General features: G+C 61.9%; 103 protein-coding genes and 12 pseudogenes. 58 read left to right on the top strand and 57 right to left on the bottom strand.

Annotated features, from left to right (window positions below):
• Positions 1-446 (top strand): annotated as a pseudogene (locus EL22_RS16165) (RNA-guided endonuclease InsQ/TnpB family protein); the annotation flags it as partial.
• Here the strand turns inward: EL22_RS16165 and EL22_RS12910 are convergent.
• Both EL22_RS12910 and EL22_RS12905 read right to left on the bottom strand, forming a co-directional pair.
• Positions 443-3,511: a PD-(D/E)XK nuclease family protein gene (locus EL22_RS12910; protein ID WP_050051885.1), complete on the bottom strand. Its 3,069-nt coding sequence runs from the start codon at positions 3,509-3,511 to the stop codon at positions 443-445. The pseudogene EL22_RS16165 and the gene EL22_RS12910 sit on opposite strands and share 4 nt — an antisense overlap.
• A 237-nt stretch (positions 3,512-3,748) precedes the next feature.
• Positions 3,749-4,021 (bottom strand): hypothetical protein, encoded by a 273-nt coding sequence (locus EL22_RS12905; protein ID WP_050051884.1) that lies wholly within the window; start codon positions 4,019-4,021, stop codon positions 3,749-3,751.
• A gap of 398 nt (positions 4,022-4,419) precedes the next feature.
• Between EL22_RS12905 and EL22_RS12900 the strand changes: the two genes are divergently transcribed.
• Positions 4,420-7,116, top strand: a complete 2,697-nt coding sequence (locus EL22_RS12900) for a TIM-barrel domain-containing protein (protein WP_050051883.1) — start codon at positions 4,420-4,422, stop codon at positions 7,114-7,116.
• Between the two features lie 712 nt (positions 7,117-7,828).
• Here the strand turns inward: EL22_RS12900 and EL22_RS19010 are convergent.
• Positions 7,829-7,951 carry a hypothetical protein gene (locus tag EL22_RS19010; protein WP_255349672.1) on the bottom strand — a complete coding sequence of 41 codons (123 nt, stop codon included), beginning with the start codon at positions 7,949-7,951 and terminating at the stop codon, positions 7,829-7,831.
• Between EL22_RS19010 and EL22_RS12895 the strand changes: the two genes are divergently transcribed.
• The 4 genes from EL22_RS12895 (at position 7,950) to EL22_RS12880 (ending at position 10,867) form a co-directional block, all read left to right on the top strand.
• Positions 7,950-8,138, top strand: a complete 189-nt coding sequence (locus EL22_RS12895) for a hypothetical protein (protein WP_050051882.1) — start codon at positions 7,950-7,952, stop codon at positions 8,136-8,138. The two genes, EL22_RS19010 and EL22_RS12895, sit on opposite strands and share 2 nt — an antisense overlap.
• On the top strand, positions 8,135-8,383 hold the full coding sequence (locus EL22_RS12890) for a hypothetical protein (protein ID WP_050051881.1): 249 nt from the start codon (positions 8,135-8,137) through the stop codon (positions 8,381-8,383). The genes EL22_RS12895 and EL22_RS12890 overlap by 4 nt, the downstream gene beginning before the upstream one ends.
• Positions 8,384-9,115: 732 nt before the next feature.
• Positions 9,116-9,325 carry a hypothetical protein gene (locus EL22_RS12885; protein ID WP_050051880.1) on the top strand — a complete coding sequence of 70 codons (210 nt, stop codon included), beginning with the start codon at positions 9,116-9,118 and terminating at the stop codon, positions 9,323-9,325.
• A 72-nt stretch (positions 9,326-9,397) separates the two neighbouring features.
• Entirely contained in the window at positions 9,398-10,867 is a 1,470-nt protein-coding gene (locus EL22_RS12880) for a dihydrolipoyl dehydrogenase (protein WP_050051879.1), read from the top strand.
• 5 nt (positions 10,868-10,872) lie between these two features.
• On the opposite strand, the gene EL22_RS12875 is transcribed toward EL22_RS12880, so the two are convergent.
• Positions 10,873-11,301: a hypothetical protein gene (locus tag EL22_RS12875; RefSeq protein WP_050051878.1), complete on the bottom strand. Its 429-nt coding sequence runs from the start codon at positions 11,299-11,301 to the stop codon at positions 10,873-10,875.
• Positions 11,302-11,306: 5 nt separating this feature from the next.
• The gene (locus EL22_RS12870; protein ID WP_050051877.1) at positions 11,307-11,630 is read right to left on the bottom strand and encodes a hypothetical protein; all 324 of its coding nucleotides are present in this window, start codon (positions 11,628-11,630) and stop codon (positions 11,307-11,309) included.
• A 387-nt stretch (positions 11,631-12,017) separates the two neighbouring features.
• Between EL22_RS12870 and EL22_RS12865 the strand changes: the two genes are divergently transcribed.
• The 3 genes from EL22_RS12865 (at position 12,018) to EL22_RS12855 (ending at position 16,909) form a co-directional block, all read left to right on the top strand.
• Positions 12,018-12,356, top strand: coding sequence for a hypothetical protein (locus tag EL22_RS12865; protein WP_197075908.1), 339 nt, complete (start codon positions 12,018-12,020; stop codon positions 12,354-12,356).
• A gap of 691 nt (positions 12,357-13,047) precedes the next feature.
• Positions 13,048-15,102, top strand: a complete 2,055-nt coding sequence (gene uvrB / locus EL22_RS12860; protein WP_050051876.1) for an excinuclease ABC subunit UvrB — start codon at positions 13,048-13,050, stop codon at positions 15,100-15,102.
• 457 nt (positions 15,103-15,559) lie between these two features.
• Positions 15,560-16,909, top strand: coding sequence for a site-specific integrase (locus EL22_RS12855; RefSeq protein ID WP_050051875.1), 1,350 nt, complete (start codon positions 15,560-15,562; stop codon positions 16,907-16,909).
• Positions 16,910-17,030: 121 nt separating this feature from the next.
• On the opposite strand, the gene EL22_RS12845 is transcribed toward EL22_RS12855, so the two are convergent.
• Together EL22_RS12845 and EL22_RS18115 are read right to left on the bottom strand one after the other, a co-directional pair.
• Positions 17,031-17,345 carry a hypothetical protein gene (locus EL22_RS12845; protein WP_050051873.1) on the bottom strand — a complete coding sequence of 105 codons (315 nt, stop codon included), beginning with the start codon at positions 17,343-17,345 and terminating at the stop codon, positions 17,031-17,033.
• A gap of 85 nt (positions 17,346-17,430) precedes the next feature.
• A complete protein-coding gene (locus tag EL22_RS18115) occupies positions 17,431-17,922 on the bottom strand; it encodes a winged helix-turn-helix domain-containing protein (RefSeq protein ID WP_197075903.1) in 492 nt (163 codons plus the stop codon).
• Between the two features lie 166 nt (positions 17,923-18,088).
• On the opposite strand from EL22_RS18115, the gene EL22_RS18545 reads away from it, so the two are divergent.
• On the top strand, positions 18,089-18,364 hold the full coding sequence (locus EL22_RS18545; protein WP_050051871.1) for a hypothetical protein: 276 nt from the start codon (positions 18,089-18,091) through the stop codon (positions 18,362-18,364).
• 29 nt (positions 18,365-18,393) lie between these two features.
• Here the strand turns inward: EL22_RS18545 and EL22_RS18540 are convergent, their stop codons facing one another.
• Both EL22_RS18540 and EL22_RS12825 read right to left on the bottom strand, forming a co-directional pair.
• Positions 18,394-19,029, bottom strand: coding sequence for a J domain-containing protein (locus EL22_RS18540; RefSeq protein ID WP_050051897.1), 636 nt, complete (start codon positions 19,027-19,029; stop codon positions 18,394-18,396).
• The gene (locus tag EL22_RS12825; protein WP_050051870.1) at positions 19,022-19,240 is read right to left on the bottom strand and encodes a hypothetical protein; all 219 of its coding nucleotides are present in this window, start codon (positions 19,238-19,240) and stop codon (positions 19,022-19,024) included. The genes EL22_RS18540 and EL22_RS12825 overlap by 8 nt, the downstream gene beginning before the upstream one ends.
• Before the next feature lie 84 nt (positions 19,241-19,324).
• Between EL22_RS12825 and EL22_RS12820 the strand changes: the two genes are divergently transcribed.
• Positions 19,325-19,738 carry a hypothetical protein gene (locus tag EL22_RS12820; RefSeq protein WP_050051869.1) on the top strand — a complete coding sequence of 138 codons (414 nt, stop codon included), beginning with the start codon at positions 19,325-19,327 and terminating at the stop codon, positions 19,736-19,738.
• 29 nt (positions 19,739-19,767) lie between these two features.
• Here the strand turns inward: EL22_RS12820 and EL22_RS12815 are convergent, their stop codons facing one another.
• Positions 19,768-21,216 (bottom strand): MATE family efflux transporter, encoded by a 1,449-nt coding sequence (locus EL22_RS12815; protein WP_050051868.1) that lies wholly within the window; start codon positions 21,214-21,216, stop codon positions 19,768-19,770.
• Between the two features lie 173 nt (positions 21,217-21,389).
• Between EL22_RS12815 and mtnP the strand changes: the two genes are divergently transcribed.
• On the top strand, positions 21,390-22,247 hold the full coding sequence (mtnP, locus tag EL22_RS12810; RefSeq protein WP_050051867.1) for an S-methyl-5'-thioadenosine phosphorylase: 858 nt from the start codon (positions 21,390-21,392) through the stop codon (positions 22,245-22,247).
• 44 nt (positions 22,248-22,291) lie between these two features.
• On the opposite strand, the gene EL22_RS12805 is transcribed toward mtnP, so the two are convergent.
• The 4 genes from EL22_RS12805 to EL22_RS12790 all read right to left on the bottom strand — a co-directional run bounded on the left by EL22_RS12805 (position 22,292) and on the right by EL22_RS12790 (position 26,141).
• A complete protein-coding gene (locus EL22_RS12805; protein ID WP_050051866.1) occupies positions 22,292-22,675 on the bottom strand; it encodes a Zn-ribbon domain-containing OB-fold protein in 384 nt (127 codons plus the stop codon).
• Between the two features lie 115 nt (positions 22,676-22,790).
• Positions 22,791-23,957 (bottom strand): beta-ketoacyl synthase N-terminal-like domain-containing protein, encoded by a 1,167-nt coding sequence (locus EL22_RS12800; protein ID WP_050051865.1) that lies wholly within the window; start codon positions 23,955-23,957, stop codon positions 22,791-22,793.
• Between the two features lie 165 nt (positions 23,958-24,122).
• Complete coding sequence (gene trkA, locus EL22_RS12795) at positions 24,123-25,460, bottom strand: Trk system potassium transporter TrkA (RefSeq protein ID WP_050051864.1); 1,338 nt, start codon at positions 25,458-25,460, stop codon at positions 24,123-24,125.
• A gap of 150 nt (positions 25,461-25,610) precedes the next feature.
• Positions 25,611-26,141 (bottom strand): SRPBCC family protein, encoded by a 531-nt coding sequence (locus EL22_RS12790; protein ID WP_050051863.1) that lies wholly within the window; start codon positions 26,139-26,141, stop codon positions 25,611-25,613.
• A 160-nt stretch (positions 26,142-26,301) separates the two neighbouring features.
• Here EL22_RS12790 and EL22_RS12785 point away from each other — a divergent pair, with 160 nt between their 5' ends.
• The 12 genes and pseudogenes from EL22_RS12785 to mutL all read left to right on the top strand — a co-directional run bounded on the left by EL22_RS12785 (position 26,302) and on the right by mutL (position 42,449).
• Positions 26,302-27,039, top strand: a complete 738-nt coding sequence (locus EL22_RS12785) for an NAD(P)/FAD-dependent oxidoreductase (protein WP_050051862.1) — start codon at positions 26,302-26,304, stop codon at positions 27,037-27,039.
• A 137-nt stretch (positions 27,040-27,176) separates the two neighbouring features.
• Positions 27,177-28,409: a bifunctional phosphopantothenoylcysteine decarboxylase/phosphopantothenate--cysteine ligase CoaBC gene (gene coaBC / locus EL22_RS12780; RefSeq protein ID WP_050051861.1), complete on the top strand. Its 1,233-nt coding sequence runs from the start codon at positions 27,177-27,179 to the stop codon at positions 28,407-28,409.
• Positions 28,410-28,583: 174 nt separating this feature from the next.
• On the top strand, positions 28,584-29,150 hold the full coding sequence (hpt, locus tag EL22_RS12775) for a hypoxanthine/guanine phosphoribosyltransferase (RefSeq protein ID WP_050051860.1): 567 nt from the start codon (positions 28,584-28,586) through the stop codon (positions 29,148-29,150).
• A gap of 287 nt (positions 29,151-29,437) precedes the next feature.
• Entirely contained in the window at positions 29,438-31,201 is a 1,764-nt protein-coding gene (locus tag EL22_RS12770) for an ABC transporter substrate-binding protein (RefSeq protein ID WP_050051896.1), read from the top strand.
• Complete coding sequence (locus EL22_RS12765) at positions 31,198-32,151, top strand: ABC transporter permease (RefSeq protein ID WP_050051859.1); 954 nt, start codon at positions 31,198-31,200, stop codon at positions 32,149-32,151. Before EL22_RS12770 ends, EL22_RS12765 begins: the two co-directional genes overlap by 4 nt.
• Positions 32,144-33,286 carry an ABC transporter permease gene (locus tag EL22_RS12760; protein ID WP_050051858.1) on the top strand — a complete coding sequence of 381 codons (1,143 nt, stop codon included), beginning with the start codon at positions 32,144-32,146 and terminating at the stop codon, positions 33,284-33,286. Before EL22_RS12765 ends, EL22_RS12760 begins: the two co-directional genes overlap by 8 nt.
• Positions 33,287-33,331: 45 nt before the next feature.
• A complete protein-coding gene (locus EL22_RS12755) occupies positions 33,332-33,898 on the top strand; it encodes a hypothetical protein (RefSeq protein ID WP_050051857.1) in 567 nt (188 codons plus the stop codon).
• Complete coding sequence (locus EL22_RS12750; RefSeq protein WP_050051856.1) at positions 33,895-34,425, top strand: hypothetical protein; 531 nt, start codon at positions 33,895-33,897, stop codon at positions 34,423-34,425. Before EL22_RS12755 ends, EL22_RS12750 begins: the two co-directional genes overlap by 4 nt.
• A 349-nt stretch (positions 34,426-34,774) precedes the next feature.
• Entirely contained in the window at positions 34,775-35,848 is a 1,074-nt protein-coding gene (locus EL22_RS12745) for an AIR synthase family protein (protein ID WP_050051855.1), read from the top strand.
• 67 nt (positions 35,849-35,915) lie between these two features.
• A complete protein-coding gene (thiD, locus tag EL22_RS12740; RefSeq protein ID WP_050051854.1) occupies positions 35,916-37,277 on the top strand; it encodes a bifunctional hydroxymethylpyrimidine kinase/phosphomethylpyrimidine kinase in 1,362 nt (453 codons plus the stop codon).
• Between the two features lie 126 nt (positions 37,278-37,403).
• A pseudogene (gene mutS / locus EL22_RS12735) lies at positions 37,404-40,141 on the top strand (DNA mismatch repair protein MutS).
• Positions 40,134-42,449: a DNA mismatch repair endonuclease MutL gene (gene mutL, locus EL22_RS12730; protein WP_082146777.1), complete on the top strand. Its 2,316-nt coding sequence runs from the start codon at positions 40,134-40,136 to the stop codon at positions 42,447-42,449. The pseudogene mutS and the gene mutL overlap by 8 nt, the downstream one beginning before the upstream one ends.
• Before the next feature lie 119 nt (positions 42,450-42,568).
• On the opposite strand, the gene EL22_RS12725 is transcribed toward mutL, so the two are convergent.
• Together EL22_RS12725 and EL22_RS12720 are read right to left on the bottom strand one after the other, a co-directional pair.
• A complete protein-coding gene (locus tag EL22_RS12725) occupies positions 42,569-43,387 on the bottom strand; it encodes a protein-glutamate O-methyltransferase CheR (protein ID WP_050051853.1) in 819 nt (272 codons plus the stop codon).
• A gap of 632 nt (positions 43,388-44,019) precedes the next feature.
• Positions 44,020-44,502 (bottom strand): hypothetical protein, encoded by a 483-nt coding sequence (locus EL22_RS12720; protein WP_050051852.1) that lies wholly within the window; start codon positions 44,500-44,502, stop codon positions 44,020-44,022.
• Between the two features lie 245 nt (positions 44,503-44,747).
• Here EL22_RS12720 and EL22_RS17280 point away from each other — a divergent pair, with 245 nt between their 5' ends.
• On the top strand, positions 44,748-45,170 hold the full coding sequence (locus EL22_RS17280) for a hypothetical protein (RefSeq protein WP_156184130.1): 423 nt from the start codon (positions 44,748-44,750) through the stop codon (positions 45,168-45,170).
• A 479-nt stretch (positions 45,171-45,649) separates the two neighbouring features.
• Here EL22_RS17280 and EL22_RS12710 read toward each other — a convergent pair whose 3' ends face one another.
• From EL22_RS12710 to EL22_RS12690, 6 genes and pseudogenes are all read right to left on the bottom strand, one after another.
• Positions 45,650-46,102, bottom strand: a complete 453-nt coding sequence (locus EL22_RS12710) for a DUF5518 domain-containing protein (RefSeq protein ID WP_050051850.1) — start codon at positions 46,100-46,102, stop codon at positions 45,650-45,652.
• A gap of 100 nt (positions 46,103-46,202) precedes the next feature.
• Positions 46,203-47,986 (bottom strand): annotated as a pseudogene (gene arcS / locus EL22_RS12705) (archaeosine synthase subunit alpha).
• 184 nt (positions 47,987-48,170) lie between these two features.
• On the bottom strand, positions 48,171-48,335 hold the full coding sequence (locus EL22_RS18105; protein ID WP_197075901.1) for a hypothetical protein: 165 nt from the start codon (positions 48,333-48,335) through the stop codon (positions 48,171-48,173).
• 53 nt (positions 48,336-48,388) lie between these two features.
• Positions 48,389-49,954 carry a replication factor C large subunit gene (locus EL22_RS12700; RefSeq protein WP_050051849.1) on the bottom strand — a complete coding sequence of 522 codons (1,566 nt, stop codon included), beginning with the start codon at positions 49,952-49,954 and terminating at the stop codon, positions 48,389-48,391.
• A gap of 43 nt (positions 49,955-49,997) precedes the next feature.
• Positions 49,998-50,378: a PIN domain-containing protein gene (locus EL22_RS12695; RefSeq protein WP_050051848.1), complete on the bottom strand. Its 381-nt coding sequence runs from the start codon at positions 50,376-50,378 to the stop codon at positions 49,998-50,000.
• Entirely contained in the window at positions 50,379-50,609 is a 231-nt protein-coding gene (locus tag EL22_RS12690; RefSeq protein ID WP_050051847.1) for an AbrB/MazE/SpoVT family DNA-binding domain-containing protein, read from the bottom strand.
• Positions 50,610-50,638: 29 nt separating this feature from the next.
• Here EL22_RS12690 and EL22_RS19335 point away from each other — a divergent pair, with 29 nt between their 5' ends.
• The gene (locus EL22_RS19335) at positions 50,639-50,884 is read left to right on the top strand and encodes a helix-turn-helix domain-containing protein (protein WP_082146776.1); all 246 of its coding nucleotides are present in this window, start codon (positions 50,639-50,641) and stop codon (positions 50,882-50,884) included.
• 127 nt (positions 50,885-51,011) lie between these two features.
• Positions 51,012-52,259, top strand: coding sequence for an OFA family MFS transporter (locus tag EL22_RS12685; RefSeq protein ID WP_050051846.1), 1,248 nt, complete (start codon positions 51,012-51,014; stop codon positions 52,257-52,259).
• A 48-nt stretch (positions 52,260-52,307) separates the two neighbouring features.
• On the opposite strand, the pseudogene EL22_RS16150 reads toward EL22_RS12685, so the two are convergent.
• Together EL22_RS16150 and EL22_RS12680 are read right to left on the bottom strand one after the other, a co-directional pair.
• Positions 52,308-52,534, bottom strand: a pseudogene (locus EL22_RS16150) (IS1595 family transposase); the annotation flags it as partial.
• A gap of 7 nt (positions 52,535-52,541) precedes the next feature.
• Positions 52,542-53,398: pseudogene (locus EL22_RS12680) on the bottom strand (deoxyhypusine synthase); the annotation flags it as partial.
• A gap of 911 nt (positions 53,399-54,309) precedes the next feature.
• Here EL22_RS12680 and EL22_RS12675 point away from each other — a divergent pair.
• Positions 54,310-55,097: pseudogene (locus tag EL22_RS12675) on the top strand (IS5/IS1182 family transposase).
• Positions 55,098-55,148: 51 nt separating this feature from the next.
• On the opposite strand, the gene EL22_RS19330 reads toward EL22_RS12675, so the two are convergent.
• The 3 genes from EL22_RS19330 to EL22_RS12655 all read right to left on the bottom strand — a co-directional run bounded on the left by EL22_RS19330 (position 55,149) and on the right by EL22_RS12655 (position 57,239).
• Positions 55,149-55,589 (bottom strand): hypothetical protein, encoded by a 441-nt coding sequence (locus tag EL22_RS19330; protein WP_050051845.1) that lies wholly within the window; start codon positions 55,587-55,589, stop codon positions 55,149-55,151.
• A 587-nt stretch (positions 55,590-56,176) separates the two neighbouring features.
• A complete protein-coding gene (locus tag EL22_RS12660) occupies positions 56,177-56,617 on the bottom strand; it encodes a TRAM domain-containing protein (RefSeq protein WP_006186945.1) in 441 nt (146 codons plus the stop codon).
• A gap of 46 nt (positions 56,618-56,663) precedes the next feature.
• On the bottom strand, positions 56,664-57,239 hold the full coding sequence (locus EL22_RS12655; RefSeq protein WP_006186946.1) for a hypothetical protein: 576 nt from the start codon (positions 57,237-57,239) through the stop codon (positions 56,664-56,666).
• A gap of 132 nt (positions 57,240-57,371) precedes the next feature.
• On the opposite strand from EL22_RS12655, the gene EL22_RS12650 reads away from it, so the two are divergent.
• A complete protein-coding gene (locus EL22_RS12650) occupies positions 57,372-57,803 on the top strand; it encodes a hypothetical protein (RefSeq protein ID WP_006186947.1) in 432 nt (143 codons plus the stop codon).
• Positions 57,804-58,035: 232 nt separating this feature from the next.
• Here the strand turns inward: EL22_RS12650 and radB are convergent, their stop codons facing one another.
• Entirely contained in the window at positions 58,036-58,755 is a 720-nt protein-coding gene (gene radB, locus EL22_RS12645) for a DNA repair and recombination protein RadB (RefSeq protein WP_050051843.1), read from the bottom strand.
• 145 nt (positions 58,756-58,900) lie between these two features.
• On the opposite strand from radB, the gene EL22_RS12640 reads away from it, so the two are divergent.
• A complete protein-coding gene (locus EL22_RS12640; RefSeq protein WP_050051842.1) occupies positions 58,901-59,659 on the top strand; it encodes a hypothetical protein in 759 nt (252 codons plus the stop codon).
• 143 nt (positions 59,660-59,802) lie between these two features.
• On the opposite strand, the gene EL22_RS12635 is transcribed toward EL22_RS12640, so the two are convergent.
• Positions 59,803-61,350, bottom strand: a complete 1,548-nt coding sequence (locus tag EL22_RS12635; protein WP_050051841.1) for a hypothetical protein — start codon at positions 61,348-61,350, stop codon at positions 59,803-59,805.
• A gap of 734 nt (positions 61,351-62,084) precedes the next feature.
• Here EL22_RS12635 and EL22_RS12630 point away from each other — a divergent pair.
• Complete coding sequence (locus EL22_RS12630) at positions 62,085-62,621, top strand: hypothetical protein (protein ID WP_156184129.1); 537 nt, start codon at positions 62,085-62,087, stop codon at positions 62,619-62,621.
• A gap of 105 nt (positions 62,622-62,726) precedes the next feature.
• Here EL22_RS12630 and EL22_RS12625 read toward each other — a convergent pair.
• Positions 62,727-62,963: pseudogene (locus EL22_RS12625) on the bottom strand (hypothetical protein); the annotation flags it as partial.
• Between the two features lie 104 nt (positions 62,964-63,067).
• The gene (locus EL22_RS12620; RefSeq protein ID WP_050051839.1) at positions 63,068-63,820 is read right to left on the bottom strand and encodes a DUF2797 domain-containing protein; all 753 of its coding nucleotides are present in this window, start codon (positions 63,818-63,820) and stop codon (positions 63,068-63,070) included.
• A gap of 135 nt (positions 63,821-63,955) precedes the next feature.
• Between EL22_RS12620 and EL22_RS12615 the strand changes: the two genes are divergently transcribed.
• Positions 63,956-64,834, top strand: coding sequence for a CbiX/SirB N-terminal domain-containing protein (locus EL22_RS12615; protein ID WP_050051838.1), 879 nt, complete (start codon positions 63,956-63,958; stop codon positions 64,832-64,834).
• 3 nt (positions 64,835-64,837) lie between these two features.
• The gene (locus EL22_RS12610; protein ID WP_050051837.1) at positions 64,838-65,965 is read left to right on the top strand and encodes a DR2241 family protein; all 1,128 of its coding nucleotides are present in this window, start codon (positions 64,838-64,840) and stop codon (positions 65,963-65,965) included.
• Here the strand turns inward: EL22_RS12610 and EL22_RS12605 are convergent.
• Complete coding sequence (locus EL22_RS12605) at positions 65,959-66,531, bottom strand: hypothetical protein (protein ID WP_050051894.1); 573 nt, start codon at positions 66,529-66,531, stop codon at positions 65,959-65,961. The genes EL22_RS12610 and EL22_RS12605 overlap by 7 nt on opposite strands.
• Before the next feature lie 12 nt (positions 66,532-66,543).
• Complete coding sequence (locus EL22_RS12600; RefSeq protein ID WP_050051836.1) at positions 66,544-66,738, bottom strand: methytransferase partner Trm112; 195 nt, start codon at positions 66,736-66,738, stop codon at positions 66,544-66,546.
• Positions 66,739-66,871: 133 nt separating this feature from the next.
• On the opposite strand from EL22_RS12600, the gene EL22_RS12595 reads away from it, so the two are divergent.
• A complete protein-coding gene (locus tag EL22_RS12595) occupies positions 66,872-67,297 on the top strand; it encodes a VOC family protein (protein ID WP_050051835.1) in 426 nt (141 codons plus the stop codon).
• A 23-nt stretch (positions 67,298-67,320) separates the two neighbouring features.
• Here EL22_RS12595 and EL22_RS12590 read toward each other — a convergent pair whose 3' ends face one another.
• Both EL22_RS12590 and EL22_RS12585 read right to left on the bottom strand, forming a co-directional pair.
• A complete protein-coding gene (locus tag EL22_RS12590) occupies positions 67,321-68,685 on the bottom strand; it encodes an adenylosuccinate synthase (RefSeq protein WP_050051893.1) in 1,365 nt (454 codons plus the stop codon).
• A 432-nt stretch (positions 68,686-69,117) separates the two neighbouring features.
• Positions 69,118-69,348, bottom strand: a complete 231-nt coding sequence (locus EL22_RS12585; protein ID WP_050051834.1) for a hypothetical protein — start codon at positions 69,346-69,348, stop codon at positions 69,118-69,120.
• Between the two features lie 157 nt (positions 69,349-69,505).
• Here EL22_RS12585 and EL22_RS12580 point away from each other — a divergent pair, with 157 nt between their 5' ends.
• The 3 genes from EL22_RS12580 to EL22_RS18095 all read left to right on the top strand — a co-directional run bounded on the left by EL22_RS12580 (position 69,506) and on the right by EL22_RS18095 (position 70,918).
• On the top strand, positions 69,506-69,814 hold the full coding sequence (locus tag EL22_RS12580; protein ID WP_050051833.1) for a hypothetical protein: 309 nt from the start codon (positions 69,506-69,508) through the stop codon (positions 69,812-69,814).
• 370 nt (positions 69,815-70,184) lie between these two features.
• A complete protein-coding gene (locus EL22_RS18100) occupies positions 70,185-70,340 on the top strand; it encodes a hypothetical protein (RefSeq protein WP_197075900.1) in 156 nt (51 codons plus the stop codon).
• A 170-nt stretch (positions 70,341-70,510) separates the two neighbouring features.
• Positions 70,511-70,918: an SHOCT domain-containing protein gene (locus tag EL22_RS18095; RefSeq protein ID WP_050051892.1), complete on the top strand. Its 408-nt coding sequence runs from the start codon at positions 70,511-70,513 to the stop codon at positions 70,916-70,918.
• Positions 70,919-70,987: 69 nt separating this feature from the next.
• Here EL22_RS18095 and EL22_RS12570 read toward each other — a convergent pair whose 3' ends face one another.
• Complete coding sequence (locus EL22_RS12570; protein ID WP_050051832.1) at positions 70,988-71,275, bottom strand: hypothetical protein; 288 nt, start codon at positions 71,273-71,275, stop codon at positions 70,988-70,990.
• Positions 71,276-71,447: 172 nt separating this feature from the next.
• Between EL22_RS12570 and EL22_RS12565 the strand changes: the two genes are divergently transcribed.
• On the top strand, positions 71,448-72,224 hold the full coding sequence (locus tag EL22_RS12565) for a PHP domain-containing protein (protein ID WP_050051831.1): 777 nt from the start codon (positions 71,448-71,450) through the stop codon (positions 72,222-72,224).
• A gap of 58 nt (positions 72,225-72,282) precedes the next feature.
• Complete coding sequence (locus EL22_RS18090) at positions 72,283-72,447, top strand: DUF6757 family protein (protein ID WP_197075899.1); 165 nt, start codon at positions 72,283-72,285, stop codon at positions 72,445-72,447.
• A gap of 26 nt (positions 72,448-72,473) precedes the next feature.
• Here the strand turns inward: EL22_RS18090 and EL22_RS12560 are convergent, their stop codons facing one another.
• On the bottom strand, positions 72,474-72,797 hold the full coding sequence (locus EL22_RS12560) for a ferredoxin family protein (protein ID WP_050051830.1): 324 nt from the start codon (positions 72,795-72,797) through the stop codon (positions 72,474-72,476).
• A 223-nt stretch (positions 72,798-73,020) separates the two neighbouring features.
• Here EL22_RS12560 and EL22_RS12555 point away from each other — a divergent pair, with 223 nt between their 5' ends.
• Positions 73,021-73,404, top strand: coding sequence for a thiol-disulfide oxidoreductase DCC family protein (locus EL22_RS12555; protein WP_050051829.1), 384 nt, complete (start codon positions 73,021-73,023; stop codon positions 73,402-73,404).
• A 129-nt stretch (positions 73,405-73,533) separates the two neighbouring features.
• Entirely contained in the window at positions 73,534-74,556 is a 1,023-nt protein-coding gene (hemB, locus tag EL22_RS12550; protein ID WP_050051828.1) for a porphobilinogen synthase, read from the top strand.
• Positions 74,557-75,079: 523 nt separating this feature from the next.
• On the opposite strand, the pseudogene EL22_RS18530 reads toward hemB, so the two are convergent.
• From EL22_RS18530 to EL22_RS12535, 3 genes and pseudogenes are all read right to left on the bottom strand, one after another.
• Positions 75,080-75,223 (bottom strand): annotated as a pseudogene (locus EL22_RS18530) (TetR/AcrR family transcriptional regulator); the annotation flags it as partial.
• 40 nt (positions 75,224-75,263) lie between these two features.
• Positions 75,264-76,385, bottom strand: coding sequence for an AI-2E family transporter (locus EL22_RS12540; RefSeq protein ID WP_050051891.1), 1,122 nt, complete (start codon positions 76,383-76,385; stop codon positions 75,264-75,266).
• A gap of 182 nt (positions 76,386-76,567) precedes the next feature.
• Positions 76,568-77,230, bottom strand: a pseudogene (locus EL22_RS12535) (RNA-guided endonuclease InsQ/TnpB family protein); the annotation flags it as partial.
• Positions 77,231-77,429: 199 nt separating this feature from the next.
• Here EL22_RS12535 and EL22_RS12530 point away from each other — a divergent pair.
• Complete coding sequence (locus EL22_RS12530) at positions 77,430-77,813, top strand: ACT domain-containing protein (RefSeq protein WP_050051825.1); 384 nt, start codon at positions 77,430-77,432, stop codon at positions 77,811-77,813.
• A 608-nt stretch (positions 77,814-78,421) separates the two neighbouring features.
• On the opposite strand, the gene EL22_RS12525 is transcribed toward EL22_RS12530, so the two are convergent.
• Both EL22_RS12525 and bioB read right to left on the bottom strand, forming a co-directional pair.
• Positions 78,422-79,519, bottom strand: a complete 1,098-nt coding sequence (locus EL22_RS12525; RefSeq protein WP_050051890.1) for a hypothetical protein — start codon at positions 79,517-79,519, stop codon at positions 78,422-78,424.
• Between the two features lie 66 nt (positions 79,520-79,585).
• On the bottom strand, positions 79,586-80,728 hold the full coding sequence (bioB, locus tag EL22_RS12520) for a biotin synthase BioB (protein WP_050051824.1): 1,143 nt from the start codon (positions 80,726-80,728) through the stop codon (positions 79,586-79,588).
• A gap of 137 nt (positions 80,729-80,865) precedes the next feature.
• Between bioB and EL22_RS12515 the strand changes: the two genes are divergently transcribed.
• Complete coding sequence (locus EL22_RS12515) at positions 80,866-81,357, top strand: pyridoxamine 5'-phosphate oxidase (RefSeq protein WP_050051823.1); 492 nt, start codon at positions 80,866-80,868, stop codon at positions 81,355-81,357.
• A 139-nt stretch (positions 81,358-81,496) separates the two neighbouring features.
• Here the strand turns inward: EL22_RS12515 and sucD are convergent, their stop codons facing one another.
• Together sucD and sucC are read right to left on the bottom strand one after the other, a co-directional pair.
• Positions 81,497-82,366, bottom strand: a complete 870-nt coding sequence (gene sucD, locus EL22_RS12510) for a succinate--CoA ligase subunit alpha (protein ID WP_050051822.1) — start codon at positions 82,364-82,366, stop codon at positions 81,497-81,499.
• Positions 82,363-83,511 carry an ADP-forming succinate--CoA ligase subunit beta gene (sucC, locus tag EL22_RS12505; RefSeq protein WP_050051821.1) on the bottom strand — a complete coding sequence of 383 codons (1,149 nt, stop codon included), beginning with the start codon at positions 83,509-83,511 and terminating at the stop codon, positions 82,363-82,365. Before sucC ends, sucD begins: the two co-directional genes overlap by 4 nt.
• 362 nt (positions 83,512-83,873) lie before the next feature.
• Between sucC and EL22_RS12500 the strand changes: the two genes are divergently transcribed.
• Positions 83,874-84,116 carry a hypothetical protein gene (locus EL22_RS12500; RefSeq protein ID WP_050051820.1) on the top strand — a complete coding sequence of 81 codons (243 nt, stop codon included), beginning with the start codon at positions 83,874-83,876 and terminating at the stop codon, positions 84,114-84,116.
• Entirely contained in the window at positions 84,113-86,377 is a 2,265-nt protein-coding gene (locus EL22_RS12495) for a CDC48 family AAA ATPase (protein WP_050051819.1), read from the top strand. Before EL22_RS12500 ends, EL22_RS12495 begins: the two co-directional genes overlap by 4 nt.
• A gap of 178 nt (positions 86,378-86,555) precedes the next feature.
• On the opposite strand, the gene bcp is transcribed toward EL22_RS12495, so the two are convergent.
• The 4 genes from bcp to EL22_RS12475 all read right to left on the bottom strand — a co-directional run bounded on the left by bcp (position 86,556) and on the right by EL22_RS12475 (position 90,295).
• Positions 86,556-87,035: a thioredoxin-dependent thiol peroxidase gene (gene bcp / locus EL22_RS12490; protein WP_050051818.1), complete on the bottom strand. Its 480-nt coding sequence runs from the start codon at positions 87,033-87,035 to the stop codon at positions 86,556-86,558.
• A gap of 435 nt (positions 87,036-87,470) precedes the next feature.
• The gene (locus EL22_RS12485; protein WP_050051817.1) at positions 87,471-88,421 is read right to left on the bottom strand and encodes a hypothetical protein; all 951 of its coding nucleotides are present in this window, start codon (positions 88,419-88,421) and stop codon (positions 87,471-87,473) included.
• Positions 88,418-89,593, bottom strand: coding sequence for a DNA primase small subunit PriS (gene priS / locus EL22_RS12480; RefSeq protein ID WP_050051816.1), 1,176 nt, complete (start codon positions 89,591-89,593; stop codon positions 88,418-88,420). The genes EL22_RS12485 and priS overlap by 4 nt, the downstream gene beginning before the upstream one ends.
• Positions 89,594-89,818: 225 nt before the next feature.
• Complete coding sequence (locus tag EL22_RS12475; RefSeq protein WP_050051815.1) at positions 89,819-90,295, bottom strand: N-acetyltransferase; 477 nt, start codon at positions 90,293-90,295, stop codon at positions 89,819-89,821.
• A 185-nt stretch (positions 90,296-90,480) separates the two neighbouring features.
• Here EL22_RS12475 and EL22_RS18085 point away from each other — a divergent pair.
• The 4 genes and pseudogenes from EL22_RS18085 to EL22_RS12460 form a co-directional block, all read left to right on the top strand.
• Positions 90,481-90,897, top strand: a pseudogene (locus EL22_RS18085) (archease); the annotation flags it as partial.
• A 177-nt stretch (positions 90,898-91,074) separates the two neighbouring features.
• Positions 91,075-92,574, top strand: coding sequence for an RtcB family protein (locus tag EL22_RS12470; RefSeq protein WP_050051889.1), 1,500 nt, complete (start codon positions 91,075-91,077; stop codon positions 92,572-92,574).
• Between the two features lie 93 nt (positions 92,575-92,667).
• Positions 92,668-92,949, top strand: coding sequence for a hypothetical protein (locus tag EL22_RS12465; RefSeq protein WP_050051814.1), 282 nt, complete (start codon positions 92,668-92,670; stop codon positions 92,947-92,949).
• A gap of 177 nt (positions 92,950-93,126) precedes the next feature.
• Positions 93,127-94,560 carry a DNA polymerase IV gene (locus tag EL22_RS12460; RefSeq protein WP_050051813.1) on the top strand — a complete coding sequence of 478 codons (1,434 nt, stop codon included), beginning with the start codon at positions 93,127-93,129 and terminating at the stop codon, positions 94,558-94,560.
• A 19-nt stretch (positions 94,561-94,579) separates the two neighbouring features.
• Here the strand turns inward: EL22_RS12460 and EL22_RS12455 are convergent, their stop codons facing one another.
• The 3 genes and pseudogenes from EL22_RS12455 to EL22_RS19325 all read right to left on the bottom strand — a co-directional run.
• Positions 94,580-95,212, bottom strand: a complete 633-nt coding sequence (locus tag EL22_RS12455; protein WP_050051812.1) for a uracil-DNA glycosylase family protein — start codon at positions 95,210-95,212, stop codon at positions 94,580-94,582.
• A gap of 55 nt (positions 95,213-95,267) precedes the next feature.
• A complete protein-coding gene (locus EL22_RS12450) occupies positions 95,268-95,957 on the bottom strand; it encodes a bacterio-opsin activator domain-containing protein (protein ID WP_050051811.1) in 690 nt (229 codons plus the stop codon).
• A 362-nt stretch (positions 95,958-96,319) separates the two neighbouring features.
• A pseudogene (locus EL22_RS19325) lies at positions 96,320-97,018 on the bottom strand (DNA polymerase II, large subunit DP2); the annotation flags it as partial.
• A 164-nt stretch (positions 97,019-97,182) separates the two neighbouring features.
• Between EL22_RS19325 and EL22_RS12440 the strand changes: the two are divergent.
• Positions 97,183-98,946 carry an ammonium transporter gene (locus EL22_RS12440; protein ID WP_394298906.1) on the top strand — a complete coding sequence of 588 codons (1,764 nt, stop codon included), beginning with the start codon at positions 97,183-97,185 and terminating at the stop codon, positions 98,944-98,946.
• A 251-nt stretch (positions 98,947-99,197) separates the two neighbouring features.
• Positions 99,198-100,544, top strand: a complete 1,347-nt coding sequence (locus EL22_RS12435; RefSeq protein ID WP_050051809.1) for a glutamate-1-semialdehyde 2,1-aminomutase — start codon at positions 99,198-99,200, stop codon at positions 100,542-100,544.
• Between the two features lie 254 nt (positions 100,545-100,798).
• Here EL22_RS12435 and EL22_RS12430 read toward each other — a convergent pair whose 3' ends face one another.
• Positions 100,799-101,167 carry a group 1 truncated hemoglobin gene (locus EL22_RS12430; RefSeq protein ID WP_050051808.1) on the bottom strand — a complete coding sequence of 123 codons (369 nt, stop codon included), beginning with the start codon at positions 101,165-101,167 and terminating at the stop codon, positions 100,799-100,801.
• Between the two features lie 136 nt (positions 101,168-101,303).
• On the opposite strand from EL22_RS12430, the gene hemC reads away from it, so the two are divergent.
• Genes hemC through EL22_RS12410 form a run of 4 tightly spaced genes read left to right on the top strand, consistent with a single transcriptional unit; the run spans position 101,304 to position 105,666 of the window.
• Positions 101,304-102,473, top strand: a complete 1,170-nt coding sequence (gene hemC, locus EL22_RS12425; protein ID WP_050051807.1) for a hydroxymethylbilane synthase — start codon at positions 101,304-101,306, stop codon at positions 102,471-102,473.
• Positions 102,473-103,324, top strand: a complete 852-nt coding sequence (gene cobA / locus EL22_RS12420; RefSeq protein WP_050051806.1) for a uroporphyrinogen-III C-methyltransferase — start codon at positions 102,473-102,475, stop codon at positions 103,322-103,324. Before hemC ends, cobA begins: the two co-directional genes overlap by 1 nt.
• Positions 103,325-103,327: 3 nt before the next feature.
• Positions 103,328-104,083 (top strand): uroporphyrinogen-III synthase, encoded by a 756-nt coding sequence (locus EL22_RS12415; protein WP_050051805.1) that lies wholly within the window; start codon positions 103,328-103,330, stop codon positions 104,081-104,083.
• 50 nt (positions 104,084-104,133) lie between these two features.
• Positions 104,134-105,666 carry a DHHA1 domain-containing protein gene (locus tag EL22_RS12410; protein ID WP_050051804.1) on the top strand — a complete coding sequence of 511 codons (1,533 nt, stop codon included), beginning with the start codon at positions 104,134-104,136 and terminating at the stop codon, positions 105,664-105,666.
• A gap of 1 nt (position 105,667) precedes the next feature.
• On the opposite strand, the gene EL22_RS12405 is transcribed toward EL22_RS12410, so the two are convergent.
• Positions 105,668-106,420 (bottom strand): PHP domain-containing protein, encoded by a 753-nt coding sequence (locus tag EL22_RS12405; protein WP_050051887.1) that lies wholly within the window; start codon positions 106,418-106,420, stop codon positions 105,668-105,670.
• Between the two features lie 329 nt (positions 106,421-106,749).
• On the opposite strand from EL22_RS12405, the gene EL22_RS12400 reads away from it, so the two are divergent.
• Positions 106,750-108,447 carry a thiamine pyrophosphate-binding protein gene (locus tag EL22_RS12400; RefSeq protein ID WP_050051803.1) on the top strand — a complete coding sequence of 566 codons (1,698 nt, stop codon included), beginning with the start codon at positions 106,750-106,752 and terminating at the stop codon, positions 108,445-108,447.
• Positions 108,448-108,605: 158 nt separating this feature from the next.
• On the opposite strand, the gene EL22_RS12395 is transcribed toward EL22_RS12400, so the two are convergent.
• On the bottom strand, positions 108,606-108,995 hold the full coding sequence (locus tag EL22_RS12395; protein ID WP_050051802.1) for a hypothetical protein: 390 nt from the start codon (positions 108,993-108,995) through the stop codon (positions 108,606-108,608).
• A gap of 189 nt (positions 108,996-109,184) precedes the next feature.
• Between EL22_RS12395 and EL22_RS12390 the strand changes: the two genes are divergently transcribed.
• Both EL22_RS12390 and EL22_RS12385 read left to right on the top strand, forming a co-directional pair.
• On the top strand, positions 109,185-109,499 hold the full coding sequence (locus EL22_RS12390) for a DUF5783 family protein (RefSeq protein WP_050051801.1): 315 nt from the start codon (positions 109,185-109,187) through the stop codon (positions 109,497-109,499).
• A gap of 130 nt (positions 109,500-109,629) precedes the next feature.
• Entirely contained in the window at positions 109,630-109,989 is a 360-nt protein-coding gene (locus tag EL22_RS12385) for an iron-sulfur cluster biogenesis protein NfuA (RefSeq protein WP_050051800.1), read from the top strand.
• 171 nt (positions 109,990-110,160) lie between these two features.
• On the opposite strand, the gene EL22_RS12380 is transcribed toward EL22_RS12385, so the two are convergent.
• The 3 genes and pseudogenes from EL22_RS12380 to EL22_RS12370 form a co-directional block, all read right to left on the bottom strand.
• Positions 110,161-111,060, bottom strand: a complete 900-nt coding sequence (locus EL22_RS12380; protein ID WP_050051799.1) for a ketopantoate reductase family protein — start codon at positions 111,058-111,060, stop codon at positions 110,161-110,163.
• 105 nt (positions 111,061-111,165) lie between these two features.
• The gene (locus EL22_RS12375; RefSeq protein ID WP_050051886.1) at positions 111,166-111,459 is read right to left on the bottom strand and encodes a hypothetical protein; all 294 of its coding nucleotides are present in this window, start codon (positions 111,457-111,459) and stop codon (positions 111,166-111,168) included.
• A gap of 112 nt (positions 111,460-111,571) precedes the next feature.
• A pseudogene (locus EL22_RS12370) lies at positions 111,572-112,360 on the bottom strand (DNA polymerase II, large subunit DP2); the annotation flags it as partial.
• Positions 112,361-112,655 lie beyond the last annotated feature (295 nt).

Genomic DNA, 112,655 nt, shown 5'->3' with positions numbered 1-112,655 from the left:
CAAGCGATATCGAAGGGATGTACGATAATTGCGTTCGAGAATCTGACCGACATTCGGGATCGTATCCCAAAGGCTCGACGGTTCCACGAGTGGGCATTCCGTCAATTGGTCAGATATGTCTCGTATAAGGCCGAGGAACGCGGTCTCAGCGTTGAGCAGGTGAATCCGAAGAACACGTCTCGGCGGTGTTCATCTTGCGGCTTCACTGACGAGTCAAACCGCCCATCGCAGGACACCTTTCGCTGTCAGTCCTGTGGATACGAGAACCACGCAGACTACAACGCAGCGAAGAACGTCGGCTACAGACTCCTTTGCAACCAAACCGGAGGCGAAGGAGGCGTACCCGTAGGTGTGCGCTTGAACAGCGGGATGTTGAACGCGAACGGCTTACAGTCCGTACCAGATTGGTTAGAGCGGGAGTCCACGCTGAAAGCCAACTGAGTTAATCATTGGCTGACCTACCGCTCATCACCGCCTCGATGTCCTCGTCGTCGCGAACGCGGAGCGGAACGTACGCTGCGTCGTCCTGGTGAACCTCGTCGACGAATTCGCGCTTGCGGTGATGTCGGACATCGCACGCTCGACTGTAGTCACAGTATCGGCAGTTCGCTCCGCGGGCCGACAGAAGCGTCGTGTGGAACCGTCCGTTTCCGATCGCCTCGTCGATCTGGCCCAACCACTCCGGAACGACATCGTTCAGGAACCGGCGGAGTTCGACCTCGGAATCGAACTTCGACTCGACACCGCGTGGGACCTTGAGGTCGTTGGGCGGTCGCACCTGATAGTACGTCGCCGAAAGCGAACCCTGTTCGAACAGGTCACCGTCGACGACCTCGGCGGCAGCGAGCAGATAGATGGGGAGCTGGAACTTCGTGCCGCCGGTCGTCTTCGTCATATACGGTGCTCGACCAGTCTTGTAGTCGTAGAGCGTGAGCGTCGGTTGTTCGCCATCCCGACCCACGTCAATGCGGTCGATGTATCCGCGAATCGAGACAGTCGAACCGTCCGGTCGCTCAACTGTGAACGGCCCAGCATCCGAGTCGGGAAGCCCCTCGCCGAACGGAGCCTCGAACAGATGTGGGCGGCCGGCGCCGTCACGCGAAAGTTCGTTGTCAAGGAACGTAGCGAACAACCCCTGTTCCGGTGCGTCGTGGGGTTTACTCCCAGCCTCGTACGGAGCGCTCACGCCGTCACCCAGACCCGCGAACAGCTCCGCCTTCCACCGTTCGTAGAACAGGCCGTCGTACTCGAAGTCAGCATCCCGAAGTTCATCGACAGCGATCTCACGAAGGTGCGTCGCCAGGTCGTCCCGGTCGAAGTTTGTGAGATCGACAGCATCCTCGGTCTCGTCCTGCAGATCCGCGAAAAAACGTTCGAGGACGTCGTGAACGTACGACCCGGTTTCGAGGGGGGTGGGGACGACTTCGACATCATCGGGATCATCGATTCCGAGCACTTCGTCAGCGTAGAACTTGAACCCACACTCGACGTATCGCTCGATTCGACTCGCGCTGTAGGGTTCTCGTTCCGACGGAGGGTATACCTCATCGACTGTCTCGGGTTCTAACACGCCGTCGTGTTCGGAGAGGCCAGCCGTTCCCCTGTTGTCCGCACAGTGGAGTCCCCGATCCGTGCGCTTGGTCTGCTCGGGAGAGATATCACCGCGGTCACCGGCGCGGCTGACTGCCGCACGACGGTCGGCCGTTGCAGCGACGTGCCGCTGGAGGTCTTCGCGGGAGCCCACGCGGTCGTCGACGCCATCTTCGGGTTCGATGCCGGTCACGCGCTGGAGTTCATCGAGGGCCGGCGACCGGACAACGGCGGACTCGTCGTCGCCCGTCTCTGGTGTAGTGATCGTGAGTTCGTCGACGTTCGCAAGGAGCGTCGCGAAGAGATAGCGGCCACGGAGGCGCTCGTCGCCGGTGTCGAATCGTGGGTGGGCGTCGGTCATCTCCTCGAAGAAGGCCGGGCGTTCCGGCGTCACGGGGAAGTGCTCGCTCGTCAGGCCCACGAGAAACACCTTCTCGAACGAGCGCATCCGGGCGTCGAGCAGCCCCATCACCTCAATGTGGCCGCCAGCAGCGCGCTGTGGAACCCGGATGGGCACGCCATCGAACGCACGGGTGAACAGTGCCAACGGGGAGAGATCGCTATTGACCGCCGCCAGTGACTCGAAAGAGGAGAGGACCTCGTCTACGAGGTCGTAGGCTCGCTGTTCGACGGCTTGCTCGGCGCCGCTGGCGTAATCCTCTGTCGCCGCCTCTAGGTCGAACCGGTCGTTCAACAGCCGACGGAAAGTCTCGGTTGCGTCCTCAATGTCCTCCGTTCGAAGCGTCTCTAGAGTGGCCAACAGCTCCTCAATCAGTGCCGCCGCCTGGTCGTCGACATCATCAAGCAGGAGTGACACAGAAACCGTGTCGCGCCGGCGAGCAGCTGCCGTGACGGCGTTAACTTGGTCGGTGTCGACGACGTTGACCAATGGATTCGCTAACAGGGACGTGAGGTCCTCCGCCCGCGGATCCGGTTCGGCGAGGTTCAAGAGGTCGTGTACAACGCTCCCGGTGAACGTCCGGTTCAGCTGTGAGGCGGCAGTCGTGACGTGCGGGATGTCGAACGTATCGAACGTGTCCTCGACATACCCCGAATAGGCCTCGGTCCCGGGGACGACGACGGCCAGGTCATCGGGATCGCGACCATTGGCCAACTCAGTCCGGAGCTCGCGAGCGACGAAACGAATCTCGCGCTCGGGCGTCGGGAGTTCACGCCATCTCAGGGTGTCTGGGGTAGGGACAGTGTCCGGGTCCGGGCGGTAGAGCGACTCGGTGATCGTTCCAAAGACCCGCCCTGACTCGTCGACGGGCTCGAGTTCTACTGTCTCAAAGTCAAGTGCTTCGTAGATCTCCAAGGCGTCCTCCGCAACAGCGTCGACTCCGCTCCGGCCATCCTGGTGGAGCGGCAGCAGTGCGATCATCGGAAGTTCGTCGACGAGGCGTTCGATGAGGCGGCGTTCGACAGGACGGAACTCGTGATATCCGGAGAGAATGACGACATCCAGTTCTGGGGAGAACTCCGATAGTGACTGCTCCGCCGTCGCGACGGCGTCGAACATTTCTCCCCGGGTACAGACCCACTCGTCGACGTAGTCGCCGTGGAGATCCCGGTAGTATCGGTACGCGTCGACAGTGGCTTTCGCGATACGGTCATCAAGGTCTGAGCCCTCGAACTCCGCTACGAGCGCGTCAGCGGTCCCGACGCCGGCGTCGTCAAAGAGCGAGAAACGGCTACTGAACGAATCAGCGAGAGCGGCAGAGGCCGGTTCGCCGGCGAGAGCGCCATCTGTTTCGGCTGTTGTTCTGTCAAGCGCGTACTCCGCCAGCCGGCGGTTCAACTGCCCGGAGAGTGGTTGAACTGGGCTCTGGAGGTCCTCGTACCAGTCACGAACGACCGCATCGAGCGTCTCGGCACGAAGACGGAGAGGTTCGTGGGACGCGGCCCAGCCGTCCTCGACCATACTCCGGCGAGCGTCGTTCCGCGTTATGTAAAGAATACTCCCCAGCGAATCGGTGGCTATGTCATCAGCCCGCTGAAATGCCCGTTGTTCCAATCGGGCGTGTTTCGGGCCAGTGAGAAGCGTTGAATCCATTGAACACTCCCTACCAAGATATCGGCCACACTTCACTCTTGGCGAGACTGACAGCTTAGGGTGGCTTATCGAGAGCGGCCAAATAAATCAGAGAGGAATGTGAACTCAGTCGACAGTCACTAGCACCCGGACATCTGTGTCCGAGTGTCGTTCACGCTGAGTTCGAGCACCCCGTTCTTGTAGGAAAGCTTCAATCTCATCGGCCAGCGTATCGGCGTCCTCTCTACCGACGTGTACGATCAGCGTGGGTCGGTCTTGATCGTTGTTGTCAATGACAAGCGATACGTCTTTGAATTCGTCCGGCTGCCTGTGCGCCTCGAATTCCTCAGCGACCTGATTCGCTAGATCATCGAGCTTATTCACTGGATTGGCTGTCATAAGAGGTGTCCAACCTCAGAGAACCCCTTTGTGGTGACGCATCAGAACGTTCGAATCCTAGGGCCTAAACGCGGTCACAATATATAATTGTAGTTGGGTAAAATACCAAGGTTAATGCCAAGTTTTGTTCTCGATTTAGAGACTCTTTCCGAAAACGATTCGCCAGAACTGGGAGAGGTGGTAACGGATGTTCAGGTTCAATCTGGATTCATAGAGGAGTTGAAGAGAACCTTCACAGATTCTGGTGTATCGCTCGCTTCCGCTCGAGGTTCCAGAGAATGTATAAGATGAATCGAGTAAAATAATCTAGAGAGCATAAAGAAGGATGTACATTATTTATTTACTGTATGAGTGGGTTGCAGAAATATTATTACAGATGCGAAGTAATTCTTCATCGTATGTTTGGAAACGACAGTCGCGGTATTGACCGGCGATCCGTGTTGAAATCGACCGCTGCACTCCTCGCAGGAACTGCCTTTGCGTCTGTCTCCGCCCAGGCCTATCACTATGATGCGAAGATCCACTACGAGCCCGAACTGGACGAGGAGAACCTCATGGAACTGTCCGTTCACGGGTACGAGGTTTTCGACGAGGGGGTCAGATTCGACCTTGGGGAATACGACGGGTATATCAGCCTATTCGACGACGACCTCGCCCGCGTTTCGATCCTCGAGGAAGACGACGAGGTGTACGAGTCCCGCGGGATTGCTAACGGCCGCAAAGAGTGGGATACACCAACCTTTAGCGTCGACGAGACCGAGAATACCATTGCGATCGATACAGAAACGATCACCGTCCAAGTCCAGAAGGATCTCTTCGGTGTGAAGTTTCTCGACGAGAAGGGCACCGTCGTCAACGAAGACTACCTCGACGAAGGAACGGCTGGCTACGAAGGGGACAAACCCTACGCGTACAAGAAAACCGATGCGAACGAGTCCTTCTACGGCTTCGGCGAACAACCCGAGCTCACCCTCGACCAGCGCGGTAAGAAAATCGAGAACTGGAACACCGATCAGTACGGCTACGGAGACACGAACGACTACGTCTACACGTCTGTTCCCTTCTTCGTTGGGCTAACGGACGCGGGTGCGTACGGCCTCTTCTTCGATAATCCAGCCCACTCGGTCTTCCACATGGCCGACGACCCGAACGCCTCCGGGGAGAGTTACGACTCACGGGCGGAAGAAGACTACTACTACTTCCTGGCTGATGGCGGCCAACTGACCTACTACTTCGCGTACGGCCCCGAGATCAGTGACGTGCTCGAGCGGTATACGGACCTCACGGGGACGATCCCGCTCCCACCCAAGTGGGCTATCGCGTATCATCAGAGCAAGTGGGAGTACAGTCCAGCGGAGCTTGCCGAGGTGCCCCAGCGGTATCGCGAGGAGGAAATCCCGCTGGATGCGATGCACTTCGACATCGGGTACATGGACGACTATCGCGTGTTCACCATCCAGGAGCCACACCGAGAGGCACTCGCCACGCTCAACGAAGAAGTGCCCGAACTCAAGACGGTCGTGGTCAACGACCCCGGCGTCGCGGTCGACGTAGCGGCCGACGTTGATGGCGACGACGAAGATGAACCCTATAGACCCTATCTCGAGGGGACCGTATACGGGTATTGGACCAGAAACGCCAGCGGGGATACGTTCTACGGACCGGTCTGGCCAACCCAGGACGTCGCCGACGATCCCACGGACGCGGTGTGGCCGGACTTCTCACGAGCCGAGGTTCGCGAGTGGTGGGCCGAACAGCACGACGTATTCTTCGACGCTGGCTTTGACGGGATCAAAAACGACATGGGCGAACCCGCGGTCTTCCAGAAGAACGACAAGTACGACTGGACGATGCCGGCGGACAATATCCATGGCACGGGCGCAGAGACGATGCTCCACGAGGAATATCACAACATGTACGGGTTCGACTACGCCCGTGCATCCCGCAAGGCGTACGATCTCTACAAGCCCGACCAACGGCCGTTCTTACTCAATCGTAATCTGTACGCGGGTGGGCAGCGATTCGCGGCGATCTGGACCGGCGACAACGTCAGCGAGTGGATGCATCTACGGATGTCGATCCCGATGCAACTGAATCTTGGACTGTCTGGAATGGCGTTTTGCGGCCACGATGTCGGCGGCTTCGCCAACCGACCCACGCCGGAGCTGTTCAAGCGGTGGATGGAACTTGGCGCGTTCATCCCGTACTTCCGGAACCACACCGACACGCACCGAAAGTCCGACCAGGAGGTCGACGTTCGTAACCAGCATCCCTGGACGTTCGGCGAGGAGGCCGTCGAGATCAGCAGGAAGTACATCGAACTGCGCTACCGACTGATGCCGTACCTCTACAACGAATTCGAAGAGTCCGCCGAAACCGGCAAGCCGATCCAGCAGCCGCTCGTCTACCACTTCCAGAACGATCCGGACACCCGTGATATCACCGACCAGTTCATGTTCGGTGATAACATGATGATAGCGCCGGTCGTCGAACAGGGCGCGACTTCGCGCGAGGTGTACCTACCCGAGAGCGAGACCTGGGTCGACTTCTGGACTAACGACGTCTACGACGGCGGCCAAACGATCACCGTTGATGCGCCGATCGATCACCTGCCGATATTCGTGCGGAAGAACTCGATCGTTCCGATGCGCGAGGTCCAGCAGTACACCGGTGAGAAGCCACTGACGACACTCGAGCTCCGTACGTACCTCGATGAAGAAGCCACCTACACTTTCTACGAGGACGACGGCGAGACCCGGGCCTTCGAAGATGGGGAGTACAACGTCACTCACTTCTCTGTCTCGAAGAACAACGGTGGTGTTGTCACTTTTGAACGCGAACTCGAGGTGCAGAACTACGACGACTCTGAGCTCTCGTCGTACCTGCTAACCCTCGACCTCTCAACAGCCCCGCGGAAAGTTCAGGCCGGCCCGACGAAGTACGAGGAGGTCAACGCCGACGACGTCGCGGACGTCCCTGAATCGTTCGCCTATGATACTGAGACAGACGCGGTGCTAGTCCACGTCCCCGTCGACGAAGACCAGGACGTCAAACTGTTCTTCAACGGCGGTTCCAACCCTGGGCGCGGTCGGTAAGCAAACTCCGCGAGAATTCGGTCTCAATATTTCGTGTGATGCTTGTCGAAAGTGGAGGCGAGATAGACCAGCGCTTGAGTACCCACTGTTCGAGCGCACTCCCGAGTACTCATCAGCGAGTGAAAGTCATGGATAGAGATATATAGATCGGGAGTTTCACCCCCGTCTCGAGCCCGAATTTCGCCGAATCGGCCCCGAATTCGAACCCGTTCGCTTCGACTCGAGAATAGTTCCCAAACCCCGTGACGGAGCCCCGATGGACGGCCGGCAGCGCCGATGGCGGTTCCACCCGAAACGGACGATCGGAGGAAACGCCTCGAGCGGCGTTCGGGGGCCTCGAACGGGGCTCGAGTAGAGTTCGGCCGACCGCCAGTAGCGTTTCGGGGATCTCGAGCGGGCTCGCACGAACCTCGAGCGGAACTCGCGACTGGTTCCAGATAGTCGGCTTCGCGTGTGCGCGTAGATTAAATTAAGTCAGGTAGTGCTAGTCCACACCGGAGCTGGCGTCCAAAAGTTAGTACCACCGGCCGTTATTTTCACCTCAAAGCAGTAATTATATGACACTACAGTACATCGACCCAAATGGAAGTCATGGACTCCGCGCACGGGGGCATATTGAATTTGAAATGCCCCGGGTGGTCAGAGCACCCGAGACGTGGCTTCCAAACCCGAGAGGGTTTGTCAACCATGTTCGGATTCATTCTCCGCGGGCTTAAACATCCCGTCCGACAGACGAACCAATCAACAGACAGCGCCGCCCTCGAGCGATCACGACCGCCAGCGTCGGCCGCCGGAGGTGGGCGGCGATGACCGACTCGAGGCGGCCGCTGCTCATGGATATCGTCGCGGCCCTCGAGCGCCACGGCCTGCCGCCGGACGACTACCGGCTGGCCGACGAAATCGACCCCGAGGCCGTCGAGCGCGTCCTCGACTCCGGCGGGCCGGAAACCGAGGTCCGCTGTTCGGTTCGAGACGTCTCGCTGGTGATCACCGCCGACGGCCCACGGGTGATCGCGGCGTGAGCGAGTCCGAACGCGACTCGAGCGCGGAGCGATCCGATTCGAGGACCGAACGCGATACCGATGGCGCGGACGCCGAGGACTCGAGCGGCGATTGGGCGAACGAAACCGATCTGGACCCCGAATCGTGTCCGTTCCCGCAGTGTCCCCGCTGTGGCCGGCCCGTCACTCACGTGACCTCCACCGGACCGACCGACCACACTGCGAGTCCCTGCGGCTGTCGCGTGAGCCCGAACTTGCTCGAGTAGCGATCGACTCACCGAGCGCTTCGTTTTCGTGGACCGTCATCGACGAGAGCCGAACGAGTATAACCGTTGCAGTCGTAGGACACGGTATGTCCCAACCAGAGGTGAACAGCGGCGGATCGTCCGACGACCGTCCCGCTGAACGGATTGTGGCGGACCCGCTCGAGCGGAAACCGATGAACGGGCACACCCCTCGTTTTCAGTGAAAACGCCAACGCGTACAGTATCGAGCGCTCGATAGTGATTCCAGTGAGAGTGAATTACAATTAATCACGATCACGTCAATCATCGCTACTTACCTCCGGCGGCCGACGCTGGCGGTCGATCGAGCACCAGATCCACCATTAGATGTAACGATGTTCAAAAGATGGTTGCTGTATACACTGAAAATGAGGGGTCTCATCGATAGGATTCCAACATCCAAAAGAGATCTTGAGACGTTTTACTGCGAGATATTCGCATTTTCACTGAAAACAAGGTTCGTTAGTTTTATTAGATATTGAAAAAGATTTAACGTATATATATATATATATATCAAATTTCCCCTCTAGTAACGATATTTTATTTCGAGTTTCGAATGGCGGATCGTTTGGTCTATAGAGAGAAGGGATACCAGACGAGCTGTCGTATGCTACCTCCACCAGCAGTCAACTGTCCGTATAGCTCGAGGAGGGTACACTCGAACGCAAACCCGCTGTCAGCAGATATTTGACGCCACCGCCGATAGCATCGCGTATGACCAACGACGCGCGAGACGCGAGCGACCTCGCGGACGACGACTCGATCACCGTGACCGTCGAGAACGAACTCTACATCGCAGAGGACACGGAAACCGGCGTCTCGAGTCAGGGACAGACCGAAGAAGCCGCCCTCGAGAACCTCGCAGCGACGCTCGAGACCTACCACGAGGGGTCACAGGACGACGACGGCGACAGTTGGCTCTAAGCCAAGCGAACGCGCCTCGAGACGGTAAGCAAGTGCCAGTTATTTGGCCGTCCCCGTGGTCGAGAGCCGCGCATGGAAGACTACGACATCGTCGTTCTCGGGGGCGGGTCGGGCTCGCAGGTCGCGACGGCGGCGGCCGAAAAGGGGCTCGAGGCGGCCGTCCTCGAACCCGGCCCGCTCGGCGGGGCCTGCATCACTCGCGGCTGCGTGCCCTCGAAGGGGCTCATCCACCGCGCGGACGTCATCGCGGAGATCCAGCGCGCGGACCGGTTCGGGATCGATGCCGACGTGATCGACGTCGCCTACGGCGAGATAACCGACGCGATCCACGACACCGTTTTCGAAAAGGCGGACCGACAGCGCGAGAGCCTCGAGACGAACGAGCAGGTCACACTCTACGACGCGGCGGGTCGGTTCGTCGACGAGCGGACGGTCGAACTCGTCGATCCCGAAAGCGAGGAAAGCGGTGCCGACGCCGACGGACGGCGAATCCGGGGCGAGGACGTGATCATCGCCGTCGGCTCGAGACCGACGGCACCGCCGATCGACGGACTCCAAGACCTCGAGTATCTGACCAGCGACGACGCGTTGTACCTCGACGAACGGCCCGACCGCCTCGTGATCGTCGGCGGCGGCTACATCGGGGCCGAACTCGGCTACTTCTTCGGCGCGCTCGGTGCCGAGGTCTCGATCGTCGGGCGAAGCGATCGGCTCGTCCCGAGCGAAGACGACGACGTGAGCGCGGTCGTCACGGACTCGCTCGAGGAATACTGCGACCTCTATACGGGCTTCGAGGCGACGGCCGTCTCGAGTCGAAACGGGGGCGTCTCCGTGACCGTCGAGTCGGCAGAAAGCGGGGACGAGGAGGTCGCGTCGGAAGAACTCGAGGCCGACGACCTCCTCGTCGCGGCCGGCAGGCGACCGAACACGGACACGCTCGATCTCGAAGAGACGGGCCTCGAAGCGGGCGACGACGGCTCGCTGCCGGTCGACGAGACGCTCGAGACCGACATCGATGGGATCTGGGCGCTCGGCGACGTTATCGGCGAATTTCCATTCAAACACGTCGCGGATTACGAGGCGGAACTCGTCTCGGCGAACGTGTTGGACGACGAGCAGCGGGCGGTCGACTATACGGGCGTTCCCCACGCCATTTTCACCTCTCCGCAGGTCGCGAGCCTCGGGAAAACGGAATCCGAACTCGCCGAGGACGATCGGGAGTACGACGCGGCGACGGTTCCCTACGGCACCGCACCGATGGGGACGGTCCTCGCGGCCGACGACGGATTCGTCAAGGTGCTCGCAGCCCCCGGCGGGAAGATACTGGGCTGTCACATCGTCGGCCCGCAGGCCTCGACACTGATCCACGAGGTCGCCGTCGCCGTCCAGCGCGGCGACGGAACGGTGGCCGATATCGCCGAAACGGTCCACGTCCACCCGGCGTTGAACGAGGTCGTGCTCGCTGCGTTCGACGAGGTCGCCTCGAGACCCTACTCGACCACGCCGGACTGGCGGGACGTGAGCGAAAGTAAGCAAAACTAACGGAGCTACGTCGGCCCTTCCTCCCAGAGTTCGCCGAGACGGTCGTCAACATCACCGAGAATCCGTTCGACGACATCGAAGAAATCGGACGGAAACGACGCGTCGACCGCATCTCCGGTTCGGGCGTCGGGCGGTCGATGACGATGGTCTCGAGCGTTGTGGGGGTTTTCGTGCCGATCCCACCGCATCATCCAATCGTCGCCAGTCCGCTGTTCTCGATAGATGACGTTGAAATCGACGTTTTGGTACGCGCGAAACTCGAGTTCGATTCGACGTATGTCGTCTGAATGGTATACGGTGGCGATCTCAGCAACGACTGATGCGGGTTTCTCAGGTGGGAAGACGCTCACACGTTCGAGTATCGTAATCGAGCGGAGTCGTTTTGCGACTTCCCGTAGCAACGCTTCGTCGAGAGCGTCCTTGTCGCGACCCATGGAAATCAGGCGGAGGCGCGAGTGTTTCCGTTCTGAGACCGTCGTGCTCGCTCGAGTTCTCGAATCCGTCCGCGGACCGTCCGCCACTCCTGAAGGTCCATCCAGACCGAGTCGAGGTCCGCGTAGTCGGCGTGCTCGAGCGCGTCGACTTCCTCCGGCGCGTCCGCCTCGTACCGATCACCGTACTCGCGCTCTTTGGCCACGAGTTGTTCGAGTTTTCGTTCTAACTCCTCGATCGGCTGTCCGCGAAGGCGCTGAATTCGTCGCCACTCGAAGTACGATTCGTTCCTGCTGAACAGATCGGGTGATTCGCCGTCCTGCGTTATCATTCCGATTTCGGCGAACCACTTCAGGTACTCTCGAGCGATACGGCCTGTACTTACCGAGATCTCTCAACCTTCGTTAGCCACAGGTGATTTCAACAGAGCTTCGAGTATCTACGTTGCAAGACGACATTATTCCCGGCCCGAAACAGTATTTATATGACACTACAGGGCGTTGGATCAAATGGAAGCCACACACTCCACGACACGGGGGCGTTTCGCATTGAAATGCCCCGGGTGTCTAGAGCACCCGAGACGTGGCTTCCAACCCGATAGAGGATCGGTTGCCATGATTGGATTACTTCTCCGCGGGCTTAAACATCCCGTCCGACAGACGAATCGAAGTCGACTACCAGCGATCGCCGCGTCTCCGCTTGGAGGGTTGTGGAACCGATGACCGCGCCGACTGACAGTCTCGTCGTGGACATCGTCCGCACCCTCGAGAACGAGGGCGTTCCCCCAGACTCCTACCAACTCGGCCGGGAGTTCGATCCCGAGGCGCTCGCCCGGTTGCTCGAGACCGGCGGCAATTCGGTCGAAGTCCGCCTTGAGGTGCAGGGCGTCTCGCTCGTCGTGACGAAGCAGGCTGTCTGGGCGACCGACGAGCCGTCGTCGTCCCCGCCCGAGTGCCCCCACTGCGGGCTCCCGGTCAGCGCCGTTGTCCAACTCGTTCCGAGTCACCACACCGCCTATCCCTGCGGGTGTCGGGTTCGGGGTGATCTGCTCGAGTAGCGCTCGAACCGCAGTTGTCGATTCAGAAGATCGTAACTCGGTTTCGTTATTTGTGAGTGAAATCGGGTAAGTACAGCCAAGACACATGCCAAACTATATGTGGCAGATATTCAATAATTAATACCTATGGACATACCTCGCCGCCATATTCTTACGGGACTTGGAATCACACTTATAGGAGGTTGTGTGGGTGAATTTAGATCTGATTCGGGAATCCAACTCGGGAGTCTTCGGGTCACAAACAGGCTAGAAGAGACCCATACAGTTGATTTAGTGTTAGAGAGAGACGAATCTCGTGTGTATCATGATATGGTAGAAGTCGACTCAGATGATCATCTGTGGATAGATCCAGATTGGTCCTCCGAGCCAGCAGCATATGAGCTGTACTACACTGTCTCGGGTTCGGATGAGGTTTCTATCGCACAACTCACACCCAGTACTGTACCCAGCAATAGTGAGGGAGAATGTGTATTTACGGATATTCTACTATCTGAAGGATCCCTGAAATCGATGGTATTACTCTCGAGCGTTAATGAGGTTGAGGGGGCAGAGTGTAACTCCTGAGTAGTTAGTGTATCTGTAGTTACTGAACAAATTTCCACGGACATCCAGCGAACACGACCTCGAGCGCCGCCTTTGACCGACCACCAAGCGTGTCGGTCAAGTGCCTCGAGACCCTACTCGAGTCATCGTGAGCGACACTCGAGGCCCACTGCAGCCGGATCGTCCAGACGCCGCCGAGCCGTTCGAGGTCGACGCGCCCTTCGACCCCGCCGGCGACCAGCCCGAGGCGATCGAGGAGTTAGCCGAGGGGTTCCAGTCGGGGGCGGACAAACAGACCCTGCTGGGCGTGACGGGGTCGGGAAAGACCAACACCGTCTCGTGGACGGTCGAGGAGATCCAGCAACCGACGCTGGTGATCGCCCACAACAAGACGCTGGCGGCCCAGCTCTACGAGGAGTTTCGGAATCTGTTCCCGAACAACGCCGTCGAGTACTTCGTCTCCTACTACGACTACTACCAGCCCGAGGCCTACGTCGAGCAGAGCGACACCTACATCGACAAGGACGCCTCGATCAACGACGAAATCGACCGGCTTCGCCACTCTGCGACCCGTTCACTCCTGACCCGCGAAGACGTGATCGTCGTCGCGTCCGTCTCCGCGATCTATGGGCTCGGTGACCCGCGAAACTACATCGACATGTCGCTGCGGCTCGAGGTCGGCGAAGAGGTCGGCCGCGACGAACTCTTAAAGCGGCTCGTGGACCTGAACTACGAGCGCAACGACGTCGACTTCACGCAGGGCACGTTCCGCGTGCGCGGCGACACCGTCGAAATCTACCCGATGTACGGCCGCTACGCGGTCCGGGTCGAACTCTGGGGCGACGAGATCGATCGCATGATCAAGGTCGATCCGCTCGAGGGCGAGGCCAAGGGCGAACAGCAGGCCGTGCTCGTCCACCCGGCGGAGCACTACTCGATTCCGGAGACGAAACTCGAGAACGCGATGGACGAAATCCGGGACGACCTCGACAGCCGGATCAGCTACTTCGAGCGCCAGGGCGACCTCGTCGCCGCCCAGCGGATCGAAGAGCGGACGACCTTCGACCTCGAGATGATGCAAGAGACCGGCTACTGTTCGGGTATCGAGAACTACTCGCTGTACCTCTCGGATCGCGAATCGGGCGAGGCCCCCTACACGCTGCTCGATTACTTCCCGGAGGACTTCTTGACCGTCGTCGACGAATCCCACCAGACCATCCCCCAGATTCGGGGCCAGTACGCCGGCGACAAGTCCCGCAAGGACTCGCTGGTCGAGAACGGGTTCCGGTTGCCGACGGCCTACGACAACCGCCCGCTCACCTTCGAGGAGTTCGAGGAAAAGACCGACCAGACGCTGTACGTCTCTGCGACCCCGAGCGACTACGAGCGCGAGGAGAGCGATCAGATCGTCGAGCAGATCGTTCGACCAACCCACCTCGTCGATCCCGAAGTGGAGATCTCCTCCGCCAGCGGGCAGGTCGATGATCTGATGGATCGCATCGACGACCGCATCGAGCGCGACGAGCGCACCCTCGTGACGACGCTCACCAAGCGAATGGCGGAGGACCTGACCGAGTATCTCGAGGAAGCCGGCGTGAACGTCGCGTACATGCACGACGAGACCGATACCCTCGAACGCCACGAGATCATCCGCTCGCTGCGTTTGGGCGAGATCGACGTGCTCGTCGGCATCAACCTCCTGCGGGAGGGCCTCGACATCCCCGAGGTGAGCCTCGTGGCGATCCTCGACGCCGACCAGGAAGGATTCCTCCGCAGCGAGACGACGCTCGTCCAGACGATGGGCCGGGCCGCCCGAAACGTCAACGGCGAGGTCGTCCTCTACGCCGACGACCCCTCGAGCGCGATGGCCGACGCCATCGAAGAGACCCAGCGCCGCCGCCGGATCCAACAGCGGTACAACGAGGAACACGGCTACGAGCCGACCACGATCGAGAAGGAGGTCGGCGAGACGAACCTCCCGGGGAGCAAGACCGATACCACCGAAATCTCCGGACGCGAACTCGCGGACGACGACGAGGCGGCGCGGTACGTCCAGGACTTAGAGGATCGAATGGAAGCGGCCGCGGAGAACCTCGAGTTCGAACTGGCGGCCGACATTCGGGACCGGATTCGGGAGGTGCGCGAGGAGTTCGAACTCGAGAGCGACGAGGAGGGTATCGCACCGCCGGCCGAGGAGTTCTGAGCGAACATCGGTCAGAGTGCGGTCCTCGAGCACTCGCGGTAGCAGTTGATAGTATTGCTTGTTGGTTCAGAAGATTCCGTGAAAACTCCGATAAGTACAGGCCGAGTAATCAACACACAAAACATATATTTGAGAGTAGGTGAAAACGCGAGATCGTGAACGGGAACCCAGTCATCTTCCGGACCGCTTACCACTGGAACCTCGATCCGTCCCCCGTTTATTATACTTACATTCGACGATTGAATCGTTATAAATTTTATGAGAGTAGTAGAATTAAACGTTAGGTCAGTACAGACAACAACTGGTTGCAGCGGCTCGTACGCTCTCGACGAACGAACAGGAGTATGACAATTCGAACAGGTGGGCGTCTCTATCGGTAGAAATAGTCCTGAAAGACAAGCCAAGGGCCGGCTTCTAGCCGAACCCTTACAATCCATTGTTCCGTGAACGTTGATAGATGAGCGACTCCGACCCACGCGCCGAAGTCGACACCCTCCGCGACCGTCTCCGGTCGAACGGGGAAAACTCTCGCTACGTTCAGTTTGAGGCCGACCGCCGGCACCTCCTGAAGTTCTCCGATAACATCCGACTCGTTCCCTCGGAGATCGGCGACCACCGGCACCTCAAGCTGCTCCGACACTGTAGTCGAATGGCTTCCCTCGTCCCACCGCCATCCATCGAGGACTTCGAGGATAACGACGAGGCCGATGAGATCGAACACGAATCCGACGTCGACGATCTCCTCGAGGAACACGGCTTGCTTGGACTCACGCTCGAGTACCGTGCCGCTGCGGAGGCTGTCGTCCGCTGGATCAACGAGGAGTATACCAACGAACACACCAACCAGGACTATCGGACGGCGCTGCGATCGTTCGGACGCTACCGGCGCAAACTCGACGAGCCGCCCGAGAGTCTCAGATGGATCCCGACTGGGACGAGTAACGACTTCGACCCTGTGCCCTCCGAACGCGATCTTCTGACCTACGACGACAGCCAAGCGATGGTCGAGACCGCTCACAACGCGCGGGACAAGGCGCTGTTCGCCGTTCAGTTCGAAGCGGGTCTCCGTGGGGGCGAGCTCTACGACCTCCGTGTCGGAGACATCTTCGACGGTGAGCACTCGGTTGGCCTCCACGTCGACGGCAAAGAAGGAGAGCGTACCGTCCACCTGATCACGTCGGTTCCATACCTTCAGCAATGGCTCTCGGAACATCCAGCCCCGGATAACGACCAAGCACCGGTCTGGAGCAAGCTCTCGTCGCCCGAACGACCCAGCTACAACACCTTCTTGAACTACTTCAAGAACGCTGCCGGTCGCGTCGACATCACGAAGGACGTCACGCCGACCGCATTCCGGAAGTCGAACACTCGATGGCTGATCCTGCAGAACTTCTCGACAGCTCGAATCGAGGACCGGCAGGGCCGAAAACGCGGGAGCGAGCACACCGCCCGCTACATGGCTCGGTTCGGCGAAGAAAGTAATGAACGCGCGTACGCGCAACTCCACGGCCTCGAGGTCGAATCCGATGAACCCGAAGACGTCTCGCCCGTCCCCTGTCCCCGATGCGGTGAGGACACCCCGAGTGATCGGGATTTCTGTATCCACTGTCACCAGAGCCTCGATTTCGAAGCAAAGGAACTCCTCGACGAGGTCCGCAGCGTCCTCGACGATCGGTCGATCGAAGCCGAGGATCCGGAGGATCGGCGGGAGTTCGTCAGTGCGCGCCGGACGCTCGAGGAGAAACCCCACGTCATGGACAAAGACGACCTTCATGAGTTCGCCACCTCATTGTCATCTGAGGACTGAAGCACGATCTCGCAGATGCGTCGCACCTCGTCGTCATCCTCGTGTTTCTCGGCGATCCGTTCGAATAGCGCTCGTTCGTCGTCGGTTAGGTCGTCAACTGGTTGGGGAGAGTCAGCCGTACTCATTGGTCTGTCACCTGTTTTCGGATGTAGATACGCTCGGACCACGGGCGGTCCATCAGCTCAATGCACGTCGTGATCGCGCCCTGTCGGGCGAGAATGACGGTGTCGCTGCGACGGTGGTACCGGGCAACTGCCCCGCGTCGGGCACTCGGATAGTGGATCGGGGTAGCTTCGGACCACGCCTGTTCGATGTCGACGTCGTCGACGAGAGCGCGATTGGGCCACTGGTCTTCGACGTGCTCAGTGACCCCGACCGCGTGCTCAGATGCACGTTGGCGTTCGCGATCGGCGATATCCTCGGTGCTCGTGCTCACGCGAACACCACCCCCTCCACGAGTAGGAGTGAGAGTAAGAGGGCTGTTGAGACGATCGCGACGAGAGCAAGGCCCTCGAATGGGCTCAGTTGCGCTCGTCCGTCGACGAACTGCTCGAGTGTCGTCCATGACCCAGTCTCGAGGTCGACGTCCTCGGGAACCTCGCCTTCGTTGAATAAATCTTGGACCTCGCTGTAGTCGTCCGGTCGACGTCCAACCAGCTTCTCGAATCGGTTCTTGTGTTTGCGCGCGTGGGCGGGCCCGGAAGTTCTCCAGCTTCTTCTTTCTCTGCGAGGATGTTGGTGAGCGCCCAGTCAAATTTTCCGAGGGCTTTCGCTGCTTCGTTTTCCTTGTTGAGTTGGTACATTTTGCTGTTCCCGACAGTCCGGGTCTGCTCAACAAGCCCGTAGGCGCGGAGCACGTCGATGTGATCGTACACCGTGCTGCGTTCGATTCCCGCGAGTCGTGCGAGGTCACTGGTGTTGAGGTCACGATCGGATTCTCCTAGTAACGCCGTGAGGATTTTGACCTTCGGGTGGTCTCCTAGGACATCCGTTAGCGTGGTGTCGTCAACCATGGACTCTCCGGGCGAGTTTTGTAACTCCGACATACCACGGTGTATGCCATGTGGCACAATAATGCTTTCGTAAATCTACACTGACCGTAGCCAGTACACCCATAGCTGTGGTTCTAGAGGAACAGGTTTATTATGGAGTGGTTCTTAGGTATGACCGTCACGCGCGATGACACGAGAAGAAGAATTAACAGCCGACATAGTCGAGAAGTTAGCCCGGAAGAAGGTTACGGGCAATAGCAAGCGGCAAGTCGACACAGTGAAGAACTGGTTCGCTTCGTCGGACCAGGGGCAGGTCGAGGACCTTTTACGCGAATTAGCGCGTGATCCGGAGTCACCAGTCGAAATGTACGGGGGCGGTGGACGGGATAATGTCCGCCTGACTTCGCTTATGGACGCAAAAGACTGGCTTTCTGATCACAAGCGTGACCTGTGGTGGTTGTGATCTACCGATAGTCAACACCCACCACACGGCTACTCGCGCAACAGTACTTTCTTCGCTTTCTGGATCCGTTTATACACGCTGACATCAGGATCGTCACCATCGGGGTGAACGTCTGCCGACTTCCGTCTCGCAACCGTCTTCACCACGTCTTCGGAAGCGTCAGGTGAGATCTCGAGGATCTCGTGCGGTTCCTCCTGGAGGCCGTCGGTGCCCGAGGCTGGCGGCGCGGCGATCGCCTCGCCATCAGCTGGTGGTAGCCGCGCCGTCGCGAACTCCGACTGACCGGTCGTCACCGGTCGATTCTCCATCTTGCGCTTCTCGTTTAGATACAGTCCGATTGCGCGGGTGTTGTCGCGGACACGCGTGTAGTGATCGCACGCGATCGCGTAGTCCTCGCCATCGTCAGTCCAGCGGAGGGCGACGCCAGGATCGTCCGGTTCCGCAGCACTGGCGTAGGGAAGCCCGTCGGTCTTCCGTTGGGGCATCGCCGTCTCGAGTCGCCAGTCGTCGACCTCGAGGCGGTCCATCTCGCGTTTGATGTCCTTGATCGCGTTCCCGAGTGTGACGTCGAACTTGGTAGTCCGTTCGCGAGCAGCGGGATCGGTACGCTCGAGTTCAGTAGGCCACTCGAGACGTGAGTTGCCATCGGCGGCTGCACTACTCATCAGGACCACCGTCTTCACAGACCACGTCGCGGAGTTCCTCGAGTAGTTCCGGGTGGTGTTCCTCGAGCATCTCAACATCTCGCGGCAATTCATCACGAATACGCTTTCGTACCCGCGAGACTGCTTGGTATTTTTTTGAGTCCTCAACATCCGCCTCGCCGCTGATTCGATTGAATTCGGTGTCCGTGATCAGCGCCCGAGATTTAGCCATGCCGGTTGTTTCAACAGGTGGCATAGTAGTTCCTTCTATTATATATTATCTCTACAATTGTTTTCGTAATATCAGATCGTATCTATGGAAGATGAAATCAGACACTCTCTATATCAACGAAAGAACGTCATTTGGGGAATTCTCCTCATAGCGACGGCTGGGATAGTAATGCAGCCAGGGATAGAGAGCGCTCTACAGGGCGAACCCACCGGAAACTGGATTGAAGATGTCGTCCTTGGCATGTTACTATTGACGTTCTATTTCGGAACGAGACTCGCTAACTGGATGGATCAATCGTCAACGGATGTCTTTGGTTTGTCTGATTGGACTATGCTGTTTTTGTCGGCAGTCTGGATTGCAGCCTGCGCGTTACTCCTCTCTCAGGGGTTTTCTTCCATTGGTATTCTCGGATTCTTGCTCTTCGGAAGCGTTGGCGTCATCGGTATGCTCTATAAATTATATTCGATCCGTATTTCGGGATCTACAACAGAAATTTAGCTAGTGTGAACCCAATCATGTTCGCCTTGCTATTCGACGATCGATTCCACATCGCTCGAGTCCGTCTGTTCTGCTCCGTCGTCGCTACTGTCGATCAGCGACCGCTTCCACGTACCTCGAGTGAACCACGCACCCGCCGCTATCGCGCCGACCACGTCGCCGACGAGGACGCCGACCCAGATGCCGGTCGTCCCCCAGTCGGCGACGAACAGTAAGAAGACGGTGACGAGCACGCGGCCGAACCACAGCGCGATCACCGAAAACGCCAGCGCCGTCTTCGTGTTACCCGCGCCGCGGAACGCGCCCAGAAACACCTGCATGACGCCCATGAAGACGAACATCAGCGCGGCGACCTGCAGGTAGGTCGTTCCGTAGCCGACGGTCGCCGCCCGCCCCTCGACGTCCGCGGTGAGGAACACGGACACGATCGGTTCCGGGACGAGGAACGCGACCGCGCCGCCGACGGCCATGACCGCGGCGATGACGCCCGCGGCGAGCAACGTCGCCCGCGCCGCGCGCTCGGGCTTGCCCGCCCCTAAATTCTGGCCGACGATGGTGTCCGTCGCCTGGCTCATCCCCAGCGCCGGGAGAAACGCGAGCGAGATCAGACGGTTACCCAGGCCGTAGGCCGTCACGACCGCCGGCGGAAACGTCGAGACGATCGCCGTCATCGCGATCATCGCCAGCGAACTCATCGACTGCTCGAGCGCCGTTGGGACGCCGAGTCTCGTGATCCCGGTGACGTATTCGGCCCGCGGGAGCAGGTGGTTCGCTTCGATCTCGGGGCCGACGTCGGTGTAAAACAGGACGTAGAACCCAATCACCGTCGCGATGGCCCTCGAGAGGACGGTCGCGACCGCCGCGCCCGCCATCTCCAGTCTCGGGACGGGGCCGACGCCGAAGATGAACACGGGGTCGACGACGAGGTTGAAGACGACGCTTATGAACATCACGATCATCGGCGCGCGGGTGTTGCCGTACCCGCGCATCAGCGAGACGAAGATGAAAAACCCGAACAGGAAGGGCATTCCGAGAAAGAACACGCGCATGTACTCGCTGGCCAGCGGGATGATCGCGGCCTCGGTTTCGGGGTCGGCCGGCAGCAGCGCCAGCATCGAGTCGGTCGCGAGAAAGCCGATCACGGCGATGGCGATCGCGATGAGCGTGATAAACGAGATCGTCTGTCCGGCGATCAAGCCACCCCTGTCGCTTTCCGCGCCGGAGTGCTGGGCGATGAGGATCGCGCCCGCGGCGGTGAACCCCCCGCCGATCGAGATCAGAAAGAAGATCAGCGGAAAGGCGAGACTCAACGCGCCGACGGCGTCTGGCGAGAGCGCGCCCAGCCAGAACGTGTCGCCGACGTTGTAGGCGACCTGCAACAACTGGATGACCACGAGCGGCCACGTCAGGTGGAACATAGGGCGAACGAGCGACCCGTCGGTGAGATCGCTCTCGCTCGAGGAGCGGTTGGAGGGCATTACGATCCGAAATCGTATGCCATCTATATGAGTTCTCGTAGCCATTGACAACAACCCGCACGACAATTGTACCGTTTGCTTCCGAGCGCGAATCCGCCGCTTCGAGGCGGGTCCGTGTGACAGCCGACCGCCGAACCCGTATCGTTTAGTCGGTTCCCGCCGCAGGCTGTCCCATGACAATCGGCGTCATCGGCGGCAGCGGAATCTACGAGGCACTGCCACTCGAGAACACGCGAACCGAATCGATCTCGACACCCTACGGTGACCCGACCGACGACATCACGCTGGGCGAACTCGGCGGGCGGGAGGTCGCCTTCCTGCCGCGACACGGAAGCGACCACCAGCACACGCCGACCGACGCCTCCTACCGGGCGAACATCTACGCGCTCAAGGCAGCCGGCGTCGATCGAGTCATCGCCACCAACGCCGTCGGCAGCCTCCGCGAGGACCTGCCGCCCCAGACGCTGGTCGTCCCCGACCAGATTTTCGATCGCACTAAACACCGTTCGCCGACGTTCTTCGGGGACGGCATGGTCGTCCACATGGGTTTTGCCCACCCTTACTGTCCCGAGATGGTCGCCCACCTCGCCGAATCCGCGCGGGAGGCGACGGAGGCCGAGGTCGCAGAGAACGGCACGTACGTCTGCATCGAGGGTCCGCAGTTTTCGACGAAAGCTGAGAGCGAGTTCTACCGCGAGCAAGGCTGGGACGTCGTCGGGATGACGGCGATCCCCGAGGCAAAACTTGCCCGCGAGGCGGAACTGAGCTACGCCACCGTCGCCGGCGTCACCGACTACGACGTCTGGAAGGAAGACAGCGAAGTTACCCTCGAGGAAGTCCTCAAGAACGCCGAGGCCAATCAAGAGTCGATCAACGCGGTCATCGAGCGCGCGATCCGAACGATGCCCGACGACTTCGAGAGTCACGCCTGGTCGGCGCTCGAGGGCACGATCAACACGCCGCCGGAGGCGATTCCGGCAGAAACTCGCGAACGCGTCGAGCTGTTAGCCGGTGAGTATCTCGAGAACTGAGTCCGCGTCGCTTCGTGCCGATCTCCAGCGGCCAGCCGCCTGTTCTATACCGGTTCGAACGTCAGTACTCGCTCGCCGGTCGTCTCGGAGACGGTGACCGCGATTTCGACCTCGAGGCCGTTCTCGATCGACTCGAGGTCGATCCCGGCGACCTGCCCGGTGAGCCGAACCGGGCCGAAATCCGCGATCGCGGTCGCGTAAGGGGCGTCGTCCTCGAACGACGGCGTCGGAACGTGGGTGACGGTGAACGTCTCGATCGTCCCCGATTCGGGCAACTGCTGGCGCGCGAGTTCCGTCGACCCACACTCCGGACACACCTGCCGCGGCGGGAGCGAACCGTGTCCATCCGGACACTCGAGGGAGTAGGCCGCACCCTCCTCGGCGGCGTCGAGCCAGTCGTCGAATCCGTCGTCTCTGATCTCGCTCATTCGACCACCTCCAGACCGACGGTCTGGCGTACTCGAATTCGCTCACAACGCTCGCTTGCTCGACTACCTGCAGATCGGAGAACTGCTGTCGTCGAACTCGCTCGCTGGCGCTCTCTCATTCGACCACCTCCAGTACGTGAACCGTCGCAGATGCCACGGTTCCACCCGCGTTGTGCGCGAGTGCGGTCGTCGCGTCGGAAACGGCGTCGCTGTTTGCGTGTTCGTTCGCGAGCAGCGACGTGACTTCGGCGATCTGGGACGCCCCCGTCGCGCCGACGGGGTGACCTTTCGCCTTCAGGCCGCCCGAGAGGTTGATCGGCGTCTCGCCGTCCGCGGTCGTGCGCCCGTCTCGAGCGGCGGTGACCCCCTCGCCGATCGACTCGAGATCGAGGGCTTCGATGGCGAGCACCTCCGCGATCGTAAAGCAGTCGTGGACCTCGGCGAAGTCGACATCGTTCGCGTCGATTCCGGCGTCGGCGTAGGCCGCTTCGCCCGCCTCGCGTGCGGCGGGCGAGCGCGCGAGATATTCCCGATCGTGCAGGGCCATCCGGTCGCCGCCCTGTCCGGTTCCCGTGATCGCGACCGGCGCCTCGAGGCCGTGTTCCTCCGCGTAGGACTCGCTGGTGAGGACGAGCGCCGCCGCGCCGTCGGAGATCGGACAGGAGTCGTACAACCCGAGCGGCGAGGAGACCTGCGGGGCCTCGAGCACGTCATCGACCTCGATCGCGCGCTGGTACTGGGCCTTCTCGTTCTCGAGAGCGTTGTCGTGGTTCTTGACGGCGATGTGTGCGAGGTCGGCGTGCTCGCCGCCGTAGGTTTCGAAGTACGCCTGAGCCATCAGGGCGTAGGCGCCGGGGAATGTCGTCCCCGCACGGACCTCCCAGAGGTCGTCGGCGGCGATGGCGAGCGCTTCCGTCGCGCCCGCGGTTCCGAGGTTCGTCATCCGCTCTGCCCCGCCGACGAGGAGCACGTCGTCCTCGCCGTTTCGAATGCGCTTTACCGCGTCGGCGACCGCGACGCCGCTCGAGGCGCAGGCGGATTCGTACCGGGTCGCCGGTGCCTGCACCCCCGCCGCCTCGGCCATCAGCGGGCCCTGATGACCCTGATGCTCGGAAAGCTCTCCCATGAAATTCCCGTAGAGGACACCGTCGACGTCGGACCGGGCCACCCCGCTTTGCTCGAACGCCTCGATGCTCGCCTGCCCGAAGAGATCCCGACTCGTCCGCTCGGGCACGTTTCCGAACGGCGTCAGGCCGACACCCGCAACGCGTACCTCGCTCATGACACACTCTACCGCACCGACGGGTTAATATCCCGCGGTTAATCCACCGTTCGGGTTGGCGATATTTCTCGATATCGGAACTAATCGATGAATCAAGCCAATCTAGAAGGAGACGAGCAGGCCCCGCCTACCCGAGAGAACCCTGTGGCCCGCGGGTCGCGGGCCTCAGAGCGCGTCGGAGACCTCGCCGAGCACGTCCGTCTCAACGAAGACGACGACGTGGTCGCCCTCCTCGACCGTCGTCTCGCCTCGCGGGGTGATCAGTTCGCCGTCTCGAGCGATCGCCCCGATCACCACGCTGTTCGGGAGATCCGCGATCACGTCGCGAATTCGGTTGTTATGGAGGAGGCTGTCCCGATCGACTTCGATCTCGAGGACCTCCGCCCGGTCGGACTCGAGCATCGCGATGTTTTCGGTGCGGTGTGCATGGGTGAACCGGGTGATCTCCTCGGAGGTGACCAGCCGCGGGTTGACCGCGACGTCGATGCCGACGGTCTCGAAGAGGTCGACGTACTCGCCGTACTCGACGATGCCGATGGTTCGTTCGACGCCGATGCGCTTTGCGAGCAACGAGACGAGCAGGTTCTTCTCGTCGCTGTCGAGCGCCGCGACGACGATGTCCGACTCGTCGACGTGCTCGCGGACGAGAAAGTCGATGTCAGTCGCGTCGCTTTCTAACACCAGCGTGTCCGGCAAACACTCTGCGAGTTCACGGGCGCGGTCGTGGTCCTGCTCGATCAGCCGCGGAGACAGTCCCTGCTGTTCGAACAGTCGGGCGGTCTGGTAGCCGATCTCGCTGCCCCCGACGATGACGATCTCGCTCGCGTCCTCGAGCGTCGGCGTGGGAGTCAACGACCCGGCGAAGCGGCGGACGCTCTCGGTGGAACCGATGACGACGACGGCGTCGCCGGCTTCGATGACCGTCTCGCCGGTCGGGATAACGACATCGCCGTTTCGAAACAGCGCAGCGAACGTCAGCGATTCGTACCGATCCGCCTCCGCGACCGTGTCGCCGGTGATCGGGCTGTCCGGCTCGATTTCGAACTCCGCCATCTGGACGAGTCCGTCCCCGAAGGTGTCGACATCGTGTGCGTTCGGGAGGCCGGCGATCTTCACGATCGTCTGTGCGGTGTGGAGGTTCGTACAGACCATGAAGTCGACGCCGAACGCGCCCTCGGCGTGCTCCCAGGTCTCTAACAGCGTCGTGTCCTTCACACGAGCGATCGTGAACGGGTCGTCGAGGGTTTTGGCGGCGCCACAGACGACGATGTTCGTCTCGTCGAGGTCGGTGCTCGCAATGACCATATCCGCCGCCTCGACGTCCGCCTCTACGAGGGTGCTCCGTGTCGTTCCGTCGCCCTCGATGGCGAGTACGTCAAGCGAGTACGTGATCGATTCGATGCGCTCTTCGTCGGTGTCGACGACGACGACTTCGTGGTCGTCGGCGAGTCCCGCCGCGATGTTCGAGCCGACTTCGCCCGCGCCGACGATGATTACGCGCACGCGAGCGCCACCTGCAACATACGAACGGCTATTCGACGGAGGTGTAAGTCCGTTTCCATTGCCGGAACTCGGATTGCGTCGGCTCGACGAGCACCGGCGAGGTCCCGCTCGTCCGTCCCGATCGGTACCGAACGGTCAGGCTCGGGCCGGTTAGGGCATTTCGTGAACCGTGAGTTCGACGTCTCGTTTCTCCCCTTCGATATCGGCGACGAGTCGTCTGACGACGCCGCGAGCTTCCTCGAGGAGCCGCGGCTGTACCTTCCCGACGACCCAATCGAGCGAGACGAACGGCGGCAGCGAAATAGCGTTCCCGTCGGCGGAGTGGGGATCGTAGACCGCCTCGAAGTAGATCCTGCTGGCGGTTTCGACGCCGTCGGGGGCCGCCTCGGGTTCCGCTTCGACCCGCCACGTGCCGCGGGCGTCGAGGTCCTTGCGAAGCTCCCACTCGAGCGTGTGGGGGTTGTCGACGGAAACGACCTCCGAGCGGGCGGTGTACCCGAGTTTCCACCAGGTGAGCCGAAGGTCGTAGATCGAGCCAACGCCGTTCTCGGAGCCCTCGCGACGCTTGCGAACGGACTCGAGGTGCTCCGTGTATCGGTGATAGTCGGTAAAGGAGACGACGTACGGGAACACGTCCGTCGGCGGCCGGTGGGCGACGGTGCTGAGGAGGATCCTGTCCACGATTCGGCTACGGCCCCGCTGAACGTAAGGATTTTCGAATGGTCTCGACCGGCTGGTTGCGTCGTTAGTTCGGCTATCCGCGTCCGTCGATTCGAGCGATCCATCCCGCCGATCAGCCCGTTTCACTACATTTCTATACGCCGGCCGATAACACCGGCGCATGCGAGACATCTGTATCGTCGGCGGCGGCGTCGCCGGACTCGCCGCGTCGATCTTCACGGCTCGAGCGGGACTGGACACCATCGTGGTCGACGGCGGGGAATCGATCCTCGCGCGAAACGCCAGCCTCGAGAACTATCCCGGGTTCCCCGACGGGGTCGACGCCCGGCGGTACCTGCGTCTCGTCCACGAACAGGCACAGAGCGCGGGCGTCACGGTCGAACTCGGGCGCGTCTCGAGCGTCGACCGACTCGAGGAAGCGGATCCCGAATCGGGGTTCGTCCTCGAGACCGACGGCGGAGACCCGATCGAAGCCGAGCGGGTGATCGCGGCCTCGTGGTCCGACAGCGAGTACCTGGTTCCGCTGGACGTCGGCCGCACCCAGCGTGGGAGCAAACACTACGTGAGCGTCGACGAGGACGGCCGAACCGCCGTCGAGGGCGTCTACGCGGCGGGACGACTCGCCGGCGAACCCCATCAGACGATCGTCGCGGCCGGTCACGGGGCGAAAGTCGCGCTGACGGCGATCCACGATTCGGACGTCAACTTCTATCACGACTGGGTCGTCCCCGAGGGCTATTTCACCGGCCGCGGTCGGGACGTGCCACCGGGCTGTGAGGAAATCGACGACGAGGAACGACTGGAACGGGACGCGGCGGCCCGAGAGACGATCCTCGAGGCCTTCGCGGAACCGCTCGCGGAGAAACCGACGATGCATCCCAGCGTCGACCGGGAGTGAGTCGACGCGCCGACCTGTGGTGACCACAGCGAGTCGAACGGCCGATCTATACTGACCAGCAGCGAGTCGAAGTCCGTTCTGTGCGTTCGTCGGCTCCTCGCTACGCTTAACATACCTCCCCCGAGAAAGGCAAACGAATGCTCGAGGGAGTCAACGTCGCACTCGGGGTATCCGGATCGATCGCCGCCGTCAAAACGGTCGAACTCGCCCACGAACTGCGACGCCAGGGGGCTGGCGTTCGGGCCGTGATGACCGACAGCGCCCAACATATCATCCACCCGTGGGCGCTCGAGTTCGCCACCGAACGCGACGTCGTCACCGAGATCACGGGCGGCGTCGAGCACGTCGATCTCTGTGGTTACGACGGCTGGGCCGACGTCCTGCTGATCGCACCGGCGACCGCGAACACGGTCGGAAAGATCGCTGGCGCGGTCGACGACACGCCGGTGACGACCTGCGCGACCACCGCCCTGGGCGCGGACACGCCGGTCGTGATCGCGCCCGCGATGCACGAACCGATGTACGACCACCCGGGAGTTCTCGAGGCGATCGACACCGTCGAGGATTGGGGCGTCTCGTTCGTCGATCCGCGGATCGAAGAGGGGAAAGCGAAGATCGCCAGCGATGAAGCCATCGTCTGCGAGACCGCTCGAGTCGCGGGCGAGCGACCGCTCGCAGGAGAGCGCGTCGTCGTCACCAGCGGCGCGACCAGCGAGCCGATCGATCCTGTCCGGGTGCTGACGAACCGCTCGTCGGGACGGATGGGTCGGGCCGTCGCGCAGGCCTGTTACGTCCGCGGCGCGGACGTGACGCTCGTCCACGGTCACGTCGGACCGCACTCGCTCGAGGGGTCGTCGCCGGTCGCCGATCTCTCGGCGGGCGAGGACGGACCGGCGCTTCCGTACGCGAGCGTCGAACAGGTCGAAACCGCCGCGGAGTTGCTCGATGCGACGCTCGAGGCGTGTTCGGCGGCCGACGCGCTCGTCTCGACGGCCGCGATCGCCGATTATACGCTCGAACCGAGCGAGGAGAAGCTTCGTTCGGGGGCGAAACGAACACTCGACCTCGAGCCGACGGCGAAGGTGATCGACGAAGTGAGAGAGAGACGCCCGACGCTGCCGATCGTCGGCTTCAAGACCGAAACGAGCGGCGACGACGGGGCGATGATCGAAGCGGCTCGAGAGACGTTAGCGCGGGCGGATCTGGCGTTCGTCGTCGCAAACGACGCGAGCGTGATGGGCTCCGATCGAACGCGGGCGCTGCTCGTCCACGAGGAGAACGCGGCCCGCTACGAGGGGACGAAAGCCGACCTCGGCGCTGAGATCGCCGAGTCGCTCGCCGTCGTGCTCGGGGACGAGACTGCGACCTGACGTCGTCTAGTCTCGCGATCGAGTTGTCGAGTTACTGGGGATCGTCACACGGACGATTCGCTCTCTGAGGGTGACTCATTTCCGGCCGCATTCCCGAATTATCGGACGGTCAACCTATCCGCGCGGCGCTATCTGGATCGTCAACTTTTACTCCCCAACCGCCCCATCCACGACATGGATCAGTTACAGCGGTCGTTACTCGAGGCCCCGATCATCGAGAAAGACGGCTACCACTACTTCGTCCATCCGATCAGCGACGGGGTGCCGAAACTCGATCCGGGCCTGCTGCGCGAGATCGTCATCCGGATCATCCGAAAGGCGAAACTCGAGGAGGTCGATCGCATCGTCACGCCGGCGGCCATGGGGATTCACATCTCCACCGCCGTCTCGCTGATGACGGACATTCCGCTGACGGTAATTCGAAAGCGAAAATACGGACTCGAAGACGAGGTCGCAATCTCCCAGCAGACCGGCTACTCCGAAAACGAGATGTACATCAACGACGTTCGCGAGGGCGAACGCGTCCTCGTCCTCGACGACGTGCTCTCGACCGGCGGCACGCTGGCCGCGGTCCTCGAGGCGCTCGATGGTATCGGCGCCGAGGTCGTCGATACGGTCGCAGTCATCAAGAAGGTCGGCGGCGAGAACAAAGTCGAAGACGTCGATCACCACGTCAAAACGCTCGTCAACGTCGACGTCGTCGACGGCGAGGTCGTGATCGTCGACGAGGACGGCGACTGATCGCGACGCTCGATCGGCGACCGACGCAATATTTAATTCGGCCTGAGATAACACCTTGATGTGTACGCGAGTCACGCGGTCGGTTCGTGAATCCAGAAAACGACCGGTCAGGGGACCGTCCGACCCGTCGGCAGTTGCTCGGTGCCACCGGTTCGGTGCTTCTCTCGAGTGCGGCGGGCTGTCTCGACGACGATAGCGGCGCGATTTCGTTTCCGCTCTCGGTTCGACTCGAAGTCGACGCGGACAACACCGATCGTCTCGCCTGGACCGCCGCCATCGCCCAGGTGATGGAGCAGACGGGCTACTTCGACGTCGAAATCGAACAGTACGAACTCGACGATTTCCTCGAACGCATCTTCCAACCGAAATACGCGACCAAGGGTAACGTTCCGTTTCTCAGCATCTCGGGGACGTTCAACCCGGAGAGTTACTGCGATCCGCTTCACGGAACCGAAAATCAGGGACAGTGTTGCAACCTGAACGGGCTCGGGTACGACGAACTCGACGCGATGATCGACCGGGCCCGCTTCGGCACCGAAGTCGTCGACGATCCGGCGCTTCGCGCGCGCCGGTACGACGAGATCTGGCGCGAACTGGCCGAGTTCCGCGGCAGTTCCGTTATCACCTACATCACCGAAGAGTACGTCAGAAACACCGACGTCCGTGGCTTTTCACCGTATCCGTTCGTAGAGGGAACACTCGAGTACGCGCTTTACTCGCCGGCGGATCGCGTCCTCACCTGGATCGATCGAAACGCCGACGGCGCGACCGGGGACGAGTGGTCGGCCCACCGATCGGGCGGCACGCTCCGGTACGGAATGGACGCGAACGTCGAGTCCTTCGACCCGCCCTACAGCACGGATATTTACTCCACGTCGGTCCAGTCGCTGCTGTTCGAGAGCCTGACCACCCTCGACGCCGAGGGTAACGTCTTTCCCTGGCTCGCCAGGGGGTACGAGTTAGTCGACGTTCAGGACGTCGACCGGCGCGCGTACGAACCGTATATGCGCCCCGTCCCGACCGACGACGAGGGCGTTCTCGAGTTCGACGGCGAGGCTGACGTGCAGGCCATCGTCGTCCACCCTGACGACGACCGGATCGCGGACGAGGAGGTTCGCGTGCTCACGCCAGCTGACGCTGCCGACGCGGTCGAAGCGGGGGTCTACGGGATGCAGTATCGCTACGAGTTACACGAGGGCGTCACGTTCCACAACGGCGAGGAACTGACCGCCGACCACGTCGTCGCGACCGCAAAGCGCTACGAGAACTCCGACGTCGCCGCACAGACGTTCGATTCGGTCCTCCACGTCGAGGCGGTCGACGAGTACGTCGTCGACATCTACGCGCAGGTGCCGGACGCCGAAGCCGAGCGGGAGCTCCCGAGCTTTCGGATTCACACCCTCGAGCAGGCAGAGTTGCCCCCGAACGGGATCGATCCGCTGCAGGATACGCCGCCGATCGGGACCGGCCCCTACGAGTTCGAGACCTTCGCGGACGAACGGTACTTCCGGGCGCGAAAGACCGACGACTACTGGCTCGAGCGGAAGGGAATCGACGCCCTCGAGTGGTACGACGGGCCCGAGTCGTTTCCGGCGGGGCCGGTCATCGACGAAATCGATGTCGAAATCATCTCGAGCGATTCGACTCGCTCCGCCGCGCTCCAGAACGACGAAATCGACCTCACGTTCGGGCTCGTCTCCTCGACGCTCGAGGAGTACGAGGACGACGACGGCTACGTCGTCGACTCGATTCAGGGCGGGGGCTATCAGTTCTTCCAGTACCCCGTCACCGTCGAGCCGTGGGACGACGCGCGGCTCCGACGAGCCGTCAATCACCTCGTTCCGCGAGCGCGGATCGTCGAGGAGGTCCTCGACGGCTGGGGCGAGCCCGCATGGACGATGCTGCCGAAAATCGCGCGCGAAACCGGGACGGCAGACTACGAGGCGCTCGAGGCGGACCTCCGGGAGAAAAACGCCTTCGATACGGCGGCCGCGATCGAGTTGATCGAAACGGTGATCGACGACCGCGGGTACGATTCGAACGTCCAATGACGCTCCGACGGTACGTCCTGCGCCGGATACTGTTGATCGTCCCGGTTCTGGTCGGCGTCTCGATGCTCACGTTCGCGCTCGTCTCGCTGACGCCCGGCGATCCGGTGAGTCGAATGGTCGCACAGAACCCGAGCGTAACCGCCGCCGAGGAGGCCCAACTCCGCGCCCAGTACGGCCTCGACGGCCCCGTCTGGCAGCAGTACCTCACCTGGCTTGGGAACGTCGCGACTGGCGACTTCGGCGTGGTGTACGGGACGGATCGCCCGGTTTCGGCGGTCGTCGGGAGACGGCTGCCCGAGACCGTCGCGCTGGGCGTCTTCGGCTGGCTGTTCGCGGTCGGAATCGCGATCCCCACGGGGATCTACGCCGCGGTTCGAAAGGGTTCGGTGGGCGATACGGTCAGCCGCGTGTTCGCGCTGTCGGGAGTGTCGATCCCGAACTTCTGGCTCGGTCTCGTGTTCGTCCTCGTGTTCGTCCTCTGGGCAGGGTGGTGGGACGTTCGACCGCCCCGGGAGCCGCTCACCCATCCGGAAACGCTGTGGCATTTGGTGTTACCGGGCGTGACGATCGGAACGGCGACGTGCGCGTCTATCATGCGCGTCCTTCGCACGTCGATGGCCGAGGAACTGAACGAGGAGTACGTGACCGCCGCGCGTGCGAAGGGACTCCCCGAGCGCCAGATCGTCTGGAAACACGCCCTTCGAAACGCATTGAGCGCGGTCGTCACCGTCGTCGCGACGCTGACCGCGGGCATCGTCGCCGGGGCCGTCGTCGTCGAGGTCGTCTTCTCCTGGCCGGGGCTCGGCCGCGAACTCGTCGAAGCGATCCACGGCCACGAGATCAATCTTGTCGTCGCGATCACGCTGCTTACCGCTGTCACCGTCGTCGTCTGTAACCTCCTCGCGGACATTATCTACGCCGTACTGGATCCGAGGATCAGATATGACTGAACAGCGCGCCGACCGCGGTCGGATTCGGATACGCGGCTTCGAATCCGAGCAGGGCGAAACTCGAGGGGGTTCGCCCGATGGGGCGGGGAGCGCTCGAGGCGGCTCCGCTGATCGAGTGAGAGGCACTCGAGGCGGTTCCACCGATGGGGAGACGAGTGTGCGAGGTGACTCACGCCAGTGGAACTCGAACGTCCAACCCGAATCCGTCTCGGGCTGGCGACGCGCCCTCTCGCGGTTCGCTCGAAACCGCGAGGCCCTGGTGGGGCTCCTGATCGTCTGCTCGATGTTGCTCGTGTCGATTCTCGCTCGCCCGATCGAACTCTGGGGCGTTCCTATCCAGCCCGTCTCGCTGGCACCGTATCCCCCGTCAGAGATGCTGTGGCTCACGCAGGACGTCTCGGCGTACGACCCGCCGTCGGCGGCCCATCCGATGGGTCTCGACGGCAACGGACGCGACGTGTTCTCGCGGGTCCTCGTCGGCGGCCGGTACAGCATCTCGATCGGGCTCGTCGTCGTGACGATCACGAGCGCTATCGGGATCGCGTACGGCTCCGTCGCGGGGTATTACGGCGACTGGGTCGACGAACTCCTGATGCGCGTCGTCGACATGATCCTCGCGTTTCCCGACCTCGTGCTCGCGCTGGTCGTGGTCGCGCTGTTCGGCAACGGCTACTGGCAACTGGTCCTCGCGTTCTCCCTTTTCGGCTGGGCGAGTTACGCTCGAGTCATCCGCGGGGAAGTACTCGAGGTCAAGGAGACGGAGTACGTCGTCGCGGCCAAAGCGCTGGGTGCCAGCGACCGGTCGGTCCTGTTCAAACACATCGTTCCCAACGCCGTCCCGCCGGTCGTCGTCCTCGCGACGCTCAACATCGGCACCGTCGTCATCGGTGTGGCGTCGCTCGGCTTTCTCGGGCTCGGCCTCCCGCCCGCGACCGCCGAGTGGGGGACGATGCTCGAGGGCGCTCGCGACGCGATCGTGCAGGGCCCCGGCGGCGGGATTCACTGGTGGGTGACGGTCTTTCCGGGCGGTGCGATCTTCGCGTTCGTCCTGTCGATCAACCTGATCGGCGACGCGATCACCGACGCGCTCGACGCTCGGGCGACCGACTCAAGAGCGCGGTTCGAGCGGCGATGAGCCGCTCGGCGAATGACTTTTTGCGCTCGCGTCGGTCGTCAACGTATGGCACGCAACGAATCGGCGGCGGACCGGATCGCTTATCGCAGAGCAAACGCCGTCGACCCCGAGGCCTTCCTCCGCGAACTCACGGTCGTTGAGCCGACCGAGGACGGCGAGAACCTCCAGTTCACCCCGGCGTTCGTCTCGAGAGTCGACCGACAGCTCGAGAAAGTCCGTTCGGCGGGCGTCGAGACCGCGGACATCGCGGACATGTTCGGCGTGACAGAGGCGAACGTGACGGTGGCGGATCGGCCGTACACGGCCTACAAGACGCGAACGACGGTCCGCAACTGGCCGTCGGAGGCCGCCCTCGAGCTAGACGTCGCGGTGGACAGGGAACTGCGTTCGGAGACCGACCGGTGGGACGAGGTCCCGCCCAGACAGCGCCACCGGCTGTTGCAGTCGCTGCGGTCCTTTCGAGACGACTGCCCGTTCTGTGGGGGACCGGTGGCGATCGGCGACGAGACGGTCGAGTCCTGCTGTGGCGACACCGAGGTCGTGACGGTCGGCTGCGGCGAGTGCGACCGCCGGTTCCTCGAGTTTTCCGCCGATTCCATCCCGGGGAGATGACGGTCCGGAATCCGATCGATCGGCTCCGCCAGCCCGACTACACCGGGAAGAATCGGTGCACTCCCTGTACGCTCTTGAACGTCGCGATCGCGGCCGTCCTCGTCGTCGCGGCCACGACGCTCGCGCTCTCGAGGACCGACCGCGTCGGCGCGGCGGTCGTCGGAACGGCGCTGGCGGCCGTCTCGGGGGCGGCGATCTACCTCCGCGGGTATCTCGTTCCGGGCACGCCGCGGCTGACGAAGGCCGTATTACCGGATCGCGTCCATCGGCGGCTCGAGACCCGCCCGTCCGGCGTCGACGACGATGCATCGATCGATCTCGCGTTGAAAGGCGTCGGAGCGACTCGGAGCGCAGATGACGAGCGCCGGTCTGTGGGGGACGATCGGCGGGCGGCACCGATCGACCAGCCGACACCGACCGACGAGGATAGCGATTCTGGTGAAGATAGTGACGCCAGTGACGGAGACTGGTCTAGCGAAGATTATGTTCTCGAGACCGATACGGACGAGGGATCGCTCGAGAACTAGCTCAGTTGGAAACTACCAGTAGTTGGGTGTCGGCTTTCTTTATTTAGAGTTGAGAGTGAAACTCACGCTAAGTACAGGTCAAGTAGTTAAATATCCAGCGGCGAATCGAACGAAGCAGCAGAATCGTTTCAGAGGGCATAAAAAACGAATTCAGAGCGACTATTGTCAACTTGTCGATGATATATGAATAGTTCCTCTCCATCGAGCAGAGTAGATCGACTCTCCGTGAATCTTTCTCTGACAGCCTCTCGTCTCAACGACTCGCCAACACCACTTCTGTAACCATCACTCACAGCGGCGCTGTCAGTCGATCAGTACCGATAAGAGGGCGCAACGGAAACGCCACCGCGTGAGCGAGCTTGGTAAAATCGACCGCACGTTCTTCGAGCGCCGCGTCGCCCCGAACCTCGGCGCGCGGCGAGACGACGTTTCGATCGGTCCCCAGCACGGCGTCGATTTCGGCGTCCTCGACATCGATGGGCGAGCGCTGGTCACCGCGACCGACCCGCTGTCGATCCTCCCCGCGCTCGGTCTCGAGCGCGCCGCGCGGTTCGCGCTCGACCTGATACTCGCCGACGTCGCGGTCAGCGGCGTTCCCCCGTCGCACCTCTCGATCTGTTTTACGCTCCCCGAATCGATGCGCGACGAGGAGTTCGCGACTATCTGGGAGACGATCCACGCCGAATGCGAGGCCCTCGGCGTGTCCGTCGTCACCGGCCACACCGCCCGCTATTCTGACCCCTCCTATCCGTGGGTGGGCGCGGCGACCGCCATGGGCGTCGGCGACCACGACGATATAGTTCGCCCCGACGGGGCTCGAGTCGGCGATAGACTCCTCCTGACGACCGGCCCCGGCGTCGAGTCGGTCGGCCTCCTGAGTACGCTGTTCGGCGACCAACTGGCCGTTTCCGAGGACGCGCTCGAGAACGCGCGGGAACGACTCGAGGACGTCCACTGCGTCCGCGACGCACTTTCAGCCGCCGCGGCGGGACCCGTGACCGCGATGCACGACGTCACCGAGGGCGGCCTCGCGGGCGCGCTCAACGAGATGGCCGACGGCGCACAGCGGGCCAGCGCCGAGCGGGACGTTCGCTTCGAAATCGACGGTGCGGCCGTTCCGATGCGCCCCGGCGTGGCCGAGGTCTGTGACGCCCTCGAGATCGACCCGTGGCACGCGACCAGCTGTGGCTCGCTCGTGATCGCCGTCGATCCGGCCGGCGTCGACGCCGTTCGCGAGGCGCTCGAGGCCCGGGGAACCGTCGTCGCCGAGATCGGAGGGGTTGTCGACGAGAGTGGGTTAGACGAAATCGAGGAAACAGGGACGGGCGACGAAGGCGGCTCCGTCTTCGTCGACGGAACGCGGCTCGAACATCCCCACGTCGACCCCTCGTGGGCCGCGTACGCCGAGCTGGCGGGTGAGTGAGTTTCGGCCAGCAGGGGCCCCCGATCAGGCCCACCACCGATAAATACACCGGAGGAATAGCTTCGGTATGCGCACGGACGCACCAGAAACGCCACCGATCGCCCTGACGATCGCCGGCAGCGACTCCGGCGGCGGTGCCGGAATTCAGGCCGACCTCGCGACGATGGCCGCCCACGATGTCTACGGGACCAGCGCCATCACCGCGGTCACGGCCCAGCACAGTCGCGGTGTCGAACGCTCCTACCCGCTTCCGCTCGAGGAGGTCGAAGCCCAGCTAGCCGCGGTAACCGACGATTTCGACGTCGGCGCGGCTAAGACGGGGATGCTCGCGACGACCGAAATCGTCCGCGCCGTCGCGAGCGAGGCGGCGAGTTTCGAGTTTCCGCTCGTCGTCGATCCCGTGATGGTCGCGACCTCCGGCGATCGGCTGCTCGAGCCGGCGGCCGAACGCGCGTACGAAGAGCTCATCGGCGAGTCGAGGGTCGTCACGCCGAATGCGGACGAAGCCGAGGTGCTGACCGACGTTGTGGTCGAAGACCAGCCGAGCGCGATCGAGGCCGGCGACGCGCTCCTCGAATTGGGGGCGGACGCGGCGCTGATCAAGGGCGGGCACGTCCCAGGTGAGACGATCAGCGACGTGCTCGTCACCGCCACGGGCACCACGACGTTCGAACACGCTCGCGTCGACACCGACGCGACTCACGGCTCGGGCTGTACACTCGCCGCGGCCGTCGCCGCCCGACTCGCACGCGACGAGTCGCTCGAGGCCGCCGTCGGCGGTGCGACCGACTTCCTCACTCGCGCGGTTCGATACCACTACGACGTCGGGAGAGGCCCCGGCGCGGTCAATCACGGCGTCGAACAGCGAAACCGGGCGACCATGGAGGTAACCGCAGAGTCGATCCGCGCCGCCGTCGACCGGATCGTTGAGGCCGATATTACCCCGCTCGTTCCGGAAGTGGGGACGAACGTCGTCGGCGCGACGCCGTACGCCGAGTCCCTCGAGGAGATCGCGGCCGTCGAGGGACGGATCACCCGCACGCTCGCCGGGATCAGTTCCAACGGCGCGGTTCGGTTCGGGGCCTCCCGAAACGTCGCCCGATTCGTCCTCGATGCGCGGGAAGTGTGCCCGAACGTGCGCTTTGCGTGTAACCTCCGGTTCAACGCGGATGTCGAGCACGCACTCGAGGAACTCGAGTGGACGACCGCCGAACTCGAACGCGATCGCGACGCCGAGGCCGACGCAGAAACCGACGAGTGGGTCGCCCCAGCTGCGGTCGAATCGCTCTTCGACGGCGATAGCGGCCACCCCATCGCGGTCGTCGACCGCGGTGCGGTGGGCAAGGAGGCGATGACGTACCTCGTCGCGACGGAGTCCGAGACGCTGGCCGACCGCGTACTCGCGCTCTCCGAGCAGTTCGGCGAGTGATCGTCCGCGGGCAATCGCGTCTTCCGCCCCTGTGTTACTCCTCGAGACGGAGCCGCCGTGCAAGCGAGCGACCACTTTCGCCCCGGAACCCGCAGGTCTTTTGCGGTGGAAGGACAGTCCTCGTGTATGACAGAGGCGACGGGTATCGTCGGCGAGTTTCTCTCGCTCAAGGAGACCACCGACGCCGAGGTGCTGGCGATGCAGTGTGGCGACTTCTACGAGTTCTTCGACGCGGACGCCGAACTCGTGGCCGAGGAACTCGACCTCAAACTCTCACAGAAGTCCTCCCACGGGTCGTCGTACCCGATGGCCGGCGTGCCGCTCGACGACCTGACGCCCTACCTCAAGGCGCTCGTCGAACGCGGCTACCGCGTTGCCGTCGCCGACCAGTACGAGACCGACGACGGGCACGCACGCGAAATCGTCCGCGTCGTGACCCCCGGGACGCTCCTCGAGACGAGCGACGCCGACGCCCAGTATCTCGCGGCCGTCGTCGAGGACGGTGCTGCAGACGGATCGGCAGGCGCGTCACCCACCGCCGACGGCGGTGATGACGCGTCGTACGGCCTGGCGTTCGCCGACGTGACGACCGGACGGTTCCTCGTCGCGGCCGGCGAGGACAGGGCCGACACGCTGACCGAACTCTATCGGTTCGATCCCGTCGAGGTGCTTCCGGGTCCCGCGGTTCGAAACGACGACGAACTCGTCCGGCAGATTCGCGAGCGGACCGACGCGACGTTGACCCTCCACGAGGCCGAGTCGTTCGCGCCCAAACGCGCCGAACACGTCGTTCGCGAGCAGTTCGGACGCGAACCACTCGAGGGCCTTTCGGCTCCCCAGCCGGCGATTTCGGCGGCGGGTCGATCCTCTCGTACGTCGAGGAGACCGGAGCCGGCGTGCTCGCGTCGATGACCCGGATCACGACTCACCACAGCGACGACCACGTGACCCTCGACGGGACGACCCAGCGAAACCTCGAGCTCACCGAGACGATGCAGGGCGACCGCGAGGGGTCGCTGTTCGCGACCGTCGACCACACCGAGACGAGCGCCGGCGGACGACTGCTCAAGGAGTGGCTCCAGCGACCGCGCAGGTCGCTGTCGGTCCTCGAGGAACGCCAGCAAAGCGTCGGGGCGCTCGCCTCGGCCGCGCTGGCTCGCGACGAACTCCGCGAGGTGCTCGGGGCGGCCTACGATCTCGAGCGACTGGCCTCGAAGGCGACCCATGGGAGCGCCGACGCGCAGGACCTGGTCGCGGTTCGAGAGACGCTCGAGGTGCTGCCACAGGTTGCCGACGCGATCGACTCGGACGCGGAGTTAGGCGGGTCACCGCTCGCGTCGATCGTCGACCGGCCGGACCGAACGGCGGTCGCCGATCTCCGAAAGATGCTCGAGGAAGCGATCGCAGAAGACCCGCCCTCGACGGTAACCCAGGGCGGCCTGCTCCAGCGGGGCTACCACGAGGAACTCGACGAAGTGATCGACCGCCACGAGGAGGTTCGACGGTGGCTCGAGAGCCTCGCTGACCGCGAGAAACGCCAACACGGCCTGAGCCACGTCACCGTCGATCGGAACAAGACCGACGGCTACTACGTTCAGGTGGGTAAGTCGGTCGCAGACGAAGTGCCAGAGCACTACGAGCAGATCAAGACGCTGAAAAATTCGAAGCGGTTCACGACGCCCGAACTCGAGGAGAAAGAACGCGAAGTGTTGCGACTCGAGGAGGAACGGGGCGAGTTGGAGTACAAACTCTTCGAGAAACTCCGCGAGGACGTCGCCGCGGAGGCGGCGCTCTTACAGGACGTCGGCCGTGCGATCGCGACCGTCGACGCGCTCTCGAGTCTGGCGAGTCACGCCGCCGAAAACGGCTGGGTTCAGCCCGACCTGCGCCGGGACGGCGACCTCGAGATCGATCAGGGTCGCCACCCCGTCGTCGAGCAGACGACCGAGTTCGTGCCCAACGACGTGCGGATGACCGACGACCGGGGCTTTCTGGTCGTCACTGGCCCGAACATGTCCGGGAAATCGACGTACATGCGCCAGGTCGCTTGCATCGTCTTGCTCGCGCAGGTCGGCAGCTTCGTGCCCGTTCGAGAGGCCGACATCGGACTGGTCGACGGCATATTCACCCGCGTTGGGGCGCTCGACGAACTGGCACAGGGGCGCTCGACGTTCATGGTCGAGATGAGCGAACTCTCGAACATCCTCCACACCGCGACCGAGGAGTCGCTCGTGATTTTGGACGAGGTTGGCCGGGGGACCGCGACCTACGACGGCATTTCGATCGCGTGGTCGGCGACCGAGTACCTGCACAACGAGATTCGAGCGAAGACGCTCTTTGCGACCCACTATCACGAACTGACCGGACTCGCCGAGCACCTGCCGCGGGTCGCGAACGTCCACATCGCTGCCGACGAACGCGACGGCGACGTGACCTTTCTCCGAACGGTTCGGGACGGCCCGACGGATCGCTCCTATGGCATCCACGTCGCCGACCTCGCCGGGGTTCCAGCGCCCGTCGTCGACCGGGCGCGGGACGTGCTCGGCCGCCTGCGCGAGGAGAAGGCCATCGAGGCCAAAGGCGACGGCTCCTCGGAGCCGGTCCAGGCCGTCTTCGACCTCTCGAGTGGCACGATGGAACGGTCAGCGACGACCGATGGCGGCGAGGCCACGTCGAAATCGGGTACCCAGGCCAATCTCGAGACGGCGGCGAGTAGCGAGACGGACGCCGACCGCGAAACCGGACCCGAGCCCGAGAAAGCCGACGTGCTCGCGGATCTCGAGGAGGTAGACGTGAACGAAACGTCGCCCGTCGAGTTGCTCTCGAAGGTACAGGAGTGGCAACGGAGGCTCGAGGATGAGTGACGAAAACGGTGCTGACGACCGTGCTCCCGACGGCCGCGAGGTCGACTCTGCCGCCCATGATACCGATTCCGACGCCCGCAATACTGACTCGGACGGCCACGAAATCCGCGAACTCGACGAGGACACCGTCGCGCGCATCGCCGCGGGCGAGGTCGTCGAACGGCCCGCTAGCGCCGTCAAGGAACTGCTCGAGAACAGCCTCGATGCCGACGCCTCGAGGGTCGACATCGCCGTCGAGGACGGCGGGACGGAGCTGATCCGGGTCGCAGACGACGGCCGCGGGATGACCGAATCGGCGGTCCGGGCGGCGGTCCGCCAGCACACGACCAGCAAGATCGAGGGGCTCGAGGACCTAGAGTCCGGGGTCGCCACGCTCGGCTTCCGCGGCGAAGCGTTACACACGATCGGGTCGGTGTCGCGCCTGACCGTCGAGACGCGGCCTCGAGCCGACGGCGACGGAGCCGGTCGGGACGAAGCGGGCGGGGCGGGCACGAAACTCGTCTACGAGGGCGGCGAGGTCACCGCCGTCGAGCCGACGGGCTGTCCTGAGGGGACCGCCGTCGAGGTGGCGGACCTGTTCTACAACACGCCCGCCCGGCGGAAGTTCCTGAAGACGACGGCGACGGAGTTCGCCCACGTCAATCGCGTCGTCACCCGCTACGCGCTGGCAAATCCCGACGTCGCCATCTCGCTGACCCACGACGGTCGCGAGGTCTTCGCGACGACGGGCCAGGGCGATCTGCAGGAAGCGATCCTCGCGGTGTACGGGCGCGAGGTCGCGAAGGCGATGATTCCCGTCGAGGCCGACGGCGACGAACTCCCCGTCGGCCCACTCGAGTCGGTGACGGGGCTCGTCTCCCACCCCGAGACGAACCGCTCGAGTCGGGACTACCTCGCGACGTACGTCAACGGTCGGGCGGTCACCTCCGACGCGATCCGGCAGGGGATCATGGGTGCCTACGGAACCCAGCTCGGAAGCGACCGATACCCTTTCGTCGTGCTCTTTCTCGAGGTGCCGGGCGAGGCCGTGGACGTAAACGTCCACCCGCGCAAGCGCGAGGTTCGCTTCGACGACGACGATGCGGTGCGCAGAGCTGTCGATTCGGCCGTCGAATCCGCGCTCCTCGAGCACGGTTTGCTCCGCTCGAGCGCGCCGCGGGGCCGTTCCGCGGCGCGCGAAACTCGAATCGAGCCGGATCGGTCTAGGGGGGGATATAGCGAACCAAATGAGCGCGAATCGGATCGATCACTCGAGGCCGACGCTGCCGGGGAGAACGCGGGCGAAACGAGTGGCGACGAGGCGACTCGAGCGTCGAACGCGCGGTCGGATTCGACGGTGGGATCGGAGACGAGCGCGGAGTCGACGGCGAACGCGGAGACGGCTGGCGACGACTCCACGACGGCGCGCGGTTCCGATCGCTCGGCGGCGACGGCTCGAGGGGAACGTTCCTCGAGAACCGAGGACGACGCGCCGGAGTCCGCCACGATGTCCGCGGATGTGGACGCCGCGAGCGGAGAGACGCAGTCGTCCGAGCGTTCCGATCAGGCCGAGTCGGGCTCCGGAACCGCTTCCGAAACTGGGTCTGTCGGGTCGAGTGTCGAGCGTGGCGGCGACCTCGAGCCCGCGCGCAAGTTCTCGGGCGACACCGAACAGCGGACGCTCGCGGGCGAGGCCGCGACCGGCGAGGAGGCGTCGTTCGACTCTCTTCCAAACCTTCGGGTTCTCGGACAGCTACGGGACACCTACCTCGTCTGTGAAACCGACGACGACCTCGCGCTGATCGACCAGCACGCCGCGGACGAGCGCGTGAACTACGAACGACTTCGGGAGGCCTTCGCCGACGATTCGACGGCGCAGGCGCTCGCATCGCCGGTCGAACTCGAGCTCACGGCGGCCGAAGCCGAGGCGTTCGAACACTACCGCGAGGCGCTCTCGCGACTCGGGTTCTACGCCGACCGGACCGACGATCGGACGGTTGCCGTGACGACCGTCCCCGCGGTGCTCGAGAAGACCCTCGAGCCGAGCCGGTTGCGTGACGTGCTGACGTCGTTCGTCGAGGGCGATCGCGAGGCGGGTTCCGAGACGGTCGACGCACTGGCCGACGACTTCCTCGGCGATCTGGCGTGTTACCCCTCGATCACGGGCAACACGTCGCTGACCGAGGGATCCGTCCTCGAGTTGCTCGAGGCGCTCGACGCCTGCGAGAACCCCTACGCCTGCCCGCACGGCCGCCCGGTGATCGTTCGCTTCGACGAAGCGGAGATCGAGGATCGGTTCGAGCGGGATTATCCCGGCCACGGCGGCTGATCTCGATCGAGGAGACGCCCCTAGAACGTGCTCAGAATGTGCTGCCAGCACGTCTCTACGAGCCGAATACGCTTCCGCGTCGGTGGGTGGAAGTTACGATGCTGGTCGCTGGGAGGAGATTACGATTCCGCGTCGCCGGGATACTGGTAGGTCTTATCGCCCGCGTTCACCGAGTCGAATTCCGTTCGCATTCCGATCGGGATCGTCTCGGATTTGCCGATGACCATGTAGCCGCCGTCGACGAGCGAGTCTCGGATCGTCTCGAAAATCGGCGTCTTGTGCTCGTCGTTGATGTAGATGAGGATGTTCCGACAGACGACCATATCGAAGCCGGACTTCGATCTGCCGTTGATCAGGTCGTGGCGTTCGAACTCGACGAGTTTTCGAATCGTCCTGGCGACTTTGACGGAGTCCTCCTGTTTCGTGATGTACTGGGTCGGGCGCTCGAGAAAGTCCAGCTGACTCGAGACGTCGTCGGTCTGGAGGTCCTGATAGACGCCGCCGCGGGCCGTCTCGAGGGCGTCCTCGCTGATGTCGGTCGCGAGGATGCTGATGCGGGAGTCGTCTATTTCGCGGTCGCTGTGGGCGAGCATCGACAGCGAGTAGGGTTCGCGGCCGTCCGCACAGGCCGCACTCCAGATTCGGACCGAGGACTTTTCGGCGGTCAGTTTCCGAAGTAGCGTCTGGATTCCCTCCCAGACGCTCGGATTCCGAAAGAAGCCGGTGACGTTGATGCTCAGGGCGTCGAGCAGCTCCGCCTGTTCGGCTTCGTCGCGTTTCAGTAGCGAGTAATACTCCCCGTAGGAGTCGGAGTTCGTCCGGCGCATACGAGAGGAGACGCGCCGGTCGAGGTAGCGTTCGTTGTAGTAACTCGTCGCGAAGGAGAGTTCCTCCTCGACGAACCTGAGAATCGGCTGAATAGTATCTGATGTACTCATAGCACGCGGTCCGAGATGTATCGACCCATGTAATCGGCGGCCTTATACGTACCGGCAGCCTGAAGTTATGTTTTTCTAATATATTTTTGCCAAGAATCGGCCACGCGACGGGGATGAAGTCTCGAGCGGACAGCGATATCACGCCACACGTGTAAGAATCCTATCTATTTCTTCCCGACGGTCCGACGGCAGTGACACTAAAATGAATTCCGTTACTCCAGTTTGTCGAGCGAGTATTTTACCTTACCCAGCGAGCAGTCTCACAGTATTCCTCAAAGTGCTGGAAACAACCTACACACTTCATCACCACCTTGTTCTGCTATGTCTCTACGATCAACAAAACTAGAGCAAAACGGTGAATACTTGACTCAAGCCAAAATACGGGTGATCGTCCGTTCACGATGATAATGGAAGCAGTTCCGTGAACCCACCTTGCGTGTCTCCTCTACGACCTCGACCAAACCATCTAACGATCACTATAGGCGAACTAGAGGGTGTCATAGAACGAGTTGCACGGTGTTCCTTTCATCCCGTGTAGGCTGAACTATCCGTTTACTACACCTGCGAACTTACCGATCGTCAACTCGGGATGCCAAACGCTACGGACAAGTGCTTGAGACGAACGTGGCTGACTACGCCCCTGTCGATCCTGGGTTCCCCTGAATGCGATCAAACAGATGGAACACAACTCCGAGTGCAGAACAGAGCATACCGATCGCCGCGAGTAGGAGCCAGCCGCCGAAGACGAACGGGAGCATGCGGTCCGCAAGCGTTGTGAGCGAGGAACCTGGGGTCGGAAGTCGGGCAAGTTCTATGAACAGCGGAAGGATAGTCCCGACACTTCCCGCGACCGCGCCGGCACTGAGGAACGCCCGAGCACGACGCGTCGGCGAGCCGAAACGCACTACCGCTGCTAGCGTGGTCGCCTCCACAAGCGCGAACAGGCCTGTGAGTCCGATTCCGAGACCAATCGCGGCGACAATACCCGCGACAAAGCCGTCACCGCGGGGCTCAGTTGGAATCCCGGCGAGAGTGTACCACGCATAGCCGAGACTGATACAACTAAGGAGTGCAGCGCCGCCAGCAATCGTGAACGGGCGGTTATGGAGGGGCATATCGGTCGGTCACACGTGGTCGTTATAATCTTTCTGTCGGCGTCGAAGAAGGAACCCATCCGACCGATAACAGGACAACCTCTACTTACCGTTCGTTGGGTAATCACAGAGAGGTACGCAAACTGTTCTATGACACCCTCAAACTATGTAGCACACCGATTACTAATTTCCACAAAATTCGACCATATAAGCCACGTACGGTACTTATTGAGAAGACCTTTATCAATTAGAAAAAGACGAGGTGTATGCACCGCCGTCAGTTCCTCGCCCTCCTCTGTTGTAGCGGGGGTGCTGGTAGTATCGCTGGCTGTGTCAATTTGCCTTCCGACGAACCACACGCAAGAATTGACGTGATATCCCTTCAGAATAGGTCCGATGAGCCGGTTGAACTGACGCTCAAAATCACTGACGGTGAAATACCCGTATTTACCGAGACAGTCTCGCTACCAGAGCGAACGAATACTGCCTTCGAGACACCTGTCGCTGAGCCGGGAAAGTACAGTATTAGCGTCAGCTCTGAAGACGGGCGTTCGCAGGTCGATACCACCGAACATATTTCGACTGATGAACCGTATGTCTTCGTTATTTTTCGAGTGTACCGGGGGGGGGGAGTGGCGGCAGATGACATCCGTACATACGACGAAGAGCAGACGCTTTCTGATGAATGATCACCTCAAGAAGTATCCGGGTATTAATCAAATGATCGCCCTTATCCAGTATGATCTGAGAATTTCTACCTATGATTAATTACTTCCATAGTTAATACGCACCCTGTATCTTACACGGGTTGGAAATAACCATTCGAATCTGATAGAACAGCGAGTGTACAGTTAGCATCTATAGTGTGCGCGTATTTCACGCTAACATAGACCTGAAAATAGAATTTCAACAGAGCTTCAACCTATCACTACATCTACTCTCCGATATTGATCAATCCGAGAGAGCCTTCAATACAACGTCGGTTCCACGCATAACAGTATGAGAGTTTTAGATCTGTTCGTTTCCAGGTCATATTTTTCGATGAACGAACGAAACCGAGCGTCGAGCCGTCACACGACGACGGATCAAATCGGGGACGGAACCGGGAACACACCACATGGAAGGACGAAGCCGGGAACGAATCACATCGACCACGAGAACACGCCACTCAACTGGTAAACTCTCCCAGACGCGAGCGGTACGTCTCCGTCCTCTCGAGTGCCCACCGTCCGAGTATTGCACCGATCTTCCCGATCAGAGCGGAGAGTAAAACGACGAGTAGCGTGAAACAGATGAGCATAATCCCCTGTAGCCCGCTAAACCAGAGCGGCTGGTTCAACCCGGAAACGAACGCGAGGAGGTCAACGAGCGGCCAGAGTTCCGCGAGCGAGCCGACGAGCCCGATTCGTTCGCCAACCCGTCGCGCCTGCAGATCGGTTCTGTGGGAGAGGATTCCACCGATCACGCCGGCGAAAAACACGGGGGCGACGTGGTGTGTATAATCTGGCATCGACTGCCAGTAGAACGCGACCGTAAACGGAATCGAGGCGAGTCCGAGGACGATTGCCAGTCGCCACTCCGGATCGAAGCGTCCCTTCAGGCGATTCCGGAGATGAATCATATCGATGTCTTGTATGCTTTCACACATATAACCACTGTTCCGTTTCCGGTCGGTGTCTTCAACAGGAGACCGTGTCGGCAGACGCTGCCGGCCGATCGAGCTACCGCTCTTCGACGTGACGGATCTCCGCACCGATTCCGCGAGTACTCTCGACCATCTCCGTCCCGAACATCTCGGCGCGGCCGACGGCGAAGGCCTTCGGGCCCTCGACGACAACCTCGTCACCGACGCGGATGTCCTCGTCGCGTCGACGATGCCCGGCGCGAGCACGCTGCCGTGGGGGACGAAGTTATCGATCTCGACTCGCTTGACCGGCGCGTCGCTGTCGACCCACTGCTTTGCCCCCTCGAGCGTAAACGAGAGGGTGCCGTAGTTGGGAACCATCGTCGCGAGCTGGGTCTCCTCGTCGTCGCGGACCTGAATCTTGGGGTACCTGCTGGTCGTCTGGATGTCGGAAAAGAGGTCGTCGCCAGCGCCGTCGCCGAGCAGGTAGTCCGCGATGGCCCGGACTGTGTTGTGCTCGCGCTCGCGCTTGCTGTACTTGAGTTCGCCCGATAGCTCGCTCGAGAGGGCGGCAATCGACTCCTCGTCGGTGGGGTGTGCGCCCTTCGCGACGGTGTAGGCGACATCCAGATCGAGCGCGTCCTCGACGCGCTCGACGATGTCGCGGTAGCCCTCGTCGGGGACGTGGGCGACGATCCGCGGGTACTCGTTGCGCTCGAGGTAGCGCTCGAGGACCGACGCGACGAACTGTTTTTCGTCCTCAGACCAGCGGCCGGTGACGACGCTGTCGTAGTGTTGGGCCGGGTAGGTCGTCTCGAGTTCCTGGGGAACGACGCCGATGGGCGAGGTCATCGACACCTGGTGGGCTCGCCACTGGATCGCGTCGTGGAACCGGCCGTGGCTCTTGGATTCGCTGTAAGGTTTTTTCGCCGAACACGGGGTGAGCACGAGTGGGTTCTTGAAGCGATTCCGGTACCGCGTCGTCACGCGGTCGGCAAAGCGCTGGATCTCGACCCGCCGGATCGCGTCGGACGTGGCTGCGTCGAGGTCGGCCTCCCGGAGGATCGGCGTTCGTTCCTCGAGATACGCCCACTGGTCGTCGAGTTCGCGCATCGCGGCGGTGAGCCACTGGTCGTGGCGTGCCTGCCCCTCCACGTAATCTCGCAGTCGCCCGTCGCGGATCCGCTGGCGGACGATCGACAGTTCGGCCTCGAGGGCGGCGACGTTGTGTTCGACGCAGTCCTCGCGGTCGAAGGCCTCGATATCGGTCTCCTCGCTCAGCGGACTCGGGAGCTCGTCGAAATCCTCGAGGTAGTACTCGCCCTCGCTCGTGAGGTACTTGCCCTGCGTGCCCTTGATAACCGCCCGCGAGGCGTCGAACGCGTCGACACCGGCGTAGGCAAGCAGAGCGACGTTTCGGGGCGTCGCGACGCCGGAGAAAATCAGCGCGGTGTCGGCCGGGATCGCTTCGCGGACGGCGACGACGCTTTCGACGAGCGCCGCGCCGTGGCCGATCGCCGACCGGGCGTCGGAGACGACGTACGCGTCGGCCCCGGACTCCGAATCGTTCGGGCCGGGAATGTCGTGGAACCCGACGCTCTCGCTCGAGACGACGGCCGCGTTCGGAAACTCGACGTTGGGATACTCGACGGCGAACGACTCCTGGACCGCCTCGTCGGTCCCGCCCGGAAACCCGCGGTGGGGCAGGACGGTGAGCACGTCGTCGTTGCCCTCGGGAATCGCTCGGTCCGCGGCCCAGAGCGAGCCGACGTCCTCGAGGACGTCGTCGACGAGTCCGGGGGTGCAAACGGGCTCGGAGAGTCGGAGTTCTCCGAGACGCGCGGCCCCGTCGCGCGCGTGAATCTCGAAATAGTCGGTCATACACTGACTGGGTACCGGAGCGCGAAAGAGACTGTCGATACCGGTCCCGGACTCGCTGGTTGCGCGAGGGTCGCAGACGGCGCCGACTCTCCGGACGAGCGATCCTGTCGGTTGGCCAGAACATTCATGATAGTTCTATCTGAGTACAGATCAGGGAGAAATGGAACTCAATAGTGAGGAAATACTACCGGAGCGAGTGCGGCGAAGCTACGTCGCCAAATTCGGCGTCGTGAACGAGTTTCGTGGCGAGTTCGGACTTCCGGTGTTCGACCTCGAGGTGAATCGTTAGCCGCGTTTCTTTTTCGAACGCGGTGCCACAGATTGGACAGGTCTGATTCGTGGGAGTCATTCGACAGGAAGTCACGCGAGGCAGGACCGTAATTGTACGGATCGGTCGCTTTCCTAGAGAAACTCGTTCAGCCCCGACTGGTCGTCGTCGGTTTCGCCCTCCTCGATTCGCTCGCTGTCTCCCGCCTCGTCGGACTCGGCAGCGCTCGAGGGCGCAGATTTCGAGCCCTCGTTCGAGCCGGTGAGCGTCGTTTGCCCGTCCGAACCGCCGGCGTCGTCCGACTGCCCGTCGGAGCCGCTCGGTTGCGTGCTGGCGTCGTCGGTGTCGCTGCCGGGTGCGTCGTCCGCTTCGCTTTCGGACGACCGGATCGCGTTCTGAAACGCTGTTCCGGAGTGCTCGACGGCGGCCGCTTCGGTTCGTTCCTGAGCCTCCTCGACGATCGACTCGACCTTGTTCGTGTCCGCGCCGCTGCCAGTAATAAAGGAGACTTCGTCGGCGTCGAGATCGTAGGCAGCGGCCATCGTCACGGTCAGGTCGCGGTTCTTGCAGTGGTGGGTCATCGACTCGAGGTACGGGACGATTTCCCGGCGCGCGGTCCCGACGCTCGTTCCCTCGCGCTCTGCGATGCGCTCGGCGATCGAATCGCGCGTGTCTCGAGCCCCGCGGGTCCGCCCGAGTTTCGACCAGTAACTCGGCGGGCCGTAGCGGGTCCACCCGCCCTTGTCTCCCTGCCGAGCGGCCGCGACACCGGCGGTCATGTTGTCCGAGGCGTAGCGCCAGTAGGAGTAATCCTGCGTCGCGCGGACGCGCCCGAGCCAGCGATCCGCGTTCGCGAGGTACTCGTAGGCGTCTGCCAGTTCGTCGCCCTCGTAATCTTTGGGAACGTTGTCCTCGATCCAGTTGAGCAGATCGTCCGGGTTCTCGTCGACGTCGTAGGACGCCCGGAGCGCCCCCTCGGCGTCCTCCTCTTTGATGAGCGCGTCGAGGTAGTCGAAGATCCCCTCGGTTGTGTCGCGCTCGCCGGTGACGACATCCTCGACGGTGAGCCGATCCGCTTCCTCGGCGACGGCCTGCAGGTCGTTGACCGCCGAACGCAGGTCGCCACTGGTCGAATCGGCGATGGCTTTCAGGGCCTCCTCGTCGAACTCGATGCCCTCGCGGCGACAGATATCGCGGAGTACGGGGACGATCGACCGCGAGGAAACGTCGCGAAACTCGATGGTCTCACAGGAGTTGCGAAGCGACTGGCTCATCTCGTAGAACTCGTTGGCGACGAGGACGATCGGCTGTTCCGCATCTTTGACGACTCGAGTGACCTCTCGAGAGCCGCCGTAGTCCGCGTTGCCGTGGAAATTGTCGGCCTCGTCTAACACGACGAGTCGGCGACCCGTCTCCCCGCCGGTGAGGGTCCCGCTTTTGGCGGCCTCGCCGGCGATCCGTTCGATGACATCGGCCTGCCTGTCGTCGCTCGCGTTGAGCTCCATCACCGGCCAACCCATGTCCGAGGCCAGCGCATGTGCCGCGGAGGTCTTCCCGACGCCGGGACTGCCGTGGACGATGACGGCTTCGCGGTGGTCGTCCCACGACCGGGCCCACTCCTCGAGTTTGTCTCGAGCCTTGTTGTTCCCGCGTACCTCCGACAGCGTCGTCGGCCGGTACTTCTCCGTCCAATCGCTCATTACACAGTTGTAGGGATGAGTCGCGTTTAGTGGTTGCGGAGCGTCACTCCTCGTACTCTTCGACCGACTTCAGGTCGAGACGAGACGTAACGTCCGCATATGTCTCGTCGCTCGAGACGATGGTATCACCATTCGATTTGACGAGGTGAAGTGCGTCGAACGGTGTGAGTCCGTGGTCTTGCACGTACGTCGCCGCTGTAACAACCGTCTCTACGTCACCGCGCACCTCGACGAGGTTGGCGGCGTTCGAAATGACGTGTTCGGTATCACGTTCTTCCCGGTAGGCGACCATCAGTAGTTCGATGAGTGTGAACTGCGACATCCACAACTCGTCACGGTGTTCCCGGTACACCGACTCGGCGGCCTCGCCGAGCCAGTCATCGTCCTTAATCAGCGCGAGAAGAAAATCGGTTTCCGCATACATCTATCGTCCGGCCTCGTCGAGCGCTACAGTACGTGCTTCTTCACGGAGTTCGTCGGCTGATTTTTCGACATCCGCGAATTCGTCCCTGAGTGCCTCGAGCGGATCATCGGCGACCGGTACCAATTTGACGCCGTCGGGGAGCTGAACGACGTGATATCGGTCACCATATCGCTCTCGGACCTCCTTTGGGAGCGTGAGGCGACCACGGGCGTCAAGCACTACATCTGACATGCTTCGATGTTCGGTGGGCGAAAATAAAAATGTTCCCCGAATTAACCGGAACACCCATCAACGGGAGCAGCTACCGAGTTCGTCCACTCGTTCGCGAACAATCGATTACCAAACCCAGTACATCGAATCGACATCAGATTCTCCCGACTTCTCCGTCAATCGAGGAAATTGCCCAAATTGTGGAAATTGCTCCGACGACAGCTTGGGAACACCTTGCTCGAGCCGAGCAGAAGATAATGGCAGAAATCGGGTCAAGTTTCGATATCCACCATTGAGTTTCTCGTAGTATCGTCACTCAGAACCAGATTCGCATAACGGCGGAATTATTCGGTGGACACTTCATCCACAGTTACTGCCTACGCGTAATTGATGACATCGATGAGAAAGGAGGGTTCCCAATAGATGAGTGAACTTTCAAAGCGAGCACAAGGGATTCTTGGATTTTCTCGATGGTGGCAGGTCGTCGCCGCAGCCGTCATGATGGCGCTGGTCAGCCCGTACCAGTACGTCTGGTCCTCCATCGAGGGACCACTGGCAACTGACTTGTCCATCCCCCTCCCGGCACTTGGACTCGTCTTTACGTTGTTCGTGGCTTTTCAATCACTCTCCCAATTCCCGGTCGGCTGGTGGCGAGATCGTCATGGCCCCCGCCGAATTAGTCTCCTCGGCGGCGTCCTCGCCGGCGGCGGCTACCTCGGTCTCGCGTACGCGACTGCCATCTGGCAGATATATTTTCTGTATTCGCTCGGCGCCGTAGGTGTCGGAATCGTGTATACAGTCGCGATCAATTCGGCGCTTAAATGGTTCCCCGATTATCGGGGCCTCACGACCGGGATCGGGACTATGGCGTTTGCTGCTGGGAGTGCCGTGTTCATTCCCTACGTCCGTACCAACGCGACGTCAGCGGCGTATTCTAGCGTCCTTAGAAACATGGGCGTTCTCATCGGAATCGGCGTTATCTGTGGAGCGGTCGTCCTCCGTGACCCACCAACTGGCTGGAGCGAAGAAATACCAACCACGGGTGCAACAACGACGGGTGCAACAACGGAGGATCCAGCTACGAACAAAGAGGGAGAGTATACCTGGCGTGAGATGATCCGAACGTGGCAGTTTTGGACGTTACTGGGTATGTTCGCCTTCGTGAATACGGCAGGACTGATGCTCACTGCCAAGGTCGTTACGTTCGCCCAGCAGTTCGGACTCACAGCAATTGTCGGAACTGCCTCAGCAACGGTCCTCGCTCTTGTCGGCGGGATCAGTCGAATCGTGGTGGGCGGCATTTCCGATTGGGTCAACCGCAAGTGGGCGATCGCTGTTTCGTCTATCTTGACCGGAGTTGGCTTGTTCTTGCTTGTCTGGTTTGGACAAACTGGTTCCGGACTGGGATTCATCCTCGCCGTCATCATTGCGACGTTCTTCTGGAGCCCACAATTCGCCCTCTTTCCGAGCATCGTCGGTGATTACTACGGCCAGGCACAATCTTCGACAAACTATGCGTTGGTCTATCTCGGGAAAGTTGGAGGGGGAATCGCTGGTGGTGTACTCGCTGGCGTCCTCATCACGATGACATCCTGGACGATGACGTTCCTCATTGGTGGTATGTTGGCGGTCATTGCAGGGTTCAGTGCAATCCTTCTTCGACCGCCATAAGATTCGACGCTCTTGTGACGTAGATTGCTTGTGAGTTAGAGTGTTGCTTCAAGAATAGTTTTTGGGCGCTTCTTGCCCGGGTTTCCGATAGACGCGACGGCGAAGCTGCAATGCACTGAGATACGGTGTCAACATGGCTGTGAAGGTATCTTGATGGTATCTTGATGGGTAGAGAGCCAAGATCGCGACAGTGATCCGTGGCTTTCACAGGTATTGACTCGAACGTCTCCATCGGCGTATTCGCCATCGACGTGGATGACGTATTCGCGGTTGAATTCGTACTTACTCGCTGAAAGCACCTGCCACGAGCATCGCTTCTGCCTCGACCTGCGTGTAATACGTTCGCTCATCGTCTTTGATCTTCCCTCTCGATACTGATTCGTTCGGAGGCACTCCAGAGAGTGATCCATCCCCTTCCATACCGGCCGAGATGTAGACGATGTGATCTGCCCCACCACGGAACAGATTCGTCATAATCACATGGTGTTTCGGGACGACCCCTCCAACGGCGATAAGACTGGTCGTGTCAGCAAGTATCCCGTCCTCGATAAGTGAGTCAGAATCGTCAAGGTCTCGATTCCAACCTCTGAGTCGTATCCCTGTCTGTAATAGTAGATGAAGTTTCCAACTTCGGCGTCCGTCAGCGCCGGACAGTACACTGGGACGCCATTATCCGCCGCCTGTTTCAAGACTGAATCCTCGTCGTCGAGCGTTTCCCCTAATTCACGGGCGAATGCCGTCGGTGTCCGAATTTTCTCCTCCGCGAAGAAATCATCGAAGAAATCATACAGATACTCCTCGAGCCATACATATCGATCAGAAGGAACGAAGAGGTTTCCAAGTCGGTTGATGCCCCGCTCTCGAAGTGCCGCTTCATCTGCGTCCCAGTTCCCCATCTTGAACGGTTTCGCAGTCTTGATGACGTCCTCTGTTAAGGATCCGGACGTCGTGATGAGAACGTCTACGTACCCTTCTCGGATCAGGTAGGCGACGGTCTCGCGCAACCCCGACGAGATGATATTCGATGTGAACGTGAGATAGACTGTCGCATCCTTTTCCTGCATGCGTTCTGCAATATCGATGGCTTCTGCGAGTTGGGTCGCCTGGAATCCAGTCGTCGCGTACGACTCGAGCATCTCCCGAGCTAGAGTCTGGTCATCGGTTACCATTATAGATTTCAATGCTTTCTCTGGTTAAAACTCCCCGTGATCGTGAATCCTATAGCCATTGCACAGACCAGGCTTCGATTTCATCAAAGACTGGACAGAGTGATGGAGTATGCGCCAAAGGTGACTTGAGCCAGTCCACATACCATGACGATGAGAATTCTTCCTAGACAAACTGTAGCTAACTTCCCATCTGCCCACCAGAGCCACCTCTCCCGGCGACTGGTTGCATCTGACCCAGTTGAAGTTTTAGTAGCCATGACGACACCCCTTTCTCGACCGCAAAAACATCTGGATAATGCCACACGCCATGCTTTTAGGGTGGCCTAAATAAGATATGTAGCTTACGAAGTTTAGGCAGACCAAAAACACGCATCGATTCATTGCGGCGCGTGGTAGCACGGGCACATCGGTAGCCCTTACTCGAGGAGGTCCAGTTGCAGTGGGGACACTCACCACCGGTGTCTGGCTTCGTTATCACTTCGGCTGCTTGTTCAGTCGACGTGCGAACAGACTCGATCGGCTCCGCTGAGTCGAGCTCAGAGGCCAATTCAGTGGCATTGTCTGTGACGCCTACGACGGCGCACGCCGCCCAGCCGGCAACGAATTCCTCGTCGTCGTCCATGAATTGTGGAGGCCGGACCGCGGTATCGCCGCATCAGTGTCCGGTTGAGCAAGATAGCCGAGTGCTCCGGCACACCTGGCGCGAACGTAGTAGATGTCGTCGCACAGAACGAAGCTTTCGAGAGCGAATTGACCGCTGAAAGCGGTTATACGTTCGCACATGTGTTTGAGACTAGTAGCACCTGCTCTGTTGAATAGCGAGTTATTCGGCCGATATCACGGGTTTAGCAGGGTGAATCCGGGGAATTCGATTCTTGTCTATGGAAATCGATCTCCTCGACTTCGTTGAGCAGTGTCGTGGTCTAGCTAAACAAGCGTTGGGAAAGCACGCTGGCGAGCCCGCAAGCGGCGGGTTCGCCCGCTGGGTCCACGTCGTTCTGCATTGTTTTCGACTCGAAGAGGGCCACAGCTACCGGGAAACGCCGAATCGGCAGAACTACCACCTGACTGAAATTCGTGACGCACTCGGCTTAGATCGGGACGAGCTGCCAGACTACAGCACGATCTACAAGTCGTTTGATCGACTGAAAATGTGGGTATGGCGGGTGCTGCTGCGCGTTTCCGCGCAGCAGCACCCGAAGTTTGGCCACGCGGCTCTCGACAGCACGTTCTTCGACCGTCGCCGTGGGTCGTCGTACTTCCGCCAGCGGTCGAGAAGCACCGTACAGACGCTGAAAGTGACGACAGTAACTGATGTCAAATCGCTTGCGGTTCGTGACGTTCATATCGCAGCACGGTGGAAACACGATACGAAGACCGGGTCGCAAGTCGTCCGCCGACAACGGCTTCCAAGACTGGCATACCGAGTACGAAATCGCCGCATATGGCGTTGGGTACCTCGTTCACTATCGTGGGTCATCACCGAAAGCAGCTCTGAACAATTCGATCAACCGGGCAAGTGGCTACTCTCAGCGCTGGATGGCCGAATCGTACTTGACAACGAAGCGCTCGCACGGCATCTCCGAGCGAGCGCTGGGCTGGTATCGGCAGTTCCGTGAAATTGTTCTGATGTTCGATCATCAACATAGAATCACTCTGTGAGCAGTGAAGTCATACCTTGTTCTCTGCTTCACACGGTGATAAATTCTGCCGACTCGTCTCACAGAAGCCCGGCAACGACGAGCAGCGCTATCGAGACACCGCTCGCGCCGAGGAACCACGGTCGCGCTCGCGTTGCAGCTGCGACCGCTGACGTCTCCGATTGGTTGTCGGTCAGTCGACGGAACCCGAAGAACAGCACGACTGCGAGGACGAGCCACAGGCCGACCATTGTCAGGACGAGGTTTCCTCGGCCCGTCGCCTGGAGTGATTCGGCAGTATAGAGCGTTCCTGCGAGATGGCCACCGCTGAACAACAATAGCAGGACTGAGGCCACCGTAAGATACCAGAATCTTCGTGCGATAAGCGTCAGCCCCTTTGTACTCAGCAAATCGCTGCGTGCTGCCGGGATGATGGCCCCTGCAACCACGAGTGTCCCGCCCGTCCATAATGCGGCGAAGACCGTGTGGGTGGTCATTACCACATCAAGCATAGTCGTCATTGTCGCACCTCCTCGCTCAATTGTGTGACAATCGAATTAGGGTTGCTTGATCGGCGTTTTGTGCTGGATTCTTCACACCCCGCGTCTCGCAGGTTGATTCGTTTATTAGCTTCGTGTGTCATCAGTCGATTATTCGAGGCTGGCCATATACACCAAAGGAGGTGTCCCAGAGTCTGGGAGTAGTACCTGTAAACAACCAGAAACAGCATTAACGCACCACAACGTGCTATTCCACCAACTTGGGAATAGCCGGGGAATCTAAAGCCATCGCGCCGAATGAGTTTAACACTACAAAATACGATGTCCGTAAAATGTCACAGCAGCTCTACAATATACAGCACTTGAGATGACCGAACAAAATGTTGATCCGAATCGGCTAACGATCGAAGAATTCGTCGTCGTGGTGCAAAAATACACGACCCATCCCGACAACATTTTTAAACAGTCCGTGATCCAGCGCAGCGTCAGTAACTACAATTGTTTCTTGCTCACAGACCAAGCAGCGGTCGAACAGGCAACCCGTGACCACGCGACTCGGCTCATTGACACCGACCTAGCCAATCCATTCTAAACGAGAAACAACAGAATCACAGCGTTCGAGGATCCGGCTCAACGATACTGGCAAACGCAACGTTCTGTTGCACCTGTTCGATCTCGACAGTCGGTACCTCACCGGGCTGAGCCTCCGGAACAATCACGACGTACCCACGGTCCACCTTCGCGATGCCATCCCCCTGGTCGCCAACCGCCTCAACCGACACGTCTCGAATTTCACCCTCCTCAACGGGTGGCTCAGGAGAACCGTGTTCACCGACAGCTGAGGAAGATCCTGACGGCGAATCTGAAAGCTGGGACTCGGATCGGGCTGTTGTACCCTCGGCTTCGAGAACGGCGATTCGATACGTCTCACCGGGCTGGATAGCGTCGTGACGCACCTCACTCGTGGGAACCTCGAATGTGTAGCTCTCGTCGTCGGACTCAATAGTCGCAGTGAATACCGAGCGAAGGGTGTCAGGGATATCGACCATCAAGAGAAGATTCAGCATCCGACGCAAATAGTCGTTCCTCACGCCGTCAGTCGGGCGCGTAGGCATCCTCAATATAGTCACGAAGGTCCTCGGGCGTCGTCCACGTGTACGCACGGTCCACCCGCTCCATCGAGAGGAGATAGTGTGCGAACATCCCGTCGTAGGCCGCGTACTGTTCCCTCTCGGTCTCGTAGGTTCGATAAAACGCTCGCGTTCGCTCCCGATAGGTCGGCTGATCGATGTAACCCGCTTCCCACGCGTGCCCGCCCTGGGAGTGTTCGTACACCCCCACGATATGATCCGCGTAGCTGACCAGCAGCTTGAATTTCGAAGTGAAGAACTCCGAGATGTCCAGAATATCGTCCATCAGGAACGCGTCGACCCCGTCATCGGAGTTCGAGGCTGCGGCATCACTCGCGAGTTGGTCGCGAACAGCCTCCAATCGTGTCCGCTCCTCCTCACCGTAGGAACCGAGTACGAAGTAGGACGTGTTGTTGATGAACTGTCCGAGATCCTCGTGCATCGCGGTCTGAATCGCCTCGACCCGTTCGGGTGTGAGCGTCTCGCCCGGCTGGTCACCCAATTTGTCGATGATTGCACGGGTAGCGTCGTCGTTGGTCATACTGGGCACCAGTCACCACCGCCACCTAACGGTACGGAAATCCGACTGGACGTGGAATACGCAAGCACTCTGACCACCACTTCGGAATTCACCGAAATGGTTATCCGACCGGGGGACAAATACTGATACACAATGTCCCGGCCTGACGCCACCCCGCTCACGCCAGCCGAGAACGCGGCTGGCCTCGATCCGATCGCAGCGTTGAGTGTCCTCGACGACACGACCCGCGCGAATATCATCGGGACGATTGTCGGTCACCCGAAAGGCGCGCCCTCGAAGAAGGAACTCGAATACTACAATCCGAGTATCGCAGCGTCAACGCTCACCGACCACCTCATCCGGCTGGAGGAAGTGGGACTGATCGAGGCCATCGAACGAGATCGTGAAGGGCTCGAACGGGGCCAGCCGTACCGGTTCTTTCAGCTCACCGACGCCGCACGCGAGCTGTTCGACCGGAACAACCTCTTCGATCCCGACGCATACCGAGAACTGTTCGCTGAAGTCGAGAAAACAGACGAAATCAAGGGCGCCGAGGGCGTCGAGCGGCCGAACGGCCGGAATTGAAACCACCTTCGGAGCGCACGTATTGCCGGACGGAAAGCTCGACATCCGGAATACTTTGAAAGCGTGATTGGAGCAAAGCCGCCAAGAGAAATTAGTCTCGATTTTGATTCAGGACAAATGAATCGTCCTTCCTTCGATCAGAAGCCGACCCATCGTTCCTTCCTTCGATCAGAAGCCCGACCCATCGTTCCTTCCTTCGATCAGAAGCCCGACCCATCGTTCCTTCCTTCGATCAGAAGCCCGATCCCTCGCTGCTCCCCTCGAGTCCGGCGTCGGTTATCTGGAACTGGACCGATTCGCCGGCGGGTTTCGAGCGGTGTTTCTCCAGGGTCGCTCGCCGCTTGCCGCCGCGGAATCGTTCGACGCGGACGACGACGCCGGTCCAGTGCTCTAAGGTGTTCCCGCCCAAGGCTCGCGTCCGATCCGAATCCGGATCGGCGAACACCTGATTGGTCAGGACGACAGCGAGGTCGTACTTGCGCGCGAGCGAGAGGAGGTGGGTCACCTGCCGGGTGACACTTCGGAGCGCCTCCCCGCCGTTGCTGTCGCCGGTCCGCTCGAGGCGGTAGAAACCCGTTGCGCTGTCGAGGACGATCAGGTCTGCACGCTCGGCGAACTCTTCGGCATCTCGGACGGCCTCTTCCTGTTCCTCGAAGTCGAGTGCGTCCTCGATGACGATTCGGGAGGCGACGTCCTCGACCCGCTGATCCGACGCCGCGGAGTCGACTCGAGCCGATAGCAGTTGCTGAAACCGATCGACCGAGACGCCTTCCGTGTCGATGTAGACCGCGGTCCCGCCGCTCGCGCCCGTCTCGACGGCGCTCGAGAGGGCCAGATTGGTCTTGCCCGCGGCCGGCGGGCCGTACAGTTGGGTTACAGTGCCGCGCTCGAACCCGCCGCCGAGCAGTTCGTCGACCGGGGGACAGCCGGTCAAAATCGCCTCGTCGTTCACGGTCGAACGTGGGTCGCTGCCAGCAAAAACCTCCCGGAACCGTCCTCGAGGCGACCGGTCCCGACTCGGCGGCCTCGGGAGGGCCCGGAGCGGCGTCTTCTCGAGAACGGGATAGTTTATTTCTCGTCGCGCCGAACGCGCAGACGTGATCGTCGTCGCAACGACCGACTTCGAAGTCTACCACGGCGTCGTCAACGAGCTTCGCGATCGCAGAGCGACGTTTACGACGATCGAGCCCGACGACGACCTCCCCGAGCAGACCGGCGTCGTCATCACAGACGAAGACAACGCAGACGCGTTCGAGGGCGTTCCCACGATCGTCGCGGCACCGAACGAGTCGCGACGCGCCGTCGAACAGGCCCTCGCCGCACTTCAGGGCGAGAGCGGTCGAACGATCATCGGCGTCGATCCCGGCCGAAAGCCGGGTATCGCCGTTCTCGCGGGGGAGATAATCGTCGCCGCGTTTCAGGTTCCGATCGCCGACGCCGTCGATGTCATCACCCGCGAAGCGGCCGAAGCCGCCGACCCGCTGGTTCGGATCGGCGACGGCTCCCGGCTCCAGAGCGCAAAGCTCGTCAACCAACTCGAGGGCGTTCGCGTCGAACTCGTCGACGAAACGGGAACGACGCCGTACCTGGGAACGGGCGCTCGCGGGGCCGGCGACCTCCTCGCGGCCGCGAATATCGCGAGACTCGAGGGCGAGCCCGTCGAGCGTCGGGAGATCGAGCCCACCGCCGGCGAGTTACAGGCGATCAAAGACCGCTCGCGCGAGCGCAGCGAAACGAACCGCGCGATCGACGATGCGCTGGCCGAACGCGTCGCCGCGGGGGAGTTGCGCATCGACGAGGCACTAGCCGAACATCGCGAAACCGACGAATCGGCGACCAGCGACGACGAAGAATAAGAACGGTCCCCAAACACTACCGTTGGCGCTCTTTAGAAGCACACCGCTGGCGCTCGTTTGGACGATGCGTGCGCGCGAAAAATCGGGAACGCTTCGATCTCGAGACCGTCTCGAGATGGCGTTTTGCTGTGAGTGCAGATCCGTTAGGTGGGGATCGCAGACGGCGCGATCGCGGAGCCGAACTGCACGTTCTCCTGGGACTGCATACTCACCTGCGAGGCCGTCGCTTCACCGTCGTCCTCGGCGACTGCGTACGCAGCCCGCTGTTCGTTCAGGTTCTCCTGGAAGACCGACTGGTACTGATCGACGACCGCGTCGGGCTGATAGGCGACGTCTTGTTTCTGCTGGCCGCCGACGTCCGAGTCGATCGTCATGATCGGGTTCTCGGAGGAGTTTTGACCCTTCAGCGAGACAGTCGTCTCTTCGCTGTAGAGTACGCCCGGTGACGATCCGGCCGCGTTCGCCGGAAGCGCTTGCGAAATGCCGATCTGCGCGTTGTGGTTCTCCTGGTGGGAGATCTGAATCGCGGTTGCCTCGCTTCCGTTGAGCGCGATCGCGACGGCTGCGCTCTGCTGGTTGAGGTTGAGCTGGCTCACGTCTTGGTACTGGCTGACGCTCGCGTCGGTGGATTCGCTTCCTTTCTTTTTCTTGTCGTGGGGAGTCTTCTGTTTGTCACTGGTGCTCTTGACGACGTCGGAGCCGCCGTTGGTGCTCGCCGACGCGACGTTCATCCCTTCGGTTGCCTCGAGGACGGACGCCGAGTAGGCGCTCCCGATCTGCTCGTTGATGTTCGACTGCTCGGTCGTCTGGATCGAGGTTGCCGTCGACTCGTTACCGATGGCGATCGCGACGGCGAAGCCCTGATGATTGATGTTGGTCTGCATGCTCTCCTGGGCTTGATCCAGCTCCGAGGTAGCGACTTGACTACCACCTTCGGCGCTACTCGGATTCACGTTTTCGGCGTTTGCAACCGCGCTTTGGGAGTTGACGTTGTGCTGAGAACTGTCCTGAATCGCGAGCGCGTCGCTGCCGTTTTCGGCGATCGAGAAGGCGACGCTCTGTTCGTTGACGTTCGCCTGATCGACCTGCTGTAGCTGCGTGACGGTCGCTTCCGAGTATTTTATCTCTTTGTCGGGTTTCTCGTCGTGGTCGCCGCCTTTCTCACCAGCGACCGCCCAACCGTCGAAGCGCTGGTTGTTCTCCTCACCGAAGAGGAAGTAGACGTCACCGACATCCCGGAATTCGACGTGTTGGTCCTGCAGGTGCTGGTTCTCGGAGATGGCTTCTCCTTCCTGCGTGTTCTCGTTCGTCTGTCTGGAGTCCTGGATGGCCGTCGCGTCACCGCCGTCGATCGAGATGGAGGCTGCGCCCTCCTGTACGTCGACGTTGGTCTGGTTCACGTCCTGATACTGGACGATATCGGCGGCCGGACTCGAGGTGCCGGACGCGTCGCTTTCCTCGCTCTCGAGGTGTTCGTCTACGTACTCTTCGACTGACTGGTCGCCGAGGTCCGCACCGAAGACGAAGTAGAGGTCCTCTCCATCCTGGAGCGTGTGGAGCGTTCTCTCGTCTTCGCCGGTACCATCCCCGCCGGAATCGTCCTGTGCGGTCGCGGGAAGGGCCGCGCCCGTCATCGAGAGCGCGAGCATCGCGACGACGAGAACTGTCGTGAGTTGTGATCGTGATATCATCGTGTATTTTTGGTATCGTTTCAAATGCCCTGTGAGGGTCTTTTTTACTGCATCTTCGCGGTGCGAACCATCTTTTTCCGAATAGTGTCTTTGTTATCTGTAGGTTGTCAGGCAGAACAAGGCCGTTACCGCCTCGAGTCGGACGTTCGAATTTCGAGACGAACTCGAAGCCTGTCACTACTCGCGGAAACCGTTCGGACCGGCCGGTTCCCATGCGATGTGAGTGCTACCAACACTCTAGGTCGCGGCTGAGATGTTCCGTAATTCAAGCACGTAAGTGCGTATATCCACGAAACGGGGACTTTCCATGTCGATAGACACTCTGGCGAAACGAACACACAGCAAGTTCGATTCGTGTGTATGCGAAATTACCCGGTCCTACTGCGGGTATAGCCGCTGCATACGATCTCGAGACGCCGATTAAATTATCGGTAGGCGTGCCGTTCCGGCGATAAATTGGAGATACAGTGACTGACAACTCGTCAGGGATATGTAACGGTGATCGAACGGCGACACAATCGAAAATAGACCATTGGAACTGTAATTCGGGTTAATACGGGCGCTGATGGTCGTGATCAACCGGGCAACGCGCCGTGGCATCGCTCGGATCGGTCGACAACCCGCGAGGAACCGTGCACTCGAGACTGGTAACGAACCCAGGAACGCGGTGCGCTGGTGACGACCCGGTTTCGGCGGTCCGCGCGTGTATGCCCGGACGATACAACACAGCAAACATGAAACGCACATTCACAGCGCTGATGGTATTCGCACTCCTCGGCAGCCTCGCATTCATGGGGTTCGCCGGGACGGCAGCGGCACAGAACGATGGCATCGGGAACCTTCCAGGAGATACCGGTGATATCGGTGTCGGTATCGGCGGCAGCGGCGGCGACGGCGGCGATGCGACCCACGAGGGACACGACGTAGACGTCGAAACTGGCCCAGCGGTCGTTAACCAGGAACAGGATGCAACGAACACCAACAACCAGGTAGCGACCAGCTCGAGTCCTGGTGAGAACCCGAAGCACAACAAATATCACGACAACAACGACGGACAAGGCTCCAACACGGCTCAGTTCCAGGAAGTTGAGCAAGAGAACGAGCAGGAGCAAGCAGGATACGCCGACTCCTCCGCTGATGTCGACGTCGACGGTGACGCTGAAGCCGGCGACGGTGGCGACGGCGGCAACGCCGATGTCAACCAAGATGATAGCGTGAACACCGAAATTATCACGCTCCTCAACGACCTGTTCGATCTTGGTCTTGGGTAATTCAAAAACACTGCATCACTGGGAGTAACGACTGCACTTCCCAGTAACTCCATATTTTATGAGAGCTAGTGCATGGTGGGTTTAATACCGTCCGAAATATACGATGGCAAACGGGTTGCCGCCGCCGCCCATGCCGCCGGGACCGCCCGGACCGCCACCGCCGCCGCCGAAGGGGCTTTCCGGCGGTTCTCCCTCGCCTTCGCCTTCTTCGGCGCGCTTTTCGCGGATTTCCTCGACGCGCTCGCGGAACGACTTCTCCTCGCTGTCGTCTGCGTTCTCGTCGGGTTCGTTTTCGTCGGACATACCCTCGGATTCTGGACGCCCGCGGAAAAGGATTGCCATGTCTCGAACGACGCGACAGTCTCACGCCGGCGGAGATGCGTCTCGGTAGCCGATGTCTACGCGAAGGGGAGTCCAACGCTTCGCGTTCGGCGGTCGGAACCGACCTACCCGAACGACCCCAACGACGACTGCAGATCCCGGCTCGACGACTCCTCGAGGAGGTCGTAGCCCACGAGGTCGCGCATGTCGACCGCGTAGGTCGTCCCGCCGTTCTCGAGCACCAGTAGCCGCCCTTTCACGCCGACGACGGTGCCCGATGCGACGGTCTCGCGAACCGGCCGCGTCTCGAGGTCGAGTCCGTAGTCGAACTCGAATCGATCGATGACGTCGAACGCGGCGAGCACGTCCGCCCACGCCGCGTCGTCGACCGTCGCCGCGAGCGAGGCGACCTTCGCCCGCGTGCGGACCCGATCGACCAGTTCCTCGGCGATATCGGCCTCGAGTTCGCGGGCGATCCGACCGTTCGAGACGGTGTGGATATGGGCCGCGCGGTCGGCCCCCTGCTCTCTGAGTCGGGTCTCGAGTCGCCACAGTTTCGTGACGCCGACTTTGAACGTGTCCGGTGCGAACGCGGCGATATAGACGGCGTGGTCCTCGTAACAGTCCATCTCGTCTTTGAGGCAGGTGCCGGTACAGCGCGCACAGACCCACGTGCTCGTGTGGAACTCACAGTATGGGGCGTCGGGTCGGTCGCACGGAACGTGGCCGTCGTCGTCGATGACGCCAGCGCAGTGGCGCGAGCCGAGCGTGTAGGATAGCTCGGTTCCGGGCTCTAGCGATTTTTGGGTCAGGTCGGTGCCGTCGCTACAGAGCAGCGAGGATCCCTTTCCCGACCGTTCGTACCCGACCAGTTGCACGGGTTCCGGTTCGAACCGAATTCGTATAGACGTAGCGTTCTCCCGGGTGGGGAGACGCGCCAACGTGGCTCGCGGCCCGCGGCGACCGTCGCCGACAGCGAAGTGGCTAAACCGTTCGACTCCTAACCGGCGGATATGCAAGCGCTGGTCATCGCGGCACACGGGTCACACCTCAACCCGAACGCGTCGAATCCGACGTACGCCCACGCGGACGCGATCCGCGAGACGGGCGCGTTCGACGTCGTTCGCGAAACGTTCTGGAAGGAGGAACCGCACTTCCGAGAGGTGATCAGAACCATCGAGGCTGACGAGATCTTCGTCGTTCCGCTTTTCATCAGCGAGGGCTACTTCACGGAGCAGGTCATTCCTCGAGAGCTTCGCCTCGAGGGGTGGGATCCCGGCCTGTGGGACTCCGACGGCATCGACGCCTCCCAGGCGACGCTGACGGCCGGAGACGTCGAGAAGACGATCCACTACTGCGGCCCGGTCGGCACGCACGACGCGATGACGGACGTGATCGTGGGTAGAGCCGAGAGCGTGACCGGCGACCCGGACGTCGGCGAGGGCTTCGGACTGGCGGTCGTCGGCCACGGCACCGATCGAAACGAGAACTCGGCGAAGGCCGTCCGATACCACACCGAACGTATCCGCGAGATGGACCGGTTCGACGAGACGAAAGCGCTGTTCATGGACGAGGAACCGGAAGTCGACGACGTCACCGAGTACTTCGAGAGCGATGACATCGTGGTCGTCCCGCTTTTCATCGCCGACGGCTTCCACACGCAGGAGGACATTCCCGAAGACATGGGGCTCACTGACGACTATCGAAACGGCTGGGACGTTCCCGGCGTCGTCGACGGCCACCGAATCTGGTACACGGGCGCGGTCGGCACCGAGGACCTCATGGCGGACGTCGTGATGGAGCGCGCGGCGGACGCCGGGGCCGATATCGGTAGCTCGATCGATCACGAGGATCGAACGCGATCGACCAACGCCAACGTCGCGGGTGACTGACCCGTGGGACTCGAAGACGAGACGTTCGAGACGCTCCGAACTGCCGCCGCCGCTGGCGTCGAGTTCGACGGACTCCGCCTCGAGCGAGCGGACGGCGGCTACGTCCTCGAAACGCCCATCGAGACTCGAACTGGCCTCGATCCGGACGAGTTTCGAACGGCGCTCGAGGCCGTCGACGAGTACGTCACGAACTGGCGCTACTGGCGGGAAACCGTCGGCAGCGAGGGCCAAGCGAGCCGAGCGTTCCTGCGATGGTGCGAGCGGGCACCCCTCGAGGGAAGCGCCGCCGAGAGCCAGCAAACGGAGCCGCTGTCGGTCCCGGAGCGCTACGACGCGCTTCGAAACGGCGTCGACCGAACCTGGGGCCAACTCCGGATCACCGCGCGGTTCCTCGACGTTGACGAGCCCGACGGCGTGCGCGTCTACGACCTCTGGCACGTCGAGGACGCCGACACCCCGCTCTCCGAACTCGAGGTCTACGACGAACCCAGAGAGGCTCGAGAGATCTCGACGGCCGACGACGACGGGCGCTATCGACCGCTCAAGACCGCTCCGACGCTCGCATCGGGATGGGCATTTACCGGTCTCTCGGGATCGGAACTCGTCGACGCGGTCGATTTCTTTTACCCGGCGACGATCGCCAACTGGCACCGCGAGCGCGAGGGCGACCTCGACGTCGATCACTGGGTCGATGCCGCGAAACGCCAGTCCGGCATCTACGACGTCGTCGACGAGCTACCCCGAGAGGCGCTCGAGTGGCTGACCGAGGCCTGTTGTGTCGACTCGCAGTGTCTCCGACGACGGGAGTGGGAGTACTCGGCCGACGACGAGATCGATGTCGACGGTGGGGACGGTGCCTTCCCCTGTCGAGAACCCTGCTCGCTCGTGATCGCCGCGGCCCGAAAGTGGGCAATCCTCGAGTCGGAAAGCGAGACGACCTACGAACTCGAGTTGACGACGAGCGAACTCAACCAGCTCGAGGAACTGATCGACGCGGTCGCCGACGGACGCGTCGACGGGGTCCGCGAGGCGGACGTCAACGACGGCGCGAACCGCTACCGGGCGCGCTACCTCCGTGCGAAACGCTTCGAAGACGGTTCCCTGAACGCCATCGAGTCCGACGATCAGTAGTACAAGAGCCCCGCGGCGACCACGATGCCGATCGCAACGATGAGAAATCCAACGAGGGCGACGGGGCCGCCGATCGACCCGGCGGTCAGTGCGGCGACCGCGAGGGCGATACACGCCAGCGCGACGACGCCGAGCGTGGCCGGGTTCGTACCGATGGCGTTCGATATCGACTCGAGAAGCGACGGTTCGGGTTCCGGACGATGCGGTTCGCCCAGCGAGTCGTCGACGTCGACTTCCGGAGGTCCGGGGACGACCTCGACGGCTATCCGAGCGACTTCTGCGCCGTAGCCGATCGAGATCTCGAGGGTGCCCGAGACCGGCTCGTCGACTTCGGGAACCGAGACTGGAACCAGAATCTCCTCGTCAGGTTCGACGTAGTAATTGGGTTGCTCGAGCGAGCCGACGCGGGACAGTTCGCCCTCGAGCCGGCAGTGGGCGTGCGCTGGGACGGTGTGGCCGCGGAGCCGAATCGCGAACGATCCCTCGGTCTCGATCATCCGCGAGTTCGCCTCGAGCGATTCGCCCGTCTCGCGGTTGATCTCGACGGTGAGTTCGGTCCCAGACACGGTCTCTCTCACCTACGCTGGCGTCTCTTCGCGCATGTCCGGTGGCAGCAGGTTCGGGATGCCGTCCTCGATGGGGTAGGTTTGGCCACACTCAGAGCAGACGAGGTCGCCGGAGACGACCTCCTCGCCGTCGTACTGGGCATCCTCGAGTTCCAGATCGTGTTTATCGAGCGGACAGCAGAGGATCTCAAGCAGCGACTCCTTCATAGTTGAAGGGTGTCGGCCGAGAGCAAAAGGTTTCGGGAAACCGATCGATCGGCGCGCTTGCGGGGCGACCGCGAGGGCCGAATCGGCGGGCGTTTCGACGGACACTTCTTTCGCGTCGACCCAGTAGGGCCCGATGTCAGTACTGCGCACACACCACGTCGGGATCACGGTACGGGATCTCGAGACGGTTCGTTCGTTCTACGAGCGCGTCCTCGGTCTGTCCGTCGTCGACACCTTCAGCGTCTCCGGAGCTGCCTTCGCGGCGGCCGTCGACGTGCCCAACGCGGCCGGCTCGTTCGTCCACCTCGAGTCCGAGAGCGGGGACATCAGACTCGAACTCGTCGAGTACGAACCGGAGGCGTCGGCGAGTCGGGCGGAATCGATCAATCAGCCGGGAGCGGCCCACGTCAGTTTCGCGGTCGCAGACCTCGAGGCGTTCGCAGACTCGATCCCCGACGACGCCGAGCGACTGAGCGGTCCGCAGACGACCGCGAGCGGGACGACGATCATGTTTCTTCGCGATCCGGAGGGGAACCTGATCGAGATTCTCGAGGCCTGACTCCCAAAAGAGTTCTCGACCGACTACTCGTACGGATCTTCGACGATGACGGTCTCTTCTCGGCCCGGCCCGACGCCGACCGCGTAGATCGGCGTCTCGAGTTCGTCGGCGATGTACTCGAGGTACGTGCGGGCGGCTTCGGGAATCGCGTCGTAGCCCTCGGCTGCGACCGCCGTCCAGTCGACGTCCGACCAGCCCTCGAACGTCTTCAGGGTCGCCTCACAGCGTCCCCAGGCTTCGGTGGTCGGGGGCATCGTGAGCGTTTCTTCGCCGTCGAGGCGGTAGCTGTGGCCGACCTTGACTTCCTCGAGGCCCGCGAGCACGTCGATGTGGTTGATCGCGAGGCCGGTAAAGCCGTTCGCGCGCGCAGCGTGGCGTAGCATCGGCATGTCGAGCCAGCCGACGCGGCGGGGGCGACCGGTAACGGTGCCGTACTCCCCTCCTTCGTCCCGGATGTACGTCGCCAGTTCCTCGGCGTCGCCGCCGGCACCTGTTGTAGCGTCGTAGTCCGGCGTCTGGCCGTCGACGCCGCCCAGTTCGGTCGGCAGCGGACCGGTGCCGACCCGAGAGAGGTAGGCTTTGACGATGCCGATCACGTCGCCCTGCCCGACGACGGTCGGTCCGAGGCCGCTGCCGACGCTCGCGCCGCCCGCGGTCGGATTCGAGGAGGTCACGTAAGGGTAGATTCCGTGATCGATGTCGATCGAGGTCCCCTGTGCGCCCTCGAGCATGACGTTGTCGCCGGCGTCGATCCGCTCTTGGAGGTAGGTTCCGCAGTCGACGGTCATCCCCTCCTCGGCGAGGCGCTCGCCGTACTCGCGATAGGTCTCGAAGAGATGCTCGACATCGAACTCTTCGCCGGTCTCCTTGCCGAAGACCTCCTCCGCAAGGGCTTTCTTCTGGGGGACGACGTACTCGAGGCGTTCCCGCAGCACGTCCGGCTCGAGGAGGTCGCCGATACGGACCCCGCGACGGCCCGCCTTGTCCTCGTAGGTCGGACCGATGCCGCGCTTTGTCGTCCCGGCGGCGAGATCCGCTTTTTCGTCTTCCTCGATGCCGTCGAGCGCGCGGTGGTACGGCAGGATTACGTGCGCTCGCTCGGCCACTCGAACGTCCGGATCGAGCCCGCGCTCTCGGAGCGTATCGATCTCGTCGAACAGCGTTTCGGGGTTGACCACGCAACCGTTTCCGAGAACGCCGACTTTCCCCCGGATCGCGCCGGAGGGGACGAGCGAGAGTTTGTACTTCGTGCCGTCGTGAACGACGGTGTGTCCAGCGTTGTCGCCGCCCTGATAGCGTGCGACCACGTCGACGGCGTCGCCGTAGATGTCGACGACGCCGCCCTTGCCTTCGTCGCCGAGTTGCGACCCGACGATTGTGACGGTCATAACAGCGGCGGATTCTTGCCCGGCCGATAAACAGATTACGGTATTGCCGGCGCGGATCACCGACGATGTACAGGAACGTGCGTATCTCTTCACTCCACTGGCGACGTGACCGGTTCGACCGCCCGCGTGGATCATTTTCGAGTCTCGCTGCGTGGCCACTCGAGACACGATCCACGGCGATTCAGAATCGTTCTTTCCAGCGAGACCGAACGTATCGGTGACCAATACCGAAACACGAACTGTTAACTTCTCCCAATACCCATCGGCGAGTGAACACGTTTCAGTCGGTTTCGGAGAGTAACTTTTAAAAGGCGGAAAGACAAGTTAACAAAGAGTTTCTCGATTGAGCGCGCTCTCGAGAATGTTAGTCTGCAGGATTTCGATACGCGTTGGAAAAGTTTCAGTGGTGTACCCAACAGGATCAGCGCATCCTCATTCTCCCGTCCCCTGAACGATTTCCTCGAGTAATACGACGACGCCCTTGAGAGCGACCACGACGGCGACGAAAAAGAACGCGGCCCAAGCGGCGAAGGCAAGGATAGTCGGCAGAATATCGGGGCTGGCACTGCCGATTGCGCCGAAAAACGACCCCACGCCACCGATGATCACTCCGGCGGTAATGTAGGCCGCCGCATAAATCCGAAGCCCGATATGCTCGTCCATGATGAAACAACAATCTGTTGAACAATGAACGTACCGATCAATCAATCTTCAAGAGACGAGAATACCGAGTAGGTCGATTACGACTATTTCGATCACGACACCGAAGACGGGAGTTCCAGAAGACATATTATTTCAGTATGCCAATCTAGATTCAATAATGGTGGAACGATGGCAGTATCCGTGGATCGGGTTGGCGTTGCTGACCTTCGCTCTCGGTATTGTCGGACAGATATATTATGAGATGGGAATTATCAGCCTCTATCCGGTCTTTACGGGACTCGGTATTCTCATCATTGCCGCCCGTCCGGAGAAGTTCGGATACGTGATGGCTGGACTCGGAGCACTATCTCTCGTTACCGCGGTTCTCCTCGACGGCTGGAGTCCACTCACCAGAGGAATCCTCTTTCTCGTCGGAGTCGGTACAGTTATCGGCGGAATTCGATCGCAGCAAGGTGCCGAAGCGTAGTAGTGGGATTTGCCACTTATACGAGCTCAGCAGGACTCGTTAGCCGAGAAGACGTCCAACAGAGCCCACCGCCCGTCTACCTGCACGAATGCCGCTGATCGAGAGTGTAACCCGCGCGATTCTGCAGTCATAAATCCCAATAGTATAAGTGACCACCCGACAACAAACAAGATAGAAACCGCGCTTCAATCAGCCGCGAGGGGCATGCGCTGAAATGCCCCGGGTGTCATAGCACCCGAGGCGCGGTTTCTAACCCGGATAGGGTTGAAACCATGTTTGCGTTGATTCTACCGAGATATAAACGTCTCGCACGACAGCCGTACCGTTATCAACTAGCTGGCGCGCCCAAAAAACTGCGCTCGAGGTGTCTATGAGCGACCAGTCACCGACCGAAGACGAGCGCGAACCGTCGTTTCTGCCGCGCTGTCCGCGGTGTGATACGCCAGTTACTCGAGTCACGAGTCACGGGCCGACTGAGCACATCTGCTCGCCGTGTGGCTGTCAGGTCGGTTCGCCCAATCTCTAGGTGAGTTTCGATCCTCGGTGAGCACTCGAGCGCCGGTGACCGGGTTGCTCGAGTCTTCCGGTCAGTTCGAGAGCGAAGCGAGTCAGAGTGAGTCGAGCCGTTTTCCGTTCAGTACGGTGGCCGACCCGCTTCCCGGAAGCTTTTGTAGTGAAATCGTCACAATAGAAACGATGTATCAATTGGTTCACCAATATGCGCCGAACAGTCCCGCCGGCCGAACCGCTGTCGCCATCGTCGCCGCGTTGGTTGGTGTACCAGCACTCGTAGTCGGGCTCATCGGATTGGGCAGCAACGTCGCGGCGGGGCTCCTGGTTCACCTGATCGGCATTTCGACCCTCACCATCGCAGGACAGTTGACGCGCGGAGTCGTCCGACAGGCGAACGCGGCCCCGGGAGCGAACCCGCGTGGCGAACGGGAAACGGACGAGGCGACCGAGACCCCGGTCGAAACGCTTCGCCGGCGCTATGCGAGGGGAGAGCTCAGTGACGAGGCGTTTCAACGCCGTCTCGAGCGACTTCTCGAAACCGAGGACGGAAATCAGGCTCCGCCCGACCGCGAACGAATCGTAGAGAAGTGAGTGTGGCTGCAGGGTACGGCGCTCGACAAAACTGAACCAATCGAACCGCGAACGCGGGAACGGGTCGTCTCAGAACGACAGCTGTTCCGGCGCGTACGGGCTTCCCAGCGGCGTCGGGTCGCGATCGCTGTAGCCGACGCGGCCGATCGCCTTCTTGCTCACGGCGGAGTAGACCGCAAAGCGGACCTCCTCGGAAGATTCGAATGTTTCCGAATCGAGGCGCGCGAGTACCTCCTCGACGGATTCGGAGCCGTTCGGGAGCTCGAGCGTGCGGTCCCCGTAGGCCTCGATCATTTCTTCGGTCGTCGCGGGATACTCGTGTGTGTCGATCATCTCGCCGGTGCCATTGCGCAACATTACACCCTAACCTGGGTGAACGATAATTATAAACATTGTCCATAAACGTTCTCTAGGAGGGCGGTAGAGATTATATGCCTAAGTCGTCCTAGAACACGACCGGTCCGCGGCGTCGAAGGCAAGCTCGCGGTCGTGAGAAACCGATTTAGGACCGGGGCGACTCGAAACGAGTATGCCATACGCCGATCTCCACGTCCACACGACCCGCTCGGACGGGGGAGTAGAACTCGAGGCCGTGCCCGAGGCCGCCCGCAGAAACGACGTCGAGGTCGTCGCAGTCACCGATCACGATCGACGCCAGCCCTTCGACGAACCGGTGGTCGAACGCGACGGCGTGACGATCGTCCACGGGATCGAACTCCGCGTCGAGACGGGAGACGGCTTACGCGTCGACCTGCTCGGGTACGGACTCGAGCCCACGCCGGACCTCGAGGCGATGCTCGAGGGTATCCAGACGAATCGTCGCGAGCGCGGGCGGGCGATCGTCGACTGCGTGGAGGATCGACTCGGCGTCGACCTCGGCGTCACTGTCGGGGACGGTTTTGGCCGACCGCACGTCGCTCGCGCTGTCGCGGACCACGGCGACACCGACTACGACTACGACGGGACGTTCACGGAGCTGATCGGCGGCGGCGGACCGTGTTTCGTGCCGCGGGAGATCCCGTCGTTCGAGCGCGGCCAACGGCTCCTCTCGGAGGCCGCGACGATCGTCTCGCTAGCCCATCCGCTCCGGTACCCGAATCCAGAGCGGGCCCTCGCGCTGACGGCCGACTTAGACGCCGTCGAGTTGCACTACCCCTATGGCGCTCCCGTCGATCTCGAGCCGGTCGAGCGGGCGATCGAGACCAACGCGCTTGCTGTCACCGGCGGAAGCGACGCCCACGACGACCGATTGGGCGTCGCCGGGCTGACCGCCGAAGAGTATCAGGATCTGGAAATACCAGCTTGAAACGGGATTTTCAGCCGGGAGCGGAGGCTTCAATGTCGTTCGGCCCAAACGAACGGGTATGAATTGCCACTACTGCGACCGCGAAGCCGCGTTCGCAGCCGAGTCCGACGGACTCAGAGTGGGCCTCTGTGAGGAACACTTCCGCGAGCGGTTGCAGGAACTCGCCGAGGCCGACGGCCTCGAGGCGCTCAAAGAGCGCGTGGATGTCGACCGCGCCGAGTAAGAAGAGACGAGAAAGCGAGATCGGTGTCAGGCCGTTCGGCCGGCGTCGACGTCGATCGCGTCGACGGGACAGACGTCGACACAGAGCATACAATCGATACACTGGGCTTCTTTGGTCGGCTCTGCTTTCTTGTCGCTTTCGGGGTGTCCGGGCGTGTCGACCCACGTAAAGACGTCGACCGGACAGTCCTCGAGACAAGCCCCGTCGGCGATACAGAGGTCGTAATCGACCGCGACGTGCGTGCCCCGGATGCCGAGCTCTTCGGGTTCGTCGACCGGTCCCCAGACGGCGACGCCGTTTTCCTCACCCTCCTGTTCGCGGTTTTCGTGGAACTGTGGATCAATGGCCATTGCTAACAGATCTAAATGCGAGACGCGAACTTAAATGTATGTTCCTGTACACGCAGGCGAATCGTCAGAAGGGGTAGCATTCGCTGGCGTATAGCGCAACTAACACTATCTCGAGCGACGGCTGTGAACCGACGATACACGGGCGGACCGCCCCGTCGAACGAGCGCGTTCGAGTGCCCGTTCCCGGCTCAACGTTTTTGCCAATTCGAGTTCGATAGCCCGTATGACCGCGCCCGAATCGGCCCCGCCGCGGCTGGTCTTCGACGACGACTGTGGCTTTTGTACATGGTGTGCGGAGTTCGCCGCCGAACGCGGCGAGTTCGAACTCGTCGGCTTTCGAGACCTCACGCCCGATCAACTGGCCCGACTCCCCGCGGACTACGAGGAGTGCGCCCACCTCCTCACACAGGAGGGCGTCTACTCCTGTGGCGAAGCGATCGAGGAGATCGGCACGCGACTCGAGACCCCCACCCGACACCTCGCGGTCGCCTTCCGTCGGTTTCCGGGCACCGAAGGCGCTCGAGAACCGCTCTACCGACGGGTGGCGGACAACAGGGATCTGTTCGGGCGGATCGTGAGCCGAACGCCACCCGCACGCGAGGATTGAACCGCATGTGAGGCGAAAACAGTCGTGTGAAGTGAAAATTATCGTACGAGGTGAACGGTTCCGATCGCGATGCGGGCGACAGATCGCGGCGAACGCATCCCTTTTGCGCGGCCCGACGAATGTGCAGACATGGAGCTTACTCATCGTCCGCGGCGGCTTCGCCAGGATCGAATTCGGCCGCTGGTGAGCGAAACGAGCCTCGAGCCGTCGGACCTGATCGCCCCGGTATTCGTCGACGCGACGACGAACGAACGGGTCCCGATCGAATCGATGCCGGGCCACGAGCGCGTCCCGATCGACGAGGCCGTAGCTCGCGTCGAGGAGGTCAGAGAGACCGGCGTCGAGGCCGTCATGCTGTTCGGAATCCCGCGATCGAAAGATCCCGAGGGGACGCGCGCCTGGGCCGAAGACGGCGTCGTTCAGGAGGCGACCCGGCGGATCACGAGCGAGACCGACGCGTACGTCGTCACCGACGTCTGTCTCTGTGAGTACACAGACCACGGCCACTGCGGCCCGCTCGAGGAAGAACTTCGCGGCGAGAACGGAGGCGTCGACGAGCCCGTCGCCGGCCACGAGGCGACCACGACAGTCGACAACGACGCGGCCCTCGAGCGCCTCGAGAAGATAGCGACCTCACACGCTGAAGCCGGGGCGGATATGATCGCGCCGAGTGGCATGATGGACGGCATGGTCGGGGCGATTCGCGGCGCGCTCGACGAGGCCGGGTTCGAACGCGTCCCGATCATGAGCTACGCCGCGAAGTACGAGAGCGCCTTTTACGGGCCGTTCCGCGACGCGGCGGACGGCACGCCATCCTTCGGGGACCGCCGCCACTACCAGATGGATCCCGCGAACGCCCGCGAGGCGATCCGGGAGGTCGAACTCGACGTCGAGCAGGGCGCGGACGTGCTGATGGTCAAACCGGCGCTCCCGTACCTCGATATCGTCGCCGATCTGCGTCGGGAGTTCGACCACCCCGTCGCCGCCTATAACGTCTCGGGCGAGTACGCCATGCTCCACGCCGCCGCCGAAAAGGGATGGCTCGAGCTCGAGGAAGTCGCCCTCGAGTCGCTGCTCTCGATCAAACGCGCGGGTGCCGATCTGATCCTGACCTACTTCGCCGAGGACGTCGCCACCCGACTTCAGGAGTGACACAATCGAGGCGTCCGCTCGAGCGCGATTGCGTTCCGGATCCGAAACTACAATTTTGGCGGGGAGGACACGAACGGCGGCCGTATCTGGCGATATACCCGAAAACGTGATCGAACGGAGCGTCGCACGGATCGAAGCGGCGGTTTCGATCCGACCAGTTTCGACGAACGGTCACGCGTTGTCCCGGTCACGGAGGTCGTGGCAATACCTGCCGCGCGCGGGCGGATAAAACGGGTTTCTAGCCTGCAGTGGCGTCGCAGTCTCCGTCGACCGTCGGGAGATCCGGTTGACGAATGGTCACTGTATAACCACCAGCCGAAAAATTCGGCCGTTTCAATACCCTTATACAGATTAAATCACCTCTAGATTCGGACGGATGGAACTATTACACTTGATTAATAGACGCTCGTAAACGCTAACCCTTATATTATACAGGAGCATGCACCTCAAACGTGATTTGGAGGAAAATCATGAGTGAAAATCGAGTCAAGGTGGACGAACGTATGGGGAGTTTCGGAGTAGTAAGTGTCTTGCTGTTTTCGAACTCGTCGGCGATGTGTTGGATTGTCAGATCGCCGTATCCGTGTTCACTTACGGCTTTATATGTTGCTTCCATAATGTCTCGTTTTACGGGGTCCATCTGGTCGAGATCATTTCCAATGCTCATTGATAGAGTATCCGTGTTCAAGTAGCGTGTTCCTTTCGAGTTAGTGAACGTCCTGTAGTACTCCATCGGATTGATTCTTGTCTACGTCATTCTCGGATGTATCCTCGGCAAGCGACTCATCGGTATGTGCTCGAGCGAACGAATCGAGGGTGAGCTTTGCGCCGCCAAGGACGACAGGACCGATAAAGAGACCGCTGGCTCCGAAGATGATGAGACCACCGAAGATGCCGACGACAACAATGGCGGAATTGAATGCACTAGTACGCCCAATCAGCGCAGGCCGAAGGTACGAGTCCGAGAAAGTGACAATCAGACCATAAATGACCATCGCTACGCTGGCGGCTGGTCTACCCATTCCAATCAAATAAGCCGCTGCCGGAATCCAGATCCCGAACGAACCGACCAGCGGAAGTAGTGTCAGAACGAACGTCGAAACAGTGAGGAAAACGATAGCAGGGACACCTGCGATCGCTAGTCCAACTCCAAGCATCACCGCCTGAATAGCTGCAACGGCGACGTTCCCGACGATCGAGGCCCACATGAGCTGATCTAAACTAGTTCGGAGTTCTGTCAATACCTCGTTGTCGATCGGCAATACCCACTGCAGCCATGCGACGAGTTGTTCCCCATCTCGCAATAGTGCAAAGAGGACGAACAGCGTGACGGTCAGGCCGATGAAGATACTAGGGAGATCACCGACGACAGTAATGATCTCTCTTATGATCTCTTGGAGAGTGGACGCAATCCGGTGTTGATTTGCATCATATAGTCCAACAAGATCGGCCTCGTACCCGTTGCTCTCAAGATTGACCTCGATCGTACCGAGGATCTCTTTGACCGCTTCACCGTTGGGTTGTCCCTGTCTGATCGCACGGACAAGCCGGAACGACTGTTCAACTGCAGTCACAACAATATAGATGAGCGGGAGCAGCACGACGAGTACAGTTGCTGTGACCACTACGATCGCTGTAATTGTCGGTCTGATATATTGCTCGAGGTGGTGCTGCACAGGTAACATAATATACGCGAGTACGATTCCGAAGAGGATGTACTGCAGATACGGGAGGAAAACGAACAGTGCGAGCAGACTGCTCACCAGTGCGAGTATAGTTAAGCCGAGCTGTGCGGTGACCCAGTTCGGCAAATTAGTACTATCTGTCACACATGAACTTCCATTCAACATATAAATGAATCTGGTGATACGAGGTCTTGAACACGGTCTATGTATGGCAATCGCCAGTCTTCGGGGAACTGGTGTAGCCAACGGTCCCGAAAGCCCGGAACGGTGGCATCCTTAGGTTTCGTGAACCGCCACGGGCGCGGTGGCCCGTGGCTTTCCGTGGATTAGTCGGACACACCCGCGACACCATCGGCGTGGTGACCTCTGGCGGTGTCGTGGGTCACGGTCGGCTGGGTCACACAGCCCGATGCCTGCCGTCGCAGCTTCCGCACGTTGGGAAGCGTCTTGAGAGCAGGCACATTCCTATCCAGTTTCGCCAATCCCTTCTTGGCGATGTTGATAGCCGCGTTCCGGTCAGCGTGGTCTTGCCGCCCACAATCCACGCACTTGAATCGCTTCTTGTTCCGGTTTCCACGAGTTGTATGCTCACACTCGGTGAGTGAACACGCCTGACTCGTGTATTCCGGGTTGATTTTGTCGGACGGAACCCCTTGGAACGCGGCTTTGTACGTGATGAACTCTCGAAGTTTGTGGAACGGAAGTGAGTGAAGGCGACGGTTCATCCGGGTGCCATAGTCAATCGAGTTCCGCATCTCTTTGAGGTCTTCAAAGACGATGACGGGCTTCTCGAACTGAGACACCCACTCCACGACTTGTCGAGAGACTTTGTGGAGTTGGTCGTGGACGAACCGTTCCTCTTGTTGCTCGAACGCTCGGTCGAACGACGACTTCCCGTTGTTTTGCATCCGCTTTCGCATCGTGAAATATCGATGGCGTTCCTCCTTGATTTCAGGGAAGTCGATGACCACCGAATCAACGATGTCATCATCGTTCCGAATACATAGCGCAGATCGGCCAGAGAGAGGAATAGATAATCGATTTTAACCGAGTTTTCAGACAGACAAACTTTTCTTAAATCTCAGAGGGAGCAAGTTCTATTTGATCCGAAAGACCGGTCGAAGCTAGCAACAAAGGGTCGACCGATGGTGGCACACTCTTATCACTCGCCGAGCAATTATCGTCTGTATGGATCCGACCGAATTTCTTCAGGGAAGTACAGTCAGGATATCGGAGGAAACATATGCAGTCTGCCGGACCGATCATAGCCATCCTGCTGCGTTTGCAACCGTTGAGGACGAAACTGAGACGACAGTGGTCGTCGAACACGATGATGTTGGCAGTGTCGATGCCAGTGCGGTCGAGTCCGGGTGGAAACGCCTGACGTTCGAGATGGATCTGCCATTCGAACTCGTTGGATTCCTGGCGACGGTTGCGACAGCGCTTGCTGAGGCAGATGTCTCGGTGTTTGTCCTCTCGTCGTACACGACTGACCACGTATTCGTAAAAGAGAACGACCTCGACGCTGCTGTTCCACAACTTGAACAGTTGGGCTGTGACGTCACTAACTAATGGCGACAGTCAGTGAACCAATCGGTACCTTTACACTGAACTCATCTTCTGTAATCATCACGCCGTTTCTGGGAGCTATCGGAGAGGTAGATGGCTGCTCTGGTAACGACTCCGTCTGTACTTCCGCTTGTCGAGTAGTCATACGGGATATCCGAACTGTTCTACGACACTCTCTAGTCGGGGCAATCGCGCAGATTCGGGTACGCTCGAGACATCCCCATGCCAGTTTCAATCGGCGTATCCGCATGGATTTCCGTTATCTCCGCCACGAACGCGACCAGGACGAAACGGACGGCTCGAGCGAAATCCCCGCCTTGGGAATTCGTGGCAGACTGTGTTAGCGGTGCCCCGCGTGGGATCGGGTGGCCCGAAACGGGCCAGACTGCGGGCGATCCCTACCCACGCTCAACACGAGACCGTGAGACCGTTCGAGCGAATACCATGGGTTTCTACCCGGAGACGGACCACCATCACCGTTTCCGGGCACGCTTCGTGACTGTGAGCGCAGTCGCTGGCTCGAGGATCGGTTCCAAGTCGTGCTCAATTCGGCGCACGAGCGGATCGGTAGATGACGGATGAGGTGAATAGCAGAACGTATTCTCGAGCGCTCAAAAGCCGGGCATCAGTTCCGCGGGTCCGAAGACGCCGTACTCGCCGGCCCGGTTTCGGCGGACGGCGGTTTTCAGATAGCCGATCGCCGGCCCGTTGACGTTCGCCGCCATGCTCGTGGCGTCGTCGAGTTCGAACGTGTTCGTCCCCGTCTCGCCGTCGAACGTGGTACCGGTCACCGAGACGGTCGTCGTCGTCGGCTTCTCGTCGCGTTCGACATCGAGGATTCCCCCGACGGTCACGTCCTCGGCGTCACAGATTCCCGCTCGCTCGAGAAGGACATCGTCCGCGTGCTCCATATCATCGAACTCGAGGACGCCGTCGTGGTCGTCGATGACGGCCTCGATTTCGTCCTCGGAGAGCGTCCGGGCGGTGTCGATGTCGTACTCTGGCAGGTGGGCGATGTCCTCGCGGACGGTGCCGCGATTGTCCTCGTAGCCCGATTTCAGGCCGACGCCCCACCAGATGTCGACCGATTCGACCTCGACGAACGACTGGGCGGCAAGCGCCGCCGCGCCGGTGAGAAAGCCGGGCGTCGCACCGGCACCGCAGACGAACGTGATTCCGGCGTCCTCGAACGCTTCCTCGCGCTCGTCGAGCATTCCGATGACTCGGGAGCGTTTGAGCACGTCGACCAACACGCCGGCGTATCCGCCCGCCACGAACCGATCCGCGACCCGCGGGATGAAGTCGTGTTCGTAGTTCGGCAGTGCCAGCAGGACGGCGTCGATACCGTCGCCGTGATCGATGATCTCCTGAATCGGATCCTCGGACGGACGGGCCTGCGCGGAGGCGACGACGCCCGCGTTCTCGCCGTGTTGTTTGACGCCGGACGACGCCGCCGCGCCGCCGTCAGTCTCGAGGTCGTCATCTCTGGACGCGTCAGTTCCTCGTGGCGCATCAGTTCCCGGTCCGCTGTCGATGTTTCCTTCCGTCGCCTCGAGCAGTTCCTCGACGTCCAACCCGTCGAAGTCCATCGCGACGCCGTGGCGGTCACACGCCGCGACCGGCGTGAGCCCGTCTTTGTGTTGGCTCACCTCGAGCGTTCGTCGACCGATTCCTCCCGTTCCGAGCACCGCAAACGTGGTATCGTTCATTGCTGATCGTGTCGTGAAGTCGGTCATCTCTCAGTCGTCAGTAATCGCTTCGTCACCGATGGTCGCTTAGTCGTCACTCGATTCCGCGTTGGCACTGCCTGCGTTGCCGGCTGCTTCAGTGGCCGTTCCCGCCGCCGTCTCCGCCGGCGATTCTGCCGCCGCCCGCCGACCTCGAGCCTTCACCGCCTCCGGATCGAATTCGTTGACGGACTGATTCGGCTCGAGGCCCGCCCGTTCGATGATCTCGATATCGTCGCCGGCCGACTGCCCCTCGGTCGTCAGATAATCGCCGGTGAGTAGGCCGTCAGCGCCCGCCTCGAGGGGCAGGTGTTGTTCGTCGGGCTCGAGGTTGACCTCGCGCCCGCCCGTCAGCCGAACGCGCGATTCGGGGTGGAGCAGTTTGTAGACCGCGACGGTCTTGACGATCTCCGCCGTGCTGATTTCGACGCCCCGCTCGGCCAGCGGGGTCCCCGCGACCGGGTTCAGAACGTTGACCGGCAGCGACGAGATGCCGATGTCCTGGAGCGCGACGGCTGCATCGACGCGGTCGGCCGGCGTCTCGCCCATCCCGAGGATGACGCCCGCACAGAGGTCCATTCCCGCCTCTTTTGCGACCTCGAGGGTGTGTACCCGATCCTCGAAGCTGTGGGAGTCGACGATTTCGGGGAAGTACCGCGGCGAGGTCTCGATGTTGTGATTGTAGTGGTTGATCCCCTCTGCGGCGAGTATTTCGGCTTCTTCGGGCGTGAGGATCCCCAGCGAGGCGTCGACCTCGAGGTCGCACTCCTCGCGGACGAGGCGGATCGACTCGAGGACCTCCGTCCACTCCTCGGGACGGTGTTCCTTCGAGACGCCGCGTTCGGCGACCACGATGCCGAAGCGCTGTGCGCCGTCGCGCTCGGCACGTTTTGCGGCCTCGAGAATTTTTTCGGGACCGAGAAAGCCGTAGGTGTCGATGCCGGTGTCGAAGTGGACTGACTGGGCACAAAAGCCACAGTCCTCGGCGCAGTTGCCCGCCTTCGCGTTGACGATCGAGCAGGCGTCGACGGTGCCGTCGCCGAAGTGATCCCGGACGGCGGCCCCCGCCTCCGCGAGCGGTTCGACCGGCTGTGCCATAAGCGCCAGTCCGTCGGTCCGATCGAGGCGTTCGCCGGCGAACACCCGCTCGAGCGCGTCGTCGATCGTCCGGTTGGTCGTCTCGTAAACCACGCTAGCTAACGCAGTTACTGAACTATAATTCTTGGGGACAGTCGTTCTCGGCGTTCAATTCCGCCCAGTGCTCGCCGAATCGGCGGCCTACTCTCTACGGGGCCGGTACTATACGAGTCCTTCACATCGGGGCTACTATGAACGTTCGCGGATCCCTCTCAGAAGAGACGATACAACAGTTCCTCTCGACGCAAACGATCCCGATCCGACTGGGCTGTCAAACGCCCGCAGGGACGCCGTGGATGCTCTCGATGTGGTATCGCCCTCGCGTGCTCGAGAACGACGGAAGTTCGGAGTGGGTCCTCGAGTGTGCGACTGGGAAAGGGGCGAAGGTCGTCACGTACCTGACCGAGACCCCAGAACTCTCGTTCGAGGTGTCGACGAACCACCCGCCGTACAGAGGCGTCCGTGGGTGGGGAACGGCGACCATCGAACCCGATCCCGAAATGAGCGTCCTCCGGTCGCTCGTTGAGCGGTACCTCGGGGGGACGGACTCGAAACTCGCACAGGACCTGCTCGACGAGGACCGTGACGAGGTGACGATCAGCATCGAACCCGCGACGGTCTACGGGTGGGATTTTTCGAATCGAATGCGTGACGTGGCGAGCGGTCCCGAAACGAGGGGATAGTTGCTCGACTGTGGTGAGTCGATTGTGAGACTGGCTTACTCGTGGCTTCGGGTTCGTTCGAGACACTGGTCAAAAATCGCGATGCCGAAACGTCCCGTGACGCCGAAACGCCTCGCAACGCCGAAACGCCGTTCGATTATTAGAGGAAGCTCTCGACGTGTTCCGCGACTTCTTCGGGCGTGTCGCCGACCGGAACGCCGGCGTCGTTGAGCGCGTTGATCTTGCTCTCTGCGGTGCCGGTTCCGGAGCCGGAAACGATCGCGCCGGCGTGGCCCATGCGTTTCCCCGGCGGAGCCGTTCGGCCGGCGATGAAGCCAGCGACGGGCGTATCGACGTGTTCGTCGATGTAGGCCGCTGCTTCCTCCTCGTCCTCGCCGCCGATCTCGCCGCACATGGCGATTGCCTTCGTGTCCGGATCGTTCTCGAACAGCTCGAGGGCGTCGACGAAGTCGGTGCCGATGATCGGGTCGCCGCCGATACCGATCGCGGTGGTCTGGCCGATACCGCGGCTGGTGAGGCTGTCGACGACCTGGTAGGTCAGCGTGCCCGAACGAGAGACGAGCCCAACGTCGCCCGAGGCGAAGATGTTGCCCGGCAGGATGCCGAGTTTTGCCTCTCCGGGGGTGATGAGGCCGGGACAGTTCGGGCCGATGAGCCGCGTGTCAGTCTCCGTGAGTCGCTTGTTCACGCGAGCCATGTCCTGAGTCGGAATGCCCTCGGTGATCGCGACCGCGAGGTCGAGGTCGGTGTCGAGCGACTCGAAGATGGCGTCGCCCGCGAACGCCGGCGGGACGAAGATGACAGAGGTGTCCGCGTTTTCTTCCTCGACGGCTTCGTGGACCGTATCGTAGACCGGAACGCCGGCAGCCTCCTGCCCGCCTTTGCCGGGAACCGCACCGGCGACGACGTTCGTTCCGTACTCCATCATCTGTTCGGCGTGGAACTTGCCTTCCCCGCCGGTGATGCCCTGTACCACCACGCGCGTGTCGTCGTCGACTAGTACACTCATGCTTCCACCTCGTCAGCGTATTCGACGGCACGCTGGACCGCGTCCTCGAGGGTCTGTTCGACCGTCACGAGGTCTTCGTTGAGAATTTCCATGCCTTCCTCCCAGTTGGTCCCGGCCAGTCGGACGACGACCGGCTTCGGGATCTCGTCGAACTGCTCTAAGGCCTCGTTGATCCCCTTGGCGACCTCGTCGCCGCGGGTGATGCCCCCGAAGATGTTGAACACGACCGAGTCGACGTTCTCGTCGGAGAACACCATGTCGAGCGCGTTCGCGATCCGGTCGGCCTTCGCGCCGCCGCCGACGTCGAGGAAGTTGGCGGGCTCGCCGCCGTAGTGGTCCACGAGGTCGAGGGTGGTCATCACGAGACCGGCACCGTTGCCGATGATTCCCGTGTTACCCTCGAGTCGGACGTAATCGAAGTCGTACTCGTCCGCCTTTTGCTCTAAGGCGTCGCCGGTCGCCGCCTCCTCTTCCATCTCGGCGAGTTCGGGCTGGCGGAACAGCGCGTCCTCGTCGATGTTCATCACGGCGTCGGCCGCGATGACCTCGTCGTCGCTGGTGACCATCAGCGGGTTGATCTCCGCGTCGGAGCCGTCCCGATCCGACCAGAGCTGGTAGAGCGTCGTGAGGACGCTCGAGACATCGCGTGCGATGTCGCTGTCGACACCGGCGTCGTAGACCGCCTTGCGAGCCTGGTAGGGATGCATCCCGAAGGAGGGATCGATGTGTTCGCGCGCGATGGCTTCCGGCGTTTCCTCGGCGACGGCTTCGATGTCGACGCCGCCTTTGGTCGAGACCATCGCGACGGGTTTGCCCTCGCCCCGATCCATGGTGATGCCGACGTAGAGTTCGTCCGTGAAGTCGACCGCTTCCTCGACCAGAACCCGATCCACGTGGTAGCCCTTGAGGTCCATCCCGAGGATGGAGTCGGCGGCGTCGCGGGCTTCCGCTTCGTCGTCCGCGAGTTTGATGCCCCCCGCCTTCCCGCGGCCACCGACCTGTACCTGCGCTTTGACCGCGACTGGGTATCCAATCTCCTCGGCCGCGGCGACGACGCCGTCGACGTCGGAGGCGAGTGTCGACTCCGGCGTCGGAACTCCGGCGTCGGCGAAGACTTGCTTCGCCTGATACTCGTGTAGCTTCATGTCCGTTTGAACGGCTGTTCCCACGTCGCTTAAATCATGGCAGTTTCCACTCGCGAGAGCCGTTGCCCTGTCACGCACCACCGTAATTCACCTTTCGGATGGTTTCCGGAATTCGACGAGACCTCCTTTGGAAGAATCCACATTCAAACCCGGTTACGAGGAACGTTCGTGGATTTTAGCAGCCTGCACTACGGTTTGAATAATGCTACCAATTCACTTAGTTATCGTCATAATACGCGCCTAATATGACACTACCGGGTGACGGAACTGCGTGCAATGTCTTTTCCGCCACCTCGATCCCTTCCGGCGATTTTTCGGCGAAAGATATAAATACTATCGTGCCTAACTTAGGGTTAGTTACAATGGATACAGCCCAATTAACGAGCGACCAACTCGCTCGCAAATACGAGTACGACGATGGGTCGGTCATCGCGGTCGACCTCGGCACCGCCGTGCCGGAGCCGTCGATCGACGTCGTCGACGGTACCGTCATCGTCGTCGCCGACGACGAGCACTACGAGTTCGACCTACCAGTCGAACGGACGGATGCGCACACGTTTATCAAAAACGGCGTGCTCACTATCGAACTGGAGGACAACGCATGAAGCTCACCGTCAAACCCCTCAAGCAAAAAGACGCAGGCCGCGGGCTCGCAGCGATCGACCGCGTCTCGATGAGCGAGCTCGGCCTCGAGAACGGAGACTACATCACGATCGACGGCAAGGGCGACGGCCAGTCGGTCGCCCGCGTCTGGCCCGGCTACCCCGAAGACGAAGGGCGAAACGTCGTCCGGATCGACGGGCGATTACGCCAGGAGGCGAACGTCGGGATCGACGACACCGTCACCGTCGAGAAGGCGGACGTCAAACCCGCGACGGGCGTCACTGTCGCGCTCCCACAAAACCTCCGCATCCGGGGCGACATCGGGCCGCTCGTCCGGGACAAGCTGAGCGGTCAAGCCGTCACCGAGGGACAGACGGTGCCGTTCTCGCTGTCATTCGGACCGATGTCCAGTTCGGGTCAGTCGGTCCCCCTGAAGATCGCGAGCACCTCGCCGTCGGGCACGGTCGTCATCACCGATTCGACCGAGATCGAGATCTCCGAGACCCCCGCAGAGCAGATCTCGTCCGGACCGGGCGGAACGTCCGAGGGCGTTCCGGACGTGACCTACGAGGACATCGGCGGTCTCGACGAGGAACTCGATCAGGTGCGCGAGATGATCGAGCTGCCGATGCGCCACCCCGAGCTGTTCCAGCAACTCGGCATCGAGCCGCCGAAAGGCGTCCTCCTGCACGGGCCGCCGGGCACCGGGAAGACGCTGATGGCGAAGGCGGTCGCCAACGAGATCGACGCCTACTTCGAGACGATCTCCGGCCCGGAGATCATGTCGAAGTACTACGGGGAGTCAGAAGAACAGCTCCGGGAGGTCTTCGAGGAGGCAGAGGAGAACACGCCGGCGATCATCTTCATCGACGAACTCGACTCGATCGCCGCAAAGCGCGAGGAAGCCGGCGGTGACGTGGAACGACGCGTCGTCGCACAGCTGCTCTCGTTGATGGACGGTCTCGAGGAGCGCGGACAGGTCACCGTCATCGCGGCGACCAACCGCATCGACGACATCGACCCCGCGCTCCGTCGCGGCGGTCGCTTCGACCGCGAGATCGAGATCGGCGTCCCGGACAAACAGGGCCGCAAGGAGATCCTGCAGGTCCACACCCGCGGGATGCCGCTCTCGGACTCGGTCGACTTAGAGCACTACTCCGCGAACACCCACGGCTTCGTCGGCGCGGACCTCGAGAGCCTCGCCCGCGAGAGCGCGATGAACGCGCTTCGCCGAATTCGGCCCGAGCTAGACCTCGAGTCGGACGAGATCGACGCGGACGTCCTCGAGAGCCTGCAGGTTACCGAACGGGACTTCAAAGAGGCGCTCAAGGGCATCCAGCCCTCGGCGCTTCGAGAGGTCTTCGTCGAGGTTCCGGACGTCACCTGGAACGACGTCGGCGGACTGGGTGACACCAAAGAACGGCTTCGAGAGACCATCCAGTGGCCGCTCGACTACCCCGACGTGTTCGAGGCGATGGACATGGAGGCCGCGAAAGGCGTCCTGATGTTCGGGCCGCCCGGGACGGGCAAGACGCTGCTCGCGAAGGCGGTCGCCAACGAGGCGGAGTCGAACTTCATCTCGATCAAAGGCCCCGAACTGCTCAACAAGTACGTCGGCGAATCCGAGAAGGGCGTCCGAGAGGTCTTCGAGAAGGCGCGGTCGAACGCACCGACCGTGATCTTCTTCGACGAAATCGACTCCATCGCCGGCGAACGCGGCGGCAACACCACCGACTCGGGCGTCGGCGAGCGCGTCGTCAGCCAGCTGCTGACCGAACTCGACGGCCTCGAGGAACTCGAGGACGTGGTCGTCATCGCGACGACCAACCGACCGGATCTGATCGATAGCGCCCTGCTCCGGCCGGGCCGTCTCGACAGGCACGTCCACGTTCCCGTCCCCGACGAGGAGGGCCGCGAACGGATCTTCGAGGTCCACACGCGCGACAAACCGCTGGCGGACGCGGTCGACCTCGAGTGGCTCGCCGCCGAGACGGAGGGCTACGTCGGTGCCGACATCGAGGCCGTCTGCCGCGAGGCCTCGATGGCCGCCAGCCGCGAGTTCATCAACTCGGTCGATCCCGACGAGATGGCAGAGAGCATCGGCAACGTTCGAATCGGCCGCGAACACTTCGAGCACGCCCTCGAGGAGGTCCAGCCGAGCGTGACCCCCGAGACGCGAGAGCGCTACGAGGAGCTCGAAGACGAGTTCCAGCAGGCCGAACCCAGCGGCGAAAGCGACCAGCTGGGTCGGACCTTCCAGTAAGCCGCTCGATCGCGGTTCACGTTTTTCCGCAGTTCACGTTTTCCTGCGGTTCGCGTTTTTGCGCTGTTCGGACTTTTTCCCGTTCCTACGATCTCTCGAGCCGGAATCAGCCTCTCGAGCCGGAATCGATCCTCCGAGACGAACGCCGCGACGCTCGCGTTCGAAAAACAGGGCCGCCTCAGTCGCACTGCGCGACCGGTCGGTCCGCGAGGTCCTCGAGCAGTTCCTCAGCGTGGCCGTCGGGCGTCACGTCCTCGTAGACGGCGTCGATAGTTCCGTCGGGGCCGACGACGTAGGTGTTGCGAAAGACGCCGTCGAACGTGTTGCCGAACATCCGTTTCTCGCCGTAGGATTCGTACAATGTCGCCACCTCTCCCATCTCGTCTGCGAGCAGGTCGAACTCGAGGTCGTACTCCGCGGCGAATGTCTCGAGGTCCGAGACGGAGTCGTCGCTGATCCCGACGACGGCGACGTCCGCGTCGTCGAACCGCTCGAGCGCGTCGTTGAAGCCGCAGGCTTCGGTCGTGCAGCCGTCGGTGTTCGCGCGCGGGTAGAAGTAGACGACGAGCCGCTGGCCGTCGAAGTCCGATCGGCGGACGGTCTCGCCGTGCTGGTTGGGTAGTTCGAACTCAGGTGCGTCGTCGCCAACGTCGAGCATGGAACCGACTTGGCGAGCGCGGTTGTATGTATTTTGATTCGGCCCGGCCCGCGAGCCGATGGTTCCTCGATCGTTTCTGCGGGGCCCGTCGCTCGTCCTCGGCGGGTCCGTCGCTTTCCAAACGACTACCGCCTCGTCCGCTGGCCACCCCCTCGCCAGCCGGCCACCGCTTCGCCCGCCGATCTCCGCCTCGTCAGTCGACCACCGCCTCGCCCTCCCCAACCAACTCACTCGCGCCGCTCACGGCATCGCTGCGCTCGTTCGCCCCTCGCGGATCGGCGTGGCGTCCTCGCCGACGACGGCTCGGACGCCGCGCATGCGCGCCAAAGCTGTAACATCGAGATCGAGACGATTTCGTCTCGAGCGAATTATGGGACATGGAAAACCTCCTCGTGACGTTCTCCTCGTGACGTAATCGTCGACGTACGCGGCGATTCAGTCGAGCTGTTCGGCCGCCTCGCGCTCGACCAGCGGCGTCGCGTTCTGCTCGGGCAGTGTCACCACGTCGTCGGCCGCGAGGGTGTACTCCCGGTCGTCGACGCCGAGGATCGAGCCGATGTCCTCGGTGATCTTCACGGTGAGGCGCTCGAGCGAGGGCTCGTCAGTTGCCGCGTCGTCGGCAGCAACTTCGCCGCTCGAGGCGGTCGCTGCGCCGCCGTCGGTCGCCGGAGTTTCGGGCGGCTCGCCTGCCGCGGAATTTTCGTGCATCGAGTCATCGGCCGACGAATCCGCCGAGTTCGACTGCGTCGCCGGCTCCGGCGGGTCGCCGCCCATCACGTCCGCGGCGCTGACGCCGCTCGGGTCAGCGGTCGCCGAATCGTCCTCGGTCGTCGGCCGGTTCGCGGGACCGGCATCCGACTTCTCGAGGTCCGCTGGCGGCGTCTCGGGCGGTGCCGGCGGCGCTGTGTCGGACGACTCTCGATCGGACTGGCCGGTCGAGGCGGTCGGTTGGTCGGTCGCGTTCGACCCTTCCTCGTCGAGTTCGTCCGCGGGTGCGTCGACGCCCTCGAGAACGTCGAGTACCCGGGACTTGTTCGACTGGATGCGATCGACGAGGTCGTCGAAGAGGTCCGCCTCCTCTGCGGTGAGGCCCTCGTCGTTCGCCGCCATGCCGGCTGCGGAGAGACTCGCCTGTTTGACGAGTTTGCCCATTCGGCGCTCGTAGATGGCCTCGACGACGTCCTTGGCAGTCTCGATCTCGTCCGTGAGCCGGCTCACTTCGGGCGAGGAGAACGGGTCCTCCGCCTCGGCGGCCGCGCGGTCACGTCTGTCCTCGAGGTCTGCGATGTACTCGCCGACCTCCTGGTAGAACGAGGGGCGCAGGTTCTGGAGGCTATCCTTCTGGCGCTCCTTGCTCTGAACCGAGCGTAGTTCGTCGAGATTCATTCTTTCTCCTTTTCGGCGCGACCACGCGCCATGAGAAACATGGCGACGTACTCTGGTAGTGACTGGTCACCCTCCCGGACTGTAAAGATGTCGCCCCCGAGTTCGACCTCGCCGCCGCGCTCGACGTCGACCGCGACCTCGTGGCCGGTGAACGTTTCGGGGACGGCGTCGACCAGCGGGTCGAACGCCTCGAGTTCGTCCGGTGTGAGCCGACAGGTCGTCAGGGCGCTCCCGCCGTGAAGGCTCCCCGGCAGGCGGATGAGTCGGTTCGTGTCCGTCGTCACCGGTTCGTCGATCGGCGCGTTATCTCGCTCGACGGCAGTTGCGGCGAAGCGCTCGGCCAACTGAGCGATCGCCGTGTGGACGGTGATGTTTCCGGCCTCGAGGCCCGCACGATTGTTCTGGGCGGCCGAGAGCGTCGCCTCGGCTTTCCCCTCGCCGATACCGTCGAAGGTCTGAAGGCGCTCGAGGGCGTCTTCCTCGTCCATCTCGAGGAGATCCTCGACGAAATTCATGAAGTGCTCGTGGATTCGCACGCCCCAGCCACCGTCGACCCGCAGGGTTCGCCGTTCTGTCGGTGTCTTCCGGCCGAGCCCCGCCACCGTCTCGGTTTCGATCAGTTTCTCGAAGTCAAGGCCGATGCCGCGGACGTAGTCGACGATCTCCCGGCGGTGTTCCCGGTCGAGGTGTTGTACGTTCTCGTCTCGAACGTGGACGTGGTAGCCTCGTCCCCCGGAGAAGGCGATTTCGACGTTCTCGAAGGCGAAGTCGTCCTCGAGGAACTCGAGCAGGCGCATCAGTGCGTCCTTGCACTTCCTGAGCATGTCCCCGTAGGAGTCCTCGCCGAGGGTCACACTCGGCAGGTGATCGGCGTCCAGATCGAAGACGAGATCCGACGACCGCCAGTCCTTGTCGGTCATCGACCCCGCGCCTGGATCGCGGTAGCGTCCCGCGGAGAAGTAGACGTGCTGTGGCCGCTTGCGGACGAGAAACTCCTCGATGTCCCCCAACTCGAGCAGCGAGCGGTGTCTGACCATCGTCGTTCCGGGCCCGTCGGTCCACGGGATAAATCCCCACTCGCGCTCGTTGGCCTCGGGCGGTAGCGTAATCTCCGTTCTGCGGTAGTGATCACGGAACCGACCGCGAAGATAGGCTCTCGTTCGCTCCTCCATTCGTCCACGGTATCTGCGACGGGAGACTATAATCTTCCCGAAAGTCTCGAACCGCCGAAAGACAGGTCGCGGAGGCGCTCACCGGCCGTGATACGAAAAACCGGGAGAAGGACGCAGGTCGCAGCCGATTCGGTCACAGGCGATTCGCTGACCACACGGGCGGTTCGCTAACCAGACGGACGCGAGCCTATCGGCGAATCACACTCGCGTCAGTGAATCGAATCCTTATCGGCGGACCAGATCCGAAATCTTGTCGGCAATACTTCCGCTCGAGCCGAGTTTGAGGTAGTAGGCGTCGCCGCCGTCTTCGTAGTAGTTGTCGATGCGACGCTTGATTTCGAAGCCGAGGTGCTCGTAGAACTGGAGTGCGCCTTCGTTGGTCGTCCGGGCGTGACACGTGATCGTATCGTGTTCCTGTGCGACGCGGGCGATCAGTCGTTTTCCGATCCCCTCTCCCTGATAATCGGGCGAGACGGCAAGAAAGAGGATGTACCCGTCGCGACGGACTGCGGCGAAGCCGATCAGTTCGTCCTCCTGGAGGGACAACTGAACCGTCGAGCGGCGATAGGCGTCGGTGAAGAAACTGTGTCGCTGTTTGAGGACGCCAACACTGTCGTTGATCTCCTCTTTGAGTTGCCAGGCTTCGTCGACAAAATCGTCACTGCCCGAGGTGACGACGCGACTGTCGATGTTGACGCTCACTATCCTCATCTAACAGTCTCGTCAATATAATTCCACCGGCAAGCGAACCGCTCACACGAATATCGGACAGCCGACATCTTCGGTCGAGGTGGCGGCGAAACGGGTCGATCTCACGGCGACGCGGCGGATTATGGACTCGCCGCGACGTGGCAGGTTCTGACTCACCGCGACCCGGTGTCGGACCGATGGTCATAGGTTCGTCGCCGAGTAACTCGCACTCGATGGGGTTCGAACTGCGCGATCACACCGCCGACATCGCCGTCGCCGCGACCGGACCGAGTCTCGAGTCGGTCTTCGGATCGGTCGCGGACGGACTCGCCGCCGCCTCGTGTGAACGCGTTCCGGAGACGGGAGGGGAGCAATTCTCGCTCTCAGTGACGGCCGAAAATCTCGAGGCGCTGCTTTTCGATTACGTCGACGAACTGATCTACCTCCGCGACGTTCGTCTGGAGCTTCCAGTCGATCACCGGGTCAAGGATATCTCGGTCGCGCGGTCCGACGAACCGACGGCCGACTGTGAGCCGATGGACGACGCGGCCTACTCGCTCGAGGCGACGGCCCGCGGCGTTCCGCTGTCGGACGTGGTCGCCCGGGAGATCAAAGCCGTCACGTACTCCGAGATGCGACTCGAGGAGACCGACGACGGCTGGGAGGCCTACGTCTCTTCGACGTGTGATCCGCCGACACCCGGCGAGCCGATCAGCTTTCGTGCTGTCCGCTGTTGGACTCCACGGCGCGCAGAGAGAACATCTTTCACCGTTGGCGTCCGATTTTCGGGTATGACTACGTTCGACGCGAACGGCGTCACTCTCGAGCGGGTTCGAGAGTACGTCTGGGAAGTGACTCAGGAGGGTGAGATGCGAACACCCGCACGAGTGCTCGCGAGCGAAGCGTTGCTCGAGGAGATTAGCCAGGACAAGACACTCGAGCAACTGCAGAACGCGACGCACCTGCCGGGGATGACGAACTACGCGATCTGTATGCCCGACGGCCATCAGGGCTACGGCTTCCCCGTCGGCGGGGTCGGCGCGCTCGACGCCGAAGACGGCTGTATTTCGCCGGGAGCTGTCGGCTACGACATCAATTGCGGCGTCCGGATGATGCGGACCAATCTGACCTACAGCGATGTCGAGGGTCGCGAAGAAGAGCTCGTCGACTCGCTCTTTACGAATATTCCGTCGGGCTTGGGCGGCGGCGGAATCGTCGAAACGGGCATCGACGAGGTGGAAGAAATCCTCGCCCGCGGGGTCGACTGGGCGCTCGAGAACGGTCACGCCGTCGAAGATGACCTCCGCCACTGCGAGGACGAGGGAGTTCGGGAAGGAGCAGATCCCTCGAAGGTCTCCCAGAAGGCCAAAGACCGTGGGAAGAACCAGGTCGGCTCGCTCGGGTCGGGCAATCACTTCCTCGAGGTCCAGCGGGTGACCGACGTGTTCGACGAGGAGGTCGGGACGGCCTTCGGCCTCGAGGAAGACCAGATCGTCGTCCTGATCCACTGTGGCTCGCGCGGGCTCGGCCACCAGACATGCAACGACTACCTCCGCAAGATCGAACAGCAACACCAGGGGCTGCTCTCTCAGTTGCCGGACAAGGAACTGGCGGCGGCACCAGCCGGTTCGCAACTCGCCGAGGACTACTACGGCGCGATGAACGCGGCGATCAACTTCGCGTGGGTCAACCGCCAATTGATCATGCACCGCACGCGGAGGGTCTTCGAGCGCGTCTTCGATCGGTCCTGGGAGGAGATGGAGATGGACTTACTCTACGACGTGGCCCACAACATCGCGAAGAAAGAAACTCACACTGTCGGGCCTGACGGACAGCCGGCGGGGGAGATCGACGCCGCCGAAACCGAACAGCGGGAGCTGTTCGTCCACCGCAAGGGCGCGACTCGAGCGTTCCCGAAGGGCCACCCCGAGGTCCCCGCGGCCTACCGGGACGTCGGCCAGCCGGTGATCATCCCCGGCAGCATGGGCGCCGGCAGCTACGTCCTCCGGGGCGGCGAGGCCTCGATGGATCTCACGTTCGGGTCGACGGCCCACGGCGCGGGGCGGCTGATGAGCCGAACGCAGGCGAAAAACGACTACTGGGGTGAGGACGTAAAGCAGGATCTCGAGGAGCAAAACCAGATCTACGTGAAGGCACAGTCCGGAGCCACCATCGCCGAGGAAGCGCCGGGAGTCTACAAGGATGTCGACGAAGTCGTCCGCGTCTCGGACGAACTGGGAATCGGCGATAAAGTCGCGCGGACGTTCCCCGTGTGTAACATTAAGGGATAGGTTCGGGTCGAGTCACCCTAATATCCACACGGTATTCAGCGGGTTGCATTTTCCGGGTGGGCGACTACATGATCGGTCGATGTATCAAAACCCATGCCGGATCAACACAGTTCTACGGAGGTCGGAACGGCGACGATCGTCTACGAGACGCCCGAAGACGGGCGAGAATCCGTCACCGTCGACAACGACCGCATCGCCTACTTTCAGGACCACTGGCTGTTCGCCTACGGGACCGACGAAGACGGCAACGACGTGGTTCGTCGGGTCCCTGACAACCAGGTCTACTACGTCGAACGATCCGTCGAAGAGATAGAAGAGACCTTCGAGTCGACGCTCGAGAAAGCCAAAGACAAGATCGAGGACGTTCGGAGCTAGGCGATCTGGTTCGGGCAATCGCCCTCGAGGGATCGACCCTCGCGCCCCCGTATTGACCGTTTCTCCTGCAGGTCGACAACTACGCCCACATACAGACCACCGCACCCGTCGCTGTTCGAGCACGGGTCCCGACGGTCGCAACGTTCACAACCGCTGGGACGAACTGACGAGTAACGGATGAACGACGGGCCACGGCTGCCAGGGGTCGACACCGTAGACGAGGACGATCGGATCGTCCTGCACGTCGACGCGGACTGCTTTTATGCCTCCTGTGAGCGGCTCAAAGAGCCCGAACTCGAGGGCGAACCGGTCGTCGTCGGAATGGGTTACGAGGACGGAGAGACCGTCGGTGCGGTCGCGACGGCGAGCTACGAGGCCCGCGAGTTCGGCGTCGAGAGCGCGCAGGGAATCTCGACTGCTCTCGAGAAACTGCCCCGGCGCGCGGCCCTCGAAGACGATTCGAACGCCCCCTCGGACGCGAACACGGACGCCGACGCGGCCTCGGACTCGAGTTCGGAGTCCGGTTCGGCGGCGAGGGAGACTCTCGAGCGCTCGGAAACCGGCTACTACCGCCCGGTCGATATGGAATTCTACGAGTCGGTCGCCGTGGAGGTTCGGGAGATCCTCCACGATTGTGCCGACGTGGTGCGCGAGGTGAGCATCGACGAGGCCTACCTCGACGTGACCGAGCGAACCGCCTGGGAGGTCGCCGACGGCTTCGCCCGCCATGTCAAAGAGCGCATCGAGCGCGAGGTCGGCGTCACGGTGAGCATCGGCGTCGCGCCAACGATGAGCGCCGCGAAGATCGCCAGCGACTTCGACAAACCCGACGGGCTGACCGTCGTCCGACCCGGCGAGGTCGAATCGTTCCTAGCACCGCTCGAGGTCGAGTTGCTCCACGGTGTCGGCCCCGTAACGGCCCGAGAGCTACGAGGAATGGATCTCGAGACGGCCGGCGACGTCGCGGCGACGGATCCGGGCCCGCTCGAGGACCGGTTCGGCGAGCGCGGCCGCGAACTGTACAATCGGGCCCGCGGTGAGGACGACCGACGCGTCGAGCCCCGCGGCGAGCCCAAGAGTTTCTCCAGGGAGTCGGCCTTCGCTGAGGCAGTCGAGGAACCGGACCCGAAGTACGAGCGGATCGAGACGCTCGCGGCCGCGGTCGCGGATCGCGCGACTCGAGAGGGGGCGCTGTACCGGACCGTTGGCGTGAAAGCGGTGTTGCCACCGTTCGAGGTCAACACGCGCGAGCAGTCGCTGTCCGGCCCGGTTGACGACCCGGATCTCGTCGAACGGATCGCCGCGGACCTGTTTACCGAGTTCGAGTCGGAACCGGTTCGAAAACTCGGCGTCCGCGTGGCGAACCTCGAGTTCACGGGAGCCGATCAGGCTCAGTTAGACGGCTGGGACGGCGACGGTGTGACCGGTCCGGCCGACTCCTCCGTCGACAATTTGGATACCGATTCCGCAGGGGCCGATTTCGCGAGTGACGACGGTCCGGGCGAAAACGGCGCTGGCGCGAACGGCGAGTCGAACGACCGGTCGCCGAACCCGTCCGAACGCGACCTGCCGGCGGGACAAAGCTCGTTGACCGACTTCCGATCGGACTGACTCCTCGTCGACCGCCGCCCTAGCCGACGGTCGTCGCGACGCCTTTCGTCTGGCGGTAATCGCTCGCGAGGATCGACTCGAGCGTCTCGAGGATCGTCTCGCGGTCGCCGTCCGTCCACTCCGTGGGGTTGCGAATGGGGACGACGAGGAATCCGCGCCCGCGAATTTCGCTCGCGTGGAGACGCGCCATCTCGAGGTCGAGTTTACCGCGCTGGGTGGTGTACTCGCCCAGCACGTGGTCGGTCGCGCGCTCGCCCACCGGGAGCAGGATGTGGGCGTTGATCGCCCGGAGTTCCGCGTCGAAGTACCGCTCGAGTTCGGCGTACTCCTCGGGCGTCGGTGCCCGACCATCGGGAAGCGAGCACATGTGAATATAGTCCGCGAAGAGATTCTCGAGACGGGGGTCATTCGCCGGGCCGGTGACGAATTCGGCGTCGCGAAAGAGTTCCTGAACGCCGACGCCGGCGTCTGTCTCGGTAAACGGAACGCCCGTCGCCTCGCCGCCGTGAACGCCGGGATGGCCGCCGATCACCTGAAAGTCGGCGTTGGCGTCACCGTAGCCGAAGACAGCCGGCTGTTTCCCCGCATCCTGCCGTTCGAACGGTGGTCGCATGCCGAAGGGATTGCTCGTCCTATCGGTGACGTTTTTCACGAGCGTGAATACGAGAGGAGGACAGTTAATTCGCGCGATTTCGGCGGATACTGGATTATCTATCGTGTGGATTCCGGCCGACGGGACCGCTCGATGTCTCGGAGTCGATCGCCAGCGTCGAGTCGACCAGCGACTCGAGCCCCCGGCGCAGTCGCTGTGAGACGGCGGAATCCGAGATGTCCAGTTCCTCGCCAAGTTCGACGAGCGTCGTGGCTCGCGGAACGTCGAAGTAACCCCGCTCGTAGGCAGCAACAACGAGTTCCCGCTGTGGGACCGTCAGCCCGAACTGGTCGTTTCGCTCGGGGTCGACCGCTTCGTGCAGTTGTACGAGCTCCAGCGAGATGTTCCGATCCAGACAGTCGGTGTAAAAAGACGACAGGTCCTCGTAGGCAGGAAACCGCAGCTGGAACGTCCATCGATCGCCCGATCCGTTTCCGCTCGTGACGATAGCATCGTGCTCTCTGATCGCGGCGAGAAAGCCGTTCACCGCCGTCGCCCACTCAATTTTGAGGAGGTCGTGATCGCCGATGCTATCGATCCGTGTCGCCGATTTCACGGTTGATTGTGCTTCGATCGTCTCGAGGACGGTTTCGGTCGCGGACCCGGGAACCCACAGATACGGAATCACCGCTTCGCTGGTCGGAACCTGGGTTTCGATCGTCAGGGGCCCCTCGAGGTCAGACTCGAGTATCGATCCGAACGGGAACGCCGATGCTGGCACCGAAATGCTCGCGATAACGCTCATTGATCCTGACGGTATACGTGTCTGCGATCGACCGCAGTTTCGTCGCCCTTCGAGCAGTGGAGTTTGCAGGTAAAATTACGACGTAGCGTCGTCGATTTCGACCGAAGCGATCGACGTCGTGGATTCCGAATTACATGATCGTACATTCGTCCTCGCTATCCCAACTATCCGTACCGGTAGTAAAAATCGAGAGCTTCGGTATCAAAGGATTTTATAAGTATATTGGATGCCTGAAAATATATGGTTAGAATCATATTCAATGGCCAGCACCGCCGATCGCCGCTGGCCACCCATCTCCCTGCACGTTTGTCGCGATGAACGACAATACCTGTCGATCCAAAAAATCATACATATATCATATTCATCCGGCGGAACTTCTCACCGCAGTCGAGACACCGCGTTTCCTGTCTGGAGAACGCCCGCAGATTACCGATCAGGTCCGGCAGGAAGTGGTATTCGATGACCCGCTCGGCGACATCCGTCTCGTCGACCGCCTCGAGCTTGCGCGAGAGTTCGAGCTGGGCGTCCATCTTGTCCATCATCGATCCCAGGGTCTTGTACGCCGAGAGGTCGGGCCCCATCGCGATGTCGCTCGTGTCGTGGGTGTGCTCGAAGCCGGTGTACTCCTCGTCGGTGCCGAGAGTGTCCTCGCCGATCTGAATGTTTACGGATTCGGGATCAGACATCTCGAGCGTCGCCTCGTAGAACTCATGGGGATACTGCGAGACGATGTCGATGTTGTGGGCCTCGTCGTCGATCTCGGCGGGATCGATTCTCGAAGACATGACGAGCGGCGCATCCATCGAGTTGTGTGCATAGAGCCAGTTTGCCGTGAAGATTGGATCATCACCGACCTGTAGGTCGTAGAGGTACCCGTCGTACTCGACCCGTTCAATGTCCGTTATCCGTAGATACGAGAGATCTCCATCGATCAAAGGGCGTATTTCCTCGAGTTTCGGCTTGGCTTCGCCCGGAAGATCGCACTCCTCGAGTTCGTCGACGATCTCCTCGAGTTTCTCGAGCGAGATATTGTCGCGCCGCTTCAGATACCTCGGAATCAGAACTATTACACTTGATTAATAGACGCTCGTAAACGCTAACCCTTATATTATACAGGAGCATGCACCTCAAACGTGATTTGGAGGAAAATCATGAGTGAAAATCGAGTCAAGGTGGACGAACGTATGGGGAGTTTCGGAGTAGTAACCAACACGGAGGAAACGGCATGATCGACGCGACGCCGCTCCAGGTCGATCCCGAGGTCATCGTCGAGGGGGTTAATCTCATGTGGGTGTTGATCGCCACCTTCCTAATCTTCTTCATGCACGCGGGCTTCGCCATGCTCGAGGCGGGGCAGGTTCGCTCGAAGAACGTCGCGAACCAGTTGACGAAAAACCTGCTGACGTGGAGCGTCGGTGTCATCGCGTTCTTCTTCGTCGGATTCGGCGTGAACGCACTGACCGGATCCGTAACGGGCGGCGGTGAGTTCGAGAGTATCTTCGCGGCACTGGACTCGAGTTCGCCCAACGACTGGGTCAGCTGGCTGTTCAGCGCGGTGTTCGCGATGACGGCGGCGACCATCGTCAGCGGGGCGGTGGCCGGTCGCGCGAAGCTCCGTGCGTACGTCAGTTACACGCTCTTGCTAGCGGCTATCATCTACCCCGTCGTCACCGGCTTCACGTGGGGCGGCGGCCTCCTGGCCATCAACGACGGTGCAGCGAACGGATACATTGCGGACGTTATCGGCGTCGGATTCGCCGACTTCGCGGGTGGGATGATCGTCCACGGCATGGGCGGCATCGCCGGCCTCACCGCAGCCTGGATCATCGGCCCGCGCATGGACCGGTACAACAACGACGGAACGCCGAACGTGATCCCCGGTCACTCGCTGACCTTCGCCGCGCTCGGGACGCTGATCCTCGCGTTCGGCTGGTACGGCTTCAACGTCGGCACCGCGTCGACGGTGTTCGCGGTCGAGGGCGGTGAACTCGTCCTCGGCGCGTACGAGACGGTCGGCCGCGTCGCGCTCAACACGACGCTCGGCATGGCTGCCGGTGCGATCGGCGCCGGTGCAGTCGCGCTGTACATGACCGGCAAGGTCGATACGTTGTACGTCGCCAACGGTCTCCTCGCGGGCCTCGTCGGCGTCACCGCCTCGGCGAACGTCGTCACCTGGTACGGCGGCCTGCTGTCCGGCCTCATCGCCGGCGCACAACTTCCCATCGTGTTCAGCCTGGTCGAGAAGCGCCTGAAGATCGACGACGTGTGTGCGGTGTTTCCCGTCCACGGCTCCGCAGGTGTAATCGGCGCGCTGTTGCTCCCGTTCTTCCACATCAACGGCTTCTCGGCCGATTTACTGCTCGCTCAAATCGTCGGCGTCACCGTCATCGGCGTCTGGACGGTCGCGACCACCGCGATCGTCTTCGGCGCGTTCAAGGCACTCGGACAGGCTCGAGTCTCGTCCGACCACGAACGTGAGGGACTCGACGTCTCCGAACACGGCGTCGACACCTACCCCGAGTTCGGCCAGCCCGACATCGCAACCGACGGCGGGGAACGCGAGATCCGGACGGACGGCGGCGAACGACTCGAGGAATCACGATCCTCGAAGGAGCTTCGTTCCGATGGCGGCACTCCGAACGACGGCGAGATCAAGATGGTCACCGCCATCGTTCGTCCCGACCGACTCGGTGCGGTGAAGAAGGCACTCGCGGAAGCCGGTGCCCCGTCGCTTACCGTCACCAACGTCTCCGGCCGCGGCTCCCAGCCCGCCAAGAAGGGTCAATGGCGCGGCGAGGAGTACACGGTCGACCTCCACCAGAAGGTCAAAATCGAGTGCGTGGTCGCGGACGTTCCCGCAGAAGACGTCGTCGACGCGATTCGCGAGGGAGCGAACACCGGTGAACCCGGCGACGGTAAGATCTTCGTGATTCCCGTCGAAAGCGCGACGCAGGTCCGAACCGGCGCAACCGGTACGGACGCGGTCTGATCACGACACGAGACGACCTATATCGGGAAACAATCCGCGACACGAAACGACCTACGACATGAGACGAACCGCGGCACGAGACGGTCTCGAGTCGGCCCATCGTACGCTCGGGTTCTCGACCGTCACGTCCGCCGTTTCGGTGGGGACTATACTCGAGCGAAACGGTCGGTGGTGGCCCTGTTTTCGATCTCGATAGATTCGCGTCGAGCGACCCCGATACTACTTTGACGAGCGATACGTAACGCCCGTACATGAACGACGAGCACTCGCGTGCGCTCTACGACAGAGCGCTGTCGGTGATGCCCGGCGGCGTGAATTCGGCGGTCCGTGCGGCGATCGAACCGTATCCGTTCTTCGTCCAGAAAGGCGACGGCGGCCACGTCATCGACGCGGACGGCAACCGCTACGTCGACTGGGTGCTGGGGCTCGGGCCGCTCTTGCTCGGTCACGATCTGCCCGAACAGGTGCGGGCAGAGGTTCAGCGGGCCGCGAGCGAGGGGCCGATGTACGGCGCGCCGACCGAGATCGAGGTCGACCTCGCCGAGTTCGTCGTCCGACACGTCCCCAGCGTCGAGAAGATCAGGTTCGTCAACTCCGGGACCGAGGCGACGACATCGGCGGTCCGACTGGCTCGCGGCCACACCGGCCGAAACAAGATCGTCGTCATGCAGGGCGGCTATCATGGCGCACAGGAGACGACCCTCGTCGAGGGCGACGCTGACGATCCGAAACCCTCCTCCGCCGGGATACCCCAGTCGTTCGCCGAGCACACGATTCCGGTGCCGTTCAACGACGAGGACGCCATGCGTGCGGCCTTCGAGGAACACGGCGACGACATCGCGGCCGTCCTCACCGAACCCATCCTCGGAAACTACGGCATCGTCTACCCCGAGGAGGGTTATCACGAGTTCCTCCGAGAGATCACCGACGAACACGGGTCGCTGTTGATTTTCGACGAGGTGATCACCGGCTTCCGCGTCGGCGGGCTGGGCTGTGCCCAGAGCAAGTTCGGCGTCACGCCCGATCTGACGACGTTCGGCAAGATCGTCGGCGGCGGCTTCCCCGTCGGCGCGATCGGCGGCAAAGCGGAGATCATGGAGGGCTTTACGCCCGCCGGCGACGTCTTCCAGGCCGGCACCTTCTCGGGGCATCCGGTGACGATGGCCGCCGGCCTCGAGACTCTCAAATTTGCCGCGGAAAACGATGTCTACGACCACGTCAACGGCCTCGGCGACCGACTCCGGCGCGGGCTGACCGACATCGCCGCCGATCAGGCGCCGAACTACACCGTCACCGGGACCGACAGCATGTTCAAAGTGATCTTCACGCGGGACGGCCCCGCCCCGAGTTCGCTCGAGGAGCAGTGTCCCGCCGGCTGTCGGCAGGACCCGACCTGTCCGCGCTACGACTACTCACCGAAAAACGCCGCTGACGTGAAAAACGCCGACACCGATCGCTGGCGGCGGATCTTCTGGGGCGAGATGAAAGAACAGGGGGTCTTCCTCAGTCAGAACCAGTTCGAATGCCAGTTCGTCAGCTACGCCCACACCGAGGCGGACGTCGAGGAAACGCTCGAGGCGTACAAAGAAGCACTGTAACCGCCACATACAGCAATTATTTAACATATACTAACGTTCTCAGAATCTGCATCGAACCCCCATATACAAGTGTTCGGCTGGTGGTTCACAAAGTGGAAGGGAGCTGGTCGGACGAATACAGGGAATCCGGCGTTTTTTTGCGAGTGATCCGTTCAGATAGTTCGTTTCCCAGTTAGGAATAGGAGTGGACGGGCCCGTTCGAGCGGACACCTGTCGAGCGCACGGAACGGCCGGTTCGTCCTCGGGAGTGACGGTCAGTCCGCGGCAGTCACGATAGCGTCCTCGTAGCTCGCAATCTCCTCGAGGACCGCCTGACGGTCGCCCTCGTCGATGTCGAACGTTCGAAGCGCGTCGTCGAGGTGTGTCGCGATTGCCTGGAACTCCGAAGGGGTGATCCCCATGTCGTCGTGGACGGCCGCCATCTCGTTGCCGGAGTACTCGACCGGACCGCCGGTGACCGAGCTGATGAACTGTGCCTGATGTGCGCGCTGTTTCTGCATGTCGACATCGTCGAAGTACCCCGCGACCAGTTCGTCCGCCGTGACGCGGTCGTAAAACTCGTCGACGACGGCCGCGATCGCGTTTTCGCCACCGAGACGTTCGTAGAGCGTGCGTTCGGGCATCGACAGATCGTTTCAGTTACGGGGACTAAAGCATCCCGTCGAACATCTTCGCCGTGTGAATGTCAACCAATCCGCTCGCTCGAGCGAGCGGGGACAGAGCGTGCGCTTTTCATACTCGAGGCCCGGATCAGTGTCTATGAGAACACGCGGGAGATTACGATTGGCGACGCGGGGGTCCGCGCTCGCTCGGCGGCAGGCGGCCCTCGTCGCCGAGCAACTCGAGGACCGGGGCTACGAGGTCGAACTCGTCACCGTCGAGACGACGGGCGACCAGATTCGCGACGAGTTGATCCACCGGCTGGGAAAGACGGGCGCGTTCGTGCGCGAACTCGACGAGCGGGTGCTCGAGGGCGACCTCGACGGCGCGATCCACTCGATGAAAGACATGCCGACCGAACAGCCCCCGGAGCTGGTCACGGCGGCGATTCCCGAACGCGGACGCCCGGGGGACGTCCTCGTGACGCCGGACGGAACCCCACTCGAGGAGCTTCCCGAGGGGGCCACCGTGGGAACCTCGAGTCTCCGGCGAGGGGCACAACTGCGCTCGAAGCGGCCGGATCTCGACGTCGCGCCCCTTCGGGGCAACGTCGACACGCGACTCGAGAAACTCCTCGCGCCCGCGCTCCAGGAAGAACACGCGGAACGAAGCGAGGCCGACAAGGAACGCAAGGGAGACACTGGCGGCTACAAGCCGGATTACGAGGACAAAAATACCGACGAAGCCGGCGACGAAGACGGCGACACGGACGATAGCCGGACCGTCGACGAGTGGTTCGACGACCTCTCGGAGATCGAAAAACAGGCCCTCAGTCGGGAGGTCGAGACGGCCTACGACGCCATCGTGCTCGCCGAAGCCGGCCTCGAGCGCAGCGGGCTCGCCCACCACGTCGAGTTCGAGCGGCTCCCGACGAAGACGTTCGTTCCCGCGCCGGGACAGGGAGCGCTGGCGGTAACTGCGACCGACGGGGAGACGGCCGAAAACATTCACGCAACGATCGACCATCCGCGGAGTCGCGTCGAGACCACCGTCGAGCGGACGGTCCTCGCGGAGCTCGGCGGCGGCTGTATCGCGCCCATCGGCGTGTACGCGGTCGTACAGGGCGAGTACGTCCAGACCAACGTCGCCGTGTTCGACCGTGACGGCGACGAATCCGTGATCGCGACGCGGGAGCTGCCCGCCGAGAGCCACGCGGACGCCGCCGCCGAGTTCGCTCGAGACCTCGAAGACCGCGGCGCGGCGGCACTGATCGAGGCGGCTCGAGACGACGCCGAGGCCAACGCAGACGACCAGCCGGAGGGGAAGTGATGACGACCGACGCAAACGCGGCGGACGCGGAGACGAACCCGAACGCAGGATCGAGTTCGACGGGAGAGACGGTCACCGGAACCGTCTCGCTAGTCGGGAGCGGCCCCGGCGATCCCGAGCTGCTGACGGTCAAGGCAAAGCGGCTGCTCGAGGACGCCGACGTCGTGCTCCACGACAAGCTTCCGGGTCCGGAGATCATCGAGACGCTTCCCGACGACCGCCGCGAGGACGTCGGCAAACGCGCCGGCGGCGAGCGAACGCCCCAGTCGGAAATCAACGAGCGCCTCGTCGAACTCGCCCGCGAGGGCAAGGACGTGGTTCGGCTCAAAGGCGGCGACTCGTTCGTGTTCGGCCGCGGCGGCGAGGAGGCTGAGTACCTCGCCGAGCGCGGCGTTCCGTTCGAGGTCGTCCCCGGCGTCACCTCGGCGATCGCCGCCCCGGCCGTCGCCGGCGTTCCCGTCACCCACCGCGATCACGCCTCCTCCGTGAGTTTCGTGACCGGACACGAAGACCCCACGAAAGACGACTCGGCGGTCGACTGGGACGCACTGGCCGCCACGGGCGGCACCATCGTCGTCCTGATGGGCGTCGGTCGACTGCCGGATTACACGACGGCGCTACTCGAGGCGGGCACGCCACCCGAAACGCCAGTCGCGCTGATCGAGCGCGGCACCTGGCCGGGCCAGCGGGTCGCGACCGGAACCCTCGAGACCATCGTCGACGTTCGTGACGAGGCGGGAATCTCCCCGCCCGCGGTGACGGTGATCGGCGACGTGGCCGCGACGCGCGAGACCGTCGTCGAGTTCATCGAAAACGACGACGAGACGCCCGAAACGGGCGCGGAGGAGTGAACCGTGTCGAGAGCGAGCGCGACAGTGGCGGTCTTTCGCCCCGACGACGACCGAATCGACGACGCCGTCTCCGTGCTCGAGTCGCTGGGCGTCGACCCCGCGCCGGATCCGATGCTCGCGGTCGAGTCCGCCGACGCTGCCCCGCGGACCGACGCCGATTTCGTCGTCCTGACGAGCAAGACGGGCGCGGAACTCGTCGCCGAGGCCGGCTGGAAGCCGGGCAACTCGAGCGTCTGTGCGATCGGTCCGGCGACCGCCGACGCGCTCCGCGAAGTCGGCTACGACGTGGACATCGTCCCCGAGGAGTACACCTCGAGCGGTCTCGTCTCGCGGCTCGCGGACGAGGTCGACGGCGCGCGCGTCGAAGTCGCCCGCAGCGACCACGGCAGCGACGTGTTACTCGCCGGCCTCGAGGCCGCTGGCGCGTACGTCCACGAAACGATCCTCTACCGCCTCGTCCGCCCCGACGGCAGCGGTAGCACCGTCGATCTGGCGGCCGAAGGCGACCTCGATGCGGCCTGTTTTACCTCGTCGCTGACCGTCGAACACTTCCTCGAGGCCGCGCGGGCCCGGGAGAACGGACGGAGCGAGGGGAACGACGAACTCGCGGGGCTCGACGGTCTGAACGCCGCCGTCGTGGGCGTCATCGGCGAGCCGACCGCGGAGACGGCGGTCGAACTCGGCGTCGACGTCGACGTCGTCGCGAGCGAAGCGACCTTCGAGGCGCTGGCGCGGGAGACGGTCGCCGAACTCGAGTAGCGTCGACCGCACATTTATCCCGGAAGCCGACCCACAACCGACAGAGACGCATGTCAGGCCCCGTTCCGGAACTCGAAGACCGCGCCCGAGCGTGTGCGACCCGGCTGTGCGAGGCCGACGACGTCCTACTGGCCTCCCACATCGACGCCGACGGACTCACCAGCGCGGCCATCGCCGCGAGCGCGCTCGAGCGAGCGGCGATCCCCTTCGAGACGGTGTTCGAGAAACAACTCGACGAGAAAGCGATCGCAGCCATCGCGGCGAGAAAGTACGATACCGTCCTGTTCACCGACTTCGGGAGCGGCCAGCTCGACGTTATCGGCGAACACGAGGATGCGGGCGCGTTCACGCCCGTCATCGCCGACCACCACCAGCCGGCGGACAGAGAGACCGAGTACCACCTCAACCCGCTCCTGTTCGGGATCAACGGGGCGTCGGAGCTATCGGGTGCGGGAGCGAGTTACGTCCTCGCGCGGGCGCTCGCCGAGACGAGCGAGTACAGCGAATCGCCGAACGGAACCGCGGCGACCGACGGCGGAACCCCCGCACGCGCCCACGCCGCGACGAACGGGCCGCCGGCTGGCGGGACGACGGCCCGGTCGGACAACCGCGATCTCGCCGCGCTCGCCGTCGTGGGAGCCGTCGGCGACATGCAGGCCGCCGGCGGCGAACTCCACGGCGCGAACGAGGGAATCGTCGAAGAGGGCGTCGAAGCCGGCGTTCTCGAGACCGCGACCGACCTCGCGATCTACGGCAAGCAGACCCGTCCGCTGCCGAAGCTGCTCGAGTACGCCACCGACGTCTACATTCCCGGCATTTCGAACGATTCGAACGGGGCGCTCCGATTTCTCGACGGGCTCGATCTCGAGTTGAAACGCGACGGCGAGTGGCGTCGGTGGTCGGGTCTGACCGGTGAGGAAAAACAGACGGTCGCGAGCGCGCTCGTACAGCGCGCCGTCTCGAAGGGCGTTCCGGCGTCGAAAATCGACGGCCTCGTGGGTACCTCCTACGTGCTCAGCGGCGAACCGGTCGGGACGGAGCTTCGAGACGCCAGCGAGTTCTCCACGCTCTTAAACGCTACAGCGCGATACGAAAGAGCCGATGTCGGCCTGGGCGTCTGTCTCGGAAACCGCGAGGGAGCACTCGAGCGCGCCCGAACGTTGTTGCGAAATCACCGGAAGAACCTCTCGAAGGGGATCGATCTGGTCACGCAGGAGGGTGTGACGACCGAAACACACGTTCAGTGGTTCGACGCGGGCGACCGAATTCGAGAGACCATCGTCGGCATCGTCGCCGGAATGGCGATGGGCAACGATGGTATTGCCACCGACAAACCGATCTTCGCGTTCGCCGAAAAAACGGGGAGCAAGGGCGACGACGGCGAGATCAAGGTCTCCGCTCGAGGGACCCACAGTCTCGTCAGGAAGGGACTCGACCTCTCGGTCGTGATGAGCGAGGCCGCGGGAGCCGTCGGCGGCGACGGCGGCGGTCACGATGTCGCCGCCGGGGCGACGGTGCCGGCCGGAAAACCGCCGGCGTTCATCGAACGGGCCGACGAGATCGTCGGCGAACAACTCGAGTAACTTACGACCGATCCATCGACGCCGGAATAGTCGGGATCAGCGGCGCTCGCTTGGTGAGCGTGTACGTCGACTTCCGAACGGCACCTTTCGCGTACTGGATCGAGCTCTTTCGAATCGGGGTGCGCTTGCCCCGGATCTGCGTGTTACCCGCGAGGATCGCCTCGACGAGTTCGTCGCCGTCGATATCGGCTTTGGTGTCGGCTTCGGCGGTCGGCTCGACGAGGATTTCGGTGTACGCCCTTCCCACGTTCGGGAGGTAGTGAGCGTCGCTGGCCCCGATCTTCGGGTAATCGCGCCGCTTCGCGAACGTTCGCGCGCGGCGATTTCGGTAGCCGGTAAAGACCATCGAGTTGTAGACTTCGATCGCGTCGGCGTCCTCGAGATAGCGTTTGCGGACGCCGTGGCGCGAGCGCTGGAAGGGATGGGGGACGATCGCGATACCACCGAGGTCGCGCACGCGCCGAACGGTCTCCATGAACGGCAGGCCGGGATCGGGGCGTTCGCGAACGCCGATCGCGAGCAGGTGACCGTGGCAGGTCGACACTTCCACGCCCGGAATACCGATCAGGCCGTACTCCGGAGCGAGGGCCGCGGCTCGTATCGACTCGTCGATCTCGTCGTGGTCCGTGATCACGACGCCGTCGAGGCCGATATCCGCTGCGTGTTCCAAGATTAGCTCGACCGGCTCGTGGCCGTCGTAGGACTCCTCGGAGTGGACGTGAAAATCGACCGCAAGTGGGAGATACGAGTTCATGAGGCCGACTGTCGCTGTACGCGATAGGACCGTCGCACCCATAAGCTCTCGGTCTGCGCGGGTTTTCGTGTCAGAACCGATACCGTCGAACACCACGGAACTCCAAGACGACGACAGCTCGTGAACCCATCGAGACGACCCTCGAGCCGATCGGCCGCGCTCCCCTGTAGCGCCAGCCCGTCGTCACCGAGTCGAGAGACGCTGCGACAGATCGTCCGAAACCCAATTCCGTATAGCGCTATAGAATATATTCTCGGTGAGAGAGGCAACCGGCGATCAGACGACGACCGGCGGGTCGCTTTTTGTCTCTCGCCGCGATAGAACGAGCCATGGTACCAAAGTACACTGGTGCTAATCTGTTCGTGGATGCCCTCGAGTCCTACGGCGTCTCGCACGTGTTCGGCAATCCGGGAACGACCGAACTCCCGGTGTTGAACGCGCTGGCCGAGAGCGACCTCGAGTACGTGCTCGGACTGCACGAGGATGTCGCGGTGGGGATGGCGGGAGGCTACGCGAGTACGCGACGCTACCACGCGGACGACGATCCGTCGATCAACCCTGCGGGGGTCGTAAACCTCCACATCGCACCCGGCCTCGCACACGGGCTGGGGAACGTCTACGCCGCGAAGATGGCCGGGGCCCCGCTCGTGGTCACCGCGGGCAACCACGAACGCGACTTTCGACACGAAGAGCCAATCCTCTCCGGTGACCTCCTCGAGTTGACCCAGCAGTTCTGCAAGTGGTCCGAGGAAGTACTCGACGTGAACGCGCTGCCGACGATGCTCCGTCGGGCGTTTCGCGTCGCGCTGACGCCGCCCACCGGCCCCGTCTTCCTCGGTCTCCCGATGGACGTGATGCGCGCCGAAATCGATCCGGGGGCGATCGAGCCGCTCGGGCTGATACCGACCGCAGGCGGCGGCGATTCAGACCAGATAGAGCGCGCAGCGGCCCTGCTCGCGGACGCGGACGACCCCACGTTGATCGTCGGCGATCACGTCGCTCGAGCAGGCGAGCAGGCCGTCGACGCGGCCGTCAACCTCGCGGAGGCGGCGGGCGCGCGGGTCCACGGCGAGATACAGACCAGCGAGATCAACTTCCCGACCGACCACGACCAGTGGATTTCGTTCGTCCCGCCGAACGAAGCGGTCGCGTCGAAAGTGCTCGAGACGGATACGCTCGTCTTCGCCGGCGTATCGACGAACACGACGCTACTGCGTCACGACGACCCGCTGGTCGACGCCGACACGACCTGCATCCACCTGAGCGACGCCCCCTGGGAAGTCGGAAAGAACCAGCGCGCCGACGCGGCCGTGATCGGCGATCCCGGGGCCGTCATGGCCGACCTCGCAGACCGCGTCTCGGATCGCCTTTCAGAGAGCGAACACGAAACGCGCCTCGAGCACGTCCGTTCCGTACGCGAATCGATGGACGAGGCCGCGGAGTCGATGGGCGTCGACGAGAAGCCGGACGGCGAAACCAGGACGGGAAAACACGAACTCGTCGACGCGCTCGAGGCCGTCGCCCCGGACGCGTTGATCGTCGACGAAGGCGTGACGTCGAAGTATCCGCTGTTGACGCGGTTTCCGTTCTCGCCACGGCAACTGCTCTCGAACAAGGGGGGTGGACTCGGGTACGGACTTCCCGCGTCAGTCGGCGCGGCCCTGGCGGAATCGATGCGCGAGGGGTCGCGGGACGTGATCGGGTACGTCGGAGACGGCTCGTACCTCTACTACCCGAACAGTGTCTACACGGCGGCTCGGTACGGGCTCGATCTGACAGTCGTCGTCGCCGACAACCGCAACTACCGGATTCTCAAGGACAACATGCAGAGACTCTACGGCGGCACCGACGCGGACTTCGAGTACGTCGGGATGGACTTCGAACCCGCCGTGGATCTCGTCCAGAGCGCAGAGAGCCACGGTGCGCACGCGCGACTCGTCGAAACGCCCGACGAGATCGAATCAGCCATTTCGGCGGCGCTGGCCCACGACGGACCCGACGTACTGGACGTGCTCGTCCACGATTAGGGAGCGGGACTCGGCTCGAGCGCAGGGCACTCGAAAAACGGCCGTACGAAGGCTCGAGAAGAGTTCGCACGGGATATGTTCGTTCTTAGGGGGAACGAACGAAGATTTTGTAGTAAACTATATCATGGTATATAGAATTCCGAGACAATCGCCGAAGGCTACGAATTCGCCAGCGGTTCGTCGGGAATGGGTGCCGGCAGCGAGACCGATCCAAGCGCGGCACAGATGTCGAGCGGACTGTCGGGCGATTCGACCGTTTCGTGGACGTGTAGCATACACCGCCGGAGCCCCTCGAGCGCGGCGTTACAGGTCGTGACGCGGCCGAGCAACTCGGTCGTCGAGCACTCGCCGATCGAGTAGCGGTATCTGAGTTCCCAGTAACAGCTCAGACCGAGCGAGGGATGAGACCGATCGGCGGGGACGCACGCCGCGAACAGCGTCACCCGTGGAGCGCGATGCCGATACGCGATCCGATCCTCGCTCTGCTCTACCGGTCCCCAATTCGGCGGCAGCTCCTCCTGTGGGAGCGACCGCTGGGTCAGTGACATATCACAGCGGACGCGACTGCGCCGGGTGCTCGTTCGGCCTGCGAGTTCACCCCACCTATGTAGGTACCCGATACCATATCAACGATCGAGACTGTTTACTGGGTGGGAACGTTCGGAGCCGATCTGCCTACCGAGACCTCGAGTCGACCGATCGCCTCACTTTTAGTCACGCTGTGCCTTCGTCCCGGTATGGTCGATTTCGATCCCGAGAAATTCGAGGACAAGTACGCGAACTACTTTCCCGAACTCCAGCAGGCCTACAAGAACGCGTTCACCCAAATGAACGATACGTACGATTCCGAGCTCGTCCACGCCATCGACCAGCAGGTGTTGAACGAAAGCGAGCCGTTCTACGCTGGCGACGGAGAGTTTCGCGTCGAACTCCCCGACGACCCCTACGATCGGCTGACGGGCGTCGTCGTCGAGCGAGAGCGGTTCGAGCGAGTTCTCGAGAAACACGTCGCGGAGATCGAATCCCAACTCGAGCGGATATTCGACGTTTAACCTCGGCTCGCCGGATCACGTCGGTCTAACCTCGGCTCGCCGAATTACGCCGATAACACTACGCAGGCGAGATCGAGTGACTATCTGACACTGCGGAAGGTCTAAGGACGTTCGCTCCCAACACGAATGCATGAGCACGGAAACCCAGAACGACGGCGACGACCTCAAGGAGAACGTCACGAACTTCCTGCGTCGAAACTTCCCCCAGATTCAGATGCACGGCGGCAACGCGGCGATCAGGGACATCGACCGCGAAACCGGCGAAGTCACCATCGCGCTCGGAGGCGCTTGCAGCGGCTGTGGGATCTCCCCGATGACGATTCAGGCGATCAAGAGCCGAATGGTCAAGGAGATCCCCGAAATCGAGAAGGTAAACGCCCACACCGGCGCTGGCGGCGACGAGATGGGCGGCGCGACGCCGTCGTTCCCCGGCGAAACCGTCGACGACGACGCCGGCGAATCTGACGAAGGACCCGCCGCTCCATTCTAACGCCGCTCGAGGCGACCCGTTCGTTTCGGATCGTTCGTTTTCTGCAGTATTTCGTGGTTACAGCGACCGTATCGCGAGTTACACGCTCGAGTCGGTCGCTCGCGTCTCGCAACCGTTCCTGGCAGTTTCTCGAGTCCACGCGCGTTTAGTTCCGCCCCTCGACCGCCGAGGCTATCCGTGCGTAGTCTCCCGTTCCCACGTTCGAACGAGAGCCGTGAGGAGTCGGTTCGCCGGGGTCTCGAGCCCGCGTTCGGCCGCTCGGTCGACCACGTAGCCGCTTATCGAATCGATCTCCGTCCGTCGCCCGGCGAGGACGTCCTGTGCCATCGAGGAGGTGTTCGTCCGCGTCTCCGCGGCCACGGTTTCCATCGCCTCAAGGGCGTCCCTGTTCGCGAGCGATACGCCGGTCGCGCGGGCGGTTCTGGCCGTTTCGCGCGTCGCGGCGCGGGCGACGGCGTTCGCCGGCGACTCGAGTACCGCGCCGTTTTCGGTCGCCGTCAGCGCGGTGATCGGGTTGATGCCGGCGTTGACCGCGAGTTTCCGCCAGCGTCGAACCGGCATGTCCTCGGCGACGGTCGTTTCGAGGCCCGCTTGCTCGAACGCCTCGCCGACCGCCGTCGCGAGCGAAGAGCGGCCACCGTCGCGCGGGCCGAGGGCGATCTCGCCGACTCCCGTACACTCGACGAGGCCGGACTCTCGAAGTATCGCGCCGTAGGTCACAGTCCCCGACAGAATCGGTGCCTCGAGCGACTCGGCGAGCGTCGCTTCGTTTCCCATCCCGTTCTGAACGGAGAGCACCGCATCGAAGCGACCCGTCGCCAACGTTTTCGCCGCCGATTCGGTGTCGAAGGCTTTGACCGCGACCACCGCCAGGTCGGCCTCGAGCCCCGTGCCGTCGGTCGTCGCACGCGGGTGGACGACGGCCTCGAGTTCGCCCTCGAGTCGAAGCCCGTCCGCGCGGACGGCGTCAGCGTGAGCGTCGCGCGCGACGAGCGTGACCTCGTGTTCGCGCGCGAGCACCCCGCCGAGGAGACTGCCGAGGCTTCCGGCCCCGAAGACGACGATCTGCATGGCTCGAGGTGAAACGAGCGCGGTAAAACCGTTTTCGTCTCCGCTCGAGACGGACTAAAAGCGAACGGCGTCGACTGGCGAGTACTGCAGGACGAGGCGGGGAGGTCAGTCCTCGGTCCAGTAATAGATGTCCTCCCGGTCGGCGCCACAGGACGGACAGGTATCCGGTATGTCGTGGTCGAGTTGGCCCATCTCGCCGCACTCCCAGCAACGCCACATGAGTTCTGCCTCGCCAAACTCCTTGCCTGAACGGACGTGCTCGACGCTCATCCCCTCGATTCCCTCGCGGAGCGTGACGTAGAACCCCCCCTCGTCGAACCCGCGAATCCGCCCGACTTTGGTTCCGTCTTCGGCGTACACGTTCGTTCCGAATCCGAGGCGTGTCGTGTCGTCGACCATGGGCGGACCGACCACACGAATCAGCATAAAGGGACAGCAGGGGGCGGTCGGGAACGATCATCGGAAACGGGGTGAGTGAGTAAGTGAGTGAAAGTCGACCGCCGGAAGCGAGTTACATGAAGTCCTCGATACCGGACTGCTTGTTCTTGTCGTTCTCGAAAATGCTCTCGAGGGACTTCTCGAGCACCTCGAGGCGCTGTTTCGTGTAGGGGCGGCAATCGTACTCCTCGGCGACTTCGATCGCGGTTTGCATGTACTTGTTCACCGAGCCCTGGTGGACGGTGAGGTTGACCCGGCCGCCACACTCCCGGCAGGTTTCGGTCAGGGGCATCCGGCGGAACTTCTCACCGCAGTCGAGACACCGCGTTTCCTGTCTGGAGAACGCCCGCAGATTACCGATCAGGTCCGGCAGGAAGTGGTATTCGATGACCCGCTCGGCGACATCCGTCTCGTCGACCGCCTCGAGCTTGCGCGAGAGTTCGAGCTGGGCGTCCATCTTGTCCATCATCGATCCCAGGGTCTTGTACGCCGAGAGGTCGGGCCCCATCGCGATGTCGCTCGTGTCGTGGGTGTGCTCGAAGCCGGTGTACTCCTCGTCGGTGCCGAGAGTGTCCTCGCCGATCTGAATGTTTACGGATTCGGGATCAGACATCTCGAGCGTCGCCTCGTAGAACTCATGGGGATACTGCGAGACGATGTCGATGTTGTGGGCCTCGTCGTCGATCTCGGCGGGATCGATTCTCGAAGACATGACGAGCGGCGCATCCATCGAGTTGTGTGCATAGAGCCAGTTTGCCGTGAAGATTGGATCATCACCGACCTGTAGGTCGTAGAGGTACCCGTCGTACTCGACCCGTTCAATGTCCGTTATCCGTAGATACGAGAGATCTCCATCGATCAAAGGGCGTATTTCCTCGAGTTTCGGCTTGGCTTCGCCCGGAAGATCGCACTCCTCGAGTTCGTCGACGATCTCCTCGAGTTTCTCGAGCGAGATATTGTCGCGCCGCTTCAGATACCTCGGAATCAACTGCTTGATCCCCTTGATCTCCATCTCACGGATTTCCATCAGTTCGTCGCCTATTTTTCTTAAAGCAGATGGTGCTATTGGGTCCTCTACAGCAAAACAATCCGGAAGCAGACAGACGGATTAGCTCCAAAAAAGGGAATCGAGCGAGTAGTTCAGATGACAGGATTAA

This window comes from Halostagnicola sp. A56, from assembly GCF_000691505.1.
GTDB lineage: Archaea > Halobacteriota > Halobacteria > Halobacteriales > Natrialbaceae > Halostagnicola.
Note: the sequence above shows the minus strand (reverse complement) of the source record. Positions and strands in the feature narration are given on the sequence as shown.

Coding starts and splice junctions, on each gene's coding strand:
- EL22_RS18105 (WP_197075901.1), bottom strand. CDS start 48,335: ATGACTCCCACGAATCAGACCTGTCCAATCTGTGGCACCGCGTTCGAA.
- EL22_RS12880 (WP_050051879.1), top strand. CDS start 9,398: ATGGAAGACTACGACATCGTCGTTCTCGGGGGCGGGTCGGGCTCGCAG.
- EL22_RS12630 (WP_156184129.1), top strand. CDS start 62,085: ATGAAACGCACATTCACAGCGCTGATGGTATTCGCACTCCTCGGCAGC.
- hpt (WP_050051860.1), top strand. CDS start 28,584: ATGGATCAGTTACAGCGGTCGTTACTCGAGGCCCCGATCATCGAGAAA.
- EL22_RS12500 (WP_050051820.1), top strand. CDS start 83,874: ATGGATACAGCCCAATTAACGAGCGACCAACTCGCTCGCAAATACGAG.
- EL22_RS12570 (WP_050051832.1), bottom strand. CDS start 71,275: ATGTTGCGCAATGGCACCGGCGAGATGATCGACACACACGAGTATCCC.
- EL22_RS19330 (WP_050051845.1), bottom strand. CDS start 55,589: ATGACGACTATGCTTGATGTGGTAATGACCACCCACACGGTCTTCGCC.
- EL22_RS12555 (WP_050051829.1), top strand. CDS start 73,021: ATGACCGCGCCCGAATCGGCCCCGCCGCGGCTGGTCTTCGACGACGAC.
- EL22_RS12765 (WP_050051859.1), top strand. CDS start 31,198: ATGACGCTCCGACGGTACGTCCTGCGCCGGATACTGTTGATCGTCCCG.
- EL22_RS12785 (WP_050051862.1), top strand. CDS start 26,302: ATGCGAGACATCTGTATCGTCGGCGGCGGCGTCGCCGGACTCGCCGCG.
- EL22_RS12395 (WP_050051802.1), bottom strand. CDS start 108,995: ATGTCACTGACCCAGCGGTCGCTCCCACAGGAGGAGCTGCCGCCGAAT.
- thiD (WP_050051854.1), top strand. CDS start 35,916: ATGCGCACGGACGCACCAGAAACGCCACCGATCGCCCTGACGATCGCC.
- EL22_RS12820 (WP_050051869.1), top strand. CDS start 19,325: ATGGAAGATGAAATCAGACACTCTCTATATCAACGAAAGAACGTCATT.
- EL22_RS12885 (WP_050051880.1), top strand. CDS start 9,116: ATGACCAACGACGCGCGAGACGCGAGCGACCTCGCGGACGACGACTCG.
- EL22_RS12530 (WP_050051825.1), top strand. CDS start 77,430: ATGGATCCGACCGAATTTCTTCAGGGAAGTACAGTCAGGATATCGGAG.
- mtnP (WP_050051867.1), top strand. CDS start 21,390: ATGACAATCGGCGTCATCGGCGGCAGCGGAATCTACGAGGCACTGCCA.
- EL22_RS12385 (WP_050051800.1), top strand. CDS start 109,630: ATGAGCACGGAAACCCAGAACGACGGCGACGACCTCAAGGAGAACGTC.
- sucC (WP_050051821.1), bottom strand. CDS start 83,511: ATGAAGCTACACGAGTATCAGGCGAAGCAAGTCTTCGCCGACGCCGGA.
- EL22_RS12720 (WP_050051852.1), bottom strand. CDS start 44,502: ATGCCCCTCCATAACCGCCCGTTCACGATTGCTGGCGGCGCTGCACTC.
- EL22_RS12615 (WP_050051838.1), top strand. CDS start 63,956: ATGCAAGCGCTGGTCATCGCGGCACACGGGTCACACCTCAACCCGAAC.
- EL22_RS12895 (WP_050051882.1), top strand. CDS start 7,950: ATGGATATCGTCGCGGCCCTCGAGCGCCACGGCCTGCCGCCGGACGAC.
- EL22_RS12805 (WP_050051866.1), bottom strand. CDS start 22,675: ATGAGCGAGATCAGAGACGACGGATTCGACGACTGGCTCGACGCCGCC.
- EL22_RS18540 (WP_050051897.1), bottom strand. CDS start 19,029: ATGAGTAGTGCAGCCGCCGATGGCAACTCACGTCTCGAGTGGCCTACT.
- EL22_RS12815 (WP_050051868.1), bottom strand. CDS start 21,216: ATGCCCTCCAACCGCTCCTCGAGCGAGAGCGATCTCACCGACGGGTCG.
- EL22_RS19335 (WP_082146776.1), top strand. CDS start 50,639: ATGTTCCCCGAATTAACCGGAACACCCATCAACGGGAGCAGCTACCGA.
- EL22_RS12565 (WP_050051831.1), top strand. CDS start 71,448: ATGCCATACGCCGATCTCCACGTCCACACGACCCGCTCGGACGGGGGA.
- EL22_RS12465 (WP_050051814.1), top strand. CDS start 92,668: ATGCCGGATCAACACAGTTCTACGGAGGTCGGAACGGCGACGATCGTC.
- EL22_RS12825 (WP_050051870.1), bottom strand. CDS start 19,240: ATGGCTAAATCTCGGGCGCTGATCACGGACACCGAATTCAATCGAATC.
- EL22_RS12725 (WP_050051853.1), bottom strand. CDS start 43,387: ATGAGTACATCAGATACTATTCAGCCGATTCTCAGGTTCGTCGAGGAG.
- EL22_RS12485 (WP_050051817.1), bottom strand. CDS start 88,421: ATGAATCTCGACGAACTACGCTCGGTTCAGAGCAAGGAGCGCCAGAAG.
- mutL (WP_082146777.1), top strand. CDS start 40,134: ATGAGTGACGAAAACGGTGCTGACGACCGTGCTCCCGACGGCCGCGAG.
- EL22_RS12755 (WP_050051857.1), top strand. CDS start 33,332: ATGGCACGCAACGAATCGGCGGCGGACCGGATCGCTTATCGCAGAGCA.
- EL22_RS12470 (WP_050051889.1), top strand. CDS start 91,075: ATGACTACGTTCGACGCGAACGGCGTCACTCTCGAGCGGGTTCGAGAG.
- coaBC (WP_050051861.1), top strand. CDS start 27,177: ATGCTCGAGGGAGTCAACGTCGCACTCGGGGTATCCGGATCGATCGCC.
- EL22_RS12875 (WP_050051878.1), bottom strand. CDS start 11,301: ATGGGTCGCGACAAGGACGCTCTCGACGAAGCGTTGCTACGGGAAGTC.
- EL22_RS12380 (WP_050051799.1), bottom strand. CDS start 111,060: ATGCAGATCGTCGTCTTCGGGGCCGGAAGCCTCGGCAGTCTCCTCGGC.
- EL22_RS12585 (WP_050051834.1), bottom strand. CDS start 69,348: ATGGACGAGCATATCGGGCTTCGGATTTATGCGGCGGCCTACATTACC.
- bcp (WP_050051818.1), bottom strand. CDS start 87,035: ATGCTCGACGTTGGCGACGACGCACCTGAGTTCGAACTACCCAACCAG.
- cobA (WP_050051806.1), top strand. CDS start 102,473: ATGACGACCGACGCAAACGCGGCGGACGCGGAGACGAACCCGAACGCA.
- EL22_RS12595 (WP_050051835.1), top strand. CDS start 66,872: ATGTCAGTACTGCGCACACACCACGTCGGGATCACGGTACGGGATCTC.
- EL22_RS12600 (WP_050051836.1), bottom strand. CDS start 66,738: ATGAAGGAGTCGCTGCTTGAGATCCTCTGCTGTCCGCTCGATAAACAC.
- EL22_RS12400 (WP_050051803.1), top strand. CDS start 106,750: ATGGTACCAAAGTACACTGGTGCTAATCTGTTCGTGGATGCCCTCGAG.
- EL22_RS12495 (WP_050051819.1), top strand. CDS start 84,113: ATGAAGCTCACCGTCAAACCCCTCAAGCAAAAAGACGCAGGCCGCGGG.
- EL22_RS12460 (WP_050051813.1), top strand. CDS start 93,127: ATGAACGACGGGCCACGGCTGCCAGGGGTCGACACCGTAGACGAGGAC.
- EL22_RS12910 (WP_050051885.1), bottom strand. CDS start 3,511: ATGGTCGAGGACGGCTGGGCCGCGTCCCACGAACCTCTCCGTCTTCGT.
- EL22_RS12525 (WP_050051890.1), bottom strand. CDS start 79,519: ATGAACGATACCACGTTTGCGGTGCTCGGAACGGGAGGAATCGGTCGA.
- EL22_RS12580 (WP_050051833.1), top strand. CDS start 69,506: ATGGTGGAACGATGGCAGTATCCGTGGATCGGGTTGGCGTTGCTGACC.
- EL22_RS12760 (WP_050051858.1), top strand. CDS start 32,144: ATGACTGAACAGCGCGCCGACCGCGGTCGGATTCGGATACGCGGCTTC.
- EL22_RS12375 (WP_050051886.1), bottom strand. CDS start 111,459: ATGGTCGACGACACGACACGCCTCGGATTCGGAACGAACGTGTACGCC.
- EL22_RS18115 (WP_197075903.1), bottom strand. CDS start 17,922: ATGGTTGACGACACCACGCTAACGGATGTCCTAGGAGACCACCCGAAG.
- EL22_RS18100 (WP_197075900.1), top strand. CDS start 70,185: ATGAGCGACCAGTCACCGACCGAAGACGAGCGCGAACCGTCGTTTCTG.
- hemC (WP_050051807.1), top strand. CDS start 101,304: ATGAGAACACGCGGGAGATTACGATTGGCGACGCGGGGGTCCGCGCTC.
- EL22_RS12635 (WP_050051841.1), bottom strand. CDS start 61,350: ATGATATCACGATCACAACTCACGACAGTTCTCGTCGTCGCGATGCTC.
- EL22_RS12685 (WP_050051846.1), top strand. CDS start 51,012: ATGAGTGAACTTTCAAAGCGAGCACAAGGGATTCTTGGATTTTCTCGA.
- EL22_RS12430 (WP_050051808.1), bottom strand. CDS start 101,167: ATGCCCGAACGCACGCTCTACGAACGTCTCGGTGGCGAAAACGCGATC.
- EL22_RS18090 (WP_197075899.1), top strand. CDS start 72,283: ATGAATTGCCACTACTGCGACCGCGAAGCCGCGTTCGCAGCCGAGTCC.
- EL22_RS12390 (WP_050051801.1), top strand. CDS start 109,185: ATGGTCGATTTCGATCCCGAGAAATTCGAGGACAAGTACGCGAACTAC.
- EL22_RS12660 (WP_006186945.1), bottom strand. CDS start 56,617: ATGGTCGATATCCCTGACACCCTTCGCTCGGTATTCACTGCGACTATT.
- EL22_RS17280 (WP_156184130.1), top strand. CDS start 44,748: ATGCACCGCCGTCAGTTCCTCGCCCTCCTCTGTTGTAGCGGGGGTGCT.
- EL22_RS12450 (WP_050051811.1), bottom strand. CDS start 95,957: ATGAGCGTTATCGCGAGCATTTCGGTGCCAGCATCGGCGTTCCCGTTC.
- EL22_RS12405 (WP_050051887.1), bottom strand. CDS start 106,420: ATGAACTCGTATCTCCCACTTGCGGTCGATTTTCACGTCCACTCCGAG.
- EL22_RS18095 (WP_050051892.1), top strand. CDS start 70,511: ATGTATCAATTGGTTCACCAATATGCGCCGAACAGTCCCGCCGGCCGA.
- EL22_RS12750 (WP_050051856.1), top strand. CDS start 33,895: ATGACGGTCCGGAATCCGATCGATCGGCTCCGCCAGCCCGACTACACC.
- EL22_RS12710 (WP_050051850.1), bottom strand. CDS start 46,102: ATGATTCATCTCCGGAATCGCCTGAAGGGACGCTTCGATCCGGAGTGG.
- EL22_RS19010 (WP_255349672.1), bottom strand. CDS start 7,951: ATGAGCAGCGGCCGCCTCGAGTCGGTCATCGCCGCCCACCTCCGGCGG.
- priS (WP_050051816.1), bottom strand. CDS start 89,593: ATGGAGGAGCGAACGAGAGCCTATCTTCGCGGTCGGTTCCGTGATCAC.
- EL22_RS12695 (WP_050051848.1), bottom strand. CDS start 50,378: ATGTATGCGGAAACCGATTTTCTTCTCGCGCTGATTAAGGACGATGAC.
- EL22_RS12870 (WP_050051877.1), bottom strand. CDS start 11,630: ATGATAACGCAGGACGGCGAATCACCCGATCTGTTCAGCAGGAACGAA.
- EL22_RS12700 (WP_050051849.1), bottom strand. CDS start 49,954: ATGAGCGATTGGACGGAGAAGTACCGGCCGACGACGCTGTCGGAGGTA.
- EL22_RS12410 (WP_050051804.1), top strand. CDS start 104,134: ATGTCAGGCCCCGTTCCGGAACTCGAAGACCGCGCCCGAGCGTGTGCG.
- EL22_RS12440 (WP_394298906.1), top strand. CDS start 97,183: ATGATCGACGCGACGCCGCTCCAGGTCGATCCCGAGGTCATCGTCGAG.
- EL22_RS12560 (WP_050051830.1), bottom strand. CDS start 72,797: ATGGCCATTGATCCACAGTTCCACGAAAACCGCGAACAGGAGGGTGAG.
- EL22_RS12770 (WP_050051896.1), top strand. CDS start 29,438: ATGGAGCAGACGGGCTACTTCGACGTCGAAATCGAACAGTACGAACTC.
- EL22_RS18545 (WP_050051871.1), top strand. CDS start 18,089: ATGACACGAGAAGAAGAATTAACAGCCGACATAGTCGAGAAGTTAGCC.
- EL22_RS12690 (WP_050051847.1), bottom strand. CDS start 50,609: ATGTCAGATGTAGTGCTTGACGCCCGTGGTCGCCTCACGCTCCCAAAG.
- EL22_RS12865 (WP_197075908.1), top strand. CDS start 12,018: ATGACCGCGCCGACTGACAGTCTCGTCGTGGACATCGTCCGCACCCTC.
- EL22_RS12590 (WP_050051893.1), bottom strand. CDS start 68,685: ATGACCGTCACAATCGTCGGGTCGCAACTCGGCGACGAAGGCAAGGGC.
- EL22_RS12435 (WP_050051809.1), top strand. CDS start 99,198: ATGAACGACGAGCACTCGCGTGCGCTCTACGACAGAGCGCTGTCGGTG.
- EL22_RS12655 (WP_006186946.1), bottom strand. CDS start 57,239: ATGACCAACGACGACGCTACCCGTGCAATCATCGACAAATTGGGTGAC.
- EL22_RS12650 (WP_006186947.1), top strand. CDS start 57,372: ATGTCCCGGCCTGACGCCACCCCGCTCACGCCAGCCGAGAACGCGGCT.
- EL22_RS12905 (WP_050051884.1), bottom strand. CDS start 4,021: ATGACAGCCAATCCAGTGAATAAGCTCGATGATCTAGCGAATCAGGTC.
- EL22_RS12515 (WP_050051823.1), top strand. CDS start 80,866: ATGAACGTTCGCGGATCCCTCTCAGAAGAGACGATACAACAGTTCCTC.
- EL22_RS12800 (WP_050051865.1), bottom strand. CDS start 23,957: ATGAGCGAGGTACGCGTTGCGGGTGTCGGCCTGACGCCGTTCGGAAAC.
- hemB (WP_050051828.1), top strand. CDS start 73,534: ATGGAGCTTACTCATCGTCCGCGGCGGCTTCGCCAGGATCGAATTCGG.
- sucD (WP_050051822.1), bottom strand. CDS start 82,366: ATGAGTGTACTAGTCGACGACGACACGCGCGTGGTGGTACAGGGCATC.
- EL22_RS12855 (WP_050051875.1), top strand. CDS start 15,560: ATGAGCGACTCCGACCCACGCGCCGAAGTCGACACCCTCCGCGACCGT.
- EL22_RS12900 (WP_050051883.1), top strand. CDS start 4,420: ATGTTTGGAAACGACAGTCGCGGTATTGACCGGCGATCCGTGTTGAAA.